We start from the raw sequence: 112,052 nt of genomic DNA, 5'->3' as shown, positions 1-112,052 counted from the left end.
TTCTACGCCGCCTATGACGCGCCCAAGGCCGGCGAGGCCATGACCGGCGCCAACTACTTCCAGAAGCTCTACTACCACCGCCTGGGTACCGCCCAGGCCGACGACGTGCTGGTGGCCCAGAACCAGGAAGAGAAGCAATGGGGCTTCGGCGCGGATGTGACTGATGACGGCCGGCTGGCCATCATCAACATCTGGACCGGCTCCGGCCGCAAGAACGGCCTGATGCTGCTGCCGCTGGATGACAAGGGGGCTTATGCCGGCGCCAAGCCCGTGCCCCTGACCCTGGCGTTCGATGCGGAATACCTGCCGGTGGTGCTGGACGGCCAGCGCCTCATCCTCAAGACCGACAAGGACGCGCCGAAGGGCCGCCTGATCGCGGTGGACCTGGGCAAGGACTGGGCTGTTCCGGACACCAAGGCCTGGACCACCCTGGTGCCGGAAGGCAAGGAAGCCATGGTCAGCGCCAACGGGGTGGGTGGCCGCCTGCTGCTGAGCTACCTGGCAGACGCGTCCACCCTGGTGCGCGAGTACGGCGCCAACGGCAAACACCTGCGCGACATCCGCCTGCCCGGCATCGGCACCGCCGCCGGCTTCGGTGGCAAGTGGCAGGACAGCGAGACCTTCTTCAGCTTCACCAGCCTGACCTCGCCCGGCGAGATCCATCGCCTGGATGCGGCCAGCGGCAAGACCGAACTGTTCAAGCGGCCCAAGACCGCCTTCCAGGGCGACCAGTTCGAGATGAAGCGGGCCTTCGTCACCAGCAAGGACGGCACCCGCCTGCCCATCTTCATTGCCCATCGCAAGGGCTTGAAGCTTGACGGCAGCAACCCGACCCTGCTGTATGCCTACGGCGGCTTCAACGTGCCGATGACGCCCGGCTTCAATGTCACCGCCGCCACCTGGATGAAGATGGGCGGTGTCTATGTGCTGGCGGTGCTGCGCGGCGGCGGCGAATATGGTGCGGCCTGGCATGAGGCCGGCACCAAGGCCCGCAAGCAGAATGTCTTTGATGACTTCATTGCAGCGGGCGAATGGCTGGTGGACAACAAGTACACCCAGCCGTCCCGCCTGGCCATCAACGGTGGCTCCAACGGCGGCCTGCTGGTGGGGGCGGTGGTCAACCAGCGCCCGGACCTGTTCGGTGCTGCGGTGCCCCAGGTCGGCGTGATGGACATGCTGCGCTTCCAGAAGTTCACCATCGGCTGGGCCTGGGTGTCGGACTACGGCACGTCGGACAACGCGGAGGACTTCCAGTGGCTGATCAAGTACTCGCCGCTGCACACCATCCAGAGCGGCAAGCGCTACCCGGCCGTACTGGTGACCACTGGCGACCATGACGACCGCGTGGTCCCGGCCCACAGCTTCAAATACACCGCCACGCTGCAGGCCGCCAATACCGGCGCCGCGCCCAAGCTGATCCGCATCGAGACGCAGGCCGGCCACGGCGCCGGCAAGCCCACCTCCAAGATCATCGAGGAGCGGGCCGACATCCTGGCCTTCATCGCGCATACCTTCGGCATGGAGGTCCGCTGATCGTGCGGAAATAGACCGGAAATCCGGCCACTTGTTTGGCCGGATTTGCTCCCGGTTCTCTCCCGGACAGCCGCGTCAGGCGCGGCGAAGATGCGAAGCATGAAGACACGCCGCACCGCCGCCAGCTCCCCCACCACGCCCACCCCACCGGGGCGTCCCGGGGGCAGATGGCCGCTCGCGGCAGGGCAGCCGGCAGTCACTCGATTCGCCGGACCGGCCTGAGCATCACCCCTTCAAACGCGCCCTGGACGCGGCCCCTGCACGGGTCGCCCGGTCCGGCGCCCGTGCGCAGCATTCGCCACGCCGCAGCCCCACATCTGCACGCTTGCAGATGTCCAGGCGGCGTCCAGCGCTCTTGCCCAGCTCGCTCCGGCGAGCTGGGCTTTTTTCTGCCCGGGACGGGCGACATGCCCCACCGGCATCGCTGCTCTTTCGGGAGGAACCTGCAACAACAGGTCGGCGAGACCTTGAATTCGAGTTAATAGGGGGGATCAACGCGGCACGCCTCAGCGGCGACTCAGGCGTTTATGTTCCAGCCCAGCATGCCCCCATTCGTCGCGCAGGCGCAGGGTCTCTACACCGCCACCGCATTCAATCCACTCCCCGCGGCCGCCGGCCCGGCAGATCCGCCAGCGGACTGGCAATCTTTCATGGGGGATCTATCGGCCGAGCCTGAGTCGTTCGAGGACTTCCACCGATCCGACAGGTTCAAGCAAGTGCGGGACCAGTTCCTGGCGCGGCTCCAACAGTGCGAGCAGTTCGCGCGGCAGCATTTCACCAGCACGGCCGCAGCCACGATCGTCAACAACTTGGCGGTATTCCGTGCCCGGCTGCTGGACGGGGAAGGCACTCCCTATTTCGGGGAGCATCTCGCCATGTTGTATGGCGTAGGCAAACGAAGCTTGGACACCTTCTGTTTGCGCCTGGAACAGGCTGACATCGAATTGCGCCTGCGCAAGGCGACCCTGGATACCCTGGCAGACCAGTTGCAGTTCTGCAGGTCAACGGGGCCGGCCTTCATCGAGGCAGCCTCGGCGTTGGACCAGATCGAGGGCGGCCTGCATGGGCAGTTCCTGGCGGTGTTGAAGCAAAAAGTGGATGCGTTTCTGCAGCGGTTCGTTCGGCAAAACAATGCGTCCGGTGCCGCGAAGTGGCCGGAAAACATGGAAGTGCACGTCGTCAATCGGCTGAAGCTGGAACTGATGTTGCCGGGCGCTGATTTCCATGACCCGCTGAGTGAGGGGCCGACCCTGGTCAATGGAACGCAGTTGCGCGCCTGCGTCGGGCTGCTGCTCGATAAGCTTCGCCCCGTGAGCATCGCCGCCCACTTGGCTGAGGACTACCACGCCCGGTTTCTTGATGCCCTGAGCCAGAAGTTGAATAAGCCATCGGCCGCCATCGATCCGAATACCGCGATGCCTGAAATCCTGAAGGTGGCATCAGCGCTGGGCGCCACCTTTAGCGGCGTGTCCCTGCACAGCCTGCTCGCTGAAGACCCGACAAGCGGCGAGGTGCGTTGGCGTTCAGACCTCGCCCTGGTGGCCCTGGACTTGATGCGGGAGTTGGAACGGCTGAATCTGGTGGTGAATCAGCCGTCGGTCGATCTGATGACAGGCGGCGACGATCCGGACAGTCGTTGGCGTTTGCGCCATATCGACTTCCGCATCTTCCACATCGAGGAAGAGCACCTGGGTAACTCGACGATCTCGAATGTCTCGACCGACACCGTGGGCCTGCGACATTTCATGAAATGGCAGGAAAGCGGCCACGCACCGCTGAACGGCCTCACCGCCACTGCGGTGTCGGCATGGCCCGTCGCTCACCTGATGGATTTCCAGCCAGGCTGGCTGGGACTCGCCAGCCATGCCAAGACCTTGTTGCGACGGCTGGGTCCAGAACGCGCGATTTCCTGGATTCGATCGCACAAGATTGACGAGCAGGCTTTGAAAAGGCTGCTGCGGGGCGCGACAGCCACGGGAGAAATCAAGGTCCTCCAGGCACTGGTCGAGCGCGGCGGTCCACGGTCTGCGGCCGAATGGGTGCGCTTGGCAGACGGCCCCAGCATCCTGGCTTTCGCGGTGAAATGCGGCAACCTGACGATCTGCCGGTATTGGCATGACCAATTGCAGGCCTCCCTTGGCGATACCGCGACGGGGTCCTTGTCCGATGCCTTCACCACCAGGGAGGGTAAGCAATTAGCGCCAGTGGCGTTGTTGGCCGGTGATGCCGATATGCTGGATCTGATGCTGTCCCTGATGATCCAGGGCAGAAGCCGGAACCGACTCGACAGCGAAGCGCTTCATCGACTTCTCATGATGCCACTGCAGGGGGCGATGATGCGAGGTCAAAAGGCGGCGCTGGAAGTGGTCGGCCGCCATCTCACTCAGGCGGCACGCCACCATGGAATGCGCGGCGAGGTCCTGGAGCGAGCGTTGGGACAGAACCTTGTCGGTGCGGGATGTGTGGGTGCGCTGATCGGTAACCATGCACCCTGCGTCCGTTGGTTCTTCGACCTTGTGATCGCGCTTGGACGTGAGAAGTTGTTGATGCCATCGCAGGTGGCCCTCATGTTGGCCGGCGAAGGAGGTTCGCCCAAGATGCGGGGGCCGACATACCAAGCAGTGCGCAGAAACAATGCGGATGCGCTCGGGACTTTTCTGGCGCGGGCCGTGGACGCCACGACGGACGGCTGGATCGATACGGAGTGCCTGGCCCGACTACTGAGCTGCCAGCCCCCCACCCAGCCCCGACGCGAGTACGGACTGTGGCTGATGCTGGGCGGCGCGGGTGAACGTTGCCTGCAGGCATGGACGGATGCCGTCTTGAAGGCCAGAGAGAAGGGGTGCCTGGAATCCGACACGGTGGCAGGACTGCTCATGGCGCCCAACACTTCCGATATTCCCTACGCCCGTGGCACGCTGAAATACCCCTTTGCCGGCTTCAGCCTGACCCCGTGGCTCGAACTATTGACGCAATTGGCAAAGAAAGGGGCCATTGAGCGGCCGCACGTCAAGGTTTTGCTCGATGCGCGTGGTCTTGGCGGATCGAGCGAGAGCTCGCCCGCCCTATACGCCGCCATGAACCTGTGGACGGAGGCGCCGCAGGCCCCAGCACAGTACGTCCAGTTGTACTGTGATGCCAAGCGGGCGGACATCATCGACGCCAAGGCCCTTGAGGACCTGCTTTCGGCGATTCATCCCCAAGACTCGTATGCCACCGGCATGGTCAGGGCCATCGAGAACGGACGCCTGGACGCTGTACGCACCTACCTCCATGCGCTCATCACCCAGGCCCGCACCCGCGTATTTGAAGCCGACACCTTGCTGAAGCTGCTGGACGGCCGTGGCGTCAGCCAAGGCACGGCGCTCTTCGTCGCTGCAGTAGCCCTGGAACAGGAGTTGCTGAAGACCGTCTTGGCGGCCACCCTGGAGGCCACGCAATCGGGCCTGATCACGGGGGAGCAATGGCTGCGCCTGCTGCTGCCGGAAGACGACCTGCCCAACATTCTGGACGGGCTGGCCCTCCGCGACGACGCCAGCAGGATCGACGTGGTGCGTCGCGAGGTCAACCGCGCGCACGAGCTGCATCTCATCACACAAGCGCAATCTCAGACGCTGCACCAGCGTCTGGATTCAGTGAAACTTGGCGGACGTGAACCAACGTCAATCCCTTCAGTTGCGGGGAGCTGACCTTCCGGGCGCTCAGGGCGCCTTGAGCACATACGCCCGGACCGAATCTCCCGCCTTGGTGCCGGTGGATCCGTGGCCACCCGCGACCACCAGCAGCATCTGCCGGCCTTGTGCATCTTGATAGGTCATCGGCGTGGCCTGCCCGCCAGCGGGCAGGCGGTCTTCCCACAGTTGCCGGCCATTGCGCACGTCGTAGGCACGCACATAGTTGTCCATGCTGCCCGACAGGAAGGCCACGCCACTGGCCGTCATCAAGGGCCCGCCCAGGCTGGGCACCCCCATGCGGATGGGCAGCGGCACCGGCGATAGATCCCGGACCGTGCCATTGCGGTGGCGCCAGGCAATGCGGCCGGTGTTCAGGTCCACGCCCGCCACCGTGCCCCACGGCGGCGCCTGGCAGGGAATGCCCAGCGGAGACACGAAGGGCTTCATCTTCGCCGCGAATGGCGCGCCGAAGTTCTCATTGAGCGCCGGCAGGCTGCCCGTGGGCTCGCCCTTGTTCTGGACCAGCAGGCTGGTGTCGTCCTTGCGCGGCACCAGCTGCGAGGTAAAGGCCAGGACGGCGGGTGTGGTGAAGGCGATGCCGCGAACCGGGTCGACCGCAATGCTGCCCCAGTTGAACACGCCGAAGTTGCCGGGGTTGATCAGTGAGCCCTGCGTGCTGGGCGGGGTGAATCGCCCTTCGTAGCGCAGGGAATGGAAGGCAATGCGGCACCATAGCTGGTCCAGCATGGTGGCGCCCCACATGTCGCGTTCACGCAGTTGAGGCGGTTCGAACGAAATGGCAGACACCGGTTGGGTCTTGGCCGTGAAGTCCCCCGTGGCGGCCCCCTGCGGCGCGGCCTCCTCGCGCACCGGGAACACCGGCTGGCCACTGCGCCGGTCCAGCACGAAGAGCTCGCCTTGCTTCGTGGGTTGCACCAGGGCCGGTACGGCCTGGCCATTGACATGCAGATCGACCAGCACGGGTTGGGACGGCACGTCGTAATCCCAGAGGTCGTGGTGAACGGTCTGGAAGACCCAGCGCAGCTTGCCGCTGGCGATGTCCAGCGCCACGACCGAAGAGGAATGCCGCTCCACGGCCGCGGAGCGGTTGCCGCCCCACTGGTCCGGCGGCTGGTTGCCCATGGGCAGGTAGACCAGGCCCAGCTGTTCGTCCACGCTGGCCACCGACCAGCTGTTGGGTGAGTTGGCGGTATAGGTCTGGCCAGCCGGCAGTGGCGTGGTGGCGTCGGGGTTGCCGGAGTCCCAGTTCCACACCAGCGCGCCGGTCTCGATGTCGTAGGCGCGGATCACACCGGACTGTTCCTTGGTGGAGGCGTTGTCCAGCACCGTGCCACCCACGATCACCAGATGGCGGGTGACGACGACTGGTGAGGTGGCGTAGTAGGCACCGGGATCGGCATTGGGCATGCCCGCCCACAGATCAATGGCGCCGCCCTTGCCGAAGCCCTGGCAGACCTTCCCGGTGTCCGGATTGAGCGCAATCAGGCGCGCGTCCGCCGTGGGCATGAAGAGCTTGGCGGGGCAGTCGGCAGGTGCCGGTGCAGGTGCAGGTGCAGGTGCAGGTGCAGGTGCAGGTGCAGGTGCAGGTGCAGGTGCAGTGGCAGTGGCAGTGGCAGTGGCGCTGGCCGCTGGCGTCTGTGCGGCCAGCGCCGTGTCAGAGCCACTGGCGGCAGCCGCAGCGGCCGGCACGGCGGTGCTGCCGGCGGGCGGTTGATAGGAGAGACCGCGGCAGGTCAGATGCTGCAACGCCAGTTCGCCTCGGACCTGCGGGTCGTAGCGCCACAGTTCCTTGCCGGTAGTGGCATCGAGCGCCAGCACGGTCTGATGGGGCGTGCACAGGAAAACGCGTTGGCCGATCTTGAGCGGCGTGACCTCGAAGGTGGTCTCCTCCGGGTCACCCGGCCGGCCGCGCTTGTCACCGGTATGGAACTCCCAGGCGAGGCTCAGGTTCGCGACGTTCTGCGGGGTGATCTGGTCCAGCGGCGAATAACGCTGGCCAAATGCGGTGCGCCCGTAGGCATGCCACTCACCAGCAGGCACCGCATCAGCGGCGGCGCTGGCCGCCGGGGCCGCCCCGGGGGCCCCGGCGGCCATTTCGCCCTCCAGGGCATGGACGTCACGCGTCCAGGAAATCACCGCCACCACCACGAAGGACAGCAGCGACAGGGTGAGGGCCTGGGTCGGGCGGCTGCTCCAGCGCAGTCGCCGCGGGTCCGTCACCGCCACCGAGGGGTGCAGCCAGGGCAGCAGCGCCAGCATCAGGGCGCCGATGATCCAGGTCAGGTCCAGCCGCGCGGCCAGTGGCCACCAGTCCAACCCGGCCTCCCACACGGCCCACACCACACTCAGGAAGAAGAACAGGGCGTAGGCCAGGTAGGCCTCGCGCAACCGCCCCCACATCAGCCCGCCGATGACCGCCAGCGACAGGCCGGCGAGCGCGTAATACCAACTGCCGCCCAGGGAGGCCAGCCGCCCACCGACCGCCAGGAGCACGAAGCCCAGGATCAGCAAGGCCCCGCCAAACAGGCGGGCCAGGAACGGGACCGGGGCGGGAACAGGGGAGATCAGGGCGGCCATTGCGCAATCCATCGAGGCGATGCCGACGGTTGGCAAGTTTCATTCCCCTTGCACGGCCCTTGGGGCACGCATCGCTCGCGCACCTGTGCACATCTCGCCCCCGTGATCGCTTCACTGCCTCGTGTTACCCCCGCCGGCTGTGGACAAGTCGTGGGAGAAGCTGAGGTCGGACGCTTCAAGTCCTTGATCCAGCGAGGAAAACCTTCCTCTGCTCAAGAATGAGGCAGCGGCCATGCGGGCGTGCCATGACGGGTGGCGCAAGCGCTGCGCCAGGGGCCCGCAGAGCCTCAGCCTGCGGCCGACTCGTCTGCCAACCGCCCGTCCTCGCGCAACAGGGTCTCGAGCGTCTGCTGGCGCAGGCCGTAGAACTGCTTGATCTCGTGCAGTTGCGCCAGGAGTTCGGCGCGGCGGGCAGCGGTCAGTCCTTGCGGGCGCTTCACCGCCAGCACCATCTTGTTCTTGCTGGTGTGCTCCAGGGCGATGAATTCGATCACCTGGGTGTCATACCCCATCAGCTCCAGCAGCAGCGCACGGACCGAATCGGTCACCATCTCCGCTTCCTGGCCCAGGTGGATGCCATGCTGCAGCAGCGGGCGCAGCGCGGCCGGTGTCCGGATCTGCGGCCTGACTTCCTTGTGGCAGCAGGGCGCGCACATGATGATGCGCGCACCGCTGCGCAGGCCCACATGCATGGCGTAATCGGTGGCGATGTCACAGGCATGCAGGGCGACCATCACGTCCAGACGGATGTCCTCGCGCTGGCGCACATCGCCCTGTTCAAAACGCAGCCCCTTCAACGTGTGGCGCTTCACCGCATCATTGCCCAGCGTGACCATGTCCTGGCGCAGTTCCACGCCCTGCACGTCCGGCGCCAGGCCGACCGATTGCAGGTAGTCGTGCATGGCGAAGGTCAGGTAACCCTTGCCGGAACCGAAGTCAGCCAGGCGCACCGGCGTGCCAGGTGCCGAGAGGCCGGCATGGCGGACCGCCGCCCCGAATATTTCGATGAACTTGTTGATCTGCTTCCACTTGCGCGCCATCGCAGGCACCAGGTCCACCCGCCCCTTGACCTCGTGCGTGACGCCGAGTTCTCGCCAGAACGGGCTGCCCAGCGACAGGGCGCGCGGCTTCTCACGGTCATGGCCGCCGGCCACGGAAGGCTCGGGAGACTGGGCTTCGGTTCGATCGTCTTGCGGGCCGGAACCCTCGGCAACAGGCCGCTCGGCGTCTGGCCGCCGGGTGACATGCAGCAGCGGTTTGCCCTTGCGGCTGAAGCGCAACTGCACCTCCTGGGCCTCGGTATCGAGATTGGCCTGGCCGAACGACTGGCCCAGCAGCGTGGTGATCTCGGCCACGCCCGCCTCCAGCGTGTGGTTGCGGGTGATGTCCTTGGTGGCGTGACGCCAGAGGAAGCTCAGCGCCGCTTCCCCGCGCAGCTCGATCAGCCGCACCGTCAGGCGCTCCACGTCGCCCTCGCCCTGGTACTTGCTCAGCAGCAGCCGCTGCAGGCGGCGCTCGGCCACGGCGGTGCTGAGCAGGCGCAGGAAGCGCTCGCGCTCATCGGGGGCGGCACGGTCGTCGGGAGCCGGGGATACGAGGGAGCTGAACATCGGGACACGGGGGAAGGCCAATCCTGGATTGTCGCGGAAACAGGCCGGACGGGCCGCCGTAGGGGCTGTAGGGGCCGTGGGGGACGGAGATGCCTGAGGGGCCGAAGAGAGGACGAAGAGAGGCCGGAGAGAGGCCGCATGCCCCGGCTCAAGCGTCCCGGGCCAGCACAGCCCGGGCCCGGACCACGGCCTGTGCCGGGTCGTTCACCCCCAGTCGCTCGCACAAGCCCCGCATCTGTGCCTGGTAGGCCGCTTCGCTCAGTCCCAGTTGATGCACCTGCTGGCGCGGCGTGGGTTCCCCCAAGGTCCAATACAGCAGTTCTGCATCGGCCAGCGGCAGGCCCAGCGATTTGGCCAGGCGGGCCACCAGGGCGGCTTCGTCCGCCTCATGCAGCACCATCAGCCAGTGCCCGTCACCGATCACCACCGGGTCGGCCGGCATCAGGTTGAAACTCAGCCGCTGCCGCAACTGGCCCGCGCGGGGGGCCACCGTCAGGCCTGCGGGGACGGCGCCCGCACGGCGGCGCAGTGCTTCCCGGTGCAGCCAGGCCAGCACTTCTGGCGGCAGGCGGGCATGGTCCGCCCAGGGGGCCGGGAAGTACTGGAGCATCAGCGCGCGGGCCTGTGGGGTCTGCCAGTTGCAGTGCCCGTCGCGTTCGCGCACCGTCATGCTGGCCACGGGCCGCTGAGGTTCCAGCGCTGGCGACGTGGCGGCGGGATGGATTCGGCGTTCCACCTGGGCCAGCAGCTCGCTCAGCCGGACAGGCTTGAACAGGCAGTCGCTGGCACCGGCGGCCAGCAGGGAAGCACTGCGCTGGGCATCCTGGCGGCGGCTCAGGGTCATGACCGGAATGCCGCTGGCGGCCAGGCGGCGCAGCAGTTCCACCGGGGCATCGCCCGGCAGGTCGGGCAGCTCCATGTCCATCAGAATCAGCCGTGGCTGCGCGGCCAGGCCTTCGACGGCGGCCATGGCATCCCCGGCCCGCAGCAGTTCATAACCGCTCTCCTCCAGCACCTCTGCCAAAGGCTGGACCGACAGTGCCTGGACGATCAAGATGCGGACGGCGGAGGGTGGCATGTCTGTGTACAGCGAGGGCGGAGTGGGCTTGGGAGGCTCTGTCCGACGCGCAGATTTCGGCGTTGCTGGGCGTGTTGTGCAGAGCTTCCCTATTTACACCATACAAGTCCCATGCCTGCTTGCAAGCGGCCGCCATAATCCTGGGCCATGGATGAGACACCACCGCCCAGTGCCGACACGCCGCCGCCGCCCGCCGAGTCCGTAGCGCCCGTTGGGCCCGCAGGAGCCGGTGCGCCCGCGACGCCGTGGGAGGGCCCGGCACCGGATGCGGTGGCTTGGCTGCTGGTCAACTGGCACAACAAGCATCCGCTGGCGCGGCGCATTCATGTGCAGGACGTGCACACGGTGGGCGCGGTCGCCCTGCCCTTCCTGGCGCAGCCACTGCCCAAGGAACCCAGCCTGGATGCGGGTGGTGCCGAGGCGCCTGCCCAGGCCGCCGCAGCGCCGCCCAAGCGCCGTTGGCCCTGGCAACGGGCCAAGGCCGGTACCGGCGGCCCCCGACGAGCCTGGAGCGAGTCCTTCATCCCGGGCCTGAAGCCGGACCAGGTGGCCGCCATGGCCCTGGACCACGGGTTCACCAGTGCGCCGGATGAATTGCCGTTGCGGCGTGTTGATATCAGCAACAGTGAACTGGAATCGGGCGGCGCGAACCAAAGCGGTGCCTGGCCCATGGAACTGGTGCTGCTGAGTGCGGCCATCGACGCCGGGCCAGCCCGCACGCGCGTGCTGATCGGGCGGCGGGACAAGGTGCTGGGCCGGCGTGCGCTGGACCCGATCCGGCTGGGTGCCGTGGCTGCGGTGGCCGTGGTGCTGCTGGCACTGCTCATCTGGGCGCTTTGGCCTGCGTCCTCCAAGGAATCGGATGAAGCTGCCGCTGCAGCAGCTTCGGCGGCATCTGCAGCATCTGCAGCCTCTGCGGCCGCTGCAGCATCGGAGGCCGCCCATGCAGCCGCAGCCGCCGAGGAAGCGTCCGCCGCCCAGGATGGGGCATCGGCCGCCTCAGCGGCGGCTGCCGAAGGGGCTGCATCGGCGCCTTTGGCCGCCGCCTCCGACGCGGCTTCGGCACCAGAGGCAGCGGCCTCGGCAGCGTCTGCAGCCGCCCTCGCCGCCAGTGGGTCCGTGGACCTGCCCTTCGGCAAACCCCGGAACAATGGCGGGCGCCCGCCTCTGCATGCCGGCGTGGAGCCAGCGCCGAAGCCACCTGAAAAGGGCACCGAGAAGGCCACAGAGAAGGCCACGGAGAAGGCGCCCGAGGACGCATCCAAGGAAAAGGTTGGTTCGTCCAAGTCCGGCGCCTCCGCGCCCTCGGAGGCCGAGCAGCGTCTGAAGGTGGACGACACCGGCCTGAGCCAGATGATTAAACGCAGCGCGCCCGGCGAGAAGCTGGTGGCGCTGGTGGGGTTGCCGCAAAAGACCAAGCCGGAGGCTGAAGCCCAACTGGCCAAGTTGCAAGAGATGGTGGGCGACACACTTCGCGGTGGCGGCCACACGGTCAACGGCGCGGTCTTCCAGACCAAGGAGGGCTGGCGCGCCGCCGTCTGGCCCTTCGGAAGCCGGGAAGAGGCACAACTGATCAATGCCACCCTGCTGGCGCGCGGCATGCGGGCGCGGGCGGTCGATTTCTGAAAGACAAAGGCCCGGGTTCAGACCAGAACCCGGGCCTCAGTCAGCAAGACCGTCTGAGCCGCGTGGGCGGTACCGGCCGCCCTGTCAGGAACGGTAGTCCGCGTTGATGGTCACGTACTCATGGCTGAAGTCGCAGGTCCACACGGTGGTTTCTGCCGGGCCGCGATTCAGGCCCACCCGCACCGTGATCTCGCTTTGCTTCATCACACGCTGGCCATCCTCTTCCCGGTATTCGGGACGGCGGCCCCCCCGGGTGACCACGTGCACATCGTCCAGGTGCAGCTCGATCAGGCCCTGGTCCAGATCGTCGATACCGGCGTAACCCACGGCCGCCAGGATGCGACCCAGGTTGGGGTCGCTGGCGAAGAACGCCGTCTTGACCAGCGGCGAGTGGGCGATGGCGTAGGCGGCCTTGCGGCACTCCTCCTCGTCCCTGCCGCCCTGCACCACCACCGAAATGAACTTGGTGGCGCCTTCACCGTCCCGCACGATGGCCTGGGCCAGTTGCTGGGAGACCGACACCAGCGCGTCACGCAGAAGGCGACCTTCTTCGCTGGTGAGCGAGGTGATGGGGGCATGACCGGCCTGGTGGGTAGCGATCAAAACGAAGGAGTCGTTGGTGGAGGTGTCGCCGTCGATGGTGATGCGGTTGAACGACAGATCCGCCGCCTCACGCACCAGCGGCTGCAGCAGCTCCGGCGCGATGACCGCGTCGGTGGCCACGAAGCCCAGCATGGTGGCCATGTTCGGGCGGATCATGCCCGCGCCCTTAGAGATGCCGGACAGGGTCACGGTCTTGCCGCCGATCACCACCTGCTTCGAGCAGGCCTTGGGCAGGGTGTCCGTGGTCATGATGCCGGCGGCCGCCTCGCCCCACTGGTCCGCCCCCAGGGCGGCAATGGCGGCCGGCAGGCCCGCGACGATACGGTCCACCGGCAGCGTCTCCATGATCACGCCGGTGGAGAACGGCAGCACCTGTTGCGGCTGCAGCTGCAGCAAGCCTGCCAGCGCGTCGCAGGTCTGGCGCGCCCGGGCGAGGCCGTCCGCACCGGTGCCCGCATTGGCATTGCCGGTATTGATCACCAGCGCGCGGATGTCCGTGTCCTTGGCCAGGTGTTCCTGGCACACCTGCACCGGCGCAGCGCAGAAGCGGTTGCGGGTGAACACACCGGCCACGCTGGCACCGGCGTCCAGCGCCACCACGGTCAGGTCGCGGCGGTTGGCCTTGCGGACCCCCGCCATCGTGACGCCCAGCCGCACGCCGGGCACGGGCAGCAGGGATTGGGGATCGGGAGCGGTCAGGTTGACAGGCATGGCAGTGCAGCTCTGAGAAGAAATGAGATCGGCACCCGATGCGCTGGGGGCCGTGCAGACGCGCGCATTGTAGGAGCGCCGCCCGGACCAATGAAAAAGGCCTCGCAATGCGAGGCCTCTGTGCGGTGCTGTGAGGCGAAACGCCTCCGGCAGAACGCGTGGCGGGAAGGTGTCAGACCTTGCGGCGACGCACGGCGACCAGGCCCATGGCACCCAGGCCGGCCAGGATCAAGGTGCCGCTCTGCGGTTCCGGCACCACCGAAGCGGCGGCCGGCACGAGGTTGAACACGCCGGAATAGGTGGCCGCGATGCTGGTGCCGGCCGCCAGGGAGCCGCCGGCATAACCCTCGACGGTCAGCACCAGGTCACCCACCAGGCCGTCCTGCGACAGGTAGGCGAAGCTGGTGTGCGAGCCGTCACCGTTGTCGAAGGTGTTGATGGTCATCGCCGCGCCGTTCAGCCAGGCGTTGGTGAACGAGATGCTCTGGTCGTCAGACGCGCCGGTGGTGATCAGCAAGATCTCGACCAGCGAGCTGCTGGTGGCGGTGAGCCGGAAGGTGTCCAGGAAGCTGCCAGCATCGGAATGCGTGGTGAAGGTGGCACCGGTGTAGCTCGTGCCGGCGCCGCTGGTCAGCACCACGTCCTGATCCTGGAAGAGCGACGAGGTGGCAGCCTGGCCGGCAGTGGCGGTCAGCGCCATCACGCTGGCGGCGATGACGGGGATCAGGCGGGAAATCAGGCGTTGCATGAGGCGTCCTTGGTACGGCGTGTCTCGGGATTGGTCTGATTCAGACCGGTTGGGATTGTGCTGTTTTACGGCGGCGCGTAAACACCAGCCCCATCAAACCGACGGCAGCCAGCGCCATGCTGGCCGGTTCCGGCACCTGCGTGACGTTGATGGTGCCGGAGTAGCTGGCGTTGATGGCCGTGCCAGCGGCCAGGCCGGCGCCGGCATAGCCGTGGATGGTCAGCACCAGCGGCGTGGTCAGCGCCGTGTTCAGCAGACTGGCGATTTCGATCCCGTCGGGGTTGCCGCCCAGCGCGCTGCGGGTGATGGTGTAGCTCACGCCGTTGATCAGGGCGGTGATGAAGTCGATGTCCAGCGACTGCGTCGAGCCGATGGCCGCCAGGCTGCCATTGACCATTGCCAGACCGCTGGCACCGGTGAAGGTGAAGGTGTCCACGAACTCGCCGGCCACCGTGTGCACCGAGGTGAAACCGGCGGTCAGGGTGGAAGAGGTCTTGCTCGCCTGCAGGGCCACCGATTGGGCGGCCGTCACCGGCGCGGCGTGGGCGGCGGCGGCACCAACGGCCAGGGCCGCGGCAAGGGTCAGACGGGCAATGAGGTTCATGGCAGTGCTGTGGAGAGGCCCGGAGGGGCGGGTCTTGCTTGCACTGTATAGAGGGGTGGCCCTTCCGCGTCCCCCGCGCTGCGGGGGGACGCCCCCTCGCCTGTGCGATTGGTGTGATAAAGCACACATCCCGGGGCAACTGTCTGTCCCCGGATGCACATCGGTGGGCAGGAAACAACAATTCCGATGCACGCACGGTGCCGATGTCCGGCACGGAGGGGCGATGAAAAGCGGCGCCCGAAGGCGCCGCAGATCCAGCAGGGTCAGGTGTGGTGTCGCGTCAGGCCAGCTTGCCGTGGCACTGCTTGAACTTCTTGCCGCTGCCGCAGGGGCAGGGGTCGTTGCGGCCCACATGGCCCCACTCGGCCGGTACGGCGGCCGGGCCAGCAGCCGCTTGCGGCTCCTGGGAAATCGAGCCGTCTTCGTTCGGGTGGGTGTAGGTGACGTTGCTGACGCTCTCGGCACGCTGCTCGATGGCGTCCGCCGCTGCGCTGGCTTCGGCCTCGCTCTGGATACGCACCTTCAGCAGCATGCGGGTGACATCGGTCTTGACCGTGTCCAGCAGTTGCGAGAACAGCTCGAAGGCTTCGCGCTTGTATTCCTGCTTCGGGTTTTTCTGGGCGTAGCCGCGCAGGTGGATGCCCTGGCGCAGGTAGTCCAGCGAGGCCAGATGCTCGCGCCAATGCTGGTCGATGCTCTGCAGCAGCACCATGCGCATGAACGGGGTGAACTGCTCCAGGCCGACGCGGTCCAGCTTGTCCTGGAACGAAGCGTCACCGGCGGCAATGACCTTCTGCAGGATGTCCTCGTCCGTCAGGGACTCGCTGTTCTTGAGCAGCTCGGTCAGCGGCACATCCAGCAGCCACTCGTCTTTCAGCACACGCTCCAGCGCGGGCAGGTCCCACTGCTCTTCCAGGCTCTCCTCCGGCACGAAGCCGCGGACCACATCGGTCAGGGTGCCTTGGCGCAGGTGGGTGATCTGGGCCAGCAGGTCTTGCGCTTCGAGGATCTCGTTGCGCTGCTGGTAGATGACCTTGCGCTGGTCGTTGGAGACGTCGTCGTACTCCAGCAGTTGCTTGCGGATGTCGAAGTTGCGCGCCTCGACCTTGCGCTGCGCGCTTTCGATGGAGCGGGTGACGATACCGGCTTCGATGGCTTCGCCCTCGGGCATCTTGAGCCGGTCCATGATCGCGCGCACGCGGTCACCGGCAAAGATGCGCATCAGCTGGTCGTCCAGCGACAGGTAGAAGCGCGAGGAGCCCGGGTCGCCCTGGCGGCCGGAGCGGCCACGCAGCTGGTTGTCGATACGGCGGCTTTCGTGGCGCTCGGTGGAGACCACGCGCAGGCCGCCAGCGGCCTTGACCTGCTCGTGCAGCACCTGCCACTCCTGCTTGAGGGTGGCAATACGGGCGTGCTTGTCGGCTTCGGAGAGGGACTCGTCCGCCTCCACGGCGGAGACTTCCTTCTCGATGCTGCCGCCCAGCACGATGTCGGTACCGCGGCCCGCCATGTTGGTGGCGATGGTGATCACACCCGGGCGGCCAGCCTGGGCAATGATGTCCGCTTCACGGGCGTGCTGCTTGGCGTTCAGCACGTTGTGCGGCAGGCCGACCTTGACCAGCATCTCCGCGATGATTTCGGAGTTGGCCACCGAGGTGGTGCCCACCAGCACCGGCTGGCCACGCTTGTGGCAGTCCCGGATGTCTTCAATGACGGCCTTGTACTTTTCGTCGTTGGTCTTGTAGACCAGGTCGAGTTCGTCGCGGCGCACGGTCGGGCGGTTGGGCGGAATCACCACCGTTTCCAGGCCGTAGATTTCCTGGAATTCGTAGGCTTCGGTGTCGGCCGTGCCGGTCATGCCGCCCAGCTTGCCGTACATGCGGAAGTAGTTCTGGAAGGTCACCGAGGCCATGGTCTGGTTCTCGGCCTGGATCTGCACGCCTTCCTTGGCTTCAACCGCCTGGTGCAGGCCGTCACTCCAGCGGCGGCCCGTCATCAGGCGGCCGGTGAACTCGTCCACGATGATGACTTCACCGTTCTGCACCACATAGTGCTGGTCACGGTGATAGATATGGTGGGCGCGCAGCGATGCATACATGTGATGCATCAGCGTGATGTTGGCCGCGTCGTACAGGCTGGCGCCCTCGCTCAGCAGGCCGGTCTCGGACAGCAGGCGTTCGGCGTTCTCGTGACCGTCTTCGGTCAGGTAGATCTGGTGGGATTTCTCGTCCACCGTGAAATCGCCCGGATCGATGACACCCTCGCCGGTACGCGGGTCCAGCTCGCCGATCTGGCGCTTGAGCTTGGGGGCGACCTGGTTGATGGCGTGATACATCGCCGTGTGGTCTTCGGCCTGGCCGGAGATGATCAGCGGCGTGCGGGCCTCGTCGATCAGGATGGAGTCCACCTCGTCGATGATGGCGTAGGCCAGGCCACGCTGAACGCGGTCCTGCACCTCGTAGACCATGTTGTCACGCAGGTGGTCGAAGCCGTATTCGTTGTTGGTGCCGTAGGTGATGTCCGCAGCGTAGGCGGCCTGCTTCTGGTCACGCGGGGCGTGCGGCAGGTTGATACCGACAGACAGACCCAGGAACGTATACAGGCGGCCCATCCACTCGGCGTCCCGACGCGCCAGGTAGTCGTTCACCGTCACCACGTGCACACCCTTGCCGGTCAACGCGTTCAGGTAGACAGGCAGCGTGGCCATCAGCGTCTTGCCTTCACCGGTGCGCATTTCGGCAATCTTGCCGCCATTGAGCACCATGCCGCCGATCAGCTGCACATCGAAGTGGCGCATCTTCAGGACGCGCTTGCTGCCTTCGCGGCAGACGGCAAAGGCTTCCGGCAGGAGGTCATCCACCGTTTCGCCGGCGGCGATGCGCGCCTTGAACTCTTCGGTCTTGCCGCGCAGTTGCTCGTCGCTCAAACCTTCGTACTGGGACTCCAGCGCGTTGATCTGCTGGACGACCTTGCGGTAGGTCTTGAGCAGCCGCTCATTGCGACTGCCAAAAATCTGGGTCAAAAGCTTGGGCAACATGAAGGCGGATGGTGTTCTTGTCGTGGATACACGGGATGCCGTCAGATGGGGGCCACGCAGGAGCATTGCAAGCCCCGCGAACTGGCGGCGTGCACTTCCTTCCGGGCTCGTCTCTGGACAGCAGCGGCCGGGCACACGCCCCGCAGCATCCACGCGTAGAAAAGCCGGCGGAGTTTAGCACCCGGACTTTCGGGCCCGGGGCCGGCCGGAAGGGCAAGGGCGGCAGGTGTGGCGCGGTACATGCCCTTACACTGCCGGCATGACCACGCGCTATCTGCCGCCCCGGCCCAAGCCAGCGGCTCCGGAACCCATGGATTTCGGGCAGGCCGTGTCGCGCCACGGCACCCTGGCCCAGCTGGGCCAACGCCTGCAAGCCTCGCAACGGCACCTGGCCGTGATCAGCGTGGCCCTGCCCGCAGGCATGCGCCAATTCGTACAGGCAGGCACGCTGGACGACCAGGGCTGGACCGTCGTGGCCCATAACGCGGCCATCGCCACCAAGCTGCGCCACATGCAGCCCGTGCTGCTGCGCCTGCTGCAAGAGCAGGGGCTGCTGCTGGAAGGTGAGCTCCGGATCCGCGTGCGGCAGTCCTGAACGCCTGCGGCGCCGGGCCCTCCGGCACCTCTTGCCATTGCGGCCATTGCGGAACAGGCTCGCATGTGTATAGCGTATCGAGCCATGCCAAGGGCCACTCACGGCCACTCACCTGCACAGCCTCCGTCAGTTCACCGGCCCTGGACCTGTCGTCTTCATTTGTTGCTGATGCGCAAGCAAATGACAACCGCACCAAGGGTGTGCATTTGCCTTGACGGAATCGCACATCGGCATCGTCGTGGGGCCCCGACACTGTCCGGGTCATGTTGTACGAAGCCGAGTTGCTCAGCTGCCCAATGGCCCCTGCCGCAGAAGGGCCCCGGAAAAAGCGCCACACGCTGCCGCAGCGTCCTGCCCTGACAGCGTTGACACGGTCTTCATGCGAACGCTATAACCCTAGTCGTCAAACCGGTAATAAGTCACGACTGTGCTGCCGCTGGCCCGACCTTGAAACCTTGTGTCAGCCGCGACCAGCCATGGTCCCAGGCCGTAGACCTTCAGGGAGAAGTCCATATGTCGCATTCCCAATCGTCCCAGCCGTCCTTGGCAGCGCCGTCCACCCGCGCCGAGGAATCCCGAAGTTTCATTGTGCTGGCTGCCGTGATGGCGCCCGTCCTGTCCGTCGTCTTTGTTGCCGGCTACGGCTTCACGGTCTGGATCTATCAGCTGTTTGCCGGGCCCCCCGGCAGTTGAGCCGCAGCGGGCAACGCCGCCCGCACGCTTCCCGCCTGACGACCGATCGGGTTGCAGGCCACGCTTGTGTCGCCCATCCGTCTCGCACTCCTGCGTCGCGTCAGCCCTGCGCTGCCCGCCCAGCGGTGCGTTCACGGCCGCGCCTGTCGCGCATGCGCCAGGCGAAGGGCGCCATGCCACTGCCACCACAGGACAGCGCCATGCCCCCAGAGATCCACATCGCCAGCGCGATCATCTACACCTTGCCGTCCCATGTGGACGCGGTGGCCACGCTGCTGGCGCGCATGCCCCCCATCCAGCTGCACGGCCGCTCTTCGGCCGGCAAGCTGGTGGTCACCCTGGAAGGCGGCACCAGCGGGGAGATCCTCGATCAGGTCGGCGCCATCCAGCAACTGGACCAGGTGATCAACGTGGCGCTGGTGTTCCAGGCCATCGAGCCGGATGAAGAGGCCAGCGGTGAGGCCAGCAATGAGACCAGAGATAAGGCCAGCAATGAGACCGGCGACCAGGCCGCTCGCACGCCCTGCGCCTCACGGTCCCCGCCCGTCACTCCCGCGCTTCAAGCGGCGCCCCAGCCCTGAGCGCAGGCCCTGTCATTCCCTCCAGCCCCTCGGCCCGTCGGGTCACGGTAACAGGACCCCCCAGGACCGAACAGGGCCAACCAGGACTTCTACAAGGACCCCACCATGAGCACCCGTCGAGACTTTGTCCGCAACTCCGCCGCCGCTGCGGCCGGCGCCGTTGCCGGCATCCCGGTGCAGGCGCTGGCCCAGACGGGCAATGCCTATGCAGACGCCTCCTCCCTCACCTGGTCCAAGGCCCCGTGCCGCTTCTGCGGCACGGGCTGCGGCGTGCAGGTGGCGGTGAAGAACAACCGCGTGGTCGCCACTCAGGGCGACCCGGAGGCTGAAGTCAATCGCGGCCTCAACTGCGTCAAGGGCTACTTCCTCTCCAAGATCATGTACGGCGCGGACCGGTTGACCACACCGCTGCTGCGCATGAAGGACGGCCAATACGCCAAGGACGGGGAGTTCGCACCCGTCAGCTGGGACAAGGCCTTCGATGTGATGGCCGAGCAGTTCAAGCGCGTGCTCAAGGCCAAAGGCCCGGAGGCTGTGGGCATGTTCGGCTCCGGGCAGTGGACGGTCTGGGAGGGGTATGCCGCCGTCAAGCTGATGAAGGCCGGCTTCCGCTCCAACAACATCGACCCCAACGCCCGCCACTGCATGGCCTCCGCCGTGACCGGCTTCATGCGCACCTTCGGCATGGACGAGCCCATGGGCTGTTATGACGACATCGAGAACGCCACTGCCTTTGTGCTGTGGGGATCCAACATGGCCGAGATGCACCCGGTGCTGTGGACCCGCGTCACCGACCGCCGGCTCAGCGGCCCGGATGTCAAGGTGGCCGTGCTCTCGACTTTCGAGCACCGCTCCTATGAACTGGCCGACATCGAGCTGACCTTCAAGCCACAGACCGACCTGGCCATCCTCAACTACATCGCCAACCACATCATCACGACGGGCCGGGTCAACAAGGACTTCGTCAACAAGCACACCAACTTCAAGCAAGGCAATGCGGACATCGGCTACGGCCTGCGCCCGGAGCACCCGCTGCAGAAGGCGGCCAAGAATGCTGGCGACCCCAATGGCGCCAAACTCATCACCTATGACGAGTTCGCCCGCTTCGTCAGCAAGTACGACCTGGACTACACCGCCGATCTGACCGGTGTTCCCAAGAACCGGCTCAAGGCACTGGCCGAGCTCTATGCGGACCCCAAAACCAAGGTCGTGTCGTTCTGGACCATGGGCTTCAACCAGCACACCCGCGGCACCTGGGCCAACAACCTCGTCTACAACATCCATCTGCTGACCGGCAAGATCTCCACGCCAGGCAACAGCCCCTTCTCGCTCACCGGCCAACCCTCAGCCTGCGGCACGGCACGCGAGGTGGGCACCTTCTCCCACCGCCTGCCCGCCGACATGGTGGTGACCAACCCCAAGCACCGTGCCGAAGCGGAACACCACTGGAAGCTGCCGGAGGGCACCATCCCGCCCAAGCCCGGTTTTCATGCGGTGCTGCAAAACCGCATGCTCAAGGATGGCAAGCTCAATGCCTATTGGGTGATGGTCAACAACAACATGCAGGCCGGCGCCAACATGATGGAAGAGGGTTATCCGGGTTATCGCAACCCGGAAAACTTCGTGGTCGTCTCCGATGTCTACCCCACCGTCACCGCCATCTCGGCCGACCTGATCCTGCCCACCGCGATGTGGGTAGAAAAGGAAGGGGCTTACGGCAATGCCGAACGCCGCACCCATTTCTGGCATCAGCTCGTCACCGCACCCGGCGAGGCCCGCTCCGACCTCTGGCAATTGGTCGAATTCTCCAAGCGCTTCACCGTCGAGGAGGTGTGGCCCAAGGAGCTGATCGACAAGAAACCCGAGCTGCGCGGCAAGACGCTGTATGAAGTGCTCTTTCGCAACGGCCAGGTGGACCGCTTCCCCATGGCCGAGGTGGACAAGGCCTACCGCAACGACGAAGCGCAGGCCTTCGGCTTCTACCTGCAAAAAGGCCTGTTCGAGGAATACGCCGGCTTCGGACGCGGCCACGGGCACGACCTGGCCCCGTTCGACGCCTATCACGCCGCCCGCGGGCTGCGCTGGCCGGTGGTCAACGGCAAGGAAACCCGCTGGCGCTACCGCGAGGGCGAGGACCCCTACGTGAAGGCCGGCACTGGCTTCCAGTTCTATGGGCATCCGGACGGCAAGGCGGTGATTTTCGCCCTGCCCTACGAGCCCCCGGCCGAAGCACCTGACAAGGACTTCCCGTTCTGGCTCTCCACCGGGCGGGTGCTGGAGCACTGGCACTCCGGCTCCATGACCCGGCGCGTGCCGGAGCTGCATCGCGCCGTTCCCCATGCCTACTGCTACATGCACCCGGACGACGCCAAGGCGTTGGGCGTGCGGCGCGGCTCGGAAGTGGAAATCGAGTCGCGACGCGGCCGCATGCGGACCCGGGTCGAGACCCGCGGGCGCAACAAACCGCCACAGGGTCTGGTCTTTGTGCCCTGGTTCGACGCCAGCGTGCTCATCAACAAGGTGACGCTGGACGCGACCGATCCGATTTCATTGCAGACCGACTTCAAGAAGTGTGCCGTCCGCATCAAGAAAGTGGCGTGACCCTGCCGGGTGACCCTCCAAGCAAAGGAATTCAATCATGAGCGCCCCCCGTTTATGGCGTGCCGCCCTGCGCAAGCTGGCCATTGGTTGTGCAATGACCGGCGCCCTGTGCATGGGCCTGATGGCCGGCATCGCCGCCGCACCCCAGCAGGCCCGGCCGCAGCCGCTGGTCGATGCCGCCCGTGGCCCCACCGCCATCCCGGATTCCACCAAGCCCCCGGTGATGGGCAACCAGGTGAATGACGACCTGCGCCGCACCCGCAACTACGCGCAGCAGCCGCCGGTGATTCCGCACCGGGTGGATGGCTACCAGATCGACAAGAACTTCAACAAGTGTCTGGACTGCCATGCACGGGCCAAGACCACAGTGTCCCAGGCGGTGCCCGTCAGCATCACGCACTACATCGATCGGGATGGCCACCCGCTGGGCCAGGTCTCCACCCGCCGCTACTTCTGCATGCAGTGCCATGTGCCGCAGGACCCGGTGCAGCCGATCGTGCCCAATACCTTCCAGGACATCGACACCGTCATCCAGCAGTCGCCCACCGGCAACCGCCCGGCGGCGCCTGCGCGCAAATGAAGGGGCGCGCCAGGCGGCCGCCTTCATGCCGTGACCGCCACCACCGCCTCAACGTCATTACAGCCATCGGCTGCAGGACCACCACATGCTGCAACTCCTCAAGCGCTACTGGGTAGTCATCCGCCGCCCCAGCGTGCATTTCAGCCTGGGCTTTCTCACCCTGGGCGGTTTCATCGGCGGGGTGATCTTCTGGGGTGCCTTCAACACCGCCATGGAGCTCACCAACACCGAGGCCTTCTGCACCGGCTGCCACGAGATGCGTGAGAACGTCTACGCCGAGCTCAAGAGCACCATCCACTACACCAACCGCTCAGGTGTCCGTGCGATCTGTTCCAACTGCCACGTGCCGCACAACTGGACCGACAAGATTGCCCGCAAGATGCAGGCCTCCAAGGAGGTCTGGGGCAAGATCTTCGGCACCATCAGCACCCGCGAGAAATTTGTGGACAAGCGGCTGGAACTGGCCCAGCACGAGTGGGCCCGGCTCAAGGCCAACGACTCGCTGGAATGCCGCAACTGCCACAACTACGACTCCATGGACTTCACCCGGCAGAGCATCCGGGCGCAGAACATGCACTCGACCTATCTGGCCAGCAAGGAAAAGACCTGCATCGACTGCCACAAGGGCATCGCGCATCACCTGCCACATATCCCGCCCGGCGAATCCCCAACGGACACCGCCGGGCAGGCGGTCCCCGGCAAGGATGAGGCGCACACCATGCCGGAGGCGCAGAAGCCATGACGCCTGCCCGGCCACTGCCGCCCACCGCCCCCGGCCCGTTGCTGCTGGTGCAGCGGGTCTGCGTGCGGCGCGGTGGCCGGCTGCTGCTGCGCGACATCAGCTTCTCGGTGGAGCCCGGTGAGGTGACCCAACTCCAAGGCGCCAACGGCAGCGGAAAAAGCAGCCTGCTGCGCGTGCTGGCCGGCCTGGTTCCGGTGGAGGCCGGCTCGCTGACCGGCCCGGCCGCTCCCTGCGTGGCCGCCGACCAAAGGCCCGACCGCGCCTATCTGGGCCACCACAATGGGCTGAGCCCGGAACTGACCGCCCGGGAGAACCTGATGCTGGGGTTGAGAATGGAAGGCGGCCCCAGGTCGGCGGCGGGGGCGGCCCCTGCTTCCCACCAGGCATCCACCCAGGCGGCACTGGCCCGGGTCGGTCTGGCCCATGGCGCCAACATGCCGGCGCGGCGGCTCTCGCAAGGCCAGCAACGCCGGTTGGCTCTGGCCCGGCTGAGCCTCGCTCCTGGGAGGTTGTGGCTGCTGGACGAGCCGCTCAACGCGCTGGACACCCAAGGCGAAGCCATGTTTGCCGAGCTGCTGCACCGCCATCTGGCCAGCGGCGGCGCCGCAGTCATCGCCACCCATCAGCCGTTACCGGCCCCCGCCCATCACACGCTCAGGCTGACCGCCGCCGTGTCCAGCGCACGTCAGACCACTGATGTGTTGACCCCATGAACACCGCCGTACACGCGACCGACGAGCGACCTGCACCGGCCGCCTTGCCCACAGGCGCCGCACCGCCGCCTTCAGTGCCCGGCCCGGCTGCCAGGGTCTTTGCGCTGATCCAGCGCGAATGGCTGCTAACCCTGCGCCGCCCGTCCGATGTGCTGTGTGCGCTCATGTTCTTCCTGGTGGTGGGCGCCCTGTTTCCGTTGGCCGTTCCTCCGGATGCCGCACTGCTGAAGGCGCTCGGCCCCGGTGTGCTCTGGGTGGCGGCCCTGCTGTCGATGATGGTGTCGCAGTACCGCCTTTTCGAGGCCGACCTCGCACACGGTTGCCTGGAGCAGTGGCTGCTGGTGCCGGCCGGGGCGCTGGCCGTGGTGATGGCCAAGGTCTGCAGCCATTGGTTGTTCAGTGGCCTGTCGCTGGTCATCGTCGCCCCGGTGTTGGCGCTTCAATACGGCCTGTCCCCTGCGGCCATCGGCACGCTGGCGCTTGCGCTGCTGCTCGGCACCCCGACGCTTTCGCTGCTCGGCGCACTCGGTGCGGCGTTGACCCTGGGGCTGCGGGGCCACGTGTTGCTGATGCTGCTGGTGCTGCCCCTGGCCGTGCCCACGCTGGTTTTTGGCAGCAGCGCGGTGGCGGCGGCCGAGCAGGGCATGGACACCACGGTCCACTTCAGCCTGCTGCTGGCCTCCTTGCTGGTGGCAGCGGTCTGCGGGCTCTGGGGCGCCAGCGTGGCCTTGAAGATGGCGGTCGAATGATGTTCACCCTCACAACACCAGCCGCACAGGCGGCGCCGTTTCCCTGCACAAAGGAGGCGGCATGACCGTGCTGGACCGGACGGCGCCCGTTGGCCCCTCACACGCACGCCGGGTGTTGCCCCGCTGGCGGCAGCTCGCGGCACCGCAGGTGCTGTACCGCTGGGCCGGCCCGCGCATCCCCGTGCTGTTCACGGTGGCCGCCGTGCTGGCCATCGCCGGGCTCTGGCTGGGTTTCATGGTGGCGCCCACCGACCACCAGCAGGGCGAGGTCTATCGCCTCATCTTCCTGCATGTGCCGGCCGCCTGGATGTCCATGCTGCTCTACCTGGCGGCAGCGCTGCATGCCGGCCTTGGCCTGGTCTACCGAACCAAGTCCTCGCCGCTGATGGCGCGGGCACTGGCGCCCACTGGCGCGGTGTTCACCGTCATCGCACTCTGGACCGGTGCCGTCTGGGGCAAACCCACCTGGGGCACCTGGTGGGTCTGGGATGCACGTCTGACCTCCGAACTGGTGCTGCTGTTTCTTTATCTCGGCTACATGGCGCTGGTGGAAGCCATCGAAGACCCACGCCGCGCCGACACGGCCGGCGCGGTGCTGCTGCTGGCCGGTGTGATCAACATCCCGCTGATCTACTTCTCGGTGCAGTGGTGGAGCACGCTCCATCAGGGCGCCTCCATCCGCTTCGATGCCGCCCCCAGCATGACCCGCACGATGCTCGCCGGCCTGTTGCTGATGACGCTGGCCTGCTGGGCCTACGCCGCCGCCGCGACGCTGGCCCGCGTCCGCGTGCTGATCGGGCAGCGGGCCGCGCTGCAGGCACGTGCCGATGCGCCTGCCGAAGCCACTCTGGAATCGACATCATGAGCCATACCGACTTCCTGCTCCTGGGCTACGCCATCCCTGCGCTGCTGGTCCTGGCCGAACTGATGCTGCTGGCGCAACAGCGCCGTCACCAGGGGCATGCCGATGGCGAGACGTGGCCCCCTGGCAGCGGGGATGCCGATGGCGACGACGGCATGGACGCCGACATGGATGGGGACATGGCTCGCGACATGGATGCCGGCCGGCCCATGGGCAACACCCCGTGGATCTCCACGGCCTCCACCGAGGCGCATTCGCCATGAAGCCCCGCCACCGTCGTCTGCTGATGATCGTGCTGGCCCTGGCCGCGCTGGCCACGGCCACCGCGCTGGTGCTGCGCGCACTCAACGCGAACGTCATGTTCTTCTTCAGTCCTTCGCAGGTCCATGCCCGGGAAGCACCCCGCCAGGCGGCATTCCGTCTGGGTGGGCTGGTCGAGCCCGCATCGCTGCAGCGCGGCGGAGATGGCATGACCGTGCGCTTCGTGGTGACCGACCAGGTGCAACGTGTGCCGGTGCAGTACCGGGGCATCCTCCCCGACCTGTTCAAGGAGGGCAAGGGCGTGGTGGCTGCGGGCCGGCTGGACGAGCACGGCAACTTCGTCGCCACCGAAGTGCTGGCCAAGCATGACGAGAACTACATGCCGCCCGAGGCCGCCGCCGCACTGGCCGATGCCCACCGAAACGGCGTTGGCCAGAATCAGAAGGGGTTGCAGCCATGATGCCGGAACTCGGTGTTTTTGCGCTCATCCTGGCGCTGCTCGTGGCGGTGGTGCAGAGCACCCTGCCGCTGGCGGGGGCCACCTGGGGCGTGGAAGCCTGGATGCGGCTGGCACGGCCCTGCGCCGTGCTGCAATGCCTGCTGTGCCTGTTGGCCTTCGGTGTCTTGGCCCATGCGGCGGTGCAGTCCGACTTCTCGGTGCTGTATGTGGCGGCGAACACCCACCGCGAGCTGCCCTGGATCTACCGCTTCACGGCCACCTGGGGCAGCCATGAAGGGTCGATGCTGCTGTGGCAGACCCTATTGTCGTGCTGGGGCTGCGCCGTGGCCTGGCGCAGCCAGCAGTTGCCCGGACCGTTCGCGGCGCGCGTGCTGGCGGTGATGGGCTGGATGGGGGTGGCCATGCTGCTGTTCCTGCTGGCACTCTCCAACCCCTTCGCCCGCCTGCTGCCGGCGGCTCCTGAGGGCCGCGACCTGAACCCGCTGCTGCAGGACCCCGGCATGGTCTCCCACCCGCCCTTGCTTTACATGGGCTATGTGGGTTTTGCCGTGCCCTTTGCCTTCGCCATCGCGGCGCTGCTCACCGGCCGGCTGGATGCCGCCTGGGCGCGCTGGTCCCGCCCCTGGACGCTGCTGGCCTGGAGCTTTCTCACCGTGGGCATCCTGCTGGGCAGCGCCTGGGCCTACAGCGTGCTGGGCTGGGGCGGCTGGTGGTTCTGGGACCCGGTGGAAAACGCCTCCTTCATGCCGTGGCTCACCGGCACGGCGCTGCTGCACTCGTTGATCGTCACCGACCAGCGTGCGGCCTTCCGCAGTTGGACTGCACTGCTGGCCATTGCGGCGTTCTCGCTCAGCCTGCTGGGCACCTTCCTCGTGCGCTCCGGCGTGCTGACCTCGGTCCACGCCTTTGCCGTGGACCCCGGCCGCGGCCTGTACATCCTCGTGCTGATGGCCCTGGTGGTGGGCGGTTCGCTGCTGCTGTTTGCGTGGCGGTCGTCCGCCGTGGGCGCGGGTGGCCGCTTTGGCATGGTCTCGCGGGAGTCGCTGCTGCTGGTGAACAACGTGCTGTTCACCTCCGCCGCGCTCGCGGTGCTGCTGGGCACGCTGTATCCGCTGGCCCTGGATGTCCTGCGCGGCGACAAGATCTCGGTGGGCCCGCCTTACTTCGAGGCCGTGTTCCTGCCCCTGGTGGTGCCGGCGCTGATGCTGATGGGCATCGGCCCACTCGCCCGCTGGAAACGTGCCCCCTGGCCGGACCTGCGCCGTCAGATGCGGTGGGCCGTGGTGCTCAGTGGCGGCTGCGCAGTGGTCGTGAGCGTGACCGTGGGCCGCGACGCTACCGGCTGGACACCACTGGCGGCCTTTGGCGTGGTGCTGGGCGCATGGTGCCTGGGCTCAACGCTGGCGCACGCCTGGCAGCGGCTGCGGCCATCCGACATCAGCGACGACGCATCCCCGGCACGGCGATTGCTTCAACGCATGCGTCGGCAACCCGCCTCCTGGTGGGGCATGCTGTCCGCGCATGCTGGCGTCGGGGTGTTTGTGCTGGGCGTGACCTTTGCGAGCGGCTTTGAGGAACGCCGGGAAATCGAGCTCCCCACAGGCGGCTCCGCCGACGTTGCAGGCTTCAGCTTCCACCTCAAGGGTTTCGACACGGTCGCAGGCCCGAACTACGACAGCGTGCGCGCCACGGTTACCGTCACCCGCAGCGCTTCCCCCGGCGAGATCCTCGCCACGCTTCATCCGGAAAAGCGGGTATTCCGCGCGGACGGCACCGCCCTCAGTTGGCCCGCCATCACCACCGGTGTGCAGCGCGACCTGTTCGTGGTGCTGGCCGACCCGACCGAGGACGGCCGCTGGGGCATGCGGCTGCAGGTCAAGCCTTGCATGGCCTGGCTCTGGGCGGGGGCCGGGCTGATGGCACTGGGTGGGTTGCTGGCCGTGGCGGACCGCCGTTATCGGCTGGCACGCCGTGAGCGGCCCGCGCCGACGCGGGCGGACGTCAGCGCGGCCGCCAATCCAGACGTCGGTCCGGACGTCACCCCGGGCTTTAGTCCTGGCGTCAGTCCAGGCGTTATTCCAGCGCCCCTTCCGGTATTGGCGCCCCGGCCTGCGCTGCAAGCGTTGCCGGCGAACGGCCGTAGCGCTTCTCTGCGCCAGGAAGGTCTGTGATGCGCATCTTCATCACACTCGCAGCCGTGGTGGCCCTGGTGCTGATGCTGGCCATGGGCCTCACGCGGGACCCGCGCGCCTTGCCCTCCGTGCTGCTGGACCAGCCGGCCCCGGAGTTCCAGCGCCCGCTGCTTGGCGACCCGTCGCAACAGCTCTCCAGCACCGCATTGCGCGGCCATGTCTGGCTGCTCAATGTGTGGGCCTCCTGGTGTGGCCCGTGCCGCGAGGAGTTGCCCGGCCTGCGCCAGTGGGCTCAGCTGGACGGTGTCACCGTTTATGGGTTGAACTACAAGGACAAGCCGGAGGCGGCGCAGGCGATGCTGACCAACATCGGCAATCCCTATCGCGCCTCGGCGGTGGACGCGGATGGCCGCGTGGGCATGGATTACGGCGTGCAAGGCGTTCCGGAGACCTTCGTGATCGATGCGCAAGGGCGCATTCGCTACCGCCATCAGGGGCCCGTCACGGAGGCCATCTGGCGTGAGCGGCTGATGCCGGTCATCCGGAGCCTGCAATGAGCGGCAGTCGGCCGTTGCGCATGTCGTGGCGCTGGATGGTGGGGGCCATGATGGCTGCGCTATGGATCGGGTCGGTCCCCGCAGCCACGCCAGCGCCCAGTGGCGACACGCTCGCCGCCCGCGAATTTCGCCTTGCGCACGAACTTCGCTGCGTGGTCTGTCAGAACCAGAGTCTGGCGGAATCCAACGCGCCCTTGGCGGCGGACATGCGCACCGTCATCCGTGAACAATTGCAGGCCGGACGGTCGGATGCGCAGGTCATCGCCTTCTTCGAGCAACGCTACGGGGCGTTTGTCAGCTATACCCCACCCTGGCGCCCCTCCACCTGGTTGCTGTGGCTGGGGCCCTTCTTGATTGCGTTGACCGGTCTGGTGGTGCTGGTACGGGCGCTTCGTCGCCACCAAGCCACCGACATCCCGCCGACGCCGCAAGACCAGGAGCGCCTGCAGCGCTTTCTGGGTGAGCGCCGCGTCGATGAAAGCATTGCGCCATGACTGACATCCTGCCCCTGTGGGCCTGCGCCCTGGCCCTGCTGCTGGTGGTTCTGGGCACGCTGCTGTTCGTGTTGCTGCGCGAAGGCGGCACTGCGGCCAACAAACAGGCCGACGAAGACCGCATGCGCTCCCTGTTCCTCACGCGGCGCCAGGAGCTGCGGCAGGCGCTGCACGGCGATGCGCTGTCTCAAGCACAGCGCGAGCTGGACCAGCAATTGATCGAATGCCTGGGCGAGCCCGACGCCTCACCACGCCCGGCCCGCTGGTTCTCGGCGGGATGGACACGCATCGGTGTTGCCGCGGTGCTGAGCTTTGGCCTTCCGCTGGCCGCACTGGCGCTGTATCTGCAGGTCGGCGACCCGCGCGCCGCCATTGCCGCCGTCCAGCCAACGGTGCCGCCTCACCCGGTGGAAGGTGCCGATGTGAATGGCATGGTCGAGCGTCTCACCCAGCGCCTGAAGCAGCAACCGGCCGACCTGGAGGGCTGGATGGTGCTGGCACGTTCGCTGGAAGTGATGGAGCGTTATGGCGACGCCAGTGAGGCCTACCGCCGCGCGATCGTGCTGGCTTCAGCGCCGGATCAGGCCTGGCTGCGCGCCAAGCTGAATGCGGATCTGGCCGATGCGCTCGGCTCCGCGCAAGCTGGCGCTCTCACCGGGCCGGCCCTGGAGGCCATTGATGCGGCGCTGGCACTGGACCCGAATCAGCCCAAGGCACTGGCATTGGCCGGCACGGCCGCTGCTGCGCGGGGCGATCTGGCGCAGGCGCGCCATCACTGGGGCCGGCTGCTGACGGTGCTGGAGCCGGGCTCCGACCTGGCCGCGCGGGTCAGTGCCGATCTGGCGGCGCTCGGTACGCCATCGGCCGCTGCTCCTGCTGCAGCCAGCGATGTCCGTCCTGCAGCCTCGTCCGTGACGCGTTTTTGATGCGACTGTGATGCGGCCAAGATGCCACCGTGACACCACCGTGATGCGCTCAGCGCTTCACAGCCCCCCGCCGCCCACCGAAGTCAGCAAGAAATCCCGCAGCAGTCGCGCGCTGTGCCCGATCTGTTTCGAGTGCACCAGATAGATATCCAGCGCGGCAGTCTCTGCCTGCGGCAGCACCCGCACCAGCTCGCCTGACGCAATGAGCGTGGCGGCGTCATAGGCCGGCAGGCGGGCGATGCCCTCCCCCGCCAGAACGAAGGCCAGCCGGGAGGCGGCGCTGTCGGTCACGACGTCCCCACTGATGGGCACCTCATGCGGCTCACCGTTCACCCGCACGTTCAGCGAGCGCTGACTGGGCGGATAAAGCACCCACCGATGCTGCTGAAGCTCCGCCACCGACTCCGGCGCCTTGTGACGCCGCAGATAGCTGGGCGCCGCGCACAGCAGCGTGGCCTCATGCACCAGCAAGCGGGCGTGCAGTGACGAATCAGGAAGCGGGCCGGCACGCACGGCCAGCTCAATGCCCTTCTGCACCAGATCGACCGTGGTGTCGGTCATCTGCACCTGCAAGCGGATGGCCGGATACCGGCGCCGGAATTCCAGCAGCGCCGGAAGAATGCGCTTACTGCCGAAGTGATGCGAACAGGTCAGCCGCGCCTCGCCCTGCGGTTCCGCGCGCAGCAGCTCCATGCCGCGCAACCCGTCCAGCGCTTCGTCCACCATGCGCTCGCAGTGCACCCGAAAGGCTTCGCCCGCTGGCGTCAGGCTGAAGCTGCGGGTGCTGCGCTGCGCCAGCGGAACCCCCAGGCGCTCCTCCAGCGCACGGATGTGGTGGCTGACCACGGCACGGGTCAGCCCCAGCTCACGCGCGGCAGCGGCAAAGCTGCCGCTGCGCACCACCGTCGCAAAAACGGCCATGGCGCGAAGTTCATCCAGGAGGGGGCGTGCGGCAGACATGGCCTATTGTCTCAATTGATAAGCCAATAGGTCAAACGGCGCGCATCTACCGGAGCGGGGACTATCGTCCTAAATTAACACCTGTCCGAGCCCTACGGCTCACCCACCCAGGAGATCACCATGAGCGTCAAGCATGTCTTGTTTGTTTTGACAAACGCCAGCGAAATCGGCCCCCATCAGCGCCCGACCGGCTACTTCTTCCCCGAAGTGGCGCATCCGTTCGAAGTGTTTGATGAGGCCGGCATTGCGGTGGAATACGCCTCGCCGCTGGGCGGCACGCCGCCGGAAGACGGCTATGACGACACCGATCCGGCGCAACGCGCCTTCCGCAACAGCAGCGCCATCCGGCGGATGGCTCGCAGCCGCAAGTTGTCCGAAGTGGATGTACGGGATTACGACGCCGTCTTCTTCCCGGGCGGCCTGGGCCCCATGGTCGATTTCGCCAAGGACCCGGACGTGAAGCAAGCGGTGCTGCGCGCCTGGAACGCCGGCAAGATCGTGGCGGCCGTCTGCCACGGCCCTGCGGCGCTGCTCGGCGTCACGCTGGAGGACGGCACACCGCTGGTGCGCGGGCGTCGCCTGACGGCCTTCTCCAACGCGGAGGAAGAGCATTACGCCAAGGCGGATGTACCGTTCAGCCTGGAGGACGCCCTGCGTGCCGAAGGCGCGGACCACGTCAGCACAGACCCGTGGCAGCCCCACGTGGTGGTGGATGGCCGACTGATGACGGGCCAGAACCCCGCCTCCGGCGGCGCGCTGGCCAAGGAAATCGTGGCGGCGCTGCGCCAGGCGGATGTTGCTTCGCAGGAAGCTGCGGCATGAGCACGCGGGACGACATCATCGTTGTCGCCCGCTGGGAGACCACGCCGGAGCACCTGCCGGCGGTGCTCCAGGCGGCCGGTGAGATGCGCCGCCAGTCGTTGGCCGAACCGGGCTGCCTGAGCTACGAGGTGTTCCAAAGCCCGGACAGTGCCACCTCCTTGCTGCTGCTGGAGCGCTACCGGGACGATCAGGCGCTGGAGGCTCACCGCAATGCCAGCCATTACACGGCCTTGGTCGTGCGCCAGATCGTTCCACTGTTGACCAGCCGGCAAGTGGAATTGCTGCAGGGGCGGAACACCGCTTGAGTGCACTCGGAAGCGCGGGGCCTGTCACGGGAGACCGTCGTCAGGCCCCGGGCCTGACGTTCATGCGCGGTGCAGCGGCAGCACCCCGGCAGTTGTTCACGGGAACACGGCGCGCGTCACGCCATTCCCCCCGAAGAGCGAAGAGCACCCCGGCGACACGGTCTATCGTCTCGTGTCTTTCACGTTAACGAATGTGAAATTGCCGGCGTTCGGCAGTTTCATGCCGACCACAGCGTATGCAGTTGCTAACTTCTCGCCCTTCCTACGCCTCCGCACCGGTGGCCTCCGCACTCGTGGCCCCCACGCTGGTGGCCCTCTTCGCCGCCGTCGCGATGCCCGCCTATGCCGGGAACCTGGATGCCGAAGGCCGCATCTTCACCCGCTGGGATTTCCCCGATGGCCTCCCCTTCCTGGGCACCGGCAGCAAGATGGAAAGCCGCTTGAGCGAGCGCTGGGCCGAGGCGCTGGCCCGGGGCGGATTCGAGCCCGTGGGGGAACCCAAGACCAACTCGAAAGGCGAACGCTACGTCCTGATGCTGAGCGCTGCGCTGCCCGTGCCCGTGAGCGCGCTGCCACCGGGCATGGAGAAACAGGTCTGGTATGAGTACTGGATCCGCACCATCACCACGCCGGAGGGCGCCACGCCCGAGAAGTTCACCAGCAGCGGTAGCCGTTACCTCATCCGCTGCGAACCACTGACCGTGATGGGGCTCGGATCGGCCTACTTCGCCAATGGGGACAGCACTGGCCAGCCCAACAAGGTCTACGCCTTCTACCGCAGCCCCATGGACCTCTCCGGCGCTGCCATGAACCTGCCCGGGCACAAGCAGGCGGCGGAGCGAAGCTGTAGCCAGGAGATGGCCGAAGCCACCGAGAAGCGGACCGCTGACAACGTGCGTGATCTGCTGGAGCGCATGGAAGACATGCAGAAGATCATGGCCGTGCGGATGCGCAAGGCCTTGCCGCCCGGAGGCGCCAGCTCGGCGCCGGCCAGCAGCGACAGCAACGGCAGCACCAGCAGTACCGGCAGTACGGACAGCCCGGGCGAGACGCCCTCCGGCCTGTTCGCCCTGATGCAGGACCCGACCCTGTTCGACGAACAAGGCCAACCCCGCCCTGCCCGCATCCGGCTGTATGGCGCCAACGGCGGCGGGGCCTACCTGCACAAGGGTGTGGCCTGCTACAGCGACGACACCGAAATCCAGGTGGCCGGCGGCTTGGCCAGCTCATTCAAGTCATTGGTAGGCGCCACGAGTAATCTCTCGATCGGCATGCCGGCGACTGAACTCTCGCGCAGCGTGGAGGCTGGCGGTTGGAACATGGGGGCCAAATGGTTCTATCAGGAACACGCGATTCCTGCGGGTGAACCGACCACGGTGCGCATCGGCACGCCGGCCTGCCAGATGACCTCGGGCTCGTTCATTGCGGTGCCAGGCGTTGATTACGAAGCCAAGAACGTGCGGGCGGCCGAAAAGGGCCTGTGCATGATGACCGTCAACCGCATCCTGCCCAATGGAGACCTGAAGCCGGTGCCGATCACCGCGGCCTCGCGTTGCGTGCCGGGGGCAGCGGCGGCAAAGCCTGCGCTGGATGTGCCGAGGGATGGGCCGAAGGATGGGCCGAAGGAATTGCCGAAGCAAGGCCCTTCGGCGGCAGCGGCGGTGAACTGACAGCCCAAAGAAAAACGGGACCAAGCCCAAAGGCTTGATCCCGTTTACTTTTTGGTGCCGGCTATCGGATTCGAACTGATGACCTACCGCTTACAAGGCGGTTGCTCTACCAACTGAGCTAAGCCGGCACGCTGAAAACTGTTGCCGTTGAGTTCAGTTCCTCAACGGCAGGCCCGCATTCTAGACGCAGTCCAGAGGGCCTCAAGGCGAGTTGCGCGTTATTTCACTCGCTTCAGCGCCGGACGACCACCCGACGGCGCGCCGCCAGGATCGTCGTCCCCGCTGCCATCGTCCCCACTCGCGTTGCCGCGGGGGGTGGGCACCGGCGTCGGCTGGGACGGGACCTCGGGCTTGGCACCCGCCGTCTCGCCATCCGCCTCGGTGGCCAGGCGCAGCCCACGCGGGGCGGCCGCAGCAGCAGGTGCGGCCGCAGACGGCCGGTGCGCAGCCGCAGCCCCCTCCTCCGCCGAAGGCGGCGGAAAGGCCATGCCCTGCCCGTTTTCACGGGCATAAATGGCCACCACATGATCCACCGGCACGATGATCTCGCGCGCCGAGCCGCCAAAACGAGCCTTGAACTGGATCAACTCGTTGCCGAGATCCAGATTGCTGGTCGCCTCAAAACCGACGTTGAGCACAATTTCGTTGTTGCTCACGTATTCCAGGGGCACCTGCACCGTACGGTCTACGTGAACCGCGATGTAGGGCGTGAAACCGTTGTCGGTGCACCACTCGTGCAGGGCGCGGATCAAATAAGGCCGCGTCGAGCTGGCGGCAGTGCCGCCGCCATCCTTGCTGTCGTCCATGACTGGCAGTGTATTACTTGCGCATCACCTTCTCGGACGGCGTCAGCGCCTCGATATAGGCCGGACGCGAGAAGATGCGTTCGGCGTACTTCAGCAGCGGCAGGGCGTTCTTCGACATGTCGATGCCGTAGTAGTCCAGACGCCACAGTAGCGGGGCAATGGCCACGTCCAGCATGCTGAAGTCGTCGCCCAGCATGTACTTGTTCTTCAGGAAGATCGGGGCGAGCTGGGTCAAACGGTCGCGGATCTGCGCACGTGCCTTTTCCAGCTGCTTTTCCGTCGGCTTGACGGGCTGGCCACGGTTTTCCAGGATGTTGACGTTGGCGAACAGTTCCTTCTCGAAATTGAAGAGGAACAGACGCACACGTGCACGGGCCACCGGGTCCCCAGGCATCAGCTGCGGATGCGGGAAGCGTTCGTCGATGTACTCGTTGATGATGTGCGATTCGTACAGGATGAGGTCGCGCTCCACCAGGATGGGCACCTCGTTGTACGGGTTCATCAGTGCGATGTCTTCAGGCTTGGCGAAGAGATCAACGTCCCGGATCTCGAAGTCCATGCCCTTCTCGAACAAGACGAAACGGCAACGGTGCGAATAAGGGCAAGTCGTTCCGGAATAAAGCACCATCATGGCAGTGGACTCCTGATCGAAGCCGCGAGGCTTCATCGTTTTCTAACCAAACAAAAGGCAAACGCAGTGGAGCCTTTCAGCACCCACTGCGCGGGAGGACCCGGCCGAGGCCGGATCATCGACTTACTTGACGTCCTTCCAGAAGGAGGCGTTCAAGCGCCACGCGAATACGGTAAACACCAACAGGAACAGCACCACGACCACGCCGAGACGGAATCGCGTGCCCTGGGCCGGTTCGCCCATCCATTGGAGATAGGCCACCAGATCGGCAACCGACTCGTCGAATTCTTGCGGCGACAACGTCCCGGGGGTCACCTGCTCGAAACCGGCGAAGACCTGCGTGACCTTGTGATGGTCATGCGGATCCGGTCGATCCTCGAACTTGGCGGTGCGGACACCCTGGAGCTCCCACAGCACATGTGGCATTGCCACGCTGGGGAACACGAGATTATTCCATCCCGTGGCCTTGGTATCGTCCCGATAGTATTTTCGCAGATACGTGTAGAGATAGTCTGCCCCCGAACCTTTGCTGCCATCCGCCTTGGCACGGGCGATGACGGTGAGGTCGGGCGGGGCCGCGCCGAACCAGGCCTTGGCCTGCTTGGGATCGAGGGAAACCTTCATGGTTTCACCCACTTTTTCCCCCGCAAACAGCAGATTGGCCTTGATTTGCTCGTCGGTCAGTTGCAGGTCCTTGAGGCGGTTGTACCGCATGTAGGACGCAGAATGGCAGTTCAGGCAATAGTTCACGAACAACTTGGCGCCGTGCTGTAGCGCGGCCACGTCGTTCATCTTGGCGACAGGGAAGCGGTCCCATTCGACGCCGCCTTCGTTGGCCTGCGCCGCCGGCACCAGGGCCGTCCCCAGTGCCAGGGACGTCACCAGCAGGGCGATGAGTTTCTTCATTCTTCGACTCCGTGACGTTCGCAGCTCAGTGCGGGTGGAAGGTGACGCGGTCAGGCACCGGCTTGAAGGTGCCCAGACGGGTCCACCACGGCATCAACAGGAAGAAGCCGAAGTAAAACAGCGTGCCCACCTGGGAGACGAGGGTGAAGAAGTCCGACGGGGCCAGCGTGCCCAGCACCCCGAGGATGAGGAACACCACCACGAAGACGATGTACAACCCCAGGTGCCAGCCCGGCCGGTAGCGGATGGACTTCACCGGGCTGCGGTCCAGCCAGGGCAGGAAGAACAGGATCACCACGGCACCGCCCATCACCACCACGCCCCAGAACTTGGCGTCGATCGAGAGCAGCAGGGCGATGGCGACCAGCCCCACCGCAGCGGTGATGACCTTGCCCAGACCGGAGAAGCGGCCGCGCAGCACCGTCAGCACCACGCCCGCCGCCACCAGCACGCACAGCACCTTCACCATCACATCGGTGGTGGCGCGCAGCATCGAGTAGAACGGCGTGAAGTACCAGACCGGCGCGATGTGCGGCGGCGTCTTCAGCGGGTCGGCCGGGACGAAGTTGTTGTACTCCAGGAAGTAGCCGCCGAACTCTGGCGCAAAGAACACCACGGCGGAGAAGGCCATCAGGAAGATGCCCACGCCGAAGATGTCGTGCACCGTGTAGTACGGATGGAAGGGGATGCCATCCAGCGGCACACCACGGGCGTCCTTGGTCGCCTTGATCTCCACGCCATCCGGGTTGTTGGACCCCACCTCGTGCAGCGCGATGATGTGGGCCACCACCAGGCCGATCAGCACCAGCGGCACTGCGATGACGTGGAAGCTGAAGAAGCGGTTCAGTGTGGCGTCACCCACCACAAAATCCCCGCGGATCATCAGCGCCAGGTCCGGGCCGATGACGGGCACGGCGGCGAACAGGTTCACGATCACCTGCGCCCCCCAGTAGGACATCTGCCCCCAGGGCAGCAGATAGCCCATGAAGGCCTCCGCCATCAGGCACAGGAAGATGGCGCAACCGAAGATCCAGACCAGCTCACGAGGCTTGCGGTAGGAGCCATAGAGCAGGCCGCGGAACATGTGCAGGTAGACGACCACGAAGAACGCGGAGGCCCCGGTGGAATGCATGTAGCGGACCAGCCATCCCCAGGGGACATCCCGCATGATGTACTCGACCGATGCAAAAGCCAGCGACGAATCGGGCTTGTAGTGCATCACCAGGAAGATGCCGGTGACGATCTGGATCACCAGCACCAGCAGGGCCAGCGAGCCGAAGATGTACCACCAGTTGAAGTTTTTCGGAGCGTAGTACTCCGACATGTGCTCCTTGAACAGCTTGGATGCGGGAAAACGGTTGTCCACCCACGTCAGGAGCTTGGCACCTAAAGGGGCGCCGGCGGGTGCTTCCTTGAATTCAGCCATGTTGTCTGCCTCGGTCCGGGGTTAGGCTTTCTTGTCTTCACCGATCAACAACTTGGTGTCGGACAGGTACATGTGGGGCGGCACTTCGAGGTTGTCCGGTGCGGGTTTGTTCTTGAACACCCGCCCGGCCATGTCAAAGGTGGAGCCGTGGCACGGGCAGAGGAAACCGCCGTGCCAGTTGTCCGGCAGCGAGGGCTGTGCACCGGCCTGGAACCTGTCGCTGGGCGAGCAGCCCAGGTGGGAGCAGATGCCGACCACCACGAGGTATTCGGGCTTGATGGAACGCCACTCGTTCTTGGCGTACTCGGGCATGGGGAACGCCTTGCGGTCGGACGAGGGGTCGGCCAGCTCGGGGTCGTTGCCCTTGAGACCACTCAACTGGTCTGGCGTACGACGAACGATCCAGACCGGCTTGCCCCGCCATTCCACGGTGAGTTTCTCACCGGGGGCCAGGCCTCCCACATCCACTTCTACTGCAGCGCCGGCCGCCTTGGCCCGCTCGGACGGGGCGAAGGTGCTGACGAATGGAACCGCTGTTGCCACACCGCCTACGGCGCCAGCACAACCAGTGGCGATGATCCAGTTGCGCTTGCCTTTGTCCACTTGCTGGTCACTCATGAGGGTCCTTAAACGGAGCTTTCTGGGAACTTCCAGGGAACTTCTGATAGGGGGCAACCAAAGATTCTAGGCATGAAAAACCACCTTGACTCTAAGGCGCTCTACCGATGTGCATGAGCGCACCAAGTTGACATTTGTCGTGGCGCGAAGCCCGTTAGGATGCTTGGCTTGCGGCGCAGTGCCGCGCGTTCAAACACCTGATGCAAGGAGCAAGGGCATGGGCTTTCTTACCGAGTTCCGCGAGTTCGCGGTCAAGGGCAATGTGATGGACCTGGCCGTCGGCGTGATCATTGGCGGCGCTTTCGGCAAGATCGTCGACTCGGTGGTCAAGGATCTGATCATGCCGCTGGTGGGCAAGGTGGTCGGGGGGCTCGATTTCAGCAACTACTTCATCATGCTGAGCGCCCCGCCGGCCAACTACACCGGCCCGCTCACTTATGAGGCGCTGACCAAGGCCGGCGTGCCACTCTTTGCCTACGGCAGCTTCCTGACCGTGCTGCTTAACTTCTTCATCCTGGCCTTCATCATCTTTTTGATGATCAAGCAGGTGAACCGCCTCAAGCGAGCCACCCCGACCAAACCGGCCGTGGAACCTGATGACGTGAAGCTGCTTCGCGAAATTCGTGACGCCTTGATTCGTGACAAAGCGTAAAGCCTTCTAAAAACGTCAGCTTTTGCGCGAAGACCGTGCGGGTCCCGCCCGAGTGGGGGGCTTGCATGGACGATACTTCATGCTGTGGTGTGGTCACCACAATGCGCGCCCTGATGGATCCATGAACCGTCTCAATCCCCACCTCGACGCCGCCCTGCAGCGCGTGCGCACGGCGGTGGAACAAGCCGCCGAGCGCGGAGCCGAAGGCCTGGGCCTCGCCGCCCTGTCCGCTGGACAGGCGAAGCGGCGGGATGCGCTGTTGTCTGCGCAATTCATCTTCCGCAAGCAGCAGGCCCTGTTCTCGCAGCGCTTTGACCAGTCCATGCGCCGGCAGGCCGAGGACACCAGCAGCCCGCCCGCCCCCGGCGCCCACAAGAACACCCAGTGGGATGAACTCTCACTGATGGATGACGACCAGGTCAATGCCCTGGTCGCGGCCGACCGCATTGGGCTGGCCATCGGCCACCAGAGTGAGTGGGAGCTGCGGGAGGTCGATGGTTATATCGGCAGCATCCCCGGCATGGCCGGCAAGGAAGACCGCCATCCCCTGCGCCCGCAGAATATTGCCCAGGCCCTGATTGACGGGGTGTACGCCGTCACTGATGACAATGACACCCGTCAGGTCCTGATCGACGAACTCACCCGCGCGCTGGCCCAGGAAATGAAGGCCTGCTATGCGGACATCGCCAACATGTTCCGCACCCGCGGCCTGCGCCCGCAGGACATGCGCGTGCGGGCCGGCGACTCCTCGCGGGGCCAGTCCTTGCGCGGCGGCATGGGTGGCAACAGCGCGCATGCGCCGCTGCAGACCGACAGCCGCTTCGCCACGCAGCCTGGCGCCCTGAACAGCCACAGTGGCCCGCACGGGTTCCCCACCCGCCCGGGTGGCCTGGGCGGGATCGGCGGCGGCCACGGCGGGATGGGTGGTGGCGTCGGCGGCCAGAGTGGTCATGGCGCCTTTGCGGGCGGCTATCCCCTGGTGGGCGGCGTGGACCCGCAACTCATGGACCTGCTGCGTCGGCTGGCCCAAAGCCCATTGCCCGCACTAGGCGGGGGCATGGGTGGTGGCCTGAGCGGGCCCATCACCGGTGGCATGCCCCTGGGCGGCCTCGGCACGCCCAGCCAGTGGCAGCACTGGGAAGGTGACACCGTCGGGGCCGGTGGCCCGATGATGGAAGGCGTCCCGCTGGTCCTGCCGCCCAATCTCATCCACATGCACCGGGATGAGTTGCGCCAGGCCGCCAACGGCTCGCTGGACCACATGGTCATCGACGTGGTGGCCGGTCTGTTCGACCAGATCCTGTCCGACCCCAAGCTGCCACCGCTGATGTCGCAGCAGATTGCACGCCTGCAGCTGCCGGTGCTGCGTGCGGCACTGGGCGACCGGACCTTCTTCTCCTCGCGGCGCCACCCGGTGCGCCGCCTGGTCAACCGCATCGCCTCGCTGGGCGCCGCCTACGACGACTTCAACGAGGACCCGGGTAAATCCTTCCTCGCGCTGGTGCGTGAACTCATCCAGGACATCGTCAGCGGCGACTTCGACCGCATGGACCTGTATGACGCCAAGCTCAACCAGGTCGAGCAGTTCATCGCGGAGCAGACGGCGACGTCCCTGAAGTCGCACGGCGACGCCGCCGGCCTCGTCGAACGCAAGGAAACAGAGCTCCGTCTGCAGCAACGCTACATGCAGCAGCTGCAGCAGGCCATGGCCAATGTGGACATGCGCGAGTTCCTGCGCGTGTTCCTGACCAAGACCTGGAGCGAGGTGCTGGTGCACGCCTCGCGGCATCCTGACCTGGATGCCGGCCTGGTGGACCGGCTGCGCAACATGGGCCGGGACATCGTCCTGTCGGTCCAGCCCAAGACCTCGCCGCAGCAGCGCCAGGCCTTCCTGGCTTCGCTGCCGGTGCTCATGCGCACGCTCAATGAGGGGCTGGACCTGGTCCGGTGGCCTGAGTCGGAACGCAAGAAGTTCTTCGCCGAGCTGCTGCCGGCCCATGCGGATTCGCTCAAGGGCCAGGCCCTCAGCCCGCTGGAATACAACCTGCTGGCCAAGCAGCTGGAAACCGTCTTCGGCATCGCGCCGCCGCGTGAGCAGGACCTGCCGGCACAGGCGCCGCTGGACCTGGACCTCACCGAACGGCTCACTGACGAGGAAGCCCGCCGCCTGGGCCTGGTCGATGACCATCAGGTGGATTGGGACGGCCAGATCGACATCGACCTGACCGCCGAGGAACAGCGCCCGCTGATGGCGGTGGACATCAGCATTGATGGTCTGCCGCCCGCCGATGAGGCGCCCGAACCGGCCGCCGGCGTGCTGCTGCTGGAGCATCTGCAACTGGGCTTCGCCTACCAGATGCACCGTGACGGCAAATGGATCAAGGTGCGGCTGGCCCACATCAGTGGTGGCCGCAGCTTCTTCATCTTCACGCATGGTGACCGTCACCATGGCACGCTGACCATGACCTCGCGCATGCTGCGCAAGATGTGCGAGAGCAGCCGGTTGCGAGCGTTTGAGAGCGCCTATCTGCTGGAACGCGCCACGGCGCGCGCCCGCAAGCAACTGGCGGCGCTGAGTGCTGGGGCTGGGGCTGGCGCCAGCGCCAAGGCCTGACAGACGGACAGTCGGACAGAGTCGGAAAGATTCGGACAGAGGGACTGCCGGACAGACACTGATGGCCTGTCCGCCAGCGAGACTATTACCCCGTCTCAGGCCCCTGCCAGCGCCCCACTCAGTTGACGTGCCATCCGGATGGCAGCGGCCGTGCTGGACGGGTCCGCCCGGCCCGTGCCGGCGATATCGAAGGCGGTGCCGTGGTCCGGGCTGGTCCGCACCAGGGGCAGGCCCAGCGTCACGTTCACCCCATCCTCCACGCCCAGGTATTTCACGGGGATCAGCCCCTGGTCATGGGTCATCGCCACCACGGCATCGAACTCGCCCGGGTGAGCCGGGGGCGCATGGCGGGCCCGCATGAAGATGGTGTCCGGGGCAAAGGGGCCCGTGGCGTTGATGCCCAATGAACGGGCCTGCGCGATCGCTGGCGTGATGTGCTGGATCTCCTCGTCCCCAAACAGCCCCCCCTCCCCTGCATGCGGATTCAGGCCCGCCACGGCGATGCGTGGCGCGTCAATACCGGAACGCCGCAGCGCGGCATCGGTGATGCGCAAGGTCTGCAGCACACGGCCGGTGGTGATCATGTCCACCGCCTGGCGCAAGGCCACATGGATGGTCACCAGCACCACCCGCAACTGGTCGTTGGCCAGCATCATGCGCACCGGCGGCACCTGGCCCTGCGCGTCCACGCACAAGGCCTGCAGCATCTCGGTGTGGCCCGGGTACGGGACCCCGGCCGCATGCAGCGCCTCCTTGTGGATGGGCGCGGTGACCAAGGCGCTGGAGCGCCCTGCCCGCTGCTCTGCCACCGCCGCCTCGATGCAGCGCGCCGCCGCCGCGCCCGCCACGCCGCTGATCCGGCCCACGGGTTGGTCCAGCAGGCCGGCAGGCAAGCCCGGCGGCTGCCACACCGGCAGACAGTCCGGCGGCGCCTCGTCGTCAGGCGCCGTCAACCGGGCCACCGGCAGGGACAGGCCCAGCACGCCGATGGCGCGCCGGAACACGCCCACGTCGCCGACCAGCCGCAGGTCCGTGCCACGATCCGCCGCCCAGGCCGCCACCGCCACCTCGGGCCCGATGCCGCAGGCGTCCCCCATGGTGATGAGCAATGGCGGGCGGTCGGGGTTCACTGCAGTCCCTGTGTTCATGCTGGATTCGGGATGTCGATGAACTGGTACTGCAGGCCCAGCTTCTCCGCCACCTGCTGCCCGAGCGCCTGCACGCCATATCGCTCGGTGGCATGGTGGCCAGCCGCGATGAAGGCCACCCCGGTCTCGGCCGCGTAGTGCGCCTGCGGCTCCGAGATCTCGCCTGTGATGAACACGTCCGCGCCAGCGGCAATGGCCGCTTCAAAATAGCCCTGTGCCCCACCCGTGCACCAGGCCACACGCCGCAGGGGCCGCCCATCGCCCACCGCCTGCACGGTGGCCCGCCCCAGGCGCTGTTCGATGTGATGGCTCAGCGAGGGCAGGTCGGCCAACGCGGTAGGCAACTCGCCGATGGCACCCAGGTCCTGCTCACCGAAGTGCCCATCGGACGCCCACCCCAGGTGCCGCGCCAACTGCGCGTTGTTGCCCAGTTCAGGATGCGCATCCAGCGGCAGGTGATATGCGAACAGGTTGATGTCGTGCGCCAACAGGCGGGACAAGCGCTGCTTCATCCAGCCGACCACACGGCCGTCCTGGCCGCGCCAGAACAATCCGTGGTGCACGAGGATGGCGTCCGCCCCCGCCTCGATGGCCGCGTCAATCAGCGCCAGGCTGGCCGTCACCCCACAAACAAGGTGCCGGATCTGCGCCTTGCCCTCGACCTGCAGACCGTTCGGCCCATAATCCTTGAAGCGCGAGGGCTCCAGTGTGGCGGCGAGCAGCCGCTCCAGCTCCGTGCGTTGTGCCATGACAGGGTCTCAATTGCGTCAAACCTGGCTGATTTTCGCCCAGGCCACCACCGTGGCGCTGGCAGGCTATTTTGTAGTGGGCACACTGAAGCCGGAATGGCTGCATCAGGGCCCCTCCGTGCTGGCCACCTTGCCCGCCGCCATGGGGGCGCCGCCGCGGGCGGCCGTGCAGTTCAGCTACGCGGCGGCGGCTCAGGCCGCCTCGCCCGCCGTGGTGGCCGTGCTCGCCAACAAGCCGGCGCTCACCCAGCGCGAGATCGATGCAGACCCCTGGCTGCGCTTTCACTTTGGCCGGCGCATTCCCCAGCGCCAGCAGACCGGCCTGGGCTCCGGCGTCATCGTCTCGCCGGAAGGCTATGTGCTGACCAACAACCATGTGGTGTCGGGCGCCACCGAGATCCGGGTGCAGTTGCCGGATGGCCGCGAAACCTCGGCCAAGCTGGTGGGCACCGACCCCGAAACCGATCTCGCCGTGCTGCGCATCGAACTGGCCCCACCCTTGCCGGTGATCCATCCCGGCCGCGCCGAGGACCTGCAGGTGGGCGATGTGGTGCTGGCCATCGGCAACCCGTTCAATGTGGGCCAGACGGTCACCTCGGGCATCGTCAGCGCCCTGGGACGCTCCCAACTGGGCCTGAGCACCTTCGAGAACTTCATCCAGACCGACGCCGCCATCAACCCCGGCAACTCCGGTGGCGCCCTGGTGGACGCCCAGGGACGGCTGGTGGGTATCAACACGGCCATCTATTCCCGCACGGGCGGCGGCAGCCTGGGCATCGGCTTCGCGATTCCGGTGGATTCGGCCTACCAGGTGCTGGAGGCGCTGATCAAGGACGGCAAGGTCAGCCGGGGCTGGATCGGGGTGATCACCGGCGATGTGAACCCGGAAGTCGTGGAGATGCTGCACCTCACCGTCGACCAGGGCGTGTTGGTGAAGGAAGTCTTCCGGTCCAGCCCGGCGGCCAAGGCCGGTGTGGAAGCCGGGGACGTGGTGACGGAGGTGGCCGGCAAACCGGTGCGCTCGCCCCGTGAGCTGATCAACGTGGTGGCCGCCTTGAAACCGGAGAGCCAGGTGACGCTGCAGGTGCAGCGCGGCAAGCAAAACCTCAAGCTGCCGCTGCAGGTGGGGCTGCGCAAGCCGCTCAGCGAAGAGGGCTCACCGGAAGAGTGAGCCGCTCATCGCGTCATGCCGGGCCGTTGCCGTTCTCAGCGGCATCCGTACCGGCGGCTTCCTCCGGCGCCCGGCTGTAGCGGGCAAAGGCATTGGATGCCCAGATGCCCACCTCATAGAGGATGCACATCGGGATGGCCAGCGCCAGCTGCGAGACGATGTCGGGCGGCGTGATGACCGCCGCGATGACAAAGGCCAGCACGATGAAGTAGCCGCGGAACTGCTTGAGCTGCTCCACCGTGACCAGGCCCATGCGCGCCAGCACCACCACCACCACCGGCACCTCGAAGGCGGCGCCGAAGGCGATGAACATGTTCATCACGAAGCCGAGATAGGCCTCGATGTCCGGCGCTGCCGTGATGCTCTTGGGTGCAAAGCTCTGGATGAAGGTGAAGACCTTGGCGAACACCACGAAGTAGCAGAACGCCACGCCCGCAAAGAACAGCAGCGTGCTGGAGACCACCAGGGGCAGCACCAGCCGCTTTTCATGGGAATAGAGCCCAGGTGCCACAAACGCCCACACCTGGTAGAGCACCACCGGCAACGCGACCAGGAAGGCCGACAGCAAGGTGATCTTGAGCGGCACCAGGAACGGCGAGAGCACGTTGGTGGCGATCATGGAACTGCCCTGCGGCAGGTGCGACACCAGCGGCACGGCCAGCAGGTCGAACAGGCCGCCGGGCCCCGGGTAGAGGCACAGCACGCCAAAGGCCAGGCCCACGGCCAGCAACGCCCGGATCAACCGGTCGCGCAGTTCCATGAGGTGGGAGACAAAGGGCTGTTCGGTACCGGCCAGTTCGTCTTTCGGCGTGTCGTCTTGGGGGCTGCTCATGAAGCTCGGCGTGGGGGACGGAAACGCGCCACGCGGGCCGCGCCGGACTGGGTATGCCTGCGCACACCTTGCCGCTGCTTGTACCAAAGCGGCGTGGTACCCCGCTTGAGGCGCCAGTTCTTCCCGGGGTGGCTGTAGACCGGTACCGGCGCGGCGGCGGCGAGGGCGGCCTCGGTCGAGCCCCCTTCCACCGCCAGGTCGGACCAGGTGGAGTGGATGGCCTGATGCGCCGAATCGACTTCCTGACGGACGCTGTGCTCGACGTCGTTGACCGCGGTCTGGAACTGGGACTTCATCTTCTGAAGCTCTTCCAGTTCGATGGACCGGTTCACCTCGGCCTTCACGTCAGAGACGTAGCGCTGCGCCTTGCCCAGCAGGGTTCCGACGGTACGGGCCACCCGGGGCAGACGCTCCGGGCCGAGCACGACCAGCGCGACCCCGCCAATCAGGATCAGCTTGTCAAAGCCGAAATCGATCATGCGCCGGCTCAGTGACGAGGCTTGGCGTCAACGTCCACCGTATTGGGGTCGGTGGCCTTGGTGCTGTTGGCCACCTGCTGTGGCGGGGCGTCGGTGCCGCCATCACGCATGCCGTCCTTGAAACCCTTGACCGCAGCGCCCAGGTCGCCGCCAACATTGCGCAGCTTCTTGGTGCCGAACACTGCGATGACGACCACCAGCACGATCAGCCAGTGCCAGATGCTCATACTACCCATGACATTCTCCAGAGTGGATACCGAAATTCTAGTGGCCCCGCGTGACACGGACACGTCCTATGCGCACCATCCCCTGCCCGCATGAGCGACATATGCCTCCGCGGAGGGGGATTCCGCGCTCTCCACCGGTGCTTGAGCCGGTTTTTTGATCAAATCGCAGCGCTTAAGCCGCAGTTTGCTGATCGGTGCGGGTTCGGTGGGTGATCAGCACGAGGTTCAGTGCGGTTCGGCCTTTGAGTTCAGCCTTTGAGCCAGGGGCGCGGGCCGCCCATGGCGTGCATGTGCAAATGATGCACCTCCTGGCCGCCATCCGAACCGGTGTTGACCACCATGCGGAAGCCGTTGGTCACGCCCAGTTCCTTCATCAGGCGTGGCACGAGTACCGTCATCTTGCCCATCAGGGCCGCATGCTCGGGCTGCAACTCGGCCATGCTGGCGATGTGCAGCTTGGGGATCAGCAGGATGTGCACGGGCGCCCAGGGGTGGATGTCGTGGAAGACCAGCAGGTCTTCGTCCTCATAGGCCTTCTTCGCCGGGATCTGCCCGGCGACGATCTTGCAAAAGATGCAGTGGGAGTCTTGGCTCATGATGGGTGCACCCGGGCTCAAACCCGCATGGGCTTGTTGTCGTTCCAGTTGAGGACGCCCTTGACCACGCGGTAGATCACCCAGATGGTGTCCACGGCCAGGATGACCACCCCCACACCGATCAGCATCAGCACCACCCCCAGCACCGCCCACAGCAGGCTCCACCAGAAGGTGCGGATCTGCCACGTGAAGTGGCTGGCATAGAGGGTGCCTTCCGTCTCTTCACGTTTGACGTAGTTGATGATGATGGCCACGATGCTGGTGATGCCGGTGAAGAAGCTGAGCGCGTACAGGATGTACACGATCAGTGTCAGCTGCTTCAGGCTGGCCAGCTTTTCCGTGGGTACCGTGTTCAGGCTCAGATCCTCATTCATCGTTGTCGCTCCCTGTGATGGCGGGTGGTGGTGAAGACAAGGTCTGGCTCCGGGCGGCGAACTCTTCCAGGCCCGACAGCCCTTCGCGCCGCGCCAGTTCGGCCAGCACCTGGGCGGGTTCCACCTTGAGTGCCGCCAGCGCCACGATGGAGTGGAACCACAGGTCCGCGACCTCGTAGACCAGCTTCTGCGGGTCGCCATCCTTGGCGGCAATCACCACCTCGGTGGCCTCTTCGCCCACTTTTTTCAGGATGTGGTCCAGGCCCTTGGCAAACAGCTTGGCCACATAGCTCTTGTCGGGCTCGCCTTCGTCGCGGCGCTGCGCCACCACCTCACCGAGGTGGGCCAGCACGTCTGCGCCACTGAGGCCTTGTTGGGTTGCCATGTCTCAACGCTTGTAAATGGTGGCCGGGTCTTTCAGGACCGGCTCGACGCTGCTCCAGCGTCCGTTCTCCAGGCGCTGGAAGAAGCAGCTGTGGCGCCCGGTATGGCAGGCGATGCCCGGCTCATGGCCGTGCTGCGTGATGGTGAGAAGCAGCACGTCGTTGTCGCAATCCATGCGGATGCTGTGCACCTGCTGCACGTGGCCGGACTCCTCGCCCTTGTGCCAGAGCTTGCCGCGCGAACGGCTCCAGTAGACCGCCTGGCCCAGCTCGGCGGTACGGGCCACCGCGTCGCGGTTCATCCAGGCAAACATCAGCACATCGCCGGAGCCCTGCTCCTGCGCAATCACCGGCACGAGGCCGTCGGCGTCCCACTTGATCTCATCGAGCCAGTCCATCGCGGCAGTGTAGCCCTCAGCCGACATGGGTGGCCCCCACGTGGCCGCGCTCATCGGCGAACCAGCGCAGGACCGGGATGGTGCCCGGCAACACCGGCTGCACCTGCACCGGCAGGGCCTGCCAGGCCATGGCCTGCTGCTCGCGCATCTCGAAATCACCTTCCCACTGGTAGACCTTGCAGAAATGCAGGCGTACCCGTGCATGCGGGTAGTCCATCATTTCCACCTTCCAGGGGTGGGCCTCGCCGATGGTGATGCCCAATTCCTCCTGCAGCTCGCGCCGCAGTGCCTGCGCCACGGTCTCACCCTGCTCCAGCTTGCCGCCGGGGAACTCCCAGTAGCCCGCATAGACCTTGCCTTCCGGCCGGGAGGTCAGCAGGAAGTCGCCCTCGTGGCCGTCGGGCTCGCGGCGCACCAGCACCCCCACCGCCACATCGACCGGCACGCGGTCTTCGGCCCACGCGGGCGCCTGCGGATTTGTTGCGGGCACGGCCTCAGACATGGTCCAACCCCTGGGGCGCGTCGGTCTCCGGCGGTGGCGGTGCCGCGGTGCTGTCGTCCACGCCCCCACGGCCGGCCAGGTCACGGGCAAATTGGTAGGCCACACGGCCCGAGCGCGAACCACGCTCCAGCGCCCACACGAGCGCCGGTTGACGGGCCGCTTCGGTCTGCGCCTGGCTCAGACCAAAATGGCTGAGCCACTGCGCCACGATGGCCAGGTATTCCTGCTGGCTGAAGCTGTAGAAGCTGATCCACAGGCCAAAGCGCTCGGAGAGCGAGATCTTTTCCTCCACGGCTTCGCCGGGGTGGACTTCCACATTGCCGTCGCGCTCCGAGTGGGTGTAGGCCAGGTTGTCCTTCATCTGCTCGGGCAGCAGGTGGCGGCGGTTGCTGGTGGCGTAAATGAGCAGGTTGTCCGTGGCGGCGGCGATGGAGCCGTCCAGCATGGACTTCAGTGCCTTGTAGCCGGCCTCGCCTTCGTCGAAGCTGAGGTCGTCACAGAAGATCACAAACCGTTCGGGGCGGTCGGCCACCAGGTCCGCCAGTTCCGGCAGGTCGACCAGATCCGCCTTGTCGACCTCGATCAGCCGCAGGCCCTGGCCGGAAAATTCATTCAGGCAGGCCTTGATGAGCGAGCTCTTGCCGGTGCCGCGCGCGCCGGTCAGCAACACGTTGTTGGCCGGCTGGCCCGCCACGAACTGACGCGTGTTGCGCAGCAGGCGCTCCTTCTGCGGCTCCACCTCCTTGAGGTCATCCAGCCGGATGCCCGAGAGCTGCCGTACCGGCTCCAGACGGGCACTGGCGCCGCGTTTGCGGTAGCGGAAGGCCACGGCCGCAGACCAGTCCGGGGCGGTCAGGGGTTGAGGGAGGACCGCCTCCAGGCGGTTCAGCAGCGCGTCGGCGCGCCGCAGCAGTGCATCGAGGGCATCGGACATTGCAGAGGGGTCAGGACAGCATCCGCATCGCGGCTTCCAGTTGCTCGGTGGGCAGGCGCTTGAAGCCGGAGCGTGCATAACGCTGCAGCCGGCCGATGATGAAGCTCACCAGCACGGACGACTGGGCCTGTGCTTCCACCGTGGGTGTACTGGAGCCGGAAGCCTCTGCGGCGGAGCGCAGGGCCTGGCGCAAGGCGGATTCGACCTTGTCGAAGAATTGATTCATACGGGCGACCAGCCGCTCGTTTTCATAGACCAGCGCGTCGCCCACCATCACCCGGGCCATGCCGGGATTACGTTCGCCAAACTGCAGCAGCACGGCCACGATGCGCTGTGCTTGCGCCAGGCCGGAAGGTTCGCGCTCAGCGATCTGGTTGAGCAGCGAGAAGATGCTGGATTCGATGAACTCGATCAGTCCTTCGAACATCTGCGCCTTGCTGGCGAAGTGTCTGTACAGCGCGGCTTCACTCACCTCCAGGCGTGCGGCCAGGGCCGCCGTGGTGACCCGCTCCGCCCCGGGTTGTTCCAGCATGCTGGCCAGGGTCTGCAGGATCTGCACGCGACGCTCCCCGGGCTTGAGACGCTTGCGCGGCAGCTCGTTGGTCTTGTTCGCGGCGGGATCCGTGGTGTCGGGAGGGCTGGAGTGCATAGGGCGAGGCCACAACGTGTGCGCGGATTCTGGCACATGCTTTGCCCTCTCCCCGAACTTGCTTCCCCCACCGAGCACCCTCCGTGGTCGGTCAGTGCCTGTGGCGCCGATGAAACGGGCTTCGCTGGGCCATTGGGCTCACCCTGACGGAGGGCCGTCAGTGGCCCCCGGGCGGCTCGCAGCCTCATACCATCTGATGCACCGTCATGCGGCGTCGCGCAGCGTCATGCTGCTTGATGCCCCGTCACGCAGCGCCAGGCGGCGTCATACGGCAGGCGCCTCAGCCCCAAGCGGGGAGGCCGGGACGTGTCAGTCCCGCAACCAGCCCAGCCGGCGGGCCTCGTAGATGGCCTCGACCTTGGAGCGCACCTGGAGTTTCCGGTAGGTGCGCTTCACGTAGGTCATGATGGTGTGTGGTGACACATTCATGAACTGGGCGATCTCGTCGAAGGTGAAACCCTTGGCGGCGAGGTGCAGCACCCGCGACTCCTGTTCGGACAGGGCCACGACCTGCTCATCCACCAGCGGCATGGAGGCCGAGTCGGAGAACCCGCGCGAGCCATGGCCGTTCTGCGGGGCCAGGCGCAGCAGCAGGCGCCGTGCGATGACAGGGCTGATGGGGCTGCCACCGGCACGCAGGGAACGGAGCTGACCGGGCAGGTCCAGCGCGAGCGAGTCCTTCAGCAAGTAGCCGGTGGCGCCGGCTTCGATGCTGGAGAGCACGTGCTGCTCATCCCCGAAGACGGAGATGACCATCACCTCGCACTCCGGCGCCACGTGAGCGGCGTGCCGTATGAGCTCGATGCCGCTGCCTCCAGGCAGATCCAGGTCCACCAGAAGGACATCCGGCCGGGTCTGGTCGAACATCTTCCTGCCCTGAGGCAGGTCGGTGGCCATGCCGACCAGGCGGATGTCCGGCGCTTTTTCAAGCGCATGGGCAAATGCTTCGCGGAAACGAAGCTGGTCTTCAACAATCAAGACGCTGAACAGTGACATGCATTCCCTCACGGCTTCGAGGCCGTCGCAGCACATTCTGTGGGGCGGTGCAATGTATCGGCAATCCCCAGCTTGGAGTGGGGTGACCAAAGACAGGTCGTGCTTGCGCGGCGTTGCGACGGCAGAAATGACTGGGCCGGACTCAAGGTGCGCACAAGGGCAAGTGGCTCTCCCGGCTCGTTGATGCGGCGCGCCGCTTGGCGTTTACCTCACCCTGGGTTTCGGGGGGAGCGGCTGTCTCGCTCAGCGTCCTGCCCACGCCTTCAATTGCCGTAAATGCGTCACCCGCTTGTCGACAAAGGCCGGGCGGTGCCGGATGGACACCGGGGTCCATCCACGCATCCAGACAGTGGACATGCCAAGGCTGCGCGCGGACTTGAGGTTCAGGGGGCTGTCCTCGACGAGGATGCAGCGCGAGGGCGCTACGCCCAGGCGGGCGCAAACATGGCGGAACATGCGCGCATCCGGCTTGGGGCGCCAATGGCCGAAGACCCGCATCTGCTCGACAGGGATGACCTGGTCGAAGACAGCGTGCAGATCCAGCGCGCTCAGCACACGTTCGGCATAACGCTGCGGGGCATTGGTCAGGAGCACCTTGCGGCCACGCAGGCGGCGCAGCCAGGCCAGGTCCGGGCTGGAGGCCCGCAACAAGGCCTCCAGGCGCGGCAGTGCGTGGGTTTCTTCGAGGAAGTGGGAGCCCAGCACACCGTGATGGCGCACCAGGCCCAGCAGCGTGGCGCCGTAACGGCGCCAATAGCGACGGCGGAGCTCGCGGGCTTCGGTGTCGGTCAGCCCGAGATGGCTCACCATGTAGTCGTTCATCGCCAGCTCCAGGTCGGCAAAGATGCCGCCCGAAGCGTGGTGAAGCGTGTCGTCCAGGTCAAACAGCCAGACGCGCTGTCTGCCCCTGGCGACCTGGGCCCGGCTGGCCAAGCTCAGTGCGAGCGGATCATGGTGCCGTAGGCCTGCTCGGAGAGGATTTCCAGCAGCATGGCGTGGGGCACACGACCGTCGATGATGTGCACGGCCTTGACGCCGCTGCGGGCCGCATCCAGCGCCGAGGCGATCTTGGGCAGCATGCCGCCCGAGAGGGTGCCGTCAGCGAAGAGCTCGTCGATCTCGCGGGCCGACAGGTCGGTCAGCAGCTTGCCTTGCTTGTCCAGCACGCCCGGCGTGTTGGTGAGCAGCACCAGCTTCTCGGCCTTGAGCACTTCGGCCAGCTTGCCGGCGACGACGTCGGCATTGATGTTGTAGCTCTCGTTGCTCTCGCCGAAGCCGATGGGGCTGATGACCGGGATGAACTGGTCGTCCTGCAGGGCCTTGACCACGCTGGGGTCGATGGCGACGATATCGCCGACCTGGCCGACGTCGTGTTCCTTGGCCGGGTCGTCCCGGTCCACCAGCTTGAGCTTCTTGGCGCGGATCATGCCGCCGTCACGGCCGGTGAGGCCCACGGCCTTGCCGCCCACCATGTTGATGAGGCCGACGATGTCTTGCTGCACTTCACCGGCCAGCACCCATTCCACGACGCTCATGGTCTCTTCGTCGGTGACGCGCATGCCCTGGATGAAGTGGCCCTTCTTGCCCAGCTTGTTGAGCGCGTCCTCGATCTGCGGGCCGCCGCCGTGCACCACCACCGGGTTCAGGCCAACCAGCTTGAGCAGCACCACGTCCTCGGCGAAATCCTGTTGCAGGGCCGGGTCGGTCATGGCGTTGCCGCCGTACTTGATGACGATGGTCTTGCCGTGGTACTTGCGGATGTAGGGCAAGGCCTGGGACAGCAGCTCGGCCTTGTCGCGCGGCGGGATGTGGCTCAGATCGCCCGCCTGGTGGGCCCCGGTGCCGGTGCCGGCAGAGGTGGAAGCGGCGGGCGCAACAGGAGAGGGGGGAACTGCGGGGTCTTGCTTCATGGTGCTGTCCGGCAAAAGAAGGCTGTGCTGACGAGGGTGTAAAGACTGGCGGGATTGTAGGACCGGCACAATGCCGACCATGCAAGTACAGCACTATATGAAACTCTCGGTGGTGGTCGCCCTGGTGACCATTGCCCTGAAGACGGCTGCCTGGCACTGGACGGGGTCGGTGAGCTTGCTGTCGGATGCCATGGAGTCGCTGGTGAACCTGGCGGGGGCGCTGTTCGGCCTGGGCATGGTGAGCATTGCCCACCGGCCGCCGGACGAGGACCATCCGTTTGGCCACCACAAGGCGGAATACTTCTCCAGCGCTTTTGAAGGCGCGCTGATCCTGGTGGCGGCGGTCGGTATCGCGTGGACTGCGATCGAGCGGTTCCACCGCCCCCAACCGCTGCAGCAGCTGGACCTGGGCATGGCACTCTCGGTGGGCAGCACGGTGCTCAACGGCCTGCTGGCCCGGGCCATGCTCAAGGCTTCGCGGGAGCACCGCTCCATTGCACTGGAAGCAGACGCCCGCCACCTCTTCACCGACGTCTGGACCTCGGTCGGCGTGGTCATCGGGCTGCTGGGTGTACGCTTCACGGGCTGGACCTGGCTGGACCCCTTGCTGGCCCTGCTGGTGGCGATCAACATCCTGCGCGAGGGGGGCCACCTCATGTGGCGCTCCACTGGCGGCCTGATGGACCAGGCCCTGGCCACCGAAGATCAGGAAGCCATCAACCAGGTGCTGACCCGCTTCACCAGCCCCGACCTGCGCTTTGACCATGTCGCCACACGCATGGCCGGCCAACGCCGCTACGTGGACCTCCACCTTCACGTGCCGGCCTCATGGAGCCTGGGACGTGCCGCCCAATTGCGTGGAGAAGTGGAACAGGCCCTGATGTTCGCCCTGCCCGGCCTTCGTGCCAGCATCCAGTTGCTGCCGGTCAATGTGGAAACCCGCTTTGAGGAGCTCGAAGGGACACCGTCGGAGGCGGCACCGGCCCCTCCCTGAGCCGCCCCGACCGATGCCATCGGCTCCGGACACCGACGTCATCGCTTCGGACACCGTTGCCATCGCTCCGGAAAGCAACGGGGCGGGGGCATTGGCTCCATGTCCCTCCTGTCCCGCTCCGCGGGCCATTCCTTCCTTGATTTACGCCAATACCCCCGGCCCGTCACTTTCCTCCGAACTGAGGACTGCCCCACTTCCACCCCACTTCACCTGCCCTGCCCCCCCACACACCACATTCCTCGCCAACGCTAGAGTCGACGTCAACGTCACGTGAACTTCAACGTCAACGCAATGATTGCCCTGCTTCAACGAGTCTCCCAAGCCCGCGTCGATGTGGGTGATCGCTGTACCGGCCAGATCGGCCGGGGTTTCGTGCTGCTGCTCTGTGCAGAGCCGCAGGACACGGAGGCGGTGGCGGAGAAGCTGCTGCAGAAGGTGTTGAAGCTACGTGTTTTCAGTGACGATGCAGGCAAGATGAATCGCAGCCTGCAGGACACCGGAGGCGGCCTGCTCATCGTCAGCCAGTTCACGCTGGCGGCCGACACCAGCAGCGGCAACCGCCCCAGCTTCACTGGCGCAGCCCCAGCCGCACTGGGCCGCCAGCTTTATGACCACGCGGTGGCCTATGCCCGCCAGCAACATCCCACGGTTGCGACCGGGGAGTTCGGTGCCGACATGCAGGTGAGCCTGGTCAATGACGGACCGGTCACCATTCCTATCCGGATGTGAACGAGCCGCGGACGCCTTCCATTCTTCTATTTCCAAGTTCCCCCAGCCCTCAAGGACCATTCCATGATCAGTTACATCACATTGGGCAGCAACGACCCGGCCAAGGCCAAGGTTTTCTATGACGTCACGCTGGCGCCGCTGGGCCTGAAGGCCGCGTACGCGGATGATGAGATGGTGGGTTATGGGCCTGAGGGCGGGCAGTCGCAGCTGTGGGTGGTGAAGCCGTTTGACGGCCTGGATGCCACTGTGGGCAATGGCAGCATGTTGGCGCTGGCGGCATCCACGCGCGCGCAGGTGGACCAGGTCTATGCGGCGGCCTTGGCCGCGGGCGGTCGCGACGAGGGTCGTCCCGGCCTGCGTGAGCGTTATGGCCCCAACTTTTACGCAGCCTACTTCCGAGACCTTGACGGCCAGAAGCTGGCCATCGTCTGCCGAACACCGGCATGACCCAAATTGGATGAATGGATCCGGTGAATGGGTTCGGTGAATGGATCCGGTGAATGGATCCGGTGAATGGGCTGGGTGTATCTGCACCAGGATGAGGGGGCCGATTTTCGTAAGTCAGGGAAGGAATGGCCCGCGGAGCGGGACAGGAGGGACATGGAGAAAATTGGCCCCCTGATCCTGATGCTACGCGGACCTGAGCAGTAACGAAAAAGGGCTCACCGCAATGGCGAGCCCTCGTCGTTCAGGAATCGGAATCCAGGAATCAGGAATCGGAAACAGCGATTCAGGACTCAGGATTCAGTGCTTCCCCAACAGGCGCATTCAATCAGCGTACTGCCCAGCCGCTTTGATCACCGGCGTCCACTTGTTGATTTCCGCCTCCACGAACTTCTTGTGCTCCGCCGGATTTACCCGGCTGTCGCTCACGATCACCGCCCCCAAAGCCTCTTCGCGCTTGTGGAAGTCAGCGTCCTTCAAGGCGGCCTTCAACGCGGTATTGATTTTCTCCAGCACGGCCTTGGGCGTACCACGCGGCGCATACAGCCCGTGCCAGATCGTCACATTGAAGCCCTTCAGCCCCGTTTCCTCCAGCGTCGGCAGCTTGGCCAGCCCGCCGCCCAGCCGCTTGCTTGTCGTCACGGCGAAGGCCTTCACCTTGCCGCTGTCGATCTGGCTGGTGGTGTTGGTGGTCTGATCGCACATCAGGTCCACCTGCCCACCGATCAGGTCCGTCATCGCCGGGCCCGTGCCTTTGTACGGTACCGTCGTCATGTCGGTCTTCAGCGTGCTCTGGTACAGCAACCCGCACAGGTGAGAGGCGGACCCCAGACCGGCATTGGCCAGATTGATCTTGCCCTTGTTGCCCTCAATCCATTTCATCAGCTCGGCGTAACTGCTCGCAGGCAGCGTCGGGCGGGAAATGATCGTCATCGGCACCTCGTTCACCAGGCCCAGATACTCGAAATCGTCCAGCGTCTTGTACTGGAGGTTGCGGTACAGCGACGGTGACGTGGCCATGCCGATATGGTGCAGCAGCAAGGTGTAGCCGTCCGGCGACGCCTTGGAGACCTTGGTGGCGCCCAGCGTGCCGCCCGCCCCCCCAACGTTTTCGATCACGATGGTCGCGTTCAGCGGCTTGCGCAGGGCCTCAGCCAGGTCCCGTGCCACCTTGTCGGTAGGGCCGCCCGCGGAGAACGGCACGACGATGGTCACCGGCTTGTCGGGGTAGTCGGCCCAGGCGGCGCCCACGCTCAACGCCGCGATGCAGGCGAGCAAAGTCTTCTTCATGGCTGTCTTCCATCAGGAGTGGTGTGGTGCTCGGAATGCTAGAGGCCGAAGCCGCTTTGCAACCAGTGGAAACTACGTAAGGGAAGCGCTGCATCACTCCCGCGAGCCGAGGTGGCCTTGATGCGGGATGGGGCGCAAGGCGAAAACCACCGCCATAGCCGTTGCTATGGCGAGGATTTGCAACGCCGCGGACCGCCCGAAGCGGGGGTCACCTCGGCCGCGAGGCGTTTGGCAGAGGTTCCTGAGGGCCTGGCCGGAGCATCCAGACCTGCAAAGTTTCATGCGAACCATCCCTGCGACCGGCGCGCACCAAGGAATGTCCAACTTCCAGGGCACCCCGGGCCCTCCACACCATGTATCCATCGCTTTCATTCATGGCCACGCCGATCCAGAGTTCGGGCCCGGCACTCCTGAAGGCTGATCCCTCGCTGAGCGACGATCGCTACTCAGCTCTTGTGCGCCAGTTCGATAACAACCGACGATGCGCCATTGAGGTTCTTGGCTTTCTTCAGTCCACCGATCCAGCCGCCATGCTGCCCGAAGAGGCGCGGCGACGCATGCTGGACGATTGCCAGCTGATCAGTTCCAGAAAGTCGCTCGAGGATGTTCAGCACCAGATCTCCCTGGGCGGCCAGATACCCCCGCGTCAACGCACGCTCTGCGGCGCCATCGGGCATGACGAGTACAAACTGGACATGATTTGCCGCCAACTTCGGATGTACGCCACCGCGTTGCTGGACGGTGAAATTCGAAGCCTCCAAGAGGCGAGGCAGGCGCTGGAGAAAGCATGCGGCGGCCCACACGCCACCATCAGCAATGTGGCTGATGGTCTCACCTGCAGCACCATGCCGCAGCTGCACGATGTCAAGCAAGGGGTGCTGCGGATAAACGCTACGATGACCTTCATCGCAAAGCTGCAGCAAACCGCCCAGGAATTGACGTCCGCCTACCGTGCCATCGATCATCGTGACCTCAGGATATGGGCAATATTGACGGTCGGCAAGATGGCAGACCACTCTTTCGATAGCCTGATAGATACCCTAAAAGCGGCTCGTCGCTTCGCGGACGGCGGCAACCCGGAGAGCTGCAACAGAAAGCTCCGCCAGTTCGATGAAATTTTCGAGCAGTCAAAGTCGACTTTGCAATTGATTCTCCGGGAGGGATCTGCCACCCAGCCGGACGAATCCTCAGCCTGATCTGAGCCCGGCAGCCATTCAGCTCGGGCTGCGGCGGTCGTCAATCACCTGCCCATCGTTGGCCAGAGCGCCCGGCCTGAGCAGCTCGACATCCGCGCGCAGCCGGGTCGTGTCCCGCCACAGCTCGGCCAGGCGCAGAGCCATCCCTTCCGGTTCACCACCCGGTTCGCCCCCCAGTTTGGACGCCAGCTCGGACCCCACCTCCACCTGCAGCACCATCGCGTCCTGCCCCAACTCACCCGTCACCACCAGGCGGGCCCGCACCACCTCGGGGCAGCGTTTCAGCACCGCCGCCACATGCGAGGCATGCACAAACATGCCACGCACCTTGGCACTCTGGTCGGCCCGCCCCAACCATCCGCGCAGGCGGGCATTGGTGCGCCCCGTGGGACAGGTGCCGGGCAGCACGGCAGACAGATCGCCGGTGCCGAAGCGGATCAGCGGATAGTCCGGATTCAAGGTCGTGACCACCACCTCACCCACCTCGCCGTCCGGCACCGGATCACCGCTGCCCGGGCGGACGATCTCCACCACCACCCCCTCGTCGATCACCAGGCCCTCACGCGCCGATGTCTCGTAGGCGATCAGGCCCAGGTCTGCGGTGGCATAACACTGGAAGGCCGCCACCTGGCGCGCCAGGCACCAGTCCCGCAGGGCCGACGGAAAGGCCTCGCCGCTCACCAGCGCCTTGCGCAGTGGAAGTTCAAGCTCCTGCTCCAGCGTCCGGTCCATCAGGATCTTGAGGAAACCCGGGGTGCCGATATAGGCCTGCGGGCGCAACGCCACCAGGGCCTGCACCTGCAGCTCGGTGTTGCCGACACCGGCGGGGAAGACCGTGCAGCCCAACCCCTCGGCCGCGTCTTCCATCATGGCGCCCGCCGGGGTGAGGTGGTAGCTGAAGCTGTTGTGGACCAGATCCCCGGCACGCAACCCGGCCGCGTGCAAGGCCCGGCCCATGCGCCAGTAGTCGCGGCGCCAGCCCTGCGGCTCATACAGCGGCCCGGGCGACTGGAACACACGCCGCGCCCCTGTGCTGCGGGCCAGGCCCTGCCAGCCCACCGCCGAGAAGCCGCCAAAGGGGTCATCCTGGCGTTGCTGGCGCACGGCCTGCTGGCGCGCCAGCAGGTCCGCCTTGCGGGTGACCGGCAGGGCCGCCAGCGCAGCCCGGCTGGAGATGCGCGAGGCCTCAATGCCGGCCAGCACGTCGGCAAACGCCTCGGTGTGCGCCTGTGCGTGAGCCACCTGATGCGGCAATGCCGCCAGGTGCTGCGCCTCCCGCTGCGCAGGCGGGCGGATCTCCAGCGCGTCGTAGAAGGCCGCGGCGCTCATCACTCATCAGCCCATTGCAACAGCCGGCGCTTGAGGTCGTCCTGGAGCTTGCGCACGTCCGCAGCGTTGCGACAGACGCGGGTCTCCCAGTCAGGGCTGCGGGCCGGGCGCCTGGCCAGGCGCGCCACCAGCTGGCCGGGTTCGACCTGCAGGTTCAGCACCTCCTGCCCTTCAAAGCTGAAGGCATTGCCGCGCTCCGTCAGCGTCCGTGCATCGCGCAGCGTGCGCTTGAACTGAAGCAGCGCCGCTTCCGCGTTGAACGGGGGCAACGCAAAGAAATCACCGGGGGCATCTCCGGCGCCATCGTGGTCGGGGCTCATCACGTTCTCCCTGTGTGCATCATCAAAGGCCCGACGGGCCACATCCTTCATTCTCAGTGGCGCAACCCAATGGCTCAAGCCAGCCAGCGCTTGCGGCGCTTGTAGCTCTTCACATCCCGGAAGCTGCGCCGCTCACCGCCATCGGCCTGCCGGCCCATGCCGAGGTAGAACTCGCGCACATCCTCGTTCTCGCGCAGCGAGGCCGCCGAGCCTTCCATCACCACCCGGCCGTTTTCCAGGATGTAGCCGTCATCGGCATACCGCAGCGCCAGATGGGTGTTCTGCTCCGCCAGCAAGAAGGTGGTGCCCTCGCGCTGATTCAGTTCACGCACGATGTCGAACACCTCCTCGACGATCTGCGGCGCCAACCCCATGGACGGCTCGTCCAGCAGCACCAGGGTGGGATGGGCCATCAGCGCCCGCCCAATCGCACACATCTGCTGTTCGCCCCCCGAGGTGTAGGCCGCCAGTGCATGGCGCCGTGCCTTCAGCCCGGGGAAGAAGGCGTAGACCTTCTCCAGGGTCTGCGCGACGGCGGCCTTGCCGTCCTTGCGGGTGTAGGCACCGGTCAGCAGGTTCTCCTCGATGCTCAGGTGGGCAAAGCAGTGCCGGCCTTCCATCACCTGCACCACCCCACGCGCCACCATCGCCGATGGCGACAGGTGCTCGATGCGCTCCCCGCGCAGCTCGATGCGGCCCTTCGTCACCGCGCCGCGCTCGGCGGCCAGCAGGTTGCTCACGGCCCGCAGCGTGGTGGTCTTGCCGGCCCCGTTGCCGCCCAGCAGGGCGACGATGCGACCCTGCGGGACCGTCAGCGACACGCCTTTGAGCACCAGGATGACATGGTTGTAGATCACCTCGATGCCGTTCACGGCCAGGAGTGGCGTCATGCGGCCTCCGCAGTCAGGACTGGCAGTCGCCAGGGGCGCGCCGGGACAGCTTCTTGTCGGCGGCGTATTGGTCGGCAGCCGCCTTCACCAGCGGCTTCAGGATCTGCTCGTCGGCCTGCAGCCAGTCGGACGAAAAGCGCCACTTGCTGCCATCCCAGGTGTGGACCCGCGCCCAGGTGGAGCCCATGTGGTCCTGGCAGGAAGTGGAGATGGGGCGAATCACCCCGGTGAGGCCCAGCTGTTCAAGGCGCTTCTCATCCAGCGCCAGGTTCTCCAGCCCCCAGCGCACCTGTTCACCGGTCATCACCTTGCCCTTGCCAAAGCGTTCCTGGGCCCGCCGTACAGCCTCCACCGACAAGGCCTGGATGATCAGGCCCCGCGTGTAGAGCACCGAACCCACCTCTTCCTTCGGCCCCGTGCCCTGCCCCTGGCCATGCACATACTTGAGCAGGTCCTGGATGACCCTCGGCTGCTGGCCATGGCCGTTGAGTGCCAACGCGTTGTAGCCCTTGGCACCCTCGCCGACGTCCTTCACATCCGGCTCCGCGCCGGCCCACCAGACGCCATACATCTTCTCGCGCGGGTATCCGGTGGCCTGCGCCTCCTTCAGCGCCGTGGCATTCATCACTCCCCAGCCCCACAGCAGCACATAGTCGGGCCGTTGCTGCCGCACCTGCAGCCAGGCCGACTTCTGTTCCACCCCCGGCGCGGTGACCGGGATCTTGACCAGCTCGAAGCCATGCATCTTCTGCCGTTCCTCCAGCAGCGGGATCGGCTCCTTGCCGAATGGAGAGTCGTGATAGACCAGCGCGATCTTGCGGCCCTTGAGCTTGTCGAAGCCACCCTCCTTCTTCGCCAGGTGCTGGATGAGCATGTCCGCGGCGGTCCAGTAGCTGCCCATCAGCGGGAAGTTCCACTTGAAGACATTGCCGTCCTGCGAGGCCGACAGCCCATAGCCCAGGGTCATCAGCGGGATCTTGTCGGTGGGGACCTTGTCGGTCAGCGCGAAGGTGATCCCGGTGGCCTGCGGATCGAAGAGCGATGCGCCCCGGCCCTTGAGCCGTTCGTAGCACTCCACGCCCTTGTCGGTGGCGTAGCCCGTCTCGCACTCCTCGTAGGTCAGCTTCACACCGTTGATGCCGCCGTCGCGTGCATTGATGAGCTTGAGGTAGTCCTGCTTGCCGTTGGCCCATGGCGTGCCGTTGGGCGCATACGGGCCGGTGCGGTAGACCAGCAGCGGAAAGAACTGCTCCCTGGCCTGTGCGCCCACGGGCCCGGAGGCGAGCAGCCCGGCCAGCGTCAGCAGCGGGGCGGCCACCGCCGCCAGGGTCTTCAGTGCGATCGTTCTCATGAGGTCTCCTTGGTTGTTGGAATCAGCACGGGATCCAGGCGCCAGCCATGCGGGCTCAGTGAGGAAAGGGCCACAGCCTGAGCTTCTCGCGCCCGACCTGCCACAGCCGTGCCAGGCCATGCGGCTCCACGACGAGGAAGAAGACGATCAGCGTGCCCAGGATCATGGTGGTGAGGTGGGCCGCCAGCGCGGTGTCGATGGGCAGGCCGAACCAGCGCGGCAGGTTGTCCAGCAAGATGGGCAGCACCACCAGGAAGGCCGCCCCCAGGAAGCCCCCGGCGATGGAGCCCAGGCCACCGATGATCACCATGAACAGCAACTGGAAGCTGCGGTCGATGGAGAAGGCGGCCGGCTCCCACGCGCCCAGGTGGACAAAGGCCCACAACGCGCCGGCCACGCCCACGATGAAACTGCTGACGGCAAAGGCGCCCAGCTTGGCGCGCATCGGCCGGATACCGATGACGGCAGCGGCCACGTCCATATCCCGCATCGCCATCCAGCCGCGGCCGATGTGGCCGCGCACCAGGTTCTTGGCCAGCAGGGTAAAGACCATTACGAAGGCCAGGCACAGCAGGTATTTGCGGGCGGGGGTATCCAGCGGTTGGCCCAGCACGGACAGCCCGGAGACACCGACCGAGCCGGAGGGCGAGTCGTGGGTCAGCCATTTCACGCGCAGGAAGGCCCAGTCACAGAAGAACTGCGCGGCCAAGGTGGCGACCGCCAGGTACAGGCCCCGAATGCGCAGGGACGGCAGGCCAAAAAGCACGCCCACCACCGTGGCCATGGCGCCGCCCAGCACAATGGCAGCCACCGTGGGCATGCCGTCCACGCGCACCAGGAAGTTGTAGGCCGCATAGGCCCCCACCGCCATGAAGCCCCCGGTGCCCAGGGATATCTGGCCGCAGTAGCCCACCAGCAGGTTCAGGCCCAGCGCGGCCAGCGAGAGGATGAGGAAGGGGATCAGCACCGCCCGCAGCAGGTATTCGCTGGCCACGGCGGGAATGACGAGCACCGCCAGCACCAGCAACAGCCCCATTGCCAGCCGGTCCTGCAGCACCGGAAAGAGCTGCTGGTCGGCGTCGTAGCTGGTCTTGAACTGGCCGTTTTCGCGATAGAGCATGAGGCCTCCGGGGTCAGACGCGGTCGATGATGCGTTCGCCAAACAGCCCCTGCGGCCGCAGCAGCAGGAACAGCAGCGCCAGCACGTAGGCAAACCAGATCTCGATGCCGCCCCCGAGGAAAGGGCCGATGTAGATCTCCGAAAGCTTCTCGCCCACGCCGATGATCAGCCCGCCCAGAATGGCCCCCGGCACCGACGTCAGGCCGCCCAGGATCACCACCGGCAAGGCCTTGAGCGCCACCAGCGACAGCGAGAACTGCACGCCCAGCTTGGAGCCCCAGATGACCCCTGCCACCAGCGCCACAAAACCCGCTACGCTCCAGACGATCACCCAGATGCGGGACAGCGAAATGCCGATGGACTGCGCGGCCTGGTGATCGTCCGCCACCGCGCGCAAGGCGCGGCCGGTGCCGGTGCAGCGGAAGAAGAGGCTGAGCCCGGTCACCAGCGTGGCGGCAATGGCGGCGGCGGCCAGGTCTTCCTGGCTCACCAGCACACCGCCCTGGAAGTGATTGGCCAGCAGGAACATGGGGTCCTTGGGCAGGCCCACATCGATCTTGTAGATGTCCGAGCCAAACAGCGTCTGGCCCAGGCCATCCAGGAAATACGTGATGCCCAGCGTGGCCATGAGCAGGGTCACCCCTTCCTGGTTGACCAGGCGGCCCAGCACCAGGCGCTGCACCAGCCAGGCCACCACCACCATCAATACCATGGCCACGAGGAAGGCCAGCAGGTTGAGCATCCACTTGCCGGAAAGGCCTGTCCATGACGGGATCCATTCGGCGAAGCGCGCCATGGCCAACGCCGCAAACAGCACCATCGCGCCCTGCGCAAAATTGAACACGCCCGAGGCCTTGAAGATCAGCACAAAGCCCAGCGCCACCAGCGAATACAGCATGCCGGTCATCAGGCCGCCGATCAGGGTTTCCAGGAAGAATGCCATGGGGCCTCCGTTCAGTGGTCCGTGCCCAGGTAGGCACTTATGACGGCATCGTCGGCGCGCACCTCGTCCGGTGTACCGTCACCGATCTTGCGGCCGTAGTCCAGCACCACCACCCGGTCGCTGATGTCCATCACCACGCCCATGTCGTGCTCGATCAACACGATGGTGGTGCCGAACTCGTCGTTCACGTCGAGGATGAAACGGCACATGTCCTGCTTCTCCTCGACGTTCATGCCGGCCATGGGTTCGTCCAGCAGCAGCACCCGCGGCTCCATGGCCAGCGCGCGGCCCAGGTCCACCCGCTTTTGCAGCCCATAAGGCAGCCGACCGACGGGGGTCTTGCGATGCGACTGGATTTCCAGGAAGTCGATGATGCGTTCCACATGCTGGCGCTGCGTGTTCTCTTCCCGTGCCGCGCGGCTCCACCACGGATTGCGCAGCGCCTGCGCCACCAGGCCAGTGTGCATGTGCAGGTGGCGACCGGTCATGATGTTGTCCAGCACACTCATGCCCTTGAACAGGGCCAGGTTCTGAAAGGTCCGGGCCACGCCCATCTCCGCCACGCGGCGCAGCCGCACACGCGGGCTGAAGCGACCCACGTCTTCACCCCGCAACAGGATCTGCCCCTGCTGCGGCTGGTACACGCCGTTGATGCAATTGAGCATGGAGCTCTTGCCCGCGCCGTTGGGGCCGATGATGGCGCGGATCTCATGCTCGCGGACATCGAAGCTGATGTCGGTGAGTGCCTGGACGCCACCAAAGCCCAACGAGATGTGGCGCACCTCCAGCACCACCGGGGCGTTTACCCTGTCGTTCATCAGGCAGCCTTCCGGGTGGAGATGTCGGCGTCGGTGGCGGTGTCAGCGGCGAAGGGATCGGCGGCAGGCGTGGCAAGGGTGGGGTAGAGCCGTGCATCGGCCAGCTGCACCTCGGCCGCCACCACACCACTGCGGCCGTCCTCGAAGCGGACGGCGGTCTCGATGTACTGAGAGGTTTTGCCAGCGTAGAGCGCGTCGATCAGCACCGCGTATTTCTCCGCGATGGCGCCGCGGCGCACCTTGCGCGTGCGGGTCAGTTCACCGTCATCGGCATCCAGCTCCTTGTGCAGCACCAGGAAGCGCGAGACCTGGCTGCCGGCCAGGCGTTCGTCGCGCGCCAGGTCGGCATTGACCTGCTGCACGCAATCCTGGATGAGCGTGTAGACCTCCGGCCTGGAGGCCAGGTCGGTGTAGCCCGCATACGGCAGGTGCTCACGTTCGGCCCAGTGGCCCACCGCCTCCAGGTCGATGTTGATGAAGGCACAGACCCGGTCCCGCCCGTCGCCAAAGGCCACGGCCTCCTTGATGTAGGCAAAGAACTTGAGCTTGTTCTCCACATACTTGGGCGCAAACAGGGCGCCATCGAAGGCACCGCCGGCGAGGCGTCCCACGTCCCGGGCTCGGTCGATGATGCGCAGATGGCCATCCGCGTCGAGGAAGCCGGCATCGCCGGTGTGAAACCAGCCTTCGGCGTCCAGCACCTCGGCGGTGGCCTGCGGGTTCCGGTAGTAGCCCTGCAGCAGGCCTGGCGAGCGCACCAGGATCTCGCCGCTCTCGGCCAGGCGGATTTCCACGCCGTCGATGGGGATGCCCACCGTGTCGGCACGGGCCTGATGGTCCGGCTGCAGGCAGACAAACACGGCGGTCTCGGTGGAGCCGTAGAGCTGCTTGAGATTGATGCCGATGGACCGGTAGAAGCTGAACAGGTCGGGGCCGATGGCCTCCCCGGCGGTGTAGGCCACCCGCACGCGGGAGAAGCCCAGCGCATTGCGCAGCGGCCCGAAGATCAGCAGGTCACCCAGGCGGTAGCGCCAGCGGTCCGGCCATGCCACCGGGTGCCCGTCGCGCAAGGCGGGGCCCACGCGCCTGGCCAGGGCCATGCAGTGCTTGAACAGCCAGCGTTTGACGCGGCCGGCATCTTCCATGCGGATCATCACGCTGGTGAGCAGGGCTTCGAAGATGCGCGGCGGCGCGAAGTAATAGGTCGGCCCGATTTCCTTGAGGTCGATCTGCACGGTGCTGGCGGACTCGGGGCAATTCACCACATAACCGCAGGCCAGCCACTGCGCGTAGCTGAAGATGTTCTGGCCGACCCAGGCGGGCGGCAGATAGGCCAGCACCTCCTCATCGGCACTCAGGCGGTCGAAACAGGCACCCGCCAGCGCGCGGTCGATCAATGAGGCATGGGTATGCACCACGCCCTTGGGGAGGCCGGTGGTGCCGGAGGTGAAGAACATCGCGGCCACGTCGCCCGCATCACCCGCCTGCACTTCCGCCTCGAACAGATCGGGGTGGCGCGCTGCATGCGCACGGCCCTGGGCACACAGTGCATCCAGGGCGGCCAAGCCCGGGGCGTCGTAGTGGCGCAGGCCGCGCGGATCATCGAACCAGATGTGCGTCAGGGCGGGACAGGACGGGCGGATCTCCAGCAGCTTGTCGACTTGTTCCTGGTCTTCCACCACCGCAAAGGCCACCTCGGCGTTCACCAGCGGAAAGACGAATTCGGCGGCCACGGCGTCCTGGTAGAGCGGCACCGGAATGGCGCCCAGCGACTGCGCCGCCAGCATGCTGGCATACAGGCGCGGTCGGTTCTCACCGATCACGACCACATGCTGCCCGCGCCGCAGTCCGGCGACGGCCAGCCCATGTGCCAACTCGCGCACCAGCGCCGCCAGCGCGGACCAACTGAGCGTCTGCCAGATGCCCAGCTCCTTCTCGCGCAACGCCGGTGCCCGGGGACGTTGCCGCGCATGAGCCAGCAGCCATCGGGGGAAGGTCTGTTCCACCGTTGTCTCCTTGTGCATCTCCCGGCCACCGTGAATAGGGGGTGGTGGCTGGTGTGCGGTTGTGGGCGAATCCTAGGCTGCGGCTTTGACGCCGTGTTGTCGCTGCAACGACATTCCTAGGGACAGTTCGGGGGCGGACTTTCCCCAGGGGGGGCTGTCGGCACGGTGTCAGGCCGCTGCACGATAAACACTTCATGCCAGCACTTGCCTTGTCCGCATCACGAGCCGCCCGAACCGCAGTCCGAGTGTCGGAGCAACGGCCATTGCGCCAGCGTGCCCGTATCGCCACGCCGGTTGAGCTCGACGCCATTCCCTGGCTGAGCTCTTTGTCATCGCTGGAACGCAGCCATGTCGTGGCCCGCTTGCTGGTGGCCGAGGTGGACGTGGGCGAGCGCATCTGCCGCATCGGCAAGGAAGCCAACTACTGGTTCGGCGTGATCGACGGCCTGCTGAAGATGAGCAATGACGACGCGGCCGCGCGGCCCGTCACCTTCACCGGCGTGCCGCCCGGGGGCTGGTTTGGCGAAGGCACACTGCTCAAGCGTGAGACCTACCGCTACAACATCCAGGCACTGCGGCGCAGCGTGGTGGCCGGCCTGCCGCTGGACGACTTCCATGAGTTGCTGGAGACCAGCATCCCTTTCAACCGCTATGTGCTCAACCAGCTCAACGAGCGGCTGGGGCAGTTCATTGCCGCGCGAGAGATCGACCGGCAAAGCGACCCCGACCTACGCGTGGCGCGCAATCTCGCGGCGCTCTTCCATCCGCAGCTCTATCCCGGGGTGGGCGGGCTGCTGCGCATCACGCAGCAGGAGCTGGGGCATCTGGTGGGCTTGTCACGCCAGCGGGTGAACGAGGCGCTGCGGCACCTTGAGGAGCGCCGGCTGATTGCCGTGGAATACGGCGGCGTGAGGGTGTTGGATCTGCCTGGATTGCGGACCTACCCGGGATGGGGTGGGGAGCGAAGTGCCGAGCAGCGTGCGGAGCGAAGTACAGAGCGAAGTGCAGAGCGAAATGACGAGCGTAGTATGGAGCGGGGGGCAGAGCGCGGCGCGGAACGAGGGGCCGAGCGAGGCGCGGACAGCGCGTCCAATTCGACGGGAAGCGCCGAGCCCGACTAAACCCGGCGAGCTCAGGCCCCGAACGGCGTCGGCTCAGGTTGTTGTGGCGGCCGGGTGTGGAACTGGGTCACGTTGATTTCATAGAGCAGGCTGGCGGCTTCACCAGGATGATCCGCCACCGAGCCCTTGAGCCGCAGGCCCAGACGTTCCACCGTCTTGCGCGCCGCGGTGTTGCCCGGCGGCAGCAGCGACTGCACCTCGCCGGACTTGAGTTCCAGGAAGGCCATGCGCAGCGCGGCGAGCGACATCTCGGCCGCATAACCGCAGCCCCAGAAATCAGACCGAAAGTGAAACTCCAGCAGCAGCGCGTGTACGCCGGTGACCACTGCACGGCTCAGGCCGCCAAAGCCGATGGCACCCGCCTCGGGGTGATCCCGCAATTCCACCGCCCAGGGGCCAACACCATCGGCCTGCCACAGCGCTCGCCAGTGCGCGAGCCGGGCGGCAGCGCCCGTGCTCTCCACGCCGAAGCGCAGGTTGGCAGGGTCCATCAACGCGTCATGCAGGGATCGAAGATCACCCGGCGCAGGCGCTCGCAGCCGAAGTCGGGAAGTCAACACTTCCGGTATCGGGCTGGAAGAAGAGGTATGCGGCATAAACATAGGGTTATTACCTAGATTATGCGCGTCAGGCCTTTTTCAAGACAGGCGGCGCTGGTTCACCAACTCTAATCACGGGTTTTGCGTCACGCAGCGAACACTTTGACGTCAAAACCGCCAGGAAATGCGCCCGTTCGCTTATCGATCACGGCCATTCACTCAGAAAGGTGACAAACGCCGCATGGCCATGGCCGCGTGAGGCCCACTTACTTTTGCGGCCAGAACTGCCCCATATACTGTATCCCCATACAGTATTTTGCTAATCATGTCCGCCCAGCCTGGACTGCTGTCCCCTTCGCAGAATGCCGCCCGGCCGGATGTCATGCCGCTGCCCGCCAACGTGGCGGAGGCCTTGTGGCGGGGTGATGCCATGGGTCGTTCCTGCAACACCGCCTGGTCCAGCGGTTTTCCGGCCCTGGATGCAGAACTGCCGGACGGTGGATGGCCGTCGCGCCAGATCACCGAAATCCTGCAGCCGCAGTTTTCATTGGCCGAATGGCGGCTGATCGGTCCGGCCCTGCGCGAGGTGGTGAGTGACGGCGCCGCCGTGGTGCTGGTGGGAGCACCCAAACGTCCGCATCTGCCCGGCCTGATGCATCTGGGACTGGGTGAACGTCAACTGGTGTGGATCCAGGCCCAGGCAACCTCCGAGCGGCTGTGGTGCACAGAACAACTGATCAAGTCCAATGCGGCCGGCGCGGTGCTGGCCTGGTTGCCGCAGGCGGCGCCGGAGCAGTTGCGCCGGCTGCAGGTGCTGGCGCAGTCGTTTGATGGCCCCGTCTTCCTGTTCCGGCCGATACAGGCCCGCCATGACCCCTCTCCCGCGCCCTTGCGGGTGGCGGTGGACGTGGATGTGGATTGGCAATTGCAGGTGACCCTGCTCAAGCGCAAGGGCCCGGCCCATGAGCAGCCAGTGGTGCTGCCCTCCATCCCCGGGGGATTGGAGCTGGTGCTGACACCCCGTGTGATGCACCCCAGCGACCTGCGGGCCCAGCGGCAGCGGACACCGGCAAAGCGCCCAACAACAGCCACTACGAACGCCACCACCAACGCCATCGCGGTCGGCGAGGCTACGTCGCTGGCCCCAGGCGCATCCGCACACGCCACCACACTCGCCACCCCCATCGCCGCCACGTCAGCGCCCACGCCGTCGTCTGGGTCCGCCCTCCCTGCCGCCAAGGAGCTCCACCATGCTGTGGGTCGCCCTGATTCTTCCACCCTCTCCTTCTGAGGACCCGCAGGCGCCCTTCGTGGTCTCGCCCGACGCCCTGCGGGGGCTGGCCGTGTGGTGCCTGCAGTTCACGCCACGGGTGGCCCGGATGGAGGATGCGGTGGTGATGGAAGTCGCCGCCAGCCTGCGCCTGTTCCGAGGCTTGAACGCCCTCAAGGCCCGTTTGGCCGACGAGGCACCGGACCTGGGCGTGTGCCGCATCGGCTGGGCCTCCACCGCCAACGCGGCGCTGGTGCTGGCGCGCTGTGGGGTCACCGACCTGGGCGACCGGCTGCTGCAGGCCGTGCTGGACCCCCTGCCGCTGGAAGCCCTGAGTGCCGCCGCGGCCCATGCGGAGCCGCTCAGCCGCGCGGGTGTGCGCACGCTCGGTCAGTTGCGTGGCCTGCCACGCGGCGGCATCAGTCGCCGATTCGGGGCCGGTGTACTGGCGGCCCTGGACCAGGCCTATGGCTTGCGGCCCGAGGTGCATGGCTGGGAAGCGCTGCCGGAGGACTTCCATGCACGCCTGGAACTGCCCAGCCGTGAAGACCGTGCGCCCGCCCTGCTGATGAGCGCGCGCCCCTTGCTGATGCAGTTGTGCGGCTGGCTGGCGGCCCGCCATGCAGGCGCCACCGGGTTCACTCTGCACTGGATGCATGACTCGATGCGCGCCCGTGAGATTGGTGACCATGGCCACCTGACGGTACGCACTGCCGAACCCATCCGCGAGCTGGAGCATTTCTGTCGCCTGCTGGCGGAACACCTGGCCAAGACGCAGTTGCTGGCCCCTGTGGGGGAACTGAGGCTGCAAGCCCTGGATGTGCAACCGCTGGTGGAGGACAGCGCCTCGCTGCTGCCTGATGAGATCCGCACCGGCGAGACGCTCTACCTCACGCTGGAACGCATCGCCGCCCGGCTAGGTCCGGCGCGGGTGCTGCAGCCGGCGCTGGTGGATGAGCACCGGATGGAATGGATGACACGCTGGCAGCCGTCCGACCCCGCGTCGCCAAAGCGGGGCGGCCGGCCGCGCGCCTGCGCATCGCCCCAGACGCCCGAACCGGCCTTCCTGCTGGATGAGCCGTTGAAGCTGGCGGTGCGAAATGAATGCCCGCACTACCAGGGCGCGCTGACGCTGCTGATCGGTCCGGACCGGGTGGAAGGCGGTTGGTGGGACCGGTTGCCCGGCGCCCCCGGCCCCACCCCCGTGGATACGCCCCAGGCCCAGGCCGGCCACCGCAACGTCCTGCGCGACTACTGGGTGGCAGTGAACGACAACGCCGGTGTGCTGGCCATCTTCCAGGAGCGCCTGGCCGGTGGGGGTGGCGCCTGGTATCTGCACGGCATCTACGCCTGATGCGGGGCCCCCGCCATGAGCCAGCCGCCGCCGGAATTCCCTGTGGATCCCGAATCCGCCCCCCCCATCGACGACGGCGCCGCCGATGCGGACGCTGCGCGGCTGCCTGACTACGCCGAACTGCGCTGCATCAGCAACTTCAGCTTCCTGAAAGGCGCCAGCTGGCCGGAGGAGTTGGTGCAACGCGCCAAGGCCTTGGGCTACCGCGCCCTGGCCCTCACCGATGAATGCAGCATGGCCGGCATGGTGCGTGCGCATGTGGCGGCCAAGGAACACGGCCTGCAGTTGCTGGTGGGCAGCCAGTTCGAGGTGCAGGAGGCGCCATGTGCCTTCACCCTGGTGGTGCTGGCCTGCAACCTCAACGGCTACGGCAACCTGTGCCAGCTCATCTCTCGCCTGCGCCGCGCCAGCGAGAAAGGCACCTACCGCTGCACGCTGCGCGACATCGGCCCGCAGGACCTGGACGACTGCGTGGTGGTGGCCTGCCCGGACCGGTTCGCCCAGCCGGCGCCGCTGATGGCGCTGGCGCGCTGGCTGTTGACCCGCTTCACTGGCCGCTGCTGGCTGGGCGTGGACCAACTGCACCGCAGCGATGACGAGATCCGCCTGGTGCGGCTGCGCGAGCTCAGCGCATTGACCGAGATCCCGCTGGTGGCCGTTGGCAATGCCACCATGCATGTGCGCAGCCGCAAGCCGCTGCAGGATGTGCTCACCGCCACCCGGTTGTGCAAACCGCTGACCGACTGTGGCCAGGCGCTCGACCGCAATGCGGAGCGCCATCTGCGTGCACGCAGCCGCCTGGGGCAGCGCTTTCCGGAGGACCTGCTGGCCGAGACCCTGCAGGTGGCGGCGCGTTGTGACTTCAGCCTGGGTGAACTGCGCTACCGCTACCCCAACGAGGTGGTCCCCGACGGCGAGACCCCGGCCTCGCATCTTCGCCGCCTCACGCACGAAGGCGCCGGCCGACGCTGGCCTGGCGGCATTCCGGCGGCCATCAGCGAGCAGATCGAGCGGGAACTCGATCTCATCGAGGAACTGCAGTATGAGCACTACTTCCTCACGGTGGCCGACATCGTCGAATACGCCCGCTCGCAGGGCATTCTCTGCCAGGGCCGGGGCAGCGCGGCCAATTCGGTGGTCTGTTATTGCACTGGCGTGACGGAGGTGGACCCGGCCCGCATGCAGGTGCTGTTCGAGCGTTTCATCAGCAAGGAACGCAATGAACCGCCAGACATCGACATCGACTTCGAGCACGAGCGCCGCGAGGAGATCATCCAGTATCTGTACCGCAAGTACACCCGCGACCGTGCGGCGCTGGCGGCGGTGGTGATCTCCTACCGGGTCAAGAGCGCGCTGCGCGATGTGGGCAAGGCGCTGGGTTTCGACCCGGAGGCACTGGATGCGCTGTGCAGCAACCACCAATGGTGGGATGGCATGGACATCGACGCGGCGCGCCTGGCCGAAGTGGGGCTGGACATTACGCAGTTGGCGGTGCGGCAGCTGCTGGACCTCACCCGTGACCTGCTGGGTTTCCCGCGCCATCTCTCGCAGCACCCAGGCGGTTTTGTGCTGACGCAGGGGCCACTCACCCGCATGGTGCCGGTGGAGAACGCCTCCATGCCGGACCGCACCGTGATCGAGTGGGACAAGGACGACCTGGATGCGGTGGGGCTGCTCAAGGTCGATGTCCTGGGCCTGGGCATGCTCACGGCCTTGCGCAAGACCCTGGCCCTGGTCAGTGAACGCGACGGCGACCACTTCGGCCTGCACGACATTCCGTCGGAAGACGAGGAGACCTACCAGATGATCTCGCGCGCCGAGACCATCGGGGTCTTCCAGATCGAGAGCCGGGCGCAGCGCAGCATGCTGCCGAGGCTGCGCCCCCACTGCTTCTACGACCTCGTCATCGAGGTGGCCATCGTGCGGCCGGGGCCCATCCAGGGCGGCATGGTCCACCCTTATCTGCAGCGGCGGCAAAAGCTCGCGCCGGTGGAGTTCCCCAGCGAAGCACTGAAGGTGGTGCTGGAGCGCACGTTGGGGGTGCCGGTATTCCAGGAACAGGTCATGCAGATTGCGATGGTGGCGGCCGGGTTCTCGGGCGGCGAGGCGGACGGGCTGCGGCGATCGATGGCGGCCTGGAAGCGCAAAGGCGGGCTGCAGAAGTACTACGACAAGATCGTGCAAGGCATGACCGCGCGGGGCTACCAGCTTGAATTTGCCGAGTCGATCTTCGAGCAGATCAAGGGCTTCTCGGAATACGGTTTTCCGGAATCCCATGCGGCTTCATTTGCCTTGCTGGTCTACGCCAGCAGCTGGCTCAAGTGCCATCGGCCGACGGAGTTCCTGGCCGGCATGCTGAATTCGCAGCCTTTGGGGTTCTATTCCCCCAGCCAACTGGTGCAGGACGCGAAGCGCAATGGCGTGGTGGTGCTGCCGCCCGATGTCTTGCACAGCGACTGGGACTGCACGCTGGAGCCCTGGCATGACCCGGCCCCGCGCTCACGGCCGGCCCATCTGCCACCGAAGGCGGTGCGCCTGGGGTTGCGGCTGGTCAAGGGGCTTCAGCAAGCCTCGGCGACCGCCATTCAGCGGGCGCGGGAGGAAGCGCTCTTTGAGGATGCCGAGGATGTGGCGCGGCGCGCCGGGCTGAACCAGCAGCAGATGACCATGCTGGCCTCGGGTGATGCGTTGGCCAGCCTCAGCGGCCATCGCCGCCAGCAGATGTGGGACGCCGCGGCGCAACACGCGCCACCGCCCCTGCTGCGTGCGGCGCCGGTGCAGGAAGACTTTCTGGAGCTGCCACAGGCGCCGGAGGGTGAGGACATCGTCTTTGACTATGCGTCCCTGGGGCTGACCCTGCGCAGCCATCCCCTGTCCTTGTTGCGGCCCCTGTTACAGCAGCGCCGGCTCATGAGCGCGGCGGAGCTGAGTGATCTGCCGGACGGGCGCGTGGTGCGGGGCTGCGGCATCGTCACCGTCAAGCAACAGCCGGCCACAGCCAAGGGCACGATCTTCATCTCGCTGGAAGACGAGACCGGCGACGTGCAGGTCATCGTGCATCGCAAGCTCTGGGAGCGGCAGCGGCAGGTGATGCTGCATGCACGGCTGCTGGCAGTACGGGGACAGTGGCAGCGCAAGGGGGAAGTACGCAACCTCATTGCAGGCCACCTGGAAGACCTGACCCCCCTGCTAGGCCGCCTCCAAACCGCGAGCAGGGATTTTCATTAGCCCCCGGCTGGTCGGGCCTAGGGCCCGTCCAGCCGCCCCCCGAGGGGGCTAAGGGCCACCTTGGGGCGGCCCGGCGGTGACCCTCTTCGCTAACCAGAGCCCCGCTTGAACGGCGCTGCGCGCGTTCCGCGACATGATGGTGCCCCCGGCTGGCCGGGCCTAGGGCCCGACCAGCCGCCCCCCGAGGGGGCTAAGGGCCACCTTGGGGCGGCCCGGCGGTGGCCCTCTTCGCTAACCAGAGCCCCGCTTGAACGGCGCTGCGCGCGTTCCGCGACTCATTGCATAGAGGAGCCCTGGCGGGAGGCTCTCAAGGGCAGGCCCTACCGGATCAGCGCAATCAGAATAATGATGGGGATTGGCACGCCGAGCAAATACAACAGAATCGATCGCATGTTGGTCTCCTTTCAGTCCTGCAGGTCACGTTGACGGCCACCCACCGTGGCCAGCCAGCTGGCCGTGAATGCCCCCACCAGCAAAGCCACGAACATCCACAGCGCCGTCTGCATGGCCACCTTGCGCGCCGTGTCTGCCGCTTCGCGGGCACGGGTCTGCGCGGCCTGCGCATCCGTACGGGCACGCTCCAGCCAGGTGGTCACGCGCTTCTCCGCATCGGCCTGGCTCAGCCCCGTGCGTTGCGCCACCAGCGCACCTGCTTGTTGAGTGTCTTCCGCGGTCAACGTCCCACCTTGCCGCCACGCGTGCATCACCAGACGCGACAGCTCCGGCTGGATGCTGGCCGTGCCGGCATCCGGCGTCGTCCGCAGCGTCGCCGGGTTGGGAGCGGCCCCCGTGGCCGCACCTGACGAGCCGGCAGTGGTCGCACCCGGGGCCTGCCGCAGCATGGCATCCAGGTAATAGCCCAGATCGAAGCCCCCCTCGTCTCGAGCCCCGCGCCCACCACGGCCGCGCTCGCCAGCACCCGCCGGGAGCGCACCGCCCCCATCGGCGCTGCCGGCCACGCCAGCGGCTGCCACGGCGGCCGTGCCACCGGCCACCGTGGACGCGGCCTTCACACCCGCCCCCAGGACCCCGGTAATGGCGGCCCCCAGCAGGGCTGCCGTGAACAGGGTGGCCACGGCCCAGCTCAGCAGGCCATGGGCCGTGTCGCGAAAGTGCACCTCATCCTTGTGGGTGTCGCGCCAACGTGTCCGCAGGCGGCCAGCCAAATAGCCGCCCACCCCAGCCGCCACCAGCTGCGTCAGCGCCAGCCACACCACGCTGGTCACACCCAGCGTCTGCGCTTCGGCCCCTTCGCCCGCCCAGGGTGATACCGCCGCCAGGCCCAGGCCAGTGCCCAGCACCAGCAGGATCAACGACAAGGCCGCAGCCGCCGCAGCACCCGCCAGCACCGAGCCCCAGGACACGGCGGACAACGCACCGCTGCCCATCCGCAGGCCACCGACCTCACTGCCATACCAGGCTTCATTCGCCACCATTTCAGTCTCCTCAAGGTGATTTGCCTGTCATCAGGCAAGTGGCGGGCCCGGCCTGATACGTCCTCCACAAGAAAACGCAGCCACGGCCCGCTCCTTCCCATGGAAGTCCCGTGTAACGCTCGTTACGCACCTCCCCTCCCCGACGGAAAATGCTCCGCGCACAATCCAGCGCCCATGCCCGCCTCCGCCTCCGCCTTCCCCTCCCCGTCCGCCCCCTCCTCCGGCCACACCAACGCCCATCCGCTGCGCGTGGAGCTCCACCGCACCGGTCTGCGCATCGGCCCTGAAGCGCCGGTTCTGCGCAGCCGCCTGCTTCCCCGCCTGCTGGCCGCGCTGCTCCAGGCCCATGACGAAGGCTTCGCCCGTCGGGACAGCCCCTGCAGCCGGGCCGACCTCTGCGCCCGTATCGCCGGCATGGCGGAACTGCACCGCACGCAGGTCTGGCGTGCGATGGCCCAATTGGGCAACACGCCTCTGCAGACGCTCATCGCCGCCCAGACCCCCAGCGGCGGCCCCTTCTGGCTGCACGAACCGGTGCTGGCCCGCTGCAGCTTCCATCTGGACACTGGCGGCAACGCCCAGGGGTCCGAGCTGGCCGACTGGCTCGGCCAACGCCCCCTCGCCACCGGCCCCGGCGCTGCGACCACCCCCCTCATCCCCTGGGCCTATACCGAAGCGCTCGCGCGGGCCGACCACCTGCTGGACCGTGGGGAGCTTTACCCGGCCCGCCTGGCCCTCCAGCAGGCGGTGCCCCACCTCCCGCCGCAGGACCCGCTTGCCGTCGCCGCCCTGGGCTGGCGCCGCGCCCGCATCGCCCGCCGGCTGGGCGACTGGGGCGCACTCCAGGACGAACTGCGCGACCTCTCCCAGACGCTCAACGACCCGCGCCTGCCCGCGCCCGAGCGCCTGCAGCTCAACGCCCGCATCGCCATCCTGGCCGCCTGGCACTGGTACGGCAGCCTCGGCCAGCCCGCTGCCGCCCTCGCCCGCCTCGACGAGGTGCCCCCCGCGGCCCTGGCCTTCGACCCCACGCTGCGCTGCGACCACGGCAACCTGCGGGGCATCGCGCTGCGTGAACTGGCCCTGGCGCAGGGGGACACGGCACTGGCAGCAGCCGCCATTGCCACCCTCGGTGATGCCCTGCGCAGCGCCTCGCTCGCCGGCCTGCCCGATGCCCTGCAGATCTGCGCCGCCAATCTCGCCCACGGGATCGGCCAACTGGCCCATGCGGAGCTCCTGGGCACGCAGGCCAGCATCAAGGACGCACTGCGCTGGCTGCTGCTCAGCGACGCCATCTGCACCCGCTGGCAACTCGGCCGCAGCTCGTTGCTCAACACCATCTTCCTGCTGCGCCTGGCCACGCTCGGCAAGCTGCGCTTCAGCGCCCTGCGCCGTCTCGCCGATGAGGCGGGTCAGCCCCTGCAGGCCGACTCCTACGCCGCGCTGGCCGCCCACCGGTGGGAGGCCTGCCGGGGCCGCCAGTCCCAGATTCCGGCCGATCAGCGCTGTGCCTTCCTGCTGCTCTGGGCACGCCATGCCGCTGCCGAATGCGACAGCTTCAGCGCCACCGATCTCGTGCGCCAGGCCCGACTCCAGGCGCGCAAGCTGCGTGACCCGCAAGCGCGCCAACGCTACCTGGAGGAAGCCGATGAATTGACGCGCCAGCCGCAACGCGCGTAACGGCACTTCGGCCCCTGTGAAGCGCCCTCTGGCCCAACACTGAAGACCTCGACATCCACTGCAACGAGTGCTTCATGAACCTTTCCACACTGATCCACCCTCGCCACATCACCGCCGCGCTGGCTGTGGCCTGCCTGGCCTTGAGCGGCTGCACGGCCGCCACCGCGCAGGACACCGCTGGCGCCGCCGGCACACGCCCCAGCCAACCCGCCGCATCCGCCGACCACCGCGAGCCCTGGGTCACCCGGCCCGAACTGCAACGCGGCTTCGACGCGCTGAACACCCACGGCACCCTGGTGCTGATGGACAGCGGCAGCCGCCAGTGGATGGCCTCCGACGCCGCCCGCGCCTACAACCCCTATTCACCGGCGTCCACCTTCAAGATCCCCATGTCGCTCATCGCGCTGGAGACGGGGGTGGCCAAGGACGAGAACGAGCGCTTCAAATGGGACGGCAAGAAGCGCCGCATCGACGACTGGAACCAGGACCAGACCCTGGCCTCGGCCTACAAGGTCTCCGCCGTGTGGGTGTTCCAGCACCTGGCCCGTACCGTCGGCCAGCCCACCGTGCAGCAGTTTCTCTACGACTTCCGCTACGGCAATGCCAAGGCCGGCCCGGTGGGGGACAGCTTCTGGCTGGACGGCGACCTGCGCATCAGCGCGGTCGGCCAGGTCGAGTTCCTGCGGCGCCTGCATGACCGGGAATTGCCGCTGGCCGATCACACTTATGCCTCCGCCCGCACGGTGATGCGGCGCAACCAGGGCCCCGGCTGGACCCTCTATGCCAAGACCGGCTGGAGCACAGCCACCACACCGGCCATCGGCTGGTTTGTTGGCTGGCTGGAACGGGACCGCGACCCTCGGCCGGTGTACTTCGCGCTCAACATGGACATGCTGCGCGACGACCTTGCCGCTCAGCGCGAAGTCGTCGTCAAGGACGCCCTGCGCTCGCTGGGCTACCTGGACTGAACCGTCAGCCGTCAGCCGTCAGCCGTCAGCTGTCAGCCATCAAGCGGTAAGCGGTAAGCGGTAGGCGGTAGGCGGTAGGCGGTAGGCGCTAACCGCTAACCGATAGCCCATAGCCCATAGCTGGCAGCTGTCGGCCGACACCTGAGCCAGGTCGGCGACAGCTCACCAGCGCCCATCGCCGCTGCTCAAGGCAGCGGCAGCTCGGGGGTGATCACCACCGACTCGGCCGAGGCCTTGAACGGACCGTGATAAACCGCCTCGATGTTGTTGCCGTCCGGGTCCAGCGCAAAGGCGGCGTAGTACCCGGGATGGTAGGACCGCTCGCCCGGCCCGCCATGGTCCTTGCCGCCTGCGGCGAGTGCGGCCCGGTGGAAGGCTTGCACCGCGGCCTGGTCCTTGGCGCGGAAGGCCAGGTGCACATGCGAAACGCGCCCCGCCCCGGTGGCGGTGTCATCCGCCCGGTCGATCCAGAGTTCGTCGATCGCAAAATGCTGGGCGTCCTCCTCAATCGCGTGGCCCAGCCCAAGGGCCTCCAGCACGGCGCGGTAAAAGCGTTTACTGGCGTCCAGGTCGCGCGCGCGCAGGTGCACATGATCAATCAGGCGGCCCCGATGGAATGGCATGGTGATCCCCCTTTGCGTCGTTTTGCGCCCCCTGGCGCCCTACCCACCCAATGGGGCAGCCGGGATGCCCGATACTTCCACGCATCATTCATCCTTGCAGGCAGGTAGCCGTCATGTCGGTCCGTCCCTCCTTCTCCTCCCTCCGCGTTGTGGTGCCCATGCTGATGCTGGCTGTGGCCGGCCCTGTGCTGGCGCAGGTCACGGTGACGGCCCCCTGGGTGCGCGCCACCGTAGCGCAGCAAAAAGCCACCGGCGCCTTCATGCAGTTGCAGTCACCGGCGGCGGTGAAGCTGGTGTCGGTCAGCACGCCGGTGGCCGGCGTGGCGGAAGTCCATGAGATGGCCATGGACGGCCAGGTGATGCGCATGCGCGCCGTGCCGGCACTGGACCTGCCGGCGGGCAAGCCGGTGGAGCTCAAGCCCGGCGGCTATCACGTGATGCTGATGGAGCTCAAGGCCCCGGTGAAGGAAGGCGACCAGGTGCCGTTGACCCTGGTCTTCGAGGGTGCCGACAAGAAGCGTGAGACCGTGCAGGTCACCGCCAGCGTCAAGGCCCTGGGTGCCCCCGCCGCCAAGGATGACCACCAGGGCCACGGCGGCCACCAGCACTGAGCCACATCCGGCAGCCCTCCAGCCAGTTGGGCCAGCCGGTCAGCCCGTCACGATCGTCACAGCCCGTCAGCCGCTCAGCCGCTCCGCCAGGTGGTCGATCAGCGCCTTGATGCGTTGCGGCATGAAACGCTGGCTGGGCATCACGGCGTGCAGCGGCATCGGCCGCCCCACCCAATCGGGCAAGACGTCCACCAGCGCCCCGCTGAGGAGGCTCTGGCGCACATCCAGCTCGCTCTTGTAGGTCAGGCCGCGCCCTTCCAGCGCCCACAGGTGGGCAATGCCGCCATCGTCGGCGCTGCGCTGCCCCTGCACCGCCACATCCAGCGCCGGCCCCTGCAGTTGCCCGCGCCGCCAGAAGCGCCATTGACGCTCCAGCCGCTCCCCGATCTTGAACCGGATGCACTCGTGTCCCGGCAATTCCTCCGGATGGGCGGGATGGCCGCGGCGGCGCAGATAGTCCGGGGAGGCCACCAGCAGCCGGCGCCCTTCATACAACCGGCGCGCGACCAGACGGGAGTCCGCCAGCTCGCCGTAACGAAGGGCGATGTCGACCTCGTCCCGCACCACATCCTGCAAGCCGTCGCCCACGTTGAGATGGATGTCCACGCCGGGGTGGCGGTCCAGGAATTCGTCCAGCAGGGGCAGCATCACCCGGCGCGTGAGATCACTGGACGCGCTCAGCCGGACGCGCCCCCGCAACACCTGGCCGGCAGTCCGCGAGGCGCTGTCCGGTGCGCTCTCGCTGAGCTGGGACACGCCCTCCTCCAGCAACTCCAGCGCCCGCTGGGCATAGTCCCGCAGGCGCTCGCCGGCTGCGGTGAGGCGCAAGGCGCGGGTGCTGCGCTCCACCAGCCGCACGCCCAGCCGCGCCTCCAACTTCTTCAGCATGGCACTCGCGGCAGCGGGGGTGACATTCATGACTTTCGAAGCAGCGGTGAGGCTGCCTCCGCGTGCGCACTCAACCAGCAGGCGCAGCTCGGCGGTATTTTCAATTTCCATTTGAAACTGATAGCAATTTGAATAGCTTCATTGATTCTGCCCAAAGACGGACGATGCGCCCCATATCCTCTTCAAATCCCAGGACCGCCCCATGAAAGCTGTTGGCTACATCAAGAACCTCCCCATCACCGACCCTGAGTCGCTGATCGACCTGGATCTGCCCATGCCGGAGCCCGGCCCGCAGGATTTGCTGGTGGAGGTCCGTGCCGTGGCGGTGAATCCGGTGGACACCAAGGTCCGCCAGGGTCGCCCCGCCAGTGACGCCACGCCGGTGGTGCTGGGCTGGGATGCGGTGGGCCAGGTTCGAGCGCTGGGCACCGAAGTGAGCGGGTTCGCCGTGGGTGACCGCGTCTGGTACGCCGGTGACCTGACCCGCCAGGGCAGCAACGCCCAGTTCCAGGCCGTGGACCACCGCATCGCTGCCCGGGCCCCCACATCCATCGGCGACGGCGAAGCGGCGGCCCTGCCGCTCACCGCCATCACCGCCTGGGAACTGCTGCATGACCGGCTGCAGGTGCAGCGCGACGGCGCGCGCCCGGTCAGCCTCCTGGTCACCGGTGCGGCGGGGGGCGTGGGCTCCATCCTGGTCCAGCTGGCCCGCCAGCACGTCCATCTCACCGTCATCGGTACCAGCTCGGATCCAGCCGGTGCCGGCGGCGACTGGCTGCGCCAATTGGGTGTCCATCACGTCATCAACCATCAGCAGCCGCTGGCGCCGCAGGTCGCGGCCTTGCAGGCCCAGGGCATGGCGCCGGTGCGCCATGCCGTCAGCCTGACGCATACCCCGCAGCACTTCAAGGACCTTGTCGAGCTGCTGGAGCCGCAGGGCCGGCTGGCCATGATCGATGACTTCGGTCCCGCCGACCTGGACGTCATGGCGCTCAAGCGCAAGTCGCTCTCCCTGCATTGGGAGCTGATGTTCACCCGCAGCCTCTACAACACCCACGACATCACCGAGCAGGGCCGGCTGCTGGCCGAGGTGGCGCGCCTGGTGGATGCGGGCAAGATCCGCAGCACCCTGGCCGAGGTGCTGGGGCCCATCAACGCGCAGTCGCTCAAGCGTGCGCACGCCTTGCAGGAAAGCCAGCGCCAACGCGGAAAACTGGTCTTACAGGGTTTCTGATACCCCTGCAGTTCGTGAAACCTTACCGCCCCCTGACAGTGGGGAGGCCCTCTCCCGGGAAAACCTGAGTGACCGCATTGCGCACACAGGCGATACCTGACCCCTCGAAAAACAAGGCCGACATGGCGAGGGAATTGGGATGAGGATGAGAGTTGCTCAAGCAGTACGGCCCCTGAGTGGGTGGATACGCCTGGGGAGGCCGTCCACCTGGGTGGGGCTGGCGGGTTTGACCGGTTTGATGGGTCTGATGGGTGCCGCCCAGGCGGCGACCATTGGCGTCATTCTTCCGGGCAGTTGGCCCAGCCAGCAGCAGGCAGAAGCGCTTCAGCAGGGGATGACGCTGGCGCTCAAGACCTGGCCGGGGGACGCCGTCCCCACCCTGGTCATCAAGGACAGTGCCTGCGACGCACGCAAGGCGGAGGCGGCGGCCAACGAACTGATCCAGGCCAAGGTGGACATCGTGCTGGGCAACTGGTGTGAGATCGGTAATGGTGCGGACCACCTCAAGGCGGCCGGCATTCCGCTGGTGTCCAACAACGCCGAGCGTGTGCAGGGCAAGGACCTGCAACTGCAGTTGGGCCGCATCGAGCTTTATGCCGCCGAGCGCATTGCCACCGAGCTGCGCCGGGAAACCGGTTTGCGCATCAGTGCCCGCACGTCTTGCTGGCTGGACTTCGAGGCCACGCTGAACGAGCGGGTGGACGCGGTGCTCTGCCCGGTCATGGCCGTGGACAAGACCCGATGGGAGCAGGTGGCCAACACCTACACGGCGGCCTTCCGCAAGCCTTTCACGCCTTCCGCGGCGCGCGGTTATGCGGCCATGGAAGTGGCGCTGAACTATCTGCGCCGCGCCAAGGCTGGCAAGGCGGCGGTTGCGTTGCGCGATACCCAGGCCACCAGCACCTTGTTCGGCCCCGTCCCGGCGTCTGATGCCCCGGCGCCAGCCACCGCGCTGCAACTGGTCTTCGCGCCGCATCTGCCCAAGCTCAGCCCGCAGCAGGCGCAGACGATGGACAAGCTGGTCAAGTCCAAGGGTTGTGGATGTCCGGGCGGCACCTTGCGCGATGGTTGCCCCAAGGACGGCAGCCCGTGGAGCGACATGCCTTTTGTGGTGCGGGGTGGTGGAACCCCGGCGGCCTGTTCGGCGGCCATCGGGGTGCTGGAACTCTGAGTTCCCGCTGTCGGGGCTCCCGGCCTCGGGAGCCCGGCGGCCCCGTGAAAGTGGGCCAAAGCGTCCTATAGTGCGGGCTGGTGGCGCCTCCTTGGTGCCGTTGAACTGCACGAGGAATGTCCATGGTCAAGAAGGTGAAGAAGACTGCCGGCAGCCCGCCGCCCGTGGAGGCCACGCCTTCGGGTCCTGGCCTGCTGGACGGGCAGTTCGGGCAGCTCGTGAAGGAATCTGCCCAGCAGATCTGGTCTGCGGGGCTGGCCGCCTTTGCGAAGGCGCAGAACAGCAGCGGCCAGGCCTTTGACAATCTGGCAGCGGAAGGCGCCCGCCTCCAGAAGAAGACCCAGGTCACGACTGAAGAGCGGCTGGGGGCGGTGGCCACCCGCATGTCCGACATGGCGGGCGAAGTGGGCACGCGAGCCGGCCAGCACTGGGACAAGCTCGAATCCATCTTCGAAGACCGTGTGGCGCGCGCGCTCAATCGCCTGGGCGCGCCCAGCGCCAAGGATTTCGAAGCTCTCAACGCCCGCCTGGACGCCTTGACCGAAGCGCTCAAGGCGCAAGGTGTCGCGCCCGCCACTGGTGCTGTCGCATCAGCAAAAGCGCCCAAGGCACCCAAAGGGACCAAAGCAGCTAAAGCACCCAAAGAAGCCAAAGCAACTAAGGCGACCAAGACACCCCAAGCAATCAAAGCGCCCCAATCACCCAAGGCGCCCATCCAGCCTGCCGACGCCCCCGCCAAGCGCGTTGCGCCCAAGACGGCCCCAAAGACTGCGGCCGCGGTGAAGCCGATGGCCAAGGCAACGCCTGGCACCAAGCCTGCCGCGAAGGCAAGCAAGGCTCCGAAGGCGGCTGGCAAGTCTCGAGCCAAGGCGCGCTAGGGAAGCACCGCCCACCCCCTCGGCACACCACCTCGGCGCACGCCGTGCTGCACCGAGGACGGGAGGGCGTGGGGTTTTTGCGAAGGCAAGGGCCCCATGCCCTCGCGGCCAACGCGCAACTCGACGCATGACGTGTCGTTGCAGGCCCCGACCTCCTCCGAGTACAGGCGGACCTGGCAGCCCAGCCGGACCAGGCGGACCAAGCAGCCAGCCCAGGCAGGACCTGGCAGCCCAGGCAAGGCAAGGACCCCATGCAGCCCTGGGCGACAAACGCACAAGCACTGTCGCCCACGCCAGCCACCCCCACCTGACCACGTGCAGTCCATCACGAACCCCCACCGGACCCCCATCGTCCAGGGGGGTGCCGCGCAAGTCCTGGCCCCGAACAATCCTCTCCATCCCGCGCCACATCCCTGTGCCCGCGCCCGAGAGACTGATTCGAAGCCACCATGAAGCGCCTGATTGCCGCCACCCTGTTCACCCTGCCGCTCTTCGCGCTGGCTGCCAGCGATGACAACCTGCTCGTCAACGGCAGCTTTGAATCCAACGTCCTCTACAGCGGTGGCTGGAGCCAATTCGGCAGCATCCAGGGCTGGACCACCGGCAGCAACGGCATCGAGATTCGCAACAACGCCGTGGGCAGCGCTATCGACGGCAGCAACTTCGCCGAGCTCGACACCTACGGCAACAGCAGCATCAGCCAGAGCTTCGCCACGGTGGCCGGCTACACCTACGAGCTCAGCTTCTCCTACGTCAACCGCCCTGACAACCAGGGCGCCAGCAGCAATGGCATCAGCTGGAGTCTCGGGAGCCTCTCCGGCATCGTCGGCGAGAACACCTCCACCAGCTGGGCCACCTACACCACCACCTTCACCGGCACCGGTGAGGTCATGACCCTGAGCTTCGCCGCCATCGGCCGCAGCGACTCCTACGGCACCTCGCTGGACAACGTCAGTGTCAGCGTCCTCTCCACCGTGCCGGAACCCCATGGTTATGCGCTCATGATCGCCGGCCTGGGCACCATCGGCCTGCTCTCTCGCCGTCGCCGCCGTACCGTCTGATTTCGAAGGACGCGTTGGGACGCCGCCACCACGGTGCAACGCGAAACAGCCCCACAGAGGGCACCAGCAAAAAGGGCATCCGCCTGGATGCCCTTTTTTGCTTCAACCGGATCCGGCCGGACGCCCGCGGCGCTGATCAACCCAGGTAGCGCGACTCCAGATGCCGCCGGAAGTGCGCCGTGTTCAGCGCCTCACCGCTGGCGCGCTGCACCAGTTCCGGCGTCTCCCAGCGGCTGCCCTGCGACCAGATGCGCGTCTTCAACCAGTCAAACACCGGCGCCAGCTGCCCCTGTGCAATCTCCGCGTCCAGGCCCGGCCGCTCCTGGCGCATCGCGGCAAACCACTGCGCTGCATACATCGCCCCCAGGGTGTAGCAAGGGAAGTAGCCAAACAGCCCGGCCCCCCAATGCACGTCCTGCATCGGCCCGTCGCGGTAGTTGCCGCGCGTGTCCAGGCCCAGCAGCTCCTGCATCTTCACATCCCACAGCGCCGGGATGTCCTCCACCTCGATCTCGCCCTCCATCAGCGCACGTTCAATCTCGTAGCGCAGGATGACATGGGCGGGGTAGGTCACCTCGTCGGCGTCCACCCGGATATAGCCCGGCGCCACACGCGTCATCAGGCGGTTCAGGTTCTCCGCGCTGAAGGCTGCCTGCCGGCCCAGATGCCGCTCCACCAGCGGCTCCAGCAGCTGCGCAAAACCGCGGTGCGAGGCCAGCTGCATCTCGAAGGACAGGCTCTGGCTCTCATGCAGGCCCATGGAGCGCGCGGCCGCTATGGGCAGGCCCATCCACTCACGCGGCAGGTTCTGCTCATACCGGCCGTGGCCGGTTTCATGAATGGTGCCGGTCAGGCTCTGCAGGAAGCTGTCTTCGCGGTAGCGCGTGGTCATGCGCACGTCCTCGGGCACCCCGCCGCAGAACGGATGGGTGCTCTCATCCAGCCGGCCAGCCTCGAAGTCGAAGCCCAGCAAGCGCATGGCATCCAGCCCCAATGACCGCTGCGCCGACGCCGGGAACGGCCCCTGCGGCTCCAGCACCGTCTCGCCCGCCTGGCGTTCCATCACCTGGCGGATCAGACCCGGCAGCCAGCCGCGCAGGTCGCCAAACACCCGGTCCACCTCGGCGGCGCGCATGCCCGGCTCGTATTGGTCCAGCAAGGCGTCATACCGGCTCAGGCCGCTGGCCTCGGACAGCAGCCGAGCCTCCTCCCGCGCCAGTCGCACGACCGGGCGCAGGTTCTCCACATAGCCGGCCCAGTCATTGGCGCCACGCTGGCTGCGCCAGGCATGCTCACAATGCGAATTGGCCAGCGACTTCGCCTCCACCAGGCTCTGCGGCAGCGCATTGGCGGACCGCCACACCCGGCGCATCTCCCGCAGCGAGGCGCGTTGCACCTCGTCCAGCGGCTCCTGTTCCGCGCGGTCCAGCAAGTCCTTCAGTGCGGGGTCGGTGCCCAACTGGTGCAGCAGGCCATCCATCTCGGCCAGCGCCTCCGCGCGTGCCTGCGCACCGCCGCCGGGCATCAGGGCCGCCTGGTCCCAGGAGGCGATGGCCTGCAGATGCTGCAGCCGATGCTTGCGCTGGTGGCGCTGGCACAGGGCGTCATAGGACGGGGTGCTGGCGGATGGGCTCATGCGGTGTCTCCTGTCGGCGCGAGTACGCGTGATGTATGTCAAACAATGCGAAGGGCCGCATTGTGGGGGCCATCTCGGCATTGTGTGGCCGAGCACCCGCGCGGCCCCAGCCCCCCCAAAGAGTGAATCAAGGGGGCGACGCTGCGCCGCCGCAGGACTCAACGCAGCAGGTAAAGCCCCACGCTCGTCATGACCACATAGCGCCCGAACTTGCCGATGGCCATGTAGAAGACGCAGGGCCAGAACGGCAAGCGCAGCCAGCCCGCCAGTGCGCATAGCGGATCGCCCACGATGGGCAACCAACTCAGCAGGCAGGTCTTGGCGCCGAAGCGGCGCAGCCAGCCGAGCACCCGCTGATCCCGGGGGGTGTGATGGACGGCCGCTTCATAGGCGCGCTCCGCGCCCCACCCCATCCACCAGCTGATGGCACCGCCCAGCGTGTTGCCCACTGCGGCCACGAGGATGGCGGGCCAGAACAGCTCCGGCTGCTGATGAACCAGCAGCAGAACGACCGGTTCCGAGCCCAGCGGCAGCAAGGTCGCAGAGATCAACGCGACCACGAAGACCGCCCCCAACCCGACCTGCGGAAGCGCCAACGCCTCCAGCATCAGGTGAATCATGTGTTGCAGCCAAGCTTCCATGCGTGGGATTATCTGGAACGGTCAGGTCATTACTGGGGTCGTCATGTCCTTGCGCAGCCTCGCGGCAACATCGGTCATCGGCTTCGGTGCGGTGGTCGCCGCGTCCATGCCGTTGGCGATGGTCGTGCCGTTGGTGGCACTGGCTCCCGCGTGGATGACCTCTGCCCATGCGCAATCGGGCAGCCCGTCTGCGCCCGGTGCTGCGGCAAGCCCGGTGCCCGCAGGCAGCACGGCCGCCTGCACGCAGTTGGTGGCCTCTGGCAATCCGCAGTATCCGCCCTACCTGTGGCGCCCCTCCGAGGAAGACAACCGCCTGGTCGGTGCCAATGCCGAGCTGATGCAGTGGCTGGCCCATGAAATCGGCATTCCCATCGACACGCGTTATGTCGGTCCCTGGGGCCGTGTGCAGGAAGAGATGCGAGCGGGCCGTATCGATCTCATTGCCGGGGCCTTTTTCACGCTGCCCCGCACCGAATACATGGATTACTTCCACCCCGCCTTCCGCGAGACACGGTCGGTGGTGTGGGCCCGCACGGCGTCCCCGGTGAACTTCAAGCGCTGGAGCGACCTGGTGGCACATCAGGGCGTGACCGTGATCAACAACAGCTTCGGTGTGGAGTTCGACCAGTACGCCCGCCAGTCGCTCAAGATCACCCAGGTCGCCAGCATTGACCAGGCCATTCAGATGCTGCAGCGCGGCCGCGCGGACTACCTCATCTATGAGGACAGCCCGGCCGAGGCCTATGTCGCCCGCAGCGGCGGCGAGGCCATACGCCCGCTCATGCCCGCCGTGGCGCATGAAGGTCTCTTTCTCACATTGGCGCACCGCTCCCGTTGCAATACCCCCGAGCTGCGCGGCAAGCTGGCGCGGGCCGTCTACAAGTTGTCGCAGGAGCGGGTCATGAACCGCTTCATTGAACAAGGCATCCAGCTCTGGAAACGCCAGGCACCCTAGACACCCTTCGGCGCACGCGGCGCCCGACAGGTCCGCACAGCGACCATCGCAGGTGGGAATTCGCCCGAATGGCCGCAGACAAGCCGACAACATCCCTCCAAGCAGGGACGAGCGGTGGGGGGAGTGAGAGAAATGCCCACCCCCAAAGGCCGGGTGAGCAGCACGGCGGCGCTATACTTCTGCCTCATTTTTGTGCAGTTCTCCATGTCCACGCCGCCGCCCGGTCCGCTCCGGGAATCCATGACACCGGGCTTGGGTCACTCCCCTGGCGTGACCCTTGGGCCCTACCGTTTGCCCAACCGGCTGTTCGTCGCCCCCATGGCGGGTGTGACGGACCGGCCGTTTCGTGTCCTGTGCAAGAAGCTGGGGGCGGGTTATGCGGTGAGCGAGATGGTGACCTCGCGCAAGGACTTGTGGAACAGCCTCAAGACTTCGCGCCGGGCCAACCATGAGGGCGAGCCCGCACCGATCTCGGTCCAGATCGCCGGCACCGATGCGTTGATGATGGCCGAGGCGGCGGCCTACAACATCGACCGCGGCGCACAGATCATCGACATCAACATGGGCTGCCCGGCCAAGAAGGTCTGCAACAAGTGGGCCGGCTCCGCGCTCATGCAGGATGAGCCGCTGGCGTTGGAGATCATCGAGGCCGTGGTGGCCGCCTGCGCGCCGCGCGGCGTGCCCGTGACGCTCAAGATGCGCACCGGCTGGTGCCAGGCGGAGAAGAACGCCGTGCGCCTGGCCCGCAGCGCCGAGAGCGCGGGCGTGGCCATGGTCACCGTGCATGGCCGCACCCGCGAACAGGGTTACAGCGGCCATGCGGAATACGACACCATCGCTGCCGTCAAGGCGGCATTGAACATTCCCGTCGTGGCCAATGGCGACATCAGCACCCCGCACAAGGCCCGCGAGGTGCTGGCCGCCACGGGGGCCGACGCGATCATGATCGGCCGCGCAGCGCAGGGGCGCCCCTGGATCTTTGCCGAGATCGCCCACTTCCTGGCCACCGGCGAGCTGCTGCCCGCACCCCGCATCGCGGACGCCAAGCAGTGGCTGATCGAGCATCTGCACGACCACTACGCGCTCTATGGCGAACTCACCGGCATGCGCAGCGCCCGCAAGCACATCGGCTGGGCCGTGCACGCGCTGCCCGGCGGCGAAGACTTTCGCCGCCACATGAATACCTTGGAGAGCTGCGAGGCCCAGGTCAGCACCTTGACGGACTGGCTGGATGCACTGGCGCAGCGACATGAACGGCTGCCCTATCTCGCGCGGGCAGCCCAGGATGGCGAAGACCGTGACGGTGGTGATGGTGACGGCGGCGACAACAACAACGACAACAGCGAATACGAAGAAAGAAGGCTCACGGCATGACGCCAAAACCGATCGAGGCCTGCGTGCGCGAGAACCTGGAAGCCTACTTCCGGGATCTTGGCGGCGAGGACCCCCATTCCATGCATGAAATGCTGATCCGCCTGGTGGAGAAACCGCTGCTGGAAGTGGTGATGCAGCACAGCGAAGGCAACCAGAGCAAGGCGGCCGAGTGGTTGGGCATCAACCGCAATACCCTGCGCCGCAAGCTGGTCGAGCACAAGTTGATCTAGCCCCAAGGGGCGGCCTGAGCCCGGCACCGCCGATCTCCAGGCCCCGCTCGGTGTGACCGAGCGATGCAAAGAATTTTGTTTGAAGGAATGTCCATGGCACAACTGACTGCACTGATCTCGGTCTCCGACAAGACCGGCATCCTGGAATTCGCGAAGGCGCTGCATGCGCTGAACGTGAAGCTGCTCTCCACCGGCGGCACCGCCAAGCTGCTGGCTGACGCCGGCCTGCCGGTGACCGAGGTGGCTGACCACACGGGCTTCCCCGAGATGCTGGATGGCCGCGTGAAGACCCTGCACCCGAAGATCCATGGCGGCCTGCTGGCCCGTCGTGATGTGCCGGCGCATGTCCAGGCGCTGCAGGACCACGGCATCGCCACCATCGACATCCTGGCCGTCAACCTCTATCCGTTTGAAGCCACCGTGGCCAAGCCCGGCTGCACGCTGGAGGACGCGATCGAGAACATCGACATCGGCGGTCCCGCCATGGTGCGCAGCGCTGCCAAGAACTGGAAGGACGTGACGGTGCTGACCGATGCTGAGCAATACGCCCAGGTGCTCGAAGAACTCAAGGCCCACGGCAAGACCAGCGACAAGACCCGCTTTGCCTGCTCGGTGGCCGCCTTCAACCGCATCGCCCAGTACGACGCCGCCATCAGCAATTACCTGAGCGCCCGCCAGGACGACGGCTCGCTGTCGGCCTACCCTGCCCAGATGAACAGCAGCTTCATCAAGGTGCAGGACCTGCGTTACGGCGAGAACTCGCACCAGACCGCCGCGCTCTACCGCGACCTGTTCCCGGCGCCCGGTTCGCTGGTGACCGGCAAGCAACTGCAGGGCAAGGAGCTGAGCTACAACAACATCGCCGATGCCGACGCGGCGTGGGAATGCGTGAAGAGCTTCGAAGCGCCGGCCTGCGTGATCATCAAGCATGCCAACCCCTGCGGCGTGGCCGTGGCCGCCACGGCGGCCGAAGCCTATGCCAAGGCGTTCAAGACCGACCCCACCAGCGCCTTCGGCGGCATCATCGCCTTCAACCGCGAAGTGGACGCCGAAGCCGCGCAGCTCGTGGCCAAGCAGTTTGTGGAAGTGCTGATGGCCCCGTCCTTCAGCGCCGACGCGCGCCAGATCTTCTCCGGCAAGGCCAACGTGCGCCTGCTGGAAATCGCCCTGCCGCCCGGCGGTGCCCGTCCGTGGGACCAGGGCCGCAATGCCCAGGACGTCAAGCGCGTGGGCTCCGGCCTGCTGGTACAGACGGCGGACAACCACTTCCTCACCAAGGCCGACCTGAAGGTGGTCACCACGCTGCAGCCGAGCGCCCAGCAGCTGGATGACCTGATGTTTGCGTGGACCGTGGCGCAGTACGTGAAGAGCAACGCCATCGTGTTCTGCGGTGGTGGCATGACGCTGGGCGTGGGCGCGGGCCAGATGAGCCGCATCGACTCGGCACGCATCGCCTCGATCAAGGCGGAAAACGCCAGCCTCTCGCTGGAAGGTTCGGCCGTGGCAAGCGACGCATTCTTCCCGTTCCGCGACGGCCTGGACGTGCTGGCCGATGCCGGCGCCAGCTGCGTGATCCAGCCGGGTGGCTCGATGCGCGACGACGAAGTGATTGCAGCGGCGAACGAGCGCGGCATCGCAATGGTGTTCACCGGCGTGCGCCACTTCCGTCATTGACAAACACCCCTCGCCAACGAACGAGGCCCGCTTGATGCGGGCCTTTTTTATGGTTGGTGAATGGCGAGTTCACACACCTCGATCAAGCCCCACCAAGGGGGGATACAAGTGTGACTCGCGCATACACATTCGTCGTGCCCTCACAACTGACCGTGACATATTTGGCGATTGGATACGGGCCTCCATTGACCCAAATGTGTCAGTGTTGATACCTTTCGCACCGCACCACTCGGGTGCTATTCGAACCGAAAGAAGTATGAAGAAGATTGCCCTGATCGCTGCCGCCATGCTGGCTGCCGGTGCTGCTCAAGCTCAAACCAAGCCTGCCTCCCCCTTCTACGGTGAAGCTGGCTTCGTTTTCCTGACCGCTGACATCAGCGGCATCAAGGCCAACCCCACCGCCCTGCGCGGCATCGCGGGCTGGAACGTGCATCAGTACGTGGCTCTGGAAGTGATGGTCGCTGCTGGCGTGTCTGACGACAACTTCGACAGCGGCGCCGGCGCCTACAAGGCCAAGGTCGAGAACGCCTACGGCGTGTACATCAAGCCGAAGTACGCCCTGAACGACCAGTTCGAAGTGTTCGGCCGCGTTGGCTTCGCCAACTCGAAGGTCAAGCTGTCCACCACTGGCCTGAGCGGTTCGGACAGCGACAGCGACGTCTCCTGGGGCCTGGGCGCCACCTACAAGTTCAACAAGCAGTGGTACGGCGCTGCCGACTACACCAGCTACTTCAACAAGGACGGCCTGAAGGTTGACGGCTTCGCCCTGAACGTCGGCTATCGCTTCTAATCTAGCGAGCGTCAGGTCCCGCGTCCTGCGGGATCCTCGACTTCCAAGCCCGCCTTCTGGCGGGCTTTTTCATTGGTGCACCACAGCACCAGCGTGGTGCCCTGCCGGTACATCCCGCTTGGCACCCCCGGCGCCCGGCCTTACGCTTGAGCCCTTGCACAACAACACGGCGGGGAGACACCACATGGACCAGAGCCTGCAGGAGCGCCTGCGCCTTGTGCTGGAGCAACAGCGCGCCGCCTTCGACATGGAGCGCATGCCCAGCGTCCACCAGCGGCGGGACCGGCTGCAACGACTGGCGCGCATGACCACGGCACATCGTGCCGATCTGCAAGCCGCGATGGCGCAGGACTTCGGCCACCGCGCCCATCAGGAAAGCCTGCTGGCCGACATCTTCACGGTCGAGTCCGGCGTGCGGCATGCGCTGAAGCATCTGAAGTCGTGGATGGCCACCAAGCGCGCGCCCACGGCGCTGCACTTCCTGCCGGGCCGCAACCGTCTCATCCCGCAGCCGCTCGGTGTGGTGGGTATCGTCTCGCCCTGGAACTATCCGTACTACCTGGCCATGGCACCGGCCCTGGCTGCGCTGGCTGCGGGCAACCGCGTGATGATCAAGCCCTCCGAGCTCACGCCCGCCACCTCCGCGCTGATGGCCCGCATGGTGGCCGAGCACTTTGCCCCCGAGGAGATGGTCGTGCTCACGGGAGACGCCGACGTGGGCCGCGCTTTCACCGAACTGCCCTTCGACCACCTGTTCTTCACCGGTTCCACGCCCGTGGGCCGCGCCGTGGCGCAGGCGGCGGCGCGCAATCTGACACCGGTGACGCTGGAGCTGGGCGGAAAGTCCCCTGCCGTCATCGACCGCAGCGCGGACCTCGTGGCGGCTGCGGAGCGCGTCGCCTTCGGCAAGCTGCTCAATGCAGGCCAGACCTGTGTGGCACCGGACTATGCGCTGGTGCCGCGTGAGTCAGTGCGTCCCTTCGCGGATGCGCTACTGGCCGCCATCCGCCGGCTGTATCCACGCATCACCGGCAACCCGGATTACACCGCCATCGTCAGCCCGCGCCACCATGCCCGCCTGCGCAGCCTCCTGGAGCAGGCGCAGCAGCAAGGTGCCACGCTGCTGCCCAGCCATGACGAGCAGCCGGACGACCGCCGCCTGGTGCCCACCCTGCTGCTGGACACCAGCGGCGAGATGACGGTCATGCGCGAGGAGATCTTCGGCCCGCTGCTGCCCATCGTCGCCTACGACACCGCCGAGCAGGCCGTGCGCCACATCAACGCAGGCGATCGCCCGCTGGCGCTGTACTGGTTCGGCCGGGATGCCGCCGCGCGGGACAAGGTCCTGCATCAGACCCATGCGGGGGGCGTCACGGTCAACGACTGCCTGTGGCACCTGGGCCAGGAGGAACAGCCGTTCGGCGGCGTGGGCGCCTCCGGCATGGGCGCCTATCACGGCGTGTGGGGTTTCAACACCTTCAGCAAGCTCAAGCCGGTCTTCCATCAATCGGCGCTGGCTGGAACGCGGCTGTTCTATCCGCCTTACGGGCGGACCTTTGATCGCCTGATGGCGTTGATGCGCAAGATCGCCTGAGGCGTCGCCGAGCCCCGAGCCCCCAAGCCCGGCGCTACACGTCCTTCATTCATCGGGCCTGCGACAGGCCCGCGACAGGCCCACGGCCGTCGCCGTCATTCGGTACCTCAGCGGTTCAGAACGTCCGTCCCTTGCGGAACTGTGCATGCTGGCGGCGCTGCAGCGTGGTGCTGCGGCTCATCGCCTCGAAGGACACACGGGCATGCGCATGCATGATGGCCAGGCCCAGCGCGTCGGCCGCGTCCTTGCCGGGTTCACCCGGCAGGGCGAGCAGGCGCTGCACCATGTGCTGGATCTGTTCCTTCTTGGCGTGACCGTGGCCCACCACCGCCTTCTTCATCTGTAAGGCGGTGTACTCCGATACCTGCAGGTCGCACGACACCAACGCAGTCAACGCCGCGCCACGCGCCTGGCCCAGCAGCAGGGTGGACTGCGGGTTCACGTTCACAAAGACGATTTCCACCGCCGCGCACTGCGGCTGGTAGCGTGAAATCACCTCACGCACGCCGTCATACAGGATCTTGATGCGTGCAGGCAGGTCGCCGGTGGCCACCGCACTGGTCTTGATGGTGCCGCTGGCGACGTAGGACAGGCGTGGGCCCTCGGCGTCGATGACGCCAAAGCCGGTGGTCTGCAAGCCGGGGTCGATGCCAAGGATGCGCATGGCGCCTCAGTTCATGGTGCGGAAGTACCACCGCACCGAATGGAAGAACACAGGCGCAGCAAAACACATCACGGCGATTCGGTCCAGCAGCCCCACCGCCCCGGTGATGCCGCTGCGGTTGCCCCAGGCATTGATGCCGGCGTCGCGCTTGAGGGCCTGCATCACGAAAGCCCCGAAGCTGCCGCAGCCGGCGGCCACCAGGGCGGCGACGGCGGCCTGGCCGGCCTTGAAGGGCGTGATCCAGTAGAGCAATGCACCCGCCAATGCAGCGGTGAACACACCGATCCACCAGCCCCGCATTGAGAACGAGCGGCTGATGTGGCGCGCCACCGGCCGCGCTCGCATCTTGCCCGTGGCCACCTGCTGGGCAATCTGCCCGCAGGCCACCACGGCCACCAGGAAGAACAGCAGGAAGGCGCCACGGCCCTCGTATTTCGGAATGTCCAACAGCAGCAGGGCGGGCGCATGCGAGAGGCCATACACGCACACCATGATGCCCCATTGGATCTTGGCGTTGCGCTCCAGGAAGCGGGCGGGGTCATCGGCCAGGGCGCTGGCCACCGGGATGGCCAGGAAACCGTAGACGGGGATGAGCACCGAGAACAGGTCGAAGTGGCGGGTGCCCACCAGCACGTACTGCAGCGGCAGGATCACGAAGAACGCGAGGATCAGGCCACGATGGTCGGCACGGCGGGTGTGCAGCAGCGTGATGAACTCGCGGAAGGCCAGGAAGGAGAACACGCCAAACAGCAGCGTGGCGCCGACGGGGCCGGACACCCAGGCGGCCCAGAACAGGCAGGCGCCCACCCACACCATGTTGAGCTCATGGCGGAATTTGGCGCGGCGCTGCTGCCATTCGTCCTGGTCATGCTCCGGGCGCTCGCGCAGCGACCACAGGACCGAGCCGATGCTCACCAGGATCAGCATGCCGAACAGCACCACGAACAGGGCGGCCACCTGCTCGCTGGTGCTCAGCGTCTTGAGCCATCTCATTCCTTCCACCCTCCGGGGCGCTGCGCCATCACGGCCGCGCGGGCGCGGTCCAGGAAGGCGCGCTTGTCTTCACCGGGTTCCAGGCGCAGCGGCGCGCCGAAGGTCACGGTGCACAGGATGGGAACGGGCACCACTTCGCCCTTGGGCATCACGCGTTGCACGTTGTCGATCCAGGTGGGGACAAGCTCCACGTCCGGGAATTGCTCCGCGAGGTGGTAGAGCCCGGCCTTGAAAGGTTGTGGCTCGCCTTTGTTGGAGCGAGTACCTTCGGGAAAGATGACCAGTGAATCACCGGCCTGCAGGGCCCCCACCAGCGGCTCCAGCGGGTCTTCGTCCGGGGTGGCGCGGGTGCGGCTCACGTAGACGGCATTGAAGACGGCGGTGGTCAGCCAGGTGCGCAGCTTGCTACCGGTCCAGTAATCCCGGGCGGCGATGGGTCGCGTGCGCGCCCGAAGCTCGGACGGCAGCGAGGCCCAGATCAGCACCCAATCGAAGTGGCTCTGGTGGTTGGCGAAGTAGATGCGCTGGTCCGCTGTCGGCGGACAGCCCTTCCAGTGCCCTTGCGCGCCAGTGATGAGGCGCGCCAGCCAGGCCAGGAACAGGCCGGTAATGTCGGCAAGGAACATGGGCGGCATTATCGCCCGGGTACAGGCCCTCAGAAGGGCTCGGCTTGGATGCCTCGCCCTAGTCCTTTCCCCAATTCCTTGCCGGCTTCCGTCGTCTGGGCGCGGCCCCGAGCCACGGGCCGCAGCGCCCTCAAGGTTCGTCGACCCAATAGTCCAGATCGCCCTCCTTGAGCTTGCGGATGACCTCGAAGGCGCGTGTGCCGTTGTGCTTGGCGCTTTCGGCCATGAACTTGTTGGAATCCGGGTATTCGCAGATCTCCGGCTGTTCCATGGTGCTGATGGACAGATATTTGATGGGCTCGCTGGAGCTGTTGATGATCTGGTGCGGGTACTCGGGGCCCGCCGGGATAAAGATCACATCACCCGCCTTGATGGGTAGCATTTCCCCGGCCACGCGCAGGGTGCCCTGCCCTTCCAGCACGATGAACATCTCTTCCTGCGCGTGGTGCAGGTGATAAGGGCAGGTGCACATTCCAGGTTGCACGATGTCCACGGAGGCACCCATCTTGCGCGCAGCGGTACCTTCAGCCAGGCGTGCGCCGACCGCGTCATACAGCGGAGGGCGGTGAAAGCGTTTTGTCTCCACCTCGTTGAAGTTGCGGATCAACCGGGCCGCCAGGGCCTGCGCACGTTCGTTCATGGGTTCTCCAGGAATTAGCGTGACCGCCCGCTTGCTGCCCGGGATGGGCAGCGCGATGATCGGCAACACTGGGTTTTCACAAGTATTTCAAGGCGGCGACCGCGGCGTGGCAGTAGCTCGGACATCAGCGGGGACAACAACCAAGAGAGCGGCCGCATGAAGTGGGTACAAGGTACAAGGCTTGCCACCCAGCATGACAACTTCACCCGCACGCATTGAGCGCAACAAGCTTCAAGTCAACAACAGGAGACAGACAGCATGAAAGCCTCCCTGAAACTGCTGGCCACGATGGCCACGACCCTTGCACTGACGGCCGGCAGCGGCCTGGCCCTGGCCCAGCAGGCCCCGGCCATGGTGAAGGATGGTGTGCTCGTGGGCCACAACGAGAAGACGCTCTACACCTTTGACAAGGACAGCGACGGCAAGAGTGCCTGCAACGGCCCTTGCGCCAAGAACTGGCCGCCGCTGGCCGCCAAGGCGGACGACATCGCTTCGGGAGACTGGGCCATCATCACACGCGACGATGGGGCCAAGCAGTGGGCTTACAAGGGCAAGCCGCTGTACTTCTGGGTCAAGGACCTCAAGCCGGGCGATCGCACCGGGGATGGGGTGAACCAGGTCTGGCACGCGGCAAAGCCCTGAAGCGCGGGCGCGCGGGCTGGCTAGCGGGGCGAGGTACGACCCGTGCGCCGGTGCGCCGGTGCGCCTGAGCAGCGGGTGCAGCGGGTGCAGCGGGTGACTTTGGGGTCCTGGCGCCGACGGGGCGACAATGGCGACCCGACCCCGACCGAAGCGTTCTTCATCGCCCTTGCGCGCTCCCATGACCCTCCTGCAGTTGATTGGCGGCCACATGCGCCGTCACTGGCGGCCGTATGCCGCCAGTGCCCTGATGCTCAGCACCATTGCCGTGCTGACGGTCTGGATTCCGCGCCAGGTCGGCCATGTGGTGGACGAACTGGTCGCACACCGCCTGACCGGCTGGACGCTGGCGGCGCAACTGGGCCTGCTGGTGCTGGCCGGGTTGTGCATCTACCTGCTGCGTGTGGGTTGGCGTCTGGCTCTTTACGCCACCGCCTATGAACTGGGCCGTGGCCTGCGGCAGCGTCTGTATGACCAGATGACGCGGCAGGGCCCGGCCTTCTTCCATTCCCAGCGCACTGGCGACCTGATGGCGCTGGCCACCAACGACATCGACGCCATTGAAATGGCTGCGGGTGAAGCCCTGCTGGCCGCCTTTGACGGCAGCCTCACCTTCATCCTGGTGGTGAGCATGATGACGCTGGGGGTGGACCTGCGCCTGGGGCTGGCGGCGCTGGCGCCCTTCCCTTTCATGGCCTATGCCTTCTGGCGCATCTCGGAGAAGGTGCATCAGGCGTGGTCCGATTCCCTCACCCGCTTCTCTGCGCTCAACCAGCAGGTGCAGGACAGCCTGGCCGGTGTGCGCACCGTTCGGGCGCTGGGCCTGGTGGGCCGCAGCCGCGCGCAGTTTGGCGACCTGGCCCGCCATGCTGGCGAGGCTTCCTACCAGGCGCAACGTTGGGAGGCCATGTTCGAGCCCGCGGTCGGCCTGTCGCTGACGGCCGCCACTGTCATTGCACTGGGCGCGGGTGCGTGGCTGGTGGCCCGGGCGGAGATCAGCATCGGCCAGTTGACCGCCTTCACGATGTACCTGGCGCAGCTGATCTGGCCGATGTTCGCAGCGGGCTGGGTGCTCTCGCTGCTGGAACGTGGCCGTGCGGGCTGGACCCGCCTGCAGCCGGTATTGAATGCACCGGACGGGCTGAAGGACGAGGGCCAGGAGGACATGCCGGCGGATGCGGCAGTGACCTGGGAGCACATTGACTTCAGCTATCCCGGCATGACGGTGCCGGCGCTCAGCGGCATTGATCTGCATCTGCCACCGGGGCGCACCTTGGGCATTGTGGGGGCCACGGGTTCGGGCAAGTCCACCTTGTTGCGGTTGCTGCTGCGTCAGTACGAACCCACCAGTGGCCGCATGTTGCTGGGTGGCGTGGAGGCGCCGCGCATCCGGTTGGCGGCCTTGCGCCGCGCCATTGCCTGGGTGCCGCAGGAGCCCTTCCTGTTCTCCGCCTCCATTGCAGACAACATTGCGCTGGCGCGGCCGCAGGCCAGCCGGGAAGAGGTCATGGCGGTGGCGGCGCTGGCAGCGGTGCACGAGGATGTGGCCGAGCTTGCGCAGGGCTACGACACCTTGGTGGGCGAGCGTGGGGTGACCTTGTCGGGCGGCCAGCGGCAACGAGTGGCCATTGCGCGTGCATTGCTGGCGGCGTCGCCTCTGCTGCTGCTGGACGATGCCTTGTCTGCGGTGGACAGCGGCACGGAAGCCGAGATCCTCAGCCATTGGCGCGAGCTGCGGCGGCAGCATCCGGAACGCAGTCTGGTGGTGGTGGGCCATCGGCTCTCGTCCGTGATGGAGGCTGATGAGATTGTGGTGCTCAAGCAGGGCCGCATCATCGAGCGCGGCGACCATGCGGCGCTGCTGGCGCTGAACGGCTGGTATGCCAGCCAGTGGCGTTATCAACAACTGGAGGCCAGCCTTGACGCAGCCTGAGGTGGTCGGCGGCGCGGTGCCGGACCGCGCGAACGAACATTCCCCCCGTGAAGCGCTGGCCCTGCTGGCGCAGGCGGCGGCCCCTGAGCGGCGCGGTTTGACCAAGGGTCTGGGCTGGCTGGTGGTGGCAGCGGCGCTGGAGGCCATTGGGCCCATCCTGGGCAAGCACTTCATCGACAACCATGTGTTGCCACGGCAATTCGACCTGGGTGCGATGGCGGTGTTGCTGGGCGCGATGTTGCTGGCGGGCTGGACGGCGAGCGTTCTTCGTTATGCGCAGTTGCGGCGCATGGCGGGGGTGGCGCGGCGCTCCGTGCTGCGTCTGCGTGAGCAGGTGTATGCGCATGTGCTGGCGCAGCCCATGGCGTTCTTTGACCGCAGCATCACGGGGCAGTTGCTGAGCCGCATCACCAACGACACCGATGCGGTGAACAACCTGTATCGGCAGGTGCTCTTCGTGATGTTGGATTCCAGCATTGTGGTGCTGGGGGCGCTGGTGGCGATGGCCTGGCTGGATTGGCGGTTGATGCTGATCGTGCTGGCGTTGGTGCCGGCGAGCTCCGGCATCATCTGGCTCTACCAGCGGGCCAGCAGCGGGCCGGTGCAGCGGGCGCGAGCCTTGCGCGCGGATCTGAATGCGCAGATGGCGGAGAGCATGGCGGGTATGGCGATGCTGCAGTCTGCCGGGGCAACGGCGCGATTCGCGCAGCGGTATGAGGCGGTGAACCAGGCGCAGTTGCAGGCGCGGGTGTTGGAGTTGCGGGCCAATGCCTGGCTGTTGCGGCCGGCGCTGGATCTGCTGAATGTGCTGTTGATCGTGACGGTGATCTTCGGCTTCGGGCAGCGGGAGCTGTCGGGGGTGGAGGTGGGGTTGCTGTATGCATTCCTGGCTTACATCGCGCGGGTGGTGGAGCCGCTGATCCAGATCACGATGCAGTTCAGCCAGTTGCAGCAGGCGCTGGTGGCAGCTTCGCGGGTGCGGGCCTTGTTGCGGGAACCGGCGGAGCCTCGGTCGCAGCGGGATGATCTGGTGGTGAGCGCGGGTGCGATCCACTTCGAGCATCTGAGCTTTGGCTACAAGCCTGAGCATCTGGTGTTGCAGGATCTGGACCTGTCGATTGCAGCGGGCAGTTTTGTGGGGATTGCGGGGCACACGGGGTCGGGCAAGTCGACGCTGCTGGCGCTGTTGTTGCGGTTCTATCGGCCGAAGACCGGGCGGGTGCTGATTGATGGGCAGCCGCTGGATCAACTGCCGGATGAGGCCTTCCACAGCGCGGTGGGGTTGGTGCCGCAGGAGCCGTATCTGATTGCCGGCACGGTGCGGGAGAACATCCGGATGGGGCGCGCGATCAGCGATGAGCGGGTCGAGGCGGCTGCGGTGGCGGCGCGTGCGCATGATTTCCTCTCGGCGTTGCCAGAGGGTTATGAGAGCCGGCTGGGGGATGGCGGGCTGGCGGTGTCCACGGGGCAGAAGCAGTTGATCGCCCTGGCTCGTGCGTTGGCGGGGGATCCACGCATCCTGCTGCTGGATGAGGCGACGGCCAACATCGACAGCGCAACCGAGATTCAGGTCAGCGAGGCCCTGCGATCACTCCGTGGGCAGGTAACCGTGGTGGCGATTGCGCATCGGCTCTCGACCATTCGTGACGCCGACCAGATCGTGGTGCTCAACCACGGGCGGTTGGCTGAACGTGGGCCTCACGATGCGCTGATGGCGCTTGAAGGTGGGATCTATCAGCGGTTGGTGCAGTTGCAGGCGTTGGAGCAATAAACGACGCTGAATTCTTCTTTTGCCTGCGCTGGGAAGCGGAGGACATGGAGGAAAAGGGTGCCGGACCGTCACTTTCCAGCGTAGGCAAAGAACACCCGTCCACCCCCGAGCAAAGGGGCAACGAAGCCAGCTACAGCAGCTTCGCCAATGTCTCCAGCACCAACACCGCAAACGCCCCGATCCCCGCGATGACCGTCCATTTGATCAGGACGATGCCCCGCCACCGCCAGACCGGTTTCTTGGTGCCGATGTAGACGGCAAAGCACACCAACCCGGCTGCGAGCAGCAGGCCGATGACAAGGCGGATGATCATCATCGCGTGGTCAGGCTCTCAAGAAAAGAAGAGATGAGAAAAGCTCAGAAGAACCCCATCACCACGCCGGTGCCAGTTCAGCAAACCCCGCCGGCGCCTCACGCTCATTGTCAAACGTGACGATTTCATAAGCGTCCGCGTCCTTCAGCAGCTCCCGCAGCAGAAGATTGTTGAGCGCATGGCCACCCTTGAACGACGTATAGGCCGCCAGCAGCGGGTGCCCCACCACCTGCATATCGCCGATCGCGTCCAGGATTTTGTGCTTCACGAACTCGTCGTCATAGCGCAAGCCTTCCGCGTTCAACACACGGTAGTCGTCCACCACGATGGCGTTGTCCATGCTGCCGCCCAGTGTCAGCCCACGTGAACGCATCAGCTCGATGTCCTTCGTCATGCCAAAGGTGCGTGCACGCGCGATCTCGCGCTTGTAGCCACCACTGCCCATGTCGAACACATAGTGCTGGCCCGTCGCCGCCACCGCCGGATTGTCGAATTCGATCTGGAAGCTCAGCGTGTACCCATGGTGCGGCACCAGTTTCGCCCACATCAGGCTTTTGCCTTCGCCCTTGCGTACTTCCACCGGCTTCTTCACCCGCAGAAACTGCTTGGGAGCGTCCTGCAACTCGATACCGGCCGACTGCAGCAAAAACACATAACTCGCCGCCGAACCATCCAGCACCGGCACCTCGTCAGCGTTGATGTCGATCATCAGGTTGTCCAACCCCAACCCCGCACAGGCCGACAACAAATGCTCGATGGTTTGCACCTTGGGCTGGCCCGGGTCGCCGTCCGGGCTGATGGTCGTCGCCATCCGCGTATCGCAGACATTGGTCGTGCGTACCGGAATATCCACCGGCTGGGCCAGATCGACACGGCGGAACACCAGCCCCGTGCCAGGCGCCGCAGGGCGCAGGGTGATCTCCACCTTCTGGCCGCTATGGATGCCCACACCGACGGCACGGGTCAGCGACTTGATGGTTCGTTGCTTCAGCATGCGCCGATTGTCCCAAAACCGCGTCAACCCTGCTGAAGCGATGTTTCCGGTTCCGTGCGTTCTACCGGTAGACGCAAGGTCACCACCGTGCCATGCCCCGGGCTGCTGTCCACCCGCAAGCTGCCCCCCAGCTGACGCGCCCGACGCTGCTGCCCTCGCAGCCCACGCCCCGCCGTCACGCTGCCCACATCAAAACCCTCGCCGTCATCTTCCACCCGGATCTCGACCTTGCGCCCCAGATCCCGCGTCACCACCCGCACCCGGCTCGCCCGTGCATGCTTGAGCGCATTGGTCAGCGCCTCCTGCATCAGCCGCAGCACATGCAAGGCATCTGGTGGCTCCAGCCACTCCAGCACCGGCAGGTCATGCACGTCCCATTCCAGCTTGAGCCCGCCCAGCTGCAGACGCTTGCCCAGCCGGTACCGCATCGTCGCCAGCAGCGAGACCAGATCGTGGCCCACCGGCTCCAGCGAGTCGATCACCAGCCGCAGATCGTCCACGCACTCGCGCAACACCCCGACCACCTGGTCCTGCGGCATCGAGCCCTGCTCCACCGCCACCATCGCCGACAGCAGCGACGACCCGAGGCCGTCATGCATGTCCTGCATCAGGCGTTGGCGCTCCAGCAGCAAGGCCTGCTGCCGCTCCACCTCGCGCAACTTGTCATGCTGGGCACGCAGTTGCTCGCTCTGCTCGGACAGCCGGTTCGCCAGCTCCTCGTTGGCCCGCTCCACGCCCCGCAGCGCCTGGATATAGCGGTACTGCACCGCATACAGGAAGCTGGCCAGCACCACCAAGGTGGCAAAAGGCATCAGGTAGATGTGCTCCGGCCACCACCAGCCCGCCAACAGGCCCAGGTCATGGATGGCCAGGCCAATGCCGATCACCAGCGCCGCCGCAATCAGCCGCAACTCCCGGCTGCCCTGCCGCCAGGCAATGGTGGCCACAAAACCCGTGCCCGCCAGGCCCACCACCGCATTGCAGATGTGCATCAGCACCAGCGTGTCCATGCCGCGGCCCCACAGCGGCAGCGACACAATGCTGGCCACCAGGACAAAGGCCGTGACCGTGCGCTCAAAACGGTCGAAGCGCTGACGCGCAAAACGCAAGGCAAAAAGGAAGGTGAGCAACATCACCCACGACATCGAGGCATGGGTGATCCACCAGAACCAGTCGAGCGCATCCCGGGTGCGCGGCAGGTCCAGGTGATAGTGCAGGTTGCGCACCAGCCAGGCCACGCTGGCCAGGGCAAACAGCAGGTAGGCCGGGTCCTCCCGCCGCTTCAGCCACAACACCAGGGCAAACAGCCCCAGTGTCACCAGAGTCAGGCTGGTGGCCTGCGGCACACCGATCTGCAACACCCAGCGGCGGTCATGGCGAGGCTCCAGGTCCTCGCGCGCACCCAGCCAGACGCTGGACACCGCGTAGTACAGGCCCTGCATCACCGGCACGGCAATGACGACCTCGATCTCCCGCTCATCCCGCAACTCGGTCAGCGCCGCCGGCAGGACCACCCACAAGGGCCGCACCCATTGCTCACGCGCACCAGACTGGTTGTCAAAGACAGGCCGCCAGCCGTTGTCCGTCTTGACCAGCACCGCTGCCGCCTGCGCCACCAGGCGCGGCATGTACAAGGCCACACTGGTCGGCCAGCGGCCATGCGGCGGCGCATAACGGATGCGATACCAGCGCATCTGGTAGCGCCGCGGCGTGCTCAGGTCTTGCGTGGCCTCGCGCTCACGCACATCCGGCAGCGCCACCGGCTGCCAGGCCCCCGGGCTGGAAGGCGGCAGCAGGTCGGCCGGCAGTTGCCCGCTGCCCCCGTCCATGGACCGCAGGGCACGGCGCCAGCCCTGCAACTGCTCCAGGGTCCAGTCACTGGTGGCCATCATCGCTTCGGTGGCCCGCTGCGCGCCCGGCCCCTCCAGGACCCCATGGCCCGCGGATTCCCCTGCGTCACCATCACTGGCCGCCTGGCTGCCTTCGCCGGCCAACACGCCCAGCAGACCGGGCTTGCTGTTGGCGCCCACGTCCAGTCCCGGAGCCGTACGGGCGAGCGCTGGCGACACATGAAACCCCAGCAACAGCCAGATCGCCAGCCCGATCGCCATGGCCAGGCTGCGCATCATCATGCCAAGGCGCCGAATTGAACAACCACCGACATTTCCTGCGGAACCGTCGCTGGCATATGGGTGGACAGCTTCATGTCCACGACTGTCGCCGCCTTCATGGGCGGTTCTGCCGGGAGCCCCAGCGGCGCGCCCATGCTTGCGCCAGGCAGGCCATGGCCAACCGATGTTGCTTGTCTCCCAGCCTGGACATCCCTGCGCCATGCATCACTCTAGAGGTGGGTCCCGAGGTTCCGGTGTGTGTTTGGGCGGCAAGTGTGCCCAAGTTCCGAGGGCTGCACGAGCCCGGAATTGCAACAGGCTCGGCCAAGGAGCCGCCTCCCTGCCCACGGCGCGGCAACAGATGGACGAAAAAAGGCCATGCCGAGCCCGGCATGGCCTTGAATCGCTGATGGTCAGAAGGTGGTCGGATCAGTCCGCCTGCTTGCGCAGGAAGGCCGGGATCTCGATTTCGTCCATGCCGTTGGACGACAGGGCTTCCACCTTGGCGGCCGCCGTACGGCCATGACGCCAGACGCTGGGCACATTCATGCCGCCAAAGTCCTGGGCGGTCATGGTCGCGGCCGGCGTCGAGACGCCGGACGTGGCTGCCGCCGAACCCGGCATCACGACGGGCTGCGTCAGCACCGGCATGTTGTCGGTACCGGTGCGCAGCGTCGTCTGCTGCACCACCTGCAGCGGCTGCTGCGCACGACCACGCTGGCACAGGCCAGTGGCAATCACCGTCACACGCAGCTGGTCGCCCAGGCTTTCGTCGTAAGCAGTGCCGTAGATGATGTGGGCATCTTCGGCGGCATAACGCTTGATGGTGGTCATCGCGTTACGGCTCTCGGCCAGCTTGAAGTTGCTGCGGCTCGCCGCGATCAGCACCAGCACGCCACGCGCGCCCGACAGATCGATGCCTTCCAGCAGCGGGCAGGCCACCGCCAGTTCCGCTGCCTTGGCTGCGCGGTCCGGGCCAGCGGCCACGGCCGTGCCCATCATCGCCTTGCCCGGCTCGCTCATGACGGTCTTGACGTCTTCAAAGTCGACGTTCACCAGACCCGGCATGTGGATGATGTCCGAGATGCCGCCCACCGCGTTCTTCAGTACATCGTTGGCATGAGCAAAAGCCTGGTCCTGCGTGACGTCGTCGCCCAGCACTTCCAGCAGCTTGTCGTTCAGCACCACGATGAGCGAGTCAACGTTGGCTTCCAGCTCGGCCAGACCCAGGTCCGCCGCCTTCGAACGGCGCGAACCTTCGAATTCGAACGGCTTGGTGACCACGCCCACAGTCAGGATGCCCATTTCACGGGCCACACGGGCGATCACCGGGGCTGCGCCCGTACCGGTGCCGCCGCCCATGCCGGCCGTGATGAACAGCATGTGCGCGCCCGTGATGGATTCGCGGATGCGGGCTTCAGCTTCTTCAGCGGCGCCGCGCCCGACTTCCGGCTTGGCGCCGGCCCCCAGGCCGGTATGGCCCAGTTGCAGGAGCTGATCCGCCTTCGAGCGGTTCAGGGCCTGGGCGTCAGTGTTGGCAACGACGAATTCCACACCTTGCACGCCTTGCGCAATCATGTGTTCAACCGCATTGCCGCCGCCGCCGCCGACACCGATCACCTTGATCTGGGTGCCCTGATCAAACTCTTCGATCATTTCGATGGCCATATCAAACCTCCTGTCCATATTGTGCAACTACCATCAGCGAAATTGAAGTGGGCTTCCCCACATTTTTGACACTCATTTCGGGGCCATAACTCGGCCCGAAGCCCCGAGATGAGGTTGAACAACTCTAGAAATTACCCAAGAACCAGTCTTTGGCTCGCCCAAACAGCGTCTTCACCGAGCCCGCCTGCTGCGCCGCCTTGAAACCCCGCGTGCGGGACAGGCGCGCCTCATCCAGCAAACCCATCACGGTCGCCGAACGCGGGTTGGCAACCATGTCAAACAAGGCACCGCTGTAGGTCGGATTTCCCCGGCGTACGGGTTTGAGGAAAATATCCTCCGCCAGTTCGACCATTCCCGGCATCACCGAGGAGCCTCCCGACAACACAATGCCGGAAGACAACAGCTCTTCATAGCCAGATTCCCGGATGACCTGGTGCACCAACGAGAAGATTTCTTCCACGCGTGGTTCGATAACACCCGCCAAAGCCTGCTTGGAGAGCATTCGGGGTGCCCGGTCGCCCAAACCCGGAACTTCCACCTGATCCGCCGGATCCGCCAGCAATTGCTTGGCCACACCATGCTCAACCTTGATTTCCTCGGCATCCTTCGTAGGGGTGCGCAAGGCCATCGCGATATCGCTGGTAATAAGGTCGCCGGCAATCGGAATGACTGCCGTATGGCGGATGGAACCACCGGTAAAAATCGCCACGTCGGTGGTGCCGGCACCAATGTCCACCAGCGCCACGCCCAGGTCGCGCTCGTCCGAAGTTAGTGCTGCCAAACTGGACGCGCTCGGATTCAGAACGAGTTGCTCGACTTCCAGGCCGCAGCGACGCACGCACTTGACGATGTTCTCCGCCGCGCTCTGGGCCCCGGTCACGATATGGACCTTGACCTCCAGGCGGCCACCGCTCATGCCGATGGGTTCTTTCACCTCATGGCCATCGATGACAAATTCCTGGGGTTCCACCAGCAGCAGCCGCTGATCGTTCGGAATATTGATGGCCTTGGCGGTTTCCACCACACGGGCAACATCCACGGGCGTCACTTCCTTATCCCGGACAATCACCATTCCGGTGGAGTTCTGGCCGCGAATATGGCTGCCGGTGATCCCCGTGAAAACCCTGGAGATACGGCAGTCGGCCATCATTTCGGCCTCTTTCAGGGCCTGCTGGATGGACTGCACCGTGGCATCAATATTGACCACCACACCCCGCTTGAGCCCATGGCTGGGCGCCACGCCCAGACCGGCAATGCGCAATTCCCCATTGCCCATCACCTCGGCCACCACCGCCATGATCTTGGCGGTGCCGATGTCCAAACCAACGACCAAATCCTTGTATTCCTTGGCCATGCCTGTCCTCAATTCTTCTTGGTAGCGCCCTTGGGCGCATTGGAAACGGTGGTCACCCCGGCCAACCGTACTGCGTATCCCTGCTCATGGCGCAGGTCCGCGGAAATCATCGATGTCTGATAACGGGCCGCAATCCTGGGAATGCTCCCGATAAATTGCGAATACCGCCCCACCACATCCGCCTCGGTGCCTCGACCAATTTCCACCACCGCGCCTTTTTCCAGCGTGGCTTTCCAGGAACCGCGGCCGGACAAATCCAGCCGTTCCACGCCTTCATTCAATTTGGCGCGCGTCAGCGGATCGAGCTGCTTCCACATGGACAGCATGGCGGCGGAGGTTTTGTCGGGGCCGGACAAGGTGGGCAGGTCGTCGTCTTCCACATCGCCCAGGTTGGCTTCGAAGACCTCCCCGAAGGTGTTGACCAAGCGGGTGTCCACCACCGCGTCGCTGTCCGCGTCCGCGTTGTCTGCCTTGGTTTCCCAGTAGGCGGCAGGGTGGTGTTCTTCCAGGTGGACCAGCAGCCTGCGGGGCCAGACGCGCTGCACGGTGGCACGGCGCACCCACGGCACCGCCTCAAAGGCCTGGCGCGCGTTCTGCAGATTCATGGTCACGAAGTTGCCACGCAGGCGCGGCAGGGCGTTGGCCCGCAATGAAGCCGTGCTGTTGCGCGAGACATCGCCTTCCACCGTGATGCCGCCGACCGCAAAGAAGGGCTGGCGCACCAGCCATTGCAGCCCCAGGCCCAATCCACCCAGGGTCACCAGCACCGCCAGCAACGCCGCGACGCCGTTCATCACACGGATGTCCGGCGGCAGCGGCGGCGGGGAGTGGGTGAAGGTGGCGCCCATGATGAAGAAGGAGTTCGGTCCTCAGGCGGCCGGGGTCAGCGGCGTGGGTTGATCCAGCGTGGCCTGGGCCAGCAGCCACAGGCACAGTTGCTCGTAGCTCACCCCCACCGCCTTGGCAGCCTTGGGAACCAGCGAATGCGAGGTCATGCCGGGCGAGGTGTTCATCTCCAGCAGGAAGACCCGGTCATCGCTCTTGCGCAGCATCAGGTCGGCGCGGCCCCACCCCCGGCAACCCAGCGAGCGATAGGCCTGGAGCACCAGCGCCTGGATCTCCGCCTGCTGAGCGGGCGGCAATTGACCGATCAGGTATTGCGTGGTGTCGGTGAAGTACTTGTTCTGATAGTCGTAATTGCCTTGCTCGGCGCGGATCTCGATCACGGGCAGCGCCTGCGCGTCGTCGCCAGCGCCCAGCACGGCGCAAGTCAATTCCTGGCCGTCGACGAATTCCTCGCACAGCACTTCGGTGTCGTACCTGGCCGCCAGCGTGACCGCATCCTGCATCTCCGAATAGCCGTTGACCTTGGTCGCACCGACCGAAGACCCCTCATGCGGCGGCTTCACGAAGACCGGCAGGCCCAGCTCATCGGGCACGGTGCGCACACGCTCGCGCTTGAGATCGTCGCCCCTGAGACTCACCCAGCGCGGCGTCGGCAGGCCGTCGGCCACCCACACACGCTTGGTGGTGATCTTGTCCATGGCGATGGCGGACGCCATGACGCCGGAGCCGGTGTAGGGAATTCCCAGCAGTTCCAGCGCGCCCTGCACCGTACCGTCTTCGCCATGGCGACCGTGCAGGGCAATGAACGCGCGCTGGAAGCCCTCGGCTTTCAGCGCCAGCAGTGAACGCTCGGACGGGTCGAAGGCATGGGCGTCCACGCCCGAAGCCCGCAGCGCGCCCAGTACGCCCGCGCCCGACATCAGCGAGACCTCGCGCTCCGCCGAATCCCCACCCTGCAGCACGGCCACCTTGCCGAGTGCCTTCACATCGATATTGAGGTCCAGTTTCATGGCCGGCCCTTCCCTTGCTTCATCAGTTCCACCGTGCGGGCCGGTACGGCAGCAATCGAGCCGGCCCCCATCACGATCAATACATCACCGGCGCGCGCGTGCGCGGCCAGTGCCTCAGGCAATTGCTGCCAGTCGCCGACATAAGCGGCTGTGGTGCCGTGCGCGTTGACCGCCTGCGCAAGACTTTCGCCACTGATCCCTGGCAGGGGCGACTCACTCGCCGCATAGATGTCGGTGAGCAGCACCGCATCCGCCTGGGCGAGCACCTCGGCGAAGTCCGCGAAACAGTCGCGGGTGCGGGTGTAGCGGTGCGGCTGGAAGGCCAGCACCAGGCGGCGCCCCGGGTAGGCGCCACGGGCGGCCTGCAGCACCGCGCGCATCTCCACGGGGTGATGGCCGTAGTCGTCGATCAGCACAGCGGTGCCCTCGCCCACCGGCAATTCGCCATGCGACTGGAAGCGACGACCCACGCCGCCGAATCCGGCCAGGCCCTGCAGCACCGCTTCGTCGCGAACGCCCAGTTCCATTGCCATGGCGATCACGGCCAGCGCATTGAGCACGTTGTGCTGACCCGCCAGGCGCAGCCGGACCGCCAGCGGCGGCAATTCCTGGCCACGGCGGTCACGGCGCAGCGCAGTGAAGCGCATCTCGCCGCCGGGATCAGCCTGCACGTTGATGGCCCGCACGTCATGGGACGGATCCAGCCCGTAGAGGATCACCGGACGCGAGAGCATCGGCACGATGCTGCGCACACCGGCGTCGTCCCCGCACAGCACCGCGGCACCCCAGAACGGCATGTGGTGCAGGAAGTCCACGAAGGCCTGGCGCAACCGGGCCAGGTCGTGGCCGTAGGTGTCCATGTGGTCCGCGTCGATGTTGGTGACGATGGCCAGTTGCGGCAGCAAGTGCAGGAAGGACGCGTCCGACTCGTCCGCTTCCACGACCATATGCAGGCCCGCGCCCAATGCCGCGTTCGCGCCGCTGGCGAGCAGTTGCCCGCCAATGGCATAGCTCGGATCCAGCCCCGCCTGCAGCAAGACGGTGGTGAGCAGCGATGTGGTGGTGGTCTTGCCATGCGTGCCCGCCACGGCAATTCCCATGCGCGGGCGCATGAGTTCGGCCAGCATCTGGGCGCGCAGCAGCACGGGGATGTGCTGCGCATGCGCAGCCATCAGCTCCGGGTTGTCCGCCTTGATGGCGCTGGACTTCACCAGCACCTGTGCCTGGCCCACGTGCTCGGCGGCATGGCCGATCTGCACGGTCACGCCCAGCGAGCGCAAGCGGCGCGTGGTGTCGCTCTCGCCCTGGTCGGAGCCGCTGACCTGGTAGCCCTGGGCCACCAGCAGTTCGGCAATGCCGCTCATGCCGGCGCCACCGATGCCCGTGAAATGGATGCGTTGGAGGGCGTGTTTCATGTTCGCCCCCTCGGAACCAACGCTTCAATTTCATCGGCCACGCGCGCGGCGGCACGCGGACGCGCCAGCGAGCGGGCCTTGCTGGCCAGCTTCAGCCACTGCTCGCGCGGGGCTTGCAGCAAGTCGTGCAACTTCTGCGCGGTCAGTTCCGCCTGCGGCAGGTGCACACCGGCCTCATGCTGGGCCAGGTATTGCGCGTTGTCGCGTTGGTGCGAGGTGGTGCTGACCACCAAGGGCACCAGGATGCTGGCCACCCCGGCGGCGCAGAGCTCGGACACAGTCACGGCCCCGGCGCGGCAGATCACCACGTCGGCGTCGGACAAGCGCTGCGCCATGTCGTGGATGAAGGGCACCACTTCTGCCTGCACACCCGCCTTGGCATAAGCCGCCTGCACCAGCGGGAAGTTCGCTTCGCCGGTCTGGTGGGTCACCAGCGGACGCTGGTCTTCGGGCCACAGGGCCAGGGCCTGCGGCAGCACGTCGTTGATGGCGCGAGCGCCCAGCGAGCCTCCGACCACCAGCACCTTGAGCGGACCGGTGCGGCCGGCAAAGCGCAGCTCGGGGGCCGGCAGGTCCTCGATCTCGGCGCGGACCGGGTTGCCGGTCACCACGCCCTTGCGTTGCTGGGCCGCGGCGAGGCCATCGAAACCGAAGGCAATCTTGCGGGCCACCGGGGCCAGGGCCTTGTTGGACAGCAGCAGGGCCGCATCCGCATTCACCAGCAACAGCGGCCGGCGCATCAGCCAGGCCATGAAACCACCGGGGAGGCAGACATACCCGCCCATGCCCAGCACCGCATCGGCCTTGCGCTCGCCGAGCACGTTGGCGCTCTGCGCGAGGGCGCGGAACAGGCGGCCAATCCCGAGCACCGCATGGCGCAGGCCCTTGCCGCGCAGGCCGGCAAATGCCAGACGGTCGATGGGCAGGCCTGAAGGCGGCACCAGCTTGTTCTCCATGCCGGCTTCGGTGCCAAGCCAGGAGACGGTCCAGCCTCGGCGCTGCATTTCGGCGGCCACGGCCAGACCCGGGATGACGTGCCCTCCCGTCCCCGCTGCCATCACCACGAGATGACGCGTGCTCATGCTTGCCCCTCGTTCGCGGCACGCCGCGACCGGTCCCCCGAGGGGACGCGAGCTTGCTTGGGGCGGCCCTGCGCTGCGCTC

At 66.3% G+C, this 112,052-nt stretch carries 103 protein-coding genes, 1 tRNA gene and 1 pseudogene (1 of these 105 only partly in view); 48 read left to right on the top strand and 57 right to left on the bottom strand.

Features of this window, described 5'->3' with window-relative positions; all coding sequences use genetic code 11:
- Together BMY53_RS10630 and BMY53_RS10625 are read left to right on the top strand one after the other, a co-directional pair.
- A protein-coding gene (locus BMY53_RS10630) for a prolyl oligopeptidase family serine peptidase (protein WP_092946314.1) crosses the window boundary here: on the top strand, positions 1-1,533 show its 3' portion. Its footprint begins 669 nt before the window's first position; 1,533 of the gene's 2,202 nt are visible here — the last part of the coding sequence; the start codon falls outside the window, past its left edge; its stop codon occupies positions 1,531-1,533.
- A gap of 542 nt (positions 1,534-2,075) precedes the next feature.
- Complete coding sequence (locus tag BMY53_RS10625) at positions 2,076-5,222, top strand: hypothetical protein (RefSeq protein ID WP_143074025.1); 3,147 nt, start codon at positions 2,076-2,078, stop codon at positions 5,220-5,222.
- 12 nt (positions 5,223-5,234) lie between these two features.
- On the opposite strand, the gene BMY53_RS10620 is transcribed toward BMY53_RS10625, so the two are convergent.
- The 3 genes from BMY53_RS10620 to BMY53_RS10610 all read right to left on the bottom strand — a co-directional run bounded on the left by BMY53_RS10620 (position 5,235) and on the right by BMY53_RS10610 (position 10,493).
- Complete coding sequence (locus BMY53_RS10620; RefSeq protein WP_092946310.1) at positions 5,235-7,805, bottom strand: membrane-bound PQQ-dependent dehydrogenase, glucose/quinate/shikimate family; 2,571 nt, start codon at positions 7,803-7,805, stop codon at positions 5,235-5,237.
- A gap of 287 nt (positions 7,806-8,092) precedes the next feature.
- Positions 8,093-9,415 carry a class I SAM-dependent methyltransferase gene (locus BMY53_RS10615; RefSeq protein ID WP_092946308.1) on the bottom strand — a complete coding sequence of 441 codons (1,323 nt, stop codon included), beginning with the start codon at positions 9,413-9,415 and terminating at the stop codon, positions 8,093-8,095.
- Between the two features lie 148 nt (positions 9,416-9,563).
- Entirely contained in the window at positions 9,564-10,493 is a 930-nt protein-coding gene (locus BMY53_RS10610) for a response regulator (protein ID WP_092946306.1), read from the bottom strand.
- A gap of 147 nt (positions 10,494-10,640) precedes the next feature.
- On the opposite strand from BMY53_RS10610, the gene BMY53_RS10605 reads away from it, so the two are divergent.
- Positions 10,641-12,119, top strand: coding sequence for a hypothetical protein (locus BMY53_RS10605; protein ID WP_092946304.1), 1,479 nt, complete (start codon positions 10,641-10,643; stop codon positions 12,117-12,119).
- A gap of 84 nt (positions 12,120-12,203) precedes the next feature.
- Here the strand turns inward: BMY53_RS10605 and argJ are convergent, their stop codons facing one another.
- From argJ to secA, 4 genes are all read right to left on the bottom strand, one after another.
- Entirely contained in the window at positions 12,204-13,433 is a 1,230-nt protein-coding gene (gene argJ / locus BMY53_RS10600) for a bifunctional glutamate N-acetyltransferase/amino-acid acetyltransferase ArgJ (protein ID WP_092946302.1), read from the bottom strand.
- A gap of 172 nt (positions 13,434-13,605) precedes the next feature.
- Positions 13,606-14,181, bottom strand: a complete 576-nt coding sequence (locus tag BMY53_RS26355) for an FxDxF family PEP-CTERM protein (RefSeq protein ID WP_092946300.1) — start codon at positions 14,179-14,181, stop codon at positions 13,606-13,608.
- A gap of 40 nt (positions 14,182-14,221) precedes the next feature.
- On the bottom strand, positions 14,222-14,785 hold the full coding sequence (locus BMY53_RS26350) for a PEP-CTERM sorting domain-containing protein (RefSeq protein WP_255370133.1): 564 nt from the start codon (positions 14,783-14,785) through the stop codon (positions 14,222-14,224).
- Positions 14,786-15,065: 280 nt separating this feature from the next.
- Entirely contained in the window at positions 15,066-17,822 is a 2,757-nt protein-coding gene (gene secA, locus BMY53_RS10585) for a preprotein translocase subunit SecA (RefSeq protein ID WP_092946296.1), read from the bottom strand.
- Between the two features lie 259 nt (positions 17,823-18,081).
- On the opposite strand from secA, the gene BMY53_RS10580 reads away from it, so the two are divergent.
- From BMY53_RS10580 to ccmI, 15 genes are all read left to right on the top strand, one after another.
- The gene (locus BMY53_RS10580) at positions 18,082-18,417 is read left to right on the top strand and encodes a DciA family protein (protein WP_092946294.1); all 336 of its coding nucleotides are present in this window, start codon (positions 18,082-18,084) and stop codon (positions 18,415-18,417) included.
- Positions 18,418-18,930: 513 nt separating this feature from the next.
- Positions 18,931-19,110 (top strand): periplasmic nitrate reductase, NapE protein, encoded by a 180-nt coding sequence (gene napE / locus BMY53_RS10575; RefSeq protein WP_092946292.1) that lies wholly within the window; start codon positions 18,931-18,933, stop codon positions 19,108-19,110.
- A 173-nt stretch (positions 19,111-19,283) separates the two neighbouring features.
- A complete protein-coding gene (locus BMY53_RS10570) occupies positions 19,284-19,691 on the top strand; it encodes a chaperone NapD (protein WP_177200823.1) in 408 nt (135 codons plus the stop codon).
- A gap of 105 nt (positions 19,692-19,796) precedes the next feature.
- Complete coding sequence (napA, locus tag BMY53_RS10565; RefSeq protein WP_092946288.1) at positions 19,797-22,292, top strand: periplasmic nitrate reductase subunit alpha; 2,496 nt, start codon at positions 19,797-19,799, stop codon at positions 22,290-22,292.
- A 94-nt stretch (positions 22,293-22,386) separates the two neighbouring features.
- Complete coding sequence (locus tag BMY53_RS10560) at positions 22,387-22,872, top strand: nitrate reductase cytochrome c-type subunit (RefSeq protein WP_092946584.1); 486 nt, start codon at positions 22,387-22,389, stop codon at positions 22,870-22,872.
- 85 nt (positions 22,873-22,957) lie between these two features.
- Positions 22,958-23,614 (top strand): cytochrome c3 family protein, encoded by a 657-nt coding sequence (locus BMY53_RS10555; RefSeq protein ID WP_092946286.1) that lies wholly within the window; start codon positions 22,958-22,960, stop codon positions 23,612-23,614.
- On the top strand, positions 23,611-24,327 hold the full coding sequence (gene ccmA, locus BMY53_RS10550) for a heme ABC exporter ATP-binding protein CcmA (protein WP_092946284.1): 717 nt from the start codon (positions 23,611-23,613) through the stop codon (positions 24,325-24,327). Before BMY53_RS10555 ends, ccmA begins: the two co-directional genes overlap by 4 nt.
- A complete protein-coding gene (ccmB, locus tag BMY53_RS10545; protein WP_092946282.1) occupies positions 24,324-25,076 on the top strand; it encodes a heme exporter protein CcmB in 753 nt (250 codons plus the stop codon). Before ccmA ends, ccmB begins: the two co-directional genes overlap by 4 nt.
- 61 nt (positions 25,077-25,137) lie before the next feature.
- Positions 25,138-25,941 (top strand): heme ABC transporter permease CcmC, encoded by an 804-nt coding sequence (ccmC, locus tag BMY53_RS10540; RefSeq protein ID WP_177200822.1) that lies wholly within the window; start codon positions 25,138-25,140, stop codon positions 25,939-25,941.
- Complete coding sequence (locus tag BMY53_RS10535) at positions 25,938-26,201, top strand: hypothetical protein (RefSeq protein WP_092946280.1); 264 nt, start codon at positions 25,938-25,940, stop codon at positions 26,199-26,201. The genes ccmC and BMY53_RS10535 overlap by 4 nt, the downstream gene beginning before the upstream one ends.
- Positions 26,198-26,659, top strand: coding sequence for a cytochrome c maturation protein CcmE (gene ccmE, locus BMY53_RS10530; RefSeq protein WP_092946278.1), 462 nt, complete (start codon positions 26,198-26,200; stop codon positions 26,657-26,659). Before BMY53_RS10535 ends, ccmE begins: the two co-directional genes overlap by 4 nt.
- Positions 26,656-28,830, top strand: coding sequence for a heme lyase CcmF/NrfE family subunit (locus tag BMY53_RS10525; RefSeq protein WP_092946276.1), 2,175 nt, complete (start codon positions 26,656-26,658; stop codon positions 28,828-28,830). The genes ccmE and BMY53_RS10525 overlap by 4 nt, the downstream gene beginning before the upstream one ends.
- Complete coding sequence (locus tag BMY53_RS10520) at positions 28,830-29,348, top strand: DsbE family thiol:disulfide interchange protein (RefSeq protein WP_092946274.1); 519 nt, start codon at positions 28,830-28,832, stop codon at positions 29,346-29,348. Before BMY53_RS10525 ends, BMY53_RS10520 begins: the two co-directional genes overlap by 1 nt.
- Complete coding sequence (locus BMY53_RS10515) at positions 29,345-29,842, top strand: cytochrome c-type biogenesis protein (protein ID WP_404947867.1); 498 nt, start codon at positions 29,345-29,347, stop codon at positions 29,840-29,842. Before BMY53_RS10520 ends, BMY53_RS10515 begins: the two co-directional genes overlap by 4 nt.
- Entirely contained in the window at positions 29,839-30,768 is a 930-nt protein-coding gene (gene ccmI / locus BMY53_RS10510; RefSeq protein WP_092946272.1) for a c-type cytochrome biogenesis protein CcmI, read from the top strand. The genes BMY53_RS10515 and ccmI overlap by 4 nt, the downstream gene beginning before the upstream one ends.
- A gap of 57 nt (positions 30,769-30,825) precedes the next feature.
- Here the strand turns inward: ccmI and BMY53_RS10505 are convergent, their stop codons facing one another.
- Positions 30,826-31,728, bottom strand: a complete 903-nt coding sequence (locus BMY53_RS10505; RefSeq protein WP_092946270.1) for a LysR family transcriptional regulator — start codon at positions 31,726-31,728, stop codon at positions 30,826-30,828.
- A 120-nt stretch (positions 31,729-31,848) separates the two neighbouring features.
- Between BMY53_RS10505 and BMY53_RS10500 the strand changes: the two genes are divergently transcribed.
- From BMY53_RS10500 to BMY53_RS10490, 3 genes are all read left to right on the top strand, one after another.
- Positions 31,849-32,550 (top strand): type 1 glutamine amidotransferase domain-containing protein, encoded by a 702-nt coding sequence (locus BMY53_RS10500; RefSeq protein WP_092946268.1) that lies wholly within the window; start codon positions 31,849-31,851, stop codon positions 32,548-32,550.
- Positions 32,547-32,855, top strand: a complete 309-nt coding sequence (locus BMY53_RS10495) for a putative quinol monooxygenase (RefSeq protein ID WP_092946266.1) — start codon at positions 32,547-32,549, stop codon at positions 32,853-32,855. Before BMY53_RS10500 ends, BMY53_RS10495 begins: the two co-directional genes overlap by 4 nt.
- A gap of 236 nt (positions 32,856-33,091) precedes the next feature.
- A complete protein-coding gene (locus BMY53_RS10490) occupies positions 33,092-34,525 on the top strand; it encodes a hypothetical protein (protein ID WP_143074024.1) in 1,434 nt (477 codons plus the stop codon).
- Positions 34,526-34,577: 52 nt separating this feature from the next.
- On the opposite strand, the gene BMY53_RS10485 is transcribed toward BMY53_RS10490, so the two are convergent.
- The 6 genes from BMY53_RS10485 to petA all read right to left on the bottom strand — a co-directional run bounded on the left by BMY53_RS10485 (position 34,578) and on the right by petA (position 38,912).
- Positions 34,578-34,653, bottom strand: a tRNA-Thr gene (locus BMY53_RS10485).
- Between the two features lie 90 nt (positions 34,654-34,743).
- Positions 34,744-35,331, bottom strand: coding sequence for a ClpXP protease specificity-enhancing factor (locus tag BMY53_RS10480; RefSeq protein WP_092946262.1), 588 nt, complete (start codon positions 35,329-35,331; stop codon positions 34,744-34,746).
- 13 nt (positions 35,332-35,344) lie between these two features.
- Positions 35,345-35,962: a glutathione S-transferase N-terminal domain-containing protein gene (locus BMY53_RS10475; protein ID WP_058934185.1), complete on the bottom strand. Its 618-nt coding sequence runs from the start codon at positions 35,960-35,962 to the stop codon at positions 35,345-35,347.
- 123 nt (positions 35,963-36,085) lie between these two features.
- Positions 36,086-36,868, bottom strand: coding sequence for a cytochrome c1 (locus BMY53_RS10470; RefSeq protein WP_092946260.1), 783 nt, complete (start codon positions 36,866-36,868; stop codon positions 36,086-36,088).
- Between the two features lie 25 nt (positions 36,869-36,893).
- Entirely contained in the window at positions 36,894-38,294 is a 1,401-nt protein-coding gene (locus tag BMY53_RS10465) for a cytochrome b (protein WP_092946258.1), read from the bottom strand.
- 21 nt (positions 38,295-38,315) lie between these two features.
- Positions 38,316-38,912, bottom strand: a complete 597-nt coding sequence (petA, locus tag BMY53_RS10460; RefSeq protein ID WP_092946257.1) for a ubiquinol-cytochrome c reductase iron-sulfur subunit — start codon at positions 38,910-38,912, stop codon at positions 38,316-38,318.
- Positions 38,913-39,129: 217 nt separating this feature from the next.
- Here petA and mscL point away from each other — a divergent pair, with 217 nt between their 5' ends.
- Positions 39,130-39,564 (top strand): large conductance mechanosensitive channel protein MscL, encoded by a 435-nt coding sequence (gene mscL / locus BMY53_RS10455; RefSeq protein ID WP_092946255.1) that lies wholly within the window; start codon positions 39,130-39,132, stop codon positions 39,562-39,564.
- A 121-nt stretch (positions 39,565-39,685) separates the two neighbouring features.
- Entirely contained in the window at positions 39,686-42,178 is a 2,493-nt protein-coding gene (locus BMY53_RS10450; protein WP_255370131.1) for a DUF1631 family protein, read from the top strand.
- 95 nt (positions 42,179-42,273) lie between these two features.
- Here the strand turns inward: BMY53_RS10450 and pdxA are convergent, their stop codons facing one another.
- Together pdxA and BMY53_RS10440 are read right to left on the bottom strand one after the other, a co-directional pair.
- Positions 42,274-43,326, bottom strand: coding sequence for a 4-hydroxythreonine-4-phosphate dehydrogenase PdxA (gene pdxA / locus BMY53_RS10445; protein ID WP_255370130.1), 1,053 nt, complete (start codon positions 43,324-43,326; stop codon positions 42,274-42,276).
- Positions 43,323-44,075 (bottom strand): Nif3-like dinuclear metal center hexameric protein, encoded by a 753-nt coding sequence (locus BMY53_RS10440; protein ID WP_092946251.1) that lies wholly within the window; start codon positions 44,073-44,075, stop codon positions 43,323-43,325. The genes pdxA and BMY53_RS10440 overlap by 4 nt, the downstream gene beginning before the upstream one ends.
- Here BMY53_RS10440 and BMY53_RS10435 point away from each other — a divergent pair.
- Positions 44,074-45,246 (top strand): S1C family serine protease, encoded by a 1,173-nt coding sequence (locus BMY53_RS10435; protein WP_177200821.1) that lies wholly within the window; start codon positions 44,074-44,076, stop codon positions 45,244-45,246. The two genes, BMY53_RS10440 and BMY53_RS10435, sit on opposite strands and share 2 nt — an antisense overlap.
- 13 nt (positions 45,247-45,259) lie before the next feature.
- Here BMY53_RS10435 and tatC read toward each other — a convergent pair whose 3' ends face one another.
- The 13 genes from tatC to argB all read right to left on the bottom strand — a co-directional run bounded on the left by tatC (position 45,260) and on the right by argB (position 53,526).
- Positions 45,260-46,078 carry a twin-arginine translocase subunit TatC gene (gene tatC / locus BMY53_RS10430; protein ID WP_092946247.1) on the bottom strand — a complete coding sequence of 273 codons (819 nt, stop codon included), beginning with the start codon at positions 46,076-46,078 and terminating at the stop codon, positions 45,260-45,262.
- Positions 46,075-46,557 (bottom strand): Sec-independent protein translocase protein TatB, encoded by a 483-nt coding sequence (gene tatB / locus BMY53_RS10425; RefSeq protein WP_092946245.1) that lies wholly within the window; start codon positions 46,555-46,557, stop codon positions 46,075-46,077. The genes tatC and tatB overlap by 4 nt, the downstream gene beginning before the upstream one ends.
- A gap of 8 nt (positions 46,558-46,565) precedes the next feature.
- Positions 46,566-46,793: a Sec-independent protein translocase subunit TatA gene (gene tatA, locus BMY53_RS10420; RefSeq protein ID WP_092946244.1), complete on the bottom strand. Its 228-nt coding sequence runs from the start codon at positions 46,791-46,793 to the stop codon at positions 46,566-46,568.
- Positions 46,794-47,032: 239 nt separating this feature from the next.
- Positions 47,033-47,380, bottom strand: coding sequence for a histidine triad nucleotide-binding protein (locus BMY53_RS10415; RefSeq protein ID WP_092946242.1), 348 nt, complete (start codon positions 47,378-47,380; stop codon positions 47,033-47,035).
- Between the two features lie 17 nt (positions 47,381-47,397).
- Positions 47,398-47,754: a DUF4870 family protein gene (locus BMY53_RS10410; RefSeq protein ID WP_092946240.1), complete on the bottom strand. Its 357-nt coding sequence runs from the start codon at positions 47,752-47,754 to the stop codon at positions 47,398-47,400.
- Positions 47,747-48,139, bottom strand: coding sequence for a phosphoribosyl-ATP diphosphatase (locus BMY53_RS10405; protein WP_092946238.1), 393 nt, complete (start codon positions 48,137-48,139; stop codon positions 47,747-47,749). The genes BMY53_RS10410 and BMY53_RS10405 overlap by 8 nt, the downstream gene beginning before the upstream one ends.
- A gap of 3 nt (positions 48,140-48,142) precedes the next feature.
- Complete coding sequence (gene hisI, locus BMY53_RS10400; RefSeq protein WP_092946580.1) at positions 48,143-48,535, bottom strand: phosphoribosyl-AMP cyclohydrolase; 393 nt, start codon at positions 48,533-48,535, stop codon at positions 48,143-48,145.
- Positions 48,536-48,551: 16 nt separating this feature from the next.
- The gene (locus BMY53_RS10395) at positions 48,552-49,037 is read right to left on the bottom strand and encodes an NUDIX domain-containing protein (RefSeq protein WP_092946236.1); all 486 of its coding nucleotides are present in this window, start codon (positions 49,035-49,037) and stop codon (positions 48,552-48,554) included.
- Positions 49,030-49,971 (bottom strand): ATP-binding protein, encoded by a 942-nt coding sequence (locus BMY53_RS10390; protein ID WP_092946234.1) that lies wholly within the window; start codon positions 49,969-49,971, stop codon positions 49,030-49,032. The genes BMY53_RS10395 and BMY53_RS10390 overlap by 8 nt, the downstream gene beginning before the upstream one ends.
- A 10-nt stretch (positions 49,972-49,981) precedes the next feature.
- Complete coding sequence (gene slmA / locus BMY53_RS10385; protein ID WP_092946232.1) at positions 49,982-50,620, bottom strand: nucleoid occlusion factor SlmA; 639 nt, start codon at positions 50,618-50,620, stop codon at positions 49,982-49,984.
- Positions 50,621-50,929: 309 nt separating this feature from the next.
- Positions 50,930-51,616: a response regulator gene (locus BMY53_RS10380; protein WP_092946579.1), complete on the bottom strand. Its 687-nt coding sequence runs from the start codon at positions 51,614-51,616 to the stop codon at positions 50,930-50,932.
- 243 nt (positions 51,617-51,859) lie between these two features.
- Complete coding sequence (locus BMY53_RS10375; RefSeq protein ID WP_092946230.1) at positions 51,860-52,549, bottom strand: pyrimidine 5'-nucleotidase; 690 nt, start codon at positions 52,547-52,549, stop codon at positions 51,860-51,862.
- 2 nt (positions 52,550-52,551) lie between these two features.
- Positions 52,552-53,526 (bottom strand): acetylglutamate kinase, encoded by a 975-nt coding sequence (gene argB / locus BMY53_RS10370; RefSeq protein WP_092946578.1) that lies wholly within the window; start codon positions 53,524-53,526, stop codon positions 52,552-52,554.
- 79 nt (positions 53,527-53,605) lie between these two features.
- Here argB and BMY53_RS10365 point away from each other — a divergent pair, with 79 nt between their 5' ends.
- The 3 genes from BMY53_RS10365 to BMY53_RS10355 all read left to right on the top strand — a co-directional run bounded on the left by BMY53_RS10365 (position 53,606) and on the right by BMY53_RS10355 (position 55,696).
- Positions 53,606-54,520: a cation diffusion facilitator family transporter gene (locus tag BMY53_RS10365; protein ID WP_092946577.1), complete on the top strand. Its 915-nt coding sequence runs from the start codon at positions 53,606-53,608 to the stop codon at positions 54,518-54,520.
- A gap of 291 nt (positions 54,521-54,811) precedes the next feature.
- Positions 54,812-55,249, top strand: a complete 438-nt coding sequence (gene dtd, locus BMY53_RS10360) for a D-aminoacyl-tRNA deacylase (protein ID WP_092946228.1) — start codon at positions 54,812-54,814, stop codon at positions 55,247-55,249.
- 63 nt (positions 55,250-55,312) lie between these two features.
- Positions 55,313-55,696: a VOC family protein gene (locus BMY53_RS10355; protein WP_092946226.1), complete on the top strand. Its 384-nt coding sequence runs from the start codon at positions 55,313-55,315 to the stop codon at positions 55,694-55,696.
- Positions 55,697-56,017: 321 nt separating this feature from the next.
- Here BMY53_RS10355 and BMY53_RS10350 read toward each other — a convergent pair whose 3' ends face one another.
- Positions 56,018-56,983 (bottom strand): tripartite tricarboxylate transporter substrate-binding protein, encoded by a 966-nt coding sequence (locus BMY53_RS10350; protein WP_092946224.1) that lies wholly within the window; start codon positions 56,981-56,983, stop codon positions 56,018-56,020.
- Between the two features lie 374 nt (positions 56,984-57,357).
- Between BMY53_RS10350 and BMY53_RS10345 the strand changes: the two genes are divergently transcribed.
- Positions 57,358-58,179 (top strand): hypothetical protein, encoded by an 822-nt coding sequence (locus BMY53_RS10345; RefSeq protein ID WP_092946222.1) that lies wholly within the window; start codon positions 57,358-57,360, stop codon positions 58,177-58,179.
- 18 nt (positions 58,180-58,197) lie between these two features.
- Here BMY53_RS10345 and BMY53_RS10340 read toward each other — a convergent pair whose 3' ends face one another.
- The 8 genes from BMY53_RS10340 to BMY53_RS10305 form a co-directional block, all read right to left on the bottom strand.
- The gene (locus tag BMY53_RS10340; protein ID WP_092946220.1) at positions 58,198-59,508 is read right to left on the bottom strand and encodes a phenylacetate--CoA ligase family protein; all 1,311 of its coding nucleotides are present in this window, start codon (positions 59,506-59,508) and stop codon (positions 58,198-58,200) included.
- Complete coding sequence (locus BMY53_RS10335) at positions 59,508-59,828, bottom strand: hypothetical protein (protein WP_143074023.1); 321 nt, start codon at positions 59,826-59,828, stop codon at positions 59,508-59,510. Before BMY53_RS10335 ends, BMY53_RS10340 begins: the two co-directional genes overlap by 1 nt.
- Before the next feature lie 74 nt (positions 59,829-59,902).
- The gene (locus BMY53_RS10330) at positions 59,903-60,718 is read right to left on the bottom strand and encodes an ABC transporter ATP-binding protein (RefSeq protein ID WP_092946216.1); all 816 of its coding nucleotides are present in this window, start codon (positions 60,716-60,718) and stop codon (positions 59,903-59,905) included.
- Between the two features lie 13 nt (positions 60,719-60,731).
- Positions 60,732-62,060 carry an ABC transporter substrate-binding protein gene (locus BMY53_RS10325; protein WP_255370147.1) on the bottom strand — a complete coding sequence of 443 codons (1,329 nt, stop codon included), beginning with the start codon at positions 62,058-62,060 and terminating at the stop codon, positions 60,732-60,734.
- A gap of 64 nt (positions 62,061-62,124) precedes the next feature.
- Positions 62,125-63,189 (bottom strand): branched-chain amino acid ABC transporter permease, encoded by a 1,065-nt coding sequence (locus BMY53_RS10320; RefSeq protein WP_092946212.1) that lies wholly within the window; start codon positions 63,187-63,189, stop codon positions 62,125-62,127.
- A gap of 13 nt (positions 63,190-63,202) precedes the next feature.
- Positions 63,203-64,132 carry a branched-chain amino acid ABC transporter permease gene (locus tag BMY53_RS10315; protein ID WP_092946211.1) on the bottom strand — a complete coding sequence of 310 codons (930 nt, stop codon included), beginning with the start codon at positions 64,130-64,132 and terminating at the stop codon, positions 63,203-63,205.
- A gap of 11 nt (positions 64,133-64,143) precedes the next feature.
- Complete coding sequence (locus tag BMY53_RS10310) at positions 64,144-64,950, bottom strand: ABC transporter ATP-binding protein (RefSeq protein WP_092946209.1); 807 nt, start codon at positions 64,948-64,950, stop codon at positions 64,144-64,146.
- Complete coding sequence (locus tag BMY53_RS10305) at positions 64,950-66,956, bottom strand: AMP-dependent synthetase/ligase (RefSeq protein WP_092946576.1); 2,007 nt, start codon at positions 66,954-66,956, stop codon at positions 64,950-64,952. The genes BMY53_RS10310 and BMY53_RS10305 overlap by 1 nt, the downstream gene beginning before the upstream one ends.
- 245 nt (positions 66,957-67,201) lie before the next feature.
- Between BMY53_RS10305 and BMY53_RS10300 the strand changes: the two are divergent.
- Positions 67,202-67,900, top strand: a pseudogene (locus tag BMY53_RS10300) (Crp/Fnr family transcriptional regulator); the annotation flags it as partial.
- Positions 67,901-68,088: 188 nt separating this feature from the next.
- Here BMY53_RS10300 and BMY53_RS10295 read toward each other — a convergent pair.
- Complete coding sequence (locus BMY53_RS10295) at positions 68,089-68,673, bottom strand: GNAT family N-acetyltransferase (RefSeq protein ID WP_255370146.1); 585 nt, start codon at positions 68,671-68,673, stop codon at positions 68,089-68,091.
- Between the two features lie 268 nt (positions 68,674-68,941).
- Here BMY53_RS10295 and imuA point away from each other — a divergent pair, with 268 nt between their 5' ends.
- Genes imuA through BMY53_RS10280 form a run of 3 tightly spaced genes read left to right on the top strand, consistent with a single transcriptional unit; the run spans position 68,942 to position 74,468 of the window.
- Positions 68,942-69,907, top strand: coding sequence for a translesion DNA synthesis-associated protein ImuA (imuA, locus tag BMY53_RS10290; protein ID WP_092946206.1), 966 nt, complete (start codon positions 68,942-68,944; stop codon positions 69,905-69,907).
- A complete protein-coding gene (locus BMY53_RS10285; protein ID WP_177200819.1) occupies positions 69,867-71,240 on the top strand; it encodes a Y-family DNA polymerase in 1,374 nt (457 codons plus the stop codon). Before imuA ends, BMY53_RS10285 begins: the two co-directional genes overlap by 41 nt.
- Before the next feature lie 15 nt (positions 71,241-71,255).
- Positions 71,256-74,468: an error-prone DNA polymerase gene (locus BMY53_RS10280; protein WP_092946205.1), complete on the top strand. Its 3,213-nt coding sequence runs from the start codon at positions 71,256-71,258 to the stop codon at positions 74,466-74,468.
- Between the two features lie 404 nt (positions 74,469-74,872).
- On the opposite strand, the gene BMY53_RS10275 is transcribed toward BMY53_RS10280, so the two are convergent.
- Positions 74,873-75,904: a hypothetical protein gene (locus tag BMY53_RS10275; protein ID WP_092946204.1), complete on the bottom strand. Its 1,032-nt coding sequence runs from the start codon at positions 75,902-75,904 to the stop codon at positions 74,873-74,875.
- Between the two features lie 174 nt (positions 75,905-76,078).
- Here BMY53_RS10275 and BMY53_RS10270 point away from each other — a divergent pair, with 174 nt between their 5' ends.
- On the top strand, positions 76,079-77,584 hold the full coding sequence (locus BMY53_RS10270; RefSeq protein ID WP_092946203.1) for a hypothetical protein: 1,506 nt from the start codon (positions 76,079-76,081) through the stop codon (positions 77,582-77,584).
- A 74-nt stretch (positions 77,585-77,658) separates the two neighbouring features.
- The gene (gene blaOXA, locus BMY53_RS10265; protein ID WP_092946202.1) at positions 77,659-78,552 is read left to right on the top strand and encodes a class D beta-lactamase; all 894 of its coding nucleotides are present in this window, start codon (positions 77,659-77,661) and stop codon (positions 78,550-78,552) included.
- 185 nt (positions 78,553-78,737) lie between these two features.
- Here blaOXA and BMY53_RS10260 read toward each other — a convergent pair whose 3' ends face one another.
- Positions 78,738-79,175: a VOC family protein gene (locus BMY53_RS10260; RefSeq protein WP_092946201.1), complete on the bottom strand. Its 438-nt coding sequence runs from the start codon at positions 79,173-79,175 to the stop codon at positions 78,738-78,740.
- 113 nt (positions 79,176-79,288) lie between these two features.
- Here BMY53_RS10260 and BMY53_RS10255 point away from each other — a divergent pair, with 113 nt between their 5' ends.
- Positions 79,289-79,786, top strand: coding sequence for a copper chaperone PCu(A)C (locus tag BMY53_RS10255; RefSeq protein WP_092946200.1), 498 nt, complete (start codon positions 79,289-79,291; stop codon positions 79,784-79,786).
- A gap of 66 nt (positions 79,787-79,852) precedes the next feature.
- Here BMY53_RS10255 and BMY53_RS10250 read toward each other — a convergent pair whose 3' ends face one another.
- Complete coding sequence (locus BMY53_RS10250) at positions 79,853-80,785, bottom strand: LysR family transcriptional regulator (RefSeq protein WP_092946199.1); 933 nt, start codon at positions 80,783-80,785, stop codon at positions 79,853-79,855.
- A 91-nt stretch (positions 80,786-80,876) separates the two neighbouring features.
- Between BMY53_RS10250 and BMY53_RS10245 the strand changes: the two genes are divergently transcribed.
- The 4 genes from BMY53_RS10245 to BMY53_RS10230 all read left to right on the top strand — a co-directional run bounded on the left by BMY53_RS10245 (position 80,877) and on the right by BMY53_RS10230 (position 85,018).
- Positions 80,877-81,908 carry a zinc-binding alcohol dehydrogenase family protein gene (locus tag BMY53_RS10245; protein ID WP_092946198.1) on the top strand — a complete coding sequence of 344 codons (1,032 nt, stop codon included), beginning with the start codon at positions 80,877-80,879 and terminating at the stop codon, positions 81,906-81,908.
- A gap of 247 nt (positions 81,909-82,155) precedes the next feature.
- Complete coding sequence (locus tag BMY53_RS10240) at positions 82,156-83,079, top strand: type 1 periplasmic-binding domain-containing protein (RefSeq protein WP_143074022.1); 924 nt, start codon at positions 82,156-82,158, stop codon at positions 83,077-83,079.
- Positions 83,080-83,201: 122 nt separating this feature from the next.
- The gene (locus BMY53_RS10235; protein ID WP_092946574.1) at positions 83,202-83,957 is read left to right on the top strand and encodes a phasin family protein; all 756 of its coding nucleotides are present in this window, start codon (positions 83,202-83,204) and stop codon (positions 83,955-83,957) included.
- A gap of 449 nt (positions 83,958-84,406) precedes the next feature.
- Positions 84,407-85,018 (top strand): DUF642 domain-containing protein, encoded by a 612-nt coding sequence (locus tag BMY53_RS10230; protein WP_092946573.1) that lies wholly within the window; start codon positions 84,407-84,409, stop codon positions 85,016-85,018.
- Positions 85,019-85,154: 136 nt separating this feature from the next.
- Here the strand turns inward: BMY53_RS10230 and BMY53_RS10225 are convergent, their stop codons facing one another.
- Positions 85,155-86,654, bottom strand: a complete 1,500-nt coding sequence (locus BMY53_RS10225) for a carboxypeptidase M32 (RefSeq protein WP_092946196.1) — start codon at positions 86,652-86,654, stop codon at positions 85,155-85,157.
- Positions 86,655-86,812: 158 nt separating this feature from the next.
- Positions 86,813-87,295 (bottom strand): YqaA family protein, encoded by a 483-nt coding sequence (locus tag BMY53_RS10220; RefSeq protein ID WP_092946572.1) that lies wholly within the window; start codon positions 87,293-87,295, stop codon positions 86,813-86,815.
- A 43-nt stretch (positions 87,296-87,338) separates the two neighbouring features.
- Between BMY53_RS10220 and BMY53_RS10215 the strand changes: the two genes are divergently transcribed.
- The 6 genes from BMY53_RS10215 (at position 87,339) to BMY53_RS10190 (ending at position 93,912) form a co-directional block, all read left to right on the top strand.
- Positions 87,339-88,250, top strand: coding sequence for a substrate-binding periplasmic protein (locus tag BMY53_RS10215; protein ID WP_177200818.1), 912 nt, complete (start codon positions 87,339-87,341; stop codon positions 88,248-88,250).
- Positions 88,251-88,490: 240 nt separating this feature from the next.
- Positions 88,491-89,624, top strand: coding sequence for a tRNA dihydrouridine synthase DusB (gene dusB / locus BMY53_RS10210; protein WP_092946570.1), 1,134 nt, complete (start codon positions 88,491-88,493; stop codon positions 89,622-89,624).
- On the top strand, positions 89,621-89,854 hold the full coding sequence (locus BMY53_RS10205; RefSeq protein WP_092946194.1) for a helix-turn-helix domain-containing protein: 234 nt from the start codon (positions 89,621-89,623) through the stop codon (positions 89,852-89,854). The genes dusB and BMY53_RS10205 overlap by 4 nt, the downstream gene beginning before the upstream one ends.
- A gap of 93 nt (positions 89,855-89,947) precedes the next feature.
- Positions 89,948-91,528 (top strand): bifunctional phosphoribosylaminoimidazolecarboxamide formyltransferase/IMP cyclohydrolase, encoded by a 1,581-nt coding sequence (purH, locus tag BMY53_RS10200; RefSeq protein ID WP_092946568.1) that lies wholly within the window; start codon positions 89,948-89,950, stop codon positions 91,526-91,528.
- Positions 91,529-91,784: 256 nt separating this feature from the next.
- Complete coding sequence (locus BMY53_RS10195; RefSeq protein ID WP_092946193.1) at positions 91,785-92,318, top strand: porin family protein; 534 nt, start codon at positions 91,785-91,787, stop codon at positions 92,316-92,318.
- Between the two features lie 184 nt (positions 92,319-92,502).
- Positions 92,503-93,912, top strand: coding sequence for a coniferyl aldehyde dehydrogenase (locus BMY53_RS10190; RefSeq protein WP_092946192.1), 1,410 nt, complete (start codon positions 92,503-92,505; stop codon positions 93,910-93,912).
- Positions 93,913-94,027: 115 nt separating this feature from the next.
- On the opposite strand, the gene ruvC is transcribed toward BMY53_RS10190, so the two are convergent.
- The 4 genes from ruvC to BMY53_RS10170 form a co-directional block, all read right to left on the bottom strand.
- Complete coding sequence (ruvC, locus tag BMY53_RS10185; protein WP_092946191.1) at positions 94,028-94,576, bottom strand: crossover junction endodeoxyribonuclease RuvC; 549 nt, start codon at positions 94,574-94,576, stop codon at positions 94,028-94,030.
- A 6-nt stretch (positions 94,577-94,582) separates the two neighbouring features.
- Positions 94,583-95,569, bottom strand: coding sequence for a phosphatidate cytidylyltransferase (locus BMY53_RS10180; protein ID WP_092946189.1), 987 nt, complete (start codon positions 95,567-95,569; stop codon positions 94,583-94,585).
- Positions 95,566-96,195: a lysophospholipid acyltransferase family protein gene (locus BMY53_RS10175; protein WP_092946187.1), complete on the bottom strand. Its 630-nt coding sequence runs from the start codon at positions 96,193-96,195 to the stop codon at positions 95,566-95,568. The genes BMY53_RS10180 and BMY53_RS10175 overlap by 4 nt, the downstream gene beginning before the upstream one ends.
- Positions 96,196-96,325: 130 nt before the next feature.
- Complete coding sequence (locus tag BMY53_RS10170; RefSeq protein ID WP_092946566.1) at positions 96,326-96,835, bottom strand: cupin domain-containing protein; 510 nt, start codon at positions 96,833-96,835, stop codon at positions 96,326-96,328.
- 258 nt (positions 96,836-97,093) lie between these two features.
- Here BMY53_RS10170 and BMY53_RS10165 point away from each other — a divergent pair, with 258 nt between their 5' ends.
- The 3 genes from BMY53_RS10165 (at position 97,094) to BMY53_RS10155 (ending at position 101,178) form a co-directional block, all read left to right on the top strand.
- Positions 97,094-97,477 carry a COG4315 family predicted lipoprotein gene (locus BMY53_RS10165; RefSeq protein WP_092946185.1) on the top strand — a complete coding sequence of 128 codons (384 nt, stop codon included), beginning with the start codon at positions 97,094-97,096 and terminating at the stop codon, positions 97,475-97,477.
- A gap of 178 nt (positions 97,478-97,655) precedes the next feature.
- Positions 97,656-99,407 carry an ABC transporter ATP-binding protein gene (locus BMY53_RS10160; RefSeq protein ID WP_092946183.1) on the top strand — a complete coding sequence of 584 codons (1,752 nt, stop codon included), beginning with the start codon at positions 97,656-97,658 and terminating at the stop codon, positions 99,405-99,407.
- Complete coding sequence (locus BMY53_RS10155) at positions 99,394-101,178, top strand: ABC transporter ATP-binding protein (RefSeq protein WP_255370129.1); 1,785 nt, start codon at positions 99,394-99,396, stop codon at positions 101,176-101,178. Before BMY53_RS10160 ends, BMY53_RS10155 begins: the two co-directional genes overlap by 14 nt.
- A 130-nt stretch (positions 101,179-101,308) precedes the next feature.
- Here the strand turns inward: BMY53_RS10155 and BMY53_RS10150 are convergent, their stop codons facing one another.
- The 9 genes from BMY53_RS10150 to murG all read right to left on the bottom strand — a co-directional run bounded on the left by BMY53_RS10150 (position 101,309) and on the right by murG (position 111,971).
- Complete coding sequence (locus tag BMY53_RS10150) at positions 101,309-101,494, bottom strand: hypothetical protein (protein ID WP_092946179.1); 186 nt, start codon at positions 101,492-101,494, stop codon at positions 101,309-101,311.
- 55 nt (positions 101,495-101,549) lie between these two features.
- Entirely contained in the window at positions 101,550-102,485 is a 936-nt protein-coding gene (lpxC, locus tag BMY53_RS10145) for a UDP-3-O-acyl-N-acetylglucosamine deacetylase (RefSeq protein ID WP_092946177.1), read from the bottom strand.
- A 23-nt stretch (positions 102,486-102,508) separates the two neighbouring features.
- Positions 102,509-104,617, bottom strand: coding sequence for a sensor histidine kinase (locus tag BMY53_RS10140; RefSeq protein WP_177200817.1), 2,109 nt, complete (start codon positions 104,615-104,617; stop codon positions 102,509-102,511).
- Between the two features lie 408 nt (positions 104,618-105,025).
- The gene (ftsZ, locus tag BMY53_RS10135) at positions 105,026-106,264 is read right to left on the bottom strand and encodes a cell division protein FtsZ (RefSeq protein WP_092946173.1); all 1,239 of its coding nucleotides are present in this window, start codon (positions 106,262-106,264) and stop codon (positions 105,026-105,028) included.
- A gap of 124 nt (positions 106,265-106,388) precedes the next feature.
- Positions 106,389-107,618 (bottom strand): cell division protein FtsA, encoded by a 1,230-nt coding sequence (gene ftsA / locus BMY53_RS10130; protein ID WP_092946171.1) that lies wholly within the window; start codon positions 107,616-107,618, stop codon positions 106,389-106,391.
- A gap of 8 nt (positions 107,619-107,626) precedes the next feature.
- Complete coding sequence (locus BMY53_RS10125) at positions 107,627-108,466, bottom strand: cell division protein FtsQ/DivIB (protein WP_092946169.1); 840 nt, start codon at positions 108,464-108,466, stop codon at positions 107,627-107,629.
- Positions 108,467-108,487: 21 nt separating this feature from the next.
- Positions 108,488-109,474 (bottom strand): D-alanine--D-alanine ligase, encoded by a 987-nt coding sequence (locus tag BMY53_RS10120; RefSeq protein ID WP_092946166.1) that lies wholly within the window; start codon positions 109,472-109,474, stop codon positions 108,488-108,490.
- Positions 109,471-110,889 (bottom strand): UDP-N-acetylmuramate--L-alanine ligase, encoded by a 1,419-nt coding sequence (murC, locus tag BMY53_RS10115; RefSeq protein WP_092946164.1) that lies wholly within the window; start codon positions 110,887-110,889, stop codon positions 109,471-109,473. Before murC ends, BMY53_RS10120 begins: the two co-directional genes overlap by 4 nt.
- Positions 110,886-111,971: an undecaprenyldiphospho-muramoylpentapeptide beta-N-acetylglucosaminyltransferase gene (gene murG, locus BMY53_RS10110; protein WP_092946162.1), complete on the bottom strand. Its 1,086-nt coding sequence runs from the start codon at positions 111,969-111,971 to the stop codon at positions 110,886-110,888. The genes murC and murG overlap by 4 nt, the downstream gene beginning before the upstream one ends.
- Positions 111,972-112,052 lie beyond the last annotated feature (81 nt).

It is taken from the genome of Roseateles sp. YR242 (assembly GCF_900109745.1).
Lineage (GTDB): Bacteria > Pseudomonadota > Gammaproteobacteria > Burkholderiales > Burkholderiaceae_C > Roseateles.
Note: the sequence above shows the minus strand (reverse complement) of the source record. Positions and strands in the feature narration are given on the sequence as shown.

Excerpts from the sequence above, each read along its gene's own strand:
- BMY53_RS10490 (WP_143074024.1), top strand. The coding sequence starts at position 33,092 with ATGCAGTTGCTAACTTCTCGCCCTTCCTACGCCTCCGCACCGGTGGCC.
- BMY53_RS10570 (WP_177200823.1), top strand. The coding sequence starts at position 19,284 with ATGCCACTGCCACCACAGGACAGCGCCATGCCCCCAGAGATCCACATC.
- BMY53_RS10405 (WP_092946238.1), bottom strand. The coding sequence starts at position 48,139 with ATGGCAACCCAACAAGGCCTCAGTGGCGCAGACGTGCTGGCCCACCTC.
- ccmC (WP_177200822.1), top strand. The coding sequence starts at position 25,138 with ATGACCGTGCTGGACCGGACGGCGCCCGTTGGCCCCTCACACGCACGC.
- pdxA (WP_255370130.1), bottom strand. The coding sequence starts at position 43,326 with ATGAACACAGGGACTGCAGTGAACCCCGACCGCCCGCCATTGCTCATC.
- BMY53_RS10560 (WP_092946584.1), top strand. The coding sequence starts at position 22,387 with ATGACCGGCGCCCTGTGCATGGGCCTGATGGCCGGCATCGCCGCCGCA.
- petA (WP_092946257.1), bottom strand. The coding sequence starts at position 38,912 with ATGAGTGACCAGCAAGTGGACAAAGGCAAGCGCAACTGGATCATCGCC.
- purH (WP_092946568.1), top strand. The coding sequence starts at position 89,948 with ATGGCACAACTGACTGCACTGATCTCGGTCTCCGACAAGACCGGCATC.
- tatA (WP_092946244.1), bottom strand. The coding sequence starts at position 46,793 with ATGGGTAGTATGAGCATCTGGCACTGGCTGATCGTGCTGGTGGTCGTC.
- ccmB (WP_092946282.1), top strand. The coding sequence starts at position 24,324 with ATGAACACCGCCGTACACGCGACCGACGAGCGACCTGCACCGGCCGCC.
- hisI (WP_092946580.1), bottom strand. The coding sequence starts at position 48,535 with ATGGACTGGCTCGATGAGATCAAGTGGGACGCCGACGGCCTCGTGCCG.
- BMY53_RS10275 (WP_092946204.1), bottom strand. The coding sequence starts at position 75,904 with ATGGTGGCGAATGAAGCCTGGTATGGCAGTGAGGTCGGTGGCCTGCGG.
- BMY53_RS10215 (WP_177200818.1), top strand. The coding sequence starts at position 87,339 with ATGTCCTTGCGCAGCCTCGCGGCAACATCGGTCATCGGCTTCGGTGCG.
- imuA (WP_092946206.1), top strand. The coding sequence starts at position 68,942 with ATGTCCGCCCAGCCTGGACTGCTGTCCCCTTCGCAGAATGCCGCCCGG.
- BMY53_RS10440 (WP_092946251.1), bottom strand. The coding sequence starts at position 44,075 with ATGGCACAACGCACGGAGCTGGAGCGGCTGCTCGCCGCCACACTGGAG.
- BMY53_RS10225 (WP_092946196.1), bottom strand. The coding sequence starts at position 86,654 with ATGAGCCCATCCGCCAGCACCCCGTCCTATGACGCCCTGTGCCAGCGC.
- BMY53_RS10175 (WP_092946187.1), bottom strand. The coding sequence starts at position 96,195 with ATGTTCCTTGCCGACATTACCGGCCTGTTCCTGGCCTGGCTGGCGCGC.
- BMY53_RS10245 (WP_092946198.1), top strand. The coding sequence starts at position 80,877 with ATGAAAGCTGTTGGCTACATCAAGAACCTCCCCATCACCGACCCTGAG.
- BMY53_RS10315 (WP_092946211.1), bottom strand. The coding sequence starts at position 64,132 with ATGGCATTCTTCCTGGAAACCCTGATCGGCGGCCTGATGACCGGCATG.
- BMY53_RS10520 (WP_092946274.1), top strand. The coding sequence starts at position 28,830 with ATGCGCATCTTCATCACACTCGCAGCCGTGGTGGCCCTGGTGCTGATG.
- napE (WP_092946292.1), top strand. The coding sequence starts at position 18,931 with ATGTCGCATTCCCAATCGTCCCAGCCGTCCTTGGCAGCGCCGTCCACC.
- BMY53_RS10625 (WP_143074025.1), top strand. The coding sequence starts at position 2,076 with ATGCCCCCATTCGTCGCGCAGGCGCAGGGTCTCTACACCGCCACCGCA.
- BMY53_RS10470 (WP_092946260.1), bottom strand. The coding sequence starts at position 36,868 with ATGAAGAAACTCATCGCCCTGCTGGTGACGTCCCTGGCACTGGGGACG.
- BMY53_RS10165 (WP_092946185.1), top strand. The coding sequence starts at position 97,094 with ATGAAAGCCTCCCTGAAACTGCTGGCCACGATGGCCACGACCCTTGCA.
- BMY53_RS26350 (WP_255370133.1), bottom strand. The coding sequence starts at position 14,785 with ATGAACCTCATTGCCCGTCTGACCCTTGCCGCGGCCCTGGCCGTTGGT.
- tatB (WP_092946245.1), bottom strand. The coding sequence starts at position 46,557 with ATGATCGATTTCGGCTTTGACAAGCTGATCCTGATTGGCGGGGTCGCG.
- argB (WP_092946578.1), bottom strand. The coding sequence starts at position 53,526 with ATGAAGCAAGACCCCGCAGTTCCCCCCTCTCCTGTTGCGCCCGCCGCT.
- BMY53_RS10450 (WP_255370131.1), top strand. The coding sequence starts at position 39,686 with ATGAACCGTCTCAATCCCCACCTCGACGCCGCCCTGCAGCGCGTGCGC.
- ccmI (WP_092946272.1), top strand. The coding sequence starts at position 29,839 with ATGACTGACATCCTGCCCCTGTGGGCCTGCGCCCTGGCCCTGCTGCTG.
- BMY53_RS10170 (WP_092946566.1), bottom strand. The coding sequence starts at position 96,835 with ATGAACGAACGTGCGCAGGCCCTGGCGGCCCGGTTGATCCGCAACTTC.
- BMY53_RS10410 (WP_092946240.1), bottom strand. The coding sequence starts at position 47,754 with ATGAATGAGGATCTGAGCCTGAACACGGTACCCACGGAAAAGCTGGCC.
- ftsZ (WP_092946173.1), bottom strand. The coding sequence starts at position 106,264 with ATGGCCATCGAAATGATCGAAGAGTTTGATCAGGGCACCCAGATCAAG.
- BMY53_RS10615 (WP_092946308.1), bottom strand. The coding sequence starts at position 9,415 with ATGTTCAGCTCCCTCGTATCCCCGGCTCCCGACGACCGTGCCGCCCCC.
- BMY53_RS10465 (WP_092946258.1), bottom strand. The coding sequence starts at position 38,294 with ATGGCTGAATTCAAGGAAGCACCCGCCGGCGCCCCTTTAGGTGCCAAG.
- BMY53_RS10190 (WP_092946192.1), top strand. The coding sequence starts at position 92,503 with ATGGACCAGAGCCTGCAGGAGCGCCTGCGCCTTGTGCTGGAGCAACAG.
- BMY53_RS10435 (WP_177200821.1), top strand. The coding sequence starts at position 44,074 with ATGACAGGGTCTCAATTGCGTCAAACCTGGCTGATTTTCGCCCAGGCC.
- ccmE (WP_092946278.1), top strand. The coding sequence starts at position 26,198 with ATGAAGCCCCGCCACCGTCGTCTGCTGATGATCGTGCTGGCCCTGGCC.
- BMY53_RS10535 (WP_092946280.1), top strand. The coding sequence starts at position 25,938 with ATGAGCCATACCGACTTCCTGCTCCTGGGCTACGCCATCCCTGCGCTG.
- BMY53_RS10150 (WP_092946179.1), bottom strand. The coding sequence starts at position 101,494 with ATGATGATCATCCGCCTTGTCATCGGCCTGCTGCTCGCAGCCGGGTTG.
- BMY53_RS10280 (WP_092946205.1), top strand. The coding sequence starts at position 71,256 with ATGAGCCAGCCGCCGCCGGAATTCCCTGTGGATCCCGAATCCGCCCCC.
- secA (WP_092946296.1), bottom strand. The coding sequence starts at position 17,822 with ATGTTGCCCAAGCTTTTGACCCAGATTTTTGGCAGTCGCAATGAGCGG.
- BMY53_RS10620 (WP_092946310.1), bottom strand. The coding sequence starts at position 7,805 with ATGGCCGCCCTGATCTCCCCTGTTCCCGCCCCGGTCCCGTTCCTGGCC.
- napA (WP_092946288.1), top strand. The coding sequence starts at position 19,797 with ATGAGCACCCGTCGAGACTTTGTCCGCAACTCCGCCGCCGCTGCGGCC.
- BMY53_RS10365 (WP_092946577.1), top strand. The coding sequence starts at position 53,606 with ATGCAAGTACAGCACTATATGAAACTCTCGGTGGTGGTCGCCCTGGTG.
- dtd (WP_092946228.1), top strand. The coding sequence starts at position 54,812 with ATGATTGCCCTGCTTCAACGAGTCTCCCAAGCCCGCGTCGATGTGGGT.
- BMY53_RS10380 (WP_092946579.1), bottom strand. The coding sequence starts at position 51,616 with ATGTCACTGTTCAGCGTCTTGATTGTTGAAGACCAGCTTCGTTTCCGC.
- BMY53_RS10320 (WP_092946212.1), bottom strand. The coding sequence starts at position 63,189 with ATGCTCTATCGCGAAAACGGCCAGTTCAAGACCAGCTACGACGCCGAC.
- BMY53_RS10415 (WP_092946242.1), bottom strand. The coding sequence starts at position 47,380 with ATGAGCCAAGACTCCCACTGCATCTTTTGCAAGATCGTCGCCGGGCAG.
- dusB (WP_092946570.1), top strand. The coding sequence starts at position 88,491 with ATGACACCGGGCTTGGGTCACTCCCCTGGCGTGACCCTTGGGCCCTAC.
- BMY53_RS10390 (WP_092946234.1), bottom strand. The coding sequence starts at position 49,971 with ATGTCCGATGCCCTCGATGCACTGCTGCGGCGCGCCGACGCGCTGCTG.
- BMY53_RS10250 (WP_092946199.1), bottom strand. The coding sequence starts at position 80,785 with ATGGAAATTGAAAATACCGCCGAGCTGCGCCTGCTGGTTGAGTGCGCA.
- BMY53_RS10120 (WP_092946166.1), bottom strand. The coding sequence starts at position 109,474 with ATGAAACTGGACCTCAATATCGATGTGAAGGCACTCGGCAAGGTGGCC.
- slmA (WP_092946232.1), bottom strand. The coding sequence starts at position 50,620 with ATGCACTCCAGCCCTCCCGACACCACGGATCCCGCCGCGAACAAGACC.
- BMY53_RS10240 (WP_143074022.1), top strand. The coding sequence starts at position 82,156 with ATGGGTGCCGCCCAGGCGGCGACCATTGGCGTCATTCTTCCGGGCAGT.
- BMY53_RS10295 (WP_255370146.1), bottom strand. The coding sequence starts at position 68,673 with ATGCCGCATACCTCTTCTTCCAGCCCGATACCGGAAGTGTTGACTTCC.
- BMY53_RS10355 (WP_092946226.1), top strand. The coding sequence starts at position 55,313 with ATGATCAGTTACATCACATTGGGCAGCAACGACCCGGCCAAGGCCAAG.
- BMY53_RS10505 (WP_092946270.1), bottom strand. The coding sequence starts at position 31,728 with ATGTCTGCCGCACGCCCCCTCCTGGATGAACTTCGCGCCATGGCCGTT.
- BMY53_RS10140 (WP_177200817.1), bottom strand. The coding sequence starts at position 104,617 with ATGATGATGCGCAGCCTGGCCATGGCGATCGGGCTGGCGATCTGGCTG.
- BMY53_RS10555 (WP_092946286.1), top strand. The coding sequence starts at position 22,958 with ATGCTGCAACTCCTCAAGCGCTACTGGGTAGTCATCCGCCGCCCCAGC.
- BMY53_RS10285 (WP_177200819.1), top strand. The coding sequence starts at position 69,867 with ATGCTGTGGGTCGCCCTGATTCTTCCACCCTCTCCTTCTGAGGACCCG.
- ftsA (WP_092946171.1), bottom strand. The coding sequence starts at position 107,618 with ATGGCCAAGGAATACAAGGATTTGGTCGTTGGTTTGGACATCGGCACC.
- BMY53_RS10205 (WP_092946194.1), top strand. The coding sequence starts at position 89,621 with ATGACGCCAAAACCGATCGAGGCCTGCGTGCGCGAGAACCTGGAAGCC.
- murC (WP_092946164.1), bottom strand. The coding sequence starts at position 110,889 with ATGAAACACGCCCTCCAACGCATCCATTTCACGGGCATCGGTGGCGCC.
- BMY53_RS10605 (WP_092946304.1), top strand. The coding sequence starts at position 10,641 with ATGGATGAGACACCACCGCCCAGTGCCGACACGCCGCCGCCGCCCGCC.
- BMY53_RS10270 (WP_092946203.1), top strand. The coding sequence starts at position 76,079 with ATGCCCGCCTCCGCCTCCGCCTTCCCCTCCCCGTCCGCCCCCTCCTCC.
- blaOXA (WP_092946202.1), top strand. The coding sequence starts at position 77,659 with ATGAACCTTTCCACACTGATCCACCCTCGCCACATCACCGCCGCGCTG.
- BMY53_RS10580 (WP_092946294.1), top strand. The coding sequence starts at position 18,082 with ATGACCACGCGCTATCTGCCGCCCCGGCCCAAGCCAGCGGCTCCGGAA.
- argJ (WP_092946302.1), bottom strand. The coding sequence starts at position 13,433 with ATGCCTGTCAACCTGACCGCTCCCGATCCCCAATCCCTGCTGCCCGTG.
- BMY53_RS10340 (WP_092946220.1), bottom strand. The coding sequence starts at position 59,508 with ATGAGCGCCGCGGCCTTCTACGACGCGCTGGAGATCCGCCCGCCTGCG.
- BMY53_RS10195 (WP_092946193.1), top strand. The coding sequence starts at position 91,785 with ATGAAGAAGATTGCCCTGATCGCTGCCGCCATGCTGGCTGCCGGTGCT.
- BMY53_RS10345 (WP_092946222.1), top strand. The coding sequence starts at position 57,358 with ATGGCCACGCCGATCCAGAGTTCGGGCCCGGCACTCCTGAAGGCTGAT.
- mscL (WP_092946255.1), top strand. The coding sequence starts at position 39,130 with ATGGGCTTTCTTACCGAGTTCCGCGAGTTCGCGGTCAAGGGCAATGTG.
- BMY53_RS10495 (WP_092946266.1), top strand. The coding sequence starts at position 32,547 with ATGAGCACGCGGGACGACATCATCGTTGTCGCCCGCTGGGAGACCACG.
- BMY53_RS10500 (WP_092946268.1), top strand. The coding sequence starts at position 31,849 with ATGAGCGTCAAGCATGTCTTGTTTGTTTTGACAAACGCCAGCGAAATC.
- ccmA (WP_092946284.1), top strand. The coding sequence starts at position 23,611 with ATGACGCCTGCCCGGCCACTGCCGCCCACCGCCCCCGGCCCGTTGCTG.
- BMY53_RS10395 (WP_092946236.1), bottom strand. The coding sequence starts at position 49,037 with ATGTCTGAGGCCGTGCCCGCAACAAATCCGCAGGCGCCCGCGTGGGCC.
- BMY53_RS10480 (WP_092946262.1), bottom strand. The coding sequence starts at position 35,331 with ATGGACGACAGCAAGGATGGCGGCGGCACTGCCGCCAGCTCGACGCGG.
- BMY53_RS26355 (WP_092946300.1), bottom strand. The coding sequence starts at position 14,181 with ATGCAACGCCTGATTTCCCGCCTGATCCCCGTCATCGCCGCCAGCGTG.
- BMY53_RS10160 (WP_092946183.1), top strand. The coding sequence starts at position 97,656 with ATGACCCTCCTGCAGTTGATTGGCGGCCACATGCGCCGTCACTGGCGG.
- BMY53_RS10610 (WP_092946306.1), bottom strand. The coding sequence starts at position 10,493 with ATGCCACCCTCCGCCGTCCGCATCTTGATCGTCCAGGCACTGTCGGTC.
- BMY53_RS10310 (WP_092946209.1), bottom strand. The coding sequence starts at position 64,950 with ATGAACGACAGGGTAAACGCCCCGGTGGTGCTGGAGGTGCGCCACATC.
- BMY53_RS10515 (WP_404947867.1), top strand. The coding sequence starts at position 29,345 with ATGAGCGGCAGTCGGCCGTTGCGCATGTCGTGGCGCTGGATGGTGGGG.
- BMY53_RS10335 (WP_143074023.1), bottom strand. The coding sequence starts at position 59,828 with ATGAGCCCCGACCACGATGGCGCCGGAGATGCCCCCGGTGATTTCTTT.
- BMY53_RS10220 (WP_092946572.1), bottom strand. The coding sequence starts at position 87,295 with ATGGAAGCTTGGCTGCAACACATGATTCACCTGATGCTGGAGGCGTTG.
- murG (WP_092946162.1), bottom strand. The coding sequence starts at position 111,971 with ATGAGCACGCGTCATCTCGTGGTGATGGCAGCGGGGACGGGAGGGCAC.
- ruvC (WP_092946191.1), bottom strand. The coding sequence starts at position 94,576 with ATGCGCATCCTTGGCATCGACCCCGGCTTGCAGACCACCGGCTTTGGC.
- lpxC (WP_092946177.1), bottom strand. The coding sequence starts at position 102,485 with ATGCTGAAGCAACGAACCATCAAGTCGCTGACCCGTGCCGTCGGTGTG.
- BMY53_RS10260 (WP_092946201.1), bottom strand. The coding sequence starts at position 79,175 with ATGCCATTCCATCGGGGCCGCCTGATTGATCATGTGCACCTGCGCGCG.
- BMY53_RS10475 (WP_058934185.1), bottom strand. The coding sequence starts at position 35,962 with ATGATGGTGCTTTATTCCGGAACGACTTGCCCTTATTCGCACCGTTGC.
- BMY53_RS10180 (WP_092946189.1), bottom strand. The coding sequence starts at position 95,569 with ATGAGATGGCTCAAGACGCTGAGCACCAGCGAGCAGGTGGCCGCCCTG.
- BMY53_RS10125 (WP_092946169.1), bottom strand. The coding sequence starts at position 108,466 with ATGGGCGCCACCTTCACCCACTCCCCGCCGCCGCTGCCGCCGGACATC.
- tatC (WP_092946247.1), bottom strand. The coding sequence starts at position 46,078 with ATGAGCAGCCCCCAAGACGACACGCCGAAAGACGAACTGGCCGGTACC.
- BMY53_RS10350 (WP_092946224.1), bottom strand. The coding sequence starts at position 56,983 with ATGAAGAAGACTTTGCTCGCCTGCATCGCGGCGTTGAGCGTGGGCGCC.
- BMY53_RS10230 (WP_092946573.1), top strand. The coding sequence starts at position 84,407 with ATGAAGCGCCTGATTGCCGCCACCCTGTTCACCCTGCCGCTCTTCGCG.
- BMY53_RS10525 (WP_092946276.1), top strand. The coding sequence starts at position 26,656 with ATGATGCCGGAACTCGGTGTTTTTGCGCTCATCCTGGCGCTGCTCGTG.
- BMY53_RS10330 (WP_092946216.1), bottom strand. The coding sequence starts at position 60,718 with ATGACGCCACTCCTGGCCGTGAACGGCATCGAGGTGATCTACAACCAT.
- BMY53_RS10255 (WP_092946200.1), top strand. The coding sequence starts at position 79,289 with ATGTCGGTCCGTCCCTCCTTCTCCTCCCTCCGCGTTGTGGTGCCCATG.
- BMY53_RS10235 (WP_092946574.1), top strand. The coding sequence starts at position 83,202 with ATGGTCAAGAAGGTGAAGAAGACTGCCGGCAGCCCGCCGCCCGTGGAG.